108 protein-coding genes and 1 pseudogene (1 of these 109 running past the window's edge) are annotated in these 111,163 nt (G+C 62.1%); 55 read left to right on the forward strand and 54 right to left on the reverse strand.

The window, feature by feature from the left end:
* Window positions 1-117, forward strand: partial view of a phosphoserine phosphatase SerB gene (serB, locus tag ACZ5C7_RS07075; RefSeq protein WP_464375638.1) — the end only. The gene continues 528 nt to the left of window position 1, outside the view; only the last 117 of its 645 coding nucleotides appear in the window; its start codon lies off the left edge, out of view; the stop codon is at window positions 115-117.
* 58 nt (window positions 118-175) lie between these two features.
* Here serB and ACZ5C7_RS07080 read toward each other — a convergent pair whose 3' ends face one another.
* From ACZ5C7_RS07080 to ACZ5C7_RS07090, 3 genes are all read right to left on the reverse strand, one after another.
* Window positions 176-976: a hypothetical protein gene (locus ACZ5C7_RS07080; protein WP_464375639.1), complete on the reverse strand. Its 801-nt coding sequence runs from the start codon at window positions 974-976 to the stop codon at window positions 176-178.
* Window positions 977-1,096: 120 nt separating this feature from the next.
* Window positions 1,097-2,302 carry a homoserine O-acetyltransferase MetX gene (gene metX / locus ACZ5C7_RS07085; RefSeq protein WP_464375640.1) on the reverse strand — a complete coding sequence of 402 codons (1,206 nt, stop codon included), beginning with the start codon at window positions 2,300-2,302 and terminating at the stop codon, window positions 1,097-1,099.
* Entirely contained in the window at window positions 2,299-3,714 is a 1,416-nt protein-coding gene (locus ACZ5C7_RS07090; RefSeq protein WP_464375641.1) for an O-acetylhomoserine aminocarboxypropyltransferase/cysteine synthase family protein, read from the reverse strand. The genes metX and ACZ5C7_RS07090 overlap by 4 nt, the downstream gene beginning before the upstream one ends.
* Window positions 3,715-3,877: 163 nt before the next feature.
* Here ACZ5C7_RS07090 and ACZ5C7_RS07095 point away from each other — a divergent pair, with 163 nt between their 5' ends.
* From ACZ5C7_RS07095 to ACZ5C7_RS07110, 4 genes are all read left to right on the forward strand, one after another.
* On the forward strand, window positions 3,878-5,107 hold the full coding sequence (locus ACZ5C7_RS07095) for an MFS transporter (protein WP_464375642.1): 1,230 nt from the start codon (window positions 3,878-3,880) through the stop codon (window positions 5,105-5,107).
* A 135-nt stretch (window positions 5,108-5,242) separates the two neighbouring features.
* Window positions 5,243-5,707, forward strand: a complete 465-nt coding sequence (locus ACZ5C7_RS07100; RefSeq protein WP_464375643.1) for a PKD domain-containing protein — start codon at window positions 5,243-5,245, stop codon at window positions 5,705-5,707.
* A 355-nt stretch (window positions 5,708-6,062) separates the two neighbouring features.
* Window positions 6,063-7,097 (forward strand): DMT family transporter, encoded by a 1,035-nt coding sequence (locus ACZ5C7_RS07105; protein WP_464375644.1) that lies wholly within the window; start codon window positions 6,063-6,065, stop codon window positions 7,095-7,097.
* Between the two features lie 159 nt (window positions 7,098-7,256).
* Complete coding sequence (locus ACZ5C7_RS07110) at window positions 7,257-8,369, forward strand: pyridoxal-phosphate-dependent aminotransferase family protein (RefSeq protein ID WP_464375645.1); 1,113 nt, start codon at window positions 7,257-7,259, stop codon at window positions 8,367-8,369.
* Window positions 8,370-8,758: 389 nt separating this feature from the next.
* Here the strand turns inward: ACZ5C7_RS07110 and ACZ5C7_RS07115 are convergent, their stop codons facing one another.
* Window positions 8,759-9,046, reverse strand: coding sequence for a hypothetical protein (locus tag ACZ5C7_RS07115; protein WP_464375646.1), 288 nt, complete (start codon window positions 9,044-9,046; stop codon window positions 8,759-8,761).
* 792 nt (window positions 9,047-9,838) lie between these two features.
* Window positions 9,839-10,126, reverse strand: a complete 288-nt coding sequence (gene eif1A, locus ACZ5C7_RS07120; protein WP_464375647.1) for a translation initiation factor eIF-1A — start codon at window positions 10,124-10,126, stop codon at window positions 9,839-9,841.
* Window positions 10,127-10,293: 167 nt separating this feature from the next.
* On the opposite strand from eif1A, the gene ACZ5C7_RS07125 reads away from it, so the two are divergent.
* The gene (locus tag ACZ5C7_RS07125) at window positions 10,294-10,473 is read left to right on the forward strand and encodes a DUF7470 family protein (protein WP_464375648.1); all 180 of its coding nucleotides are present in this window, start codon (window positions 10,294-10,296) and stop codon (window positions 10,471-10,473) included.
* 43 nt (window positions 10,474-10,516) lie between these two features.
* Here the strand turns inward: ACZ5C7_RS07125 and ACZ5C7_RS07130 are convergent, their stop codons facing one another.
* A complete protein-coding gene (locus ACZ5C7_RS07130) occupies window positions 10,517-12,490 on the reverse strand; it encodes a DUF460 domain-containing protein (protein ID WP_464375649.1) in 1,974 nt (657 codons plus the stop codon).
* A 245-nt stretch (window positions 12,491-12,735) separates the two neighbouring features.
* Here ACZ5C7_RS07130 and ACZ5C7_RS07135 point away from each other — a divergent pair, with 245 nt between their 5' ends.
* Window positions 12,736-12,966, forward strand: coding sequence for an antitoxin VapB family protein (locus tag ACZ5C7_RS07135; RefSeq protein ID WP_464375650.1), 231 nt, complete (start codon window positions 12,736-12,738; stop codon window positions 12,964-12,966).
* A complete protein-coding gene (locus tag ACZ5C7_RS07140; protein WP_464375651.1) occupies window positions 12,963-13,370 on the forward strand; it encodes a PIN domain-containing protein in 408 nt (135 codons plus the stop codon). The genes ACZ5C7_RS07135 and ACZ5C7_RS07140 overlap by 4 nt, the downstream gene beginning before the upstream one ends.
* Before the next feature lie 38 nt (window positions 13,371-13,408).
* On the opposite strand, the gene rnz is transcribed toward ACZ5C7_RS07140, so the two are convergent.
* From rnz to ACZ5C7_RS07160, 4 genes are all read right to left on the reverse strand, one after another.
* The gene (gene rnz, locus ACZ5C7_RS07145; RefSeq protein ID WP_464375652.1) at window positions 13,409-14,335 is read right to left on the reverse strand and encodes a ribonuclease Z; all 927 of its coding nucleotides are present in this window, start codon (window positions 14,333-14,335) and stop codon (window positions 13,409-13,411) included.
* A gap of 192 nt (window positions 14,336-14,527) precedes the next feature.
* Entirely contained in the window at window positions 14,528-15,619 is a 1,092-nt protein-coding gene (locus tag ACZ5C7_RS07150) for a poly-gamma-glutamate hydrolase family protein (protein ID WP_464375653.1), read from the reverse strand.
* Window positions 15,620-15,742: 123 nt separating this feature from the next.
* Window positions 15,743-17,023: a Mur ligase family protein gene (locus ACZ5C7_RS07155; protein ID WP_464375654.1), complete on the reverse strand. Its 1,281-nt coding sequence runs from the start codon at window positions 17,021-17,023 to the stop codon at window positions 15,743-15,745.
* 27 nt (window positions 17,024-17,050) lie between these two features.
* On the reverse strand, window positions 17,051-18,301 hold the full coding sequence (locus ACZ5C7_RS07160; RefSeq protein ID WP_464375655.1) for a poly-gamma-glutamate biosynthesis protein PgsC/CapC: 1,251 nt from the start codon (window positions 18,299-18,301) through the stop codon (window positions 17,051-17,053).
* 567 nt (window positions 18,302-18,868) lie between these two features.
* Here ACZ5C7_RS07160 and ACZ5C7_RS07165 point away from each other — a divergent pair.
* The 5 genes from ACZ5C7_RS07165 to ACZ5C7_RS07185 all read left to right on the forward strand — a co-directional run bounded on the left by ACZ5C7_RS07165 (window position 18,869) and on the right by ACZ5C7_RS07185 (window position 22,346).
* On the forward strand, window positions 18,869-20,005 hold the full coding sequence (locus ACZ5C7_RS07165) for a DUF7282 domain-containing protein (protein ID WP_464375656.1): 1,137 nt from the start codon (window positions 18,869-18,871) through the stop codon (window positions 20,003-20,005).
* Window positions 20,006-20,044: 39 nt separating this feature from the next.
* The gene (locus ACZ5C7_RS07170; RefSeq protein WP_464375657.1) at window positions 20,045-21,052 is read left to right on the forward strand and encodes an AAA family ATPase; all 1,008 of its coding nucleotides are present in this window, start codon (window positions 20,045-20,047) and stop codon (window positions 21,050-21,052) included.
* The gene (locus tag ACZ5C7_RS07175; RefSeq protein ID WP_464375658.1) at window positions 21,045-21,476 is read left to right on the forward strand and encodes a hypothetical protein; all 432 of its coding nucleotides are present in this window, start codon (window positions 21,045-21,047) and stop codon (window positions 21,474-21,476) included. The genes ACZ5C7_RS07170 and ACZ5C7_RS07175 overlap by 8 nt, the downstream gene beginning before the upstream one ends.
* Before the next feature lie 75 nt (window positions 21,477-21,551).
* The gene (locus tag ACZ5C7_RS07180; protein WP_464375659.1) at window positions 21,552-21,989 is read left to right on the forward strand and encodes an acyl-CoA thioesterase; all 438 of its coding nucleotides are present in this window, start codon (window positions 21,552-21,554) and stop codon (window positions 21,987-21,989) included.
* 96 nt (window positions 21,990-22,085) lie between these two features.
* On the forward strand, window positions 22,086-22,346 hold the full coding sequence (locus tag ACZ5C7_RS07185; protein ID WP_464375660.1) for an AbrB/MazE/SpoVT family DNA-binding domain-containing protein: 261 nt from the start codon (window positions 22,086-22,088) through the stop codon (window positions 22,344-22,346).
* A 101-nt stretch (window positions 22,347-22,447) separates the two neighbouring features.
* On the opposite strand, the gene ACZ5C7_RS07190 is transcribed toward ACZ5C7_RS07185, so the two are convergent.
* Complete coding sequence (locus ACZ5C7_RS07190; RefSeq protein ID WP_464375661.1) at window positions 22,448-23,536, reverse strand: methyltransferase domain-containing protein; 1,089 nt, start codon at window positions 23,534-23,536, stop codon at window positions 22,448-22,450.
* 204 nt (window positions 23,537-23,740) lie between these two features.
* Between ACZ5C7_RS07190 and ACZ5C7_RS07195 the strand changes: the two genes are divergently transcribed.
* Window positions 23,741-24,301, forward strand: coding sequence for a TATA-box-binding protein (locus ACZ5C7_RS07195; protein WP_049953801.1), 561 nt, complete (start codon window positions 23,741-23,743; stop codon window positions 24,299-24,301).
* A gap of 508 nt (window positions 24,302-24,809) precedes the next feature.
* On the forward strand, window positions 24,810-25,208 hold the full coding sequence (locus ACZ5C7_RS07200) for a DUF7344 domain-containing protein (protein ID WP_464375662.1): 399 nt from the start codon (window positions 24,810-24,812) through the stop codon (window positions 25,206-25,208).
* A gap of 147 nt (window positions 25,209-25,355) precedes the next feature.
* Here the strand turns inward: ACZ5C7_RS07200 and hisG are convergent, their stop codons facing one another.
* Window positions 25,356-26,210 carry an ATP phosphoribosyltransferase gene (gene hisG, locus ACZ5C7_RS07205; protein WP_464375663.1) on the reverse strand — a complete coding sequence of 285 codons (855 nt, stop codon included), beginning with the start codon at window positions 26,208-26,210 and terminating at the stop codon, window positions 25,356-25,358.
* An 81-nt stretch (window positions 26,211-26,291) separates the two neighbouring features.
* On the reverse strand, window positions 26,292-28,580 hold the full coding sequence (locus ACZ5C7_RS07210) for a heavy metal translocating P-type ATPase (protein WP_464375664.1): 2,289 nt from the start codon (window positions 28,578-28,580) through the stop codon (window positions 26,292-26,294).
* 433 nt (window positions 28,581-29,013) lie between these two features.
* On the opposite strand from ACZ5C7_RS07210, the gene ACZ5C7_RS07215 reads away from it, so the two are divergent.
* Window positions 29,014-31,695, forward strand: coding sequence for a heavy metal translocating P-type ATPase (locus ACZ5C7_RS07215; RefSeq protein WP_464375665.1), 2,682 nt, complete (start codon window positions 29,014-29,016; stop codon window positions 31,693-31,695).
* 18 nt (window positions 31,696-31,713) lie between these two features.
* Here the strand turns inward: ACZ5C7_RS07215 and ACZ5C7_RS07220 are convergent, their stop codons facing one another.
* On the reverse strand, window positions 31,714-32,715 hold the full coding sequence (locus ACZ5C7_RS07220) for a stage II sporulation protein M (RefSeq protein ID WP_464375666.1): 1,002 nt from the start codon (window positions 32,713-32,715) through the stop codon (window positions 31,714-31,716).
* Window positions 32,716-32,847: 132 nt separating this feature from the next.
* Here ACZ5C7_RS07220 and ACZ5C7_RS07225 point away from each other — a divergent pair, with 132 nt between their 5' ends.
* Window positions 32,848-34,152 (forward strand): amidohydrolase, encoded by a 1,305-nt coding sequence (locus ACZ5C7_RS07225; protein ID WP_464375667.1) that lies wholly within the window; start codon window positions 32,848-32,850, stop codon window positions 34,150-34,152.
* A gap of 322 nt (window positions 34,153-34,474) precedes the next feature.
* Here ACZ5C7_RS07225 and nasA read toward each other — a convergent pair whose 3' ends face one another.
* Together nasA and tatC are read right to left on the reverse strand one after the other, a co-directional pair.
* Window positions 34,475-36,628 carry an assimilatory nitrate reductase NasA gene (nasA, locus tag ACZ5C7_RS07230; RefSeq protein WP_464375668.1) on the reverse strand — a complete coding sequence of 718 codons (2,154 nt, stop codon included), beginning with the start codon at window positions 36,626-36,628 and terminating at the stop codon, window positions 34,475-34,477.
* 353 nt (window positions 36,629-36,981) lie between these two features.
* Complete coding sequence (gene tatC, locus ACZ5C7_RS07235; RefSeq protein WP_464375669.1) at window positions 36,982-38,169, reverse strand: twin-arginine translocase subunit TatC; 1,188 nt, start codon at window positions 38,167-38,169, stop codon at window positions 36,982-36,984.
* A 176-nt stretch (window positions 38,170-38,345) separates the two neighbouring features.
* On the opposite strand from tatC, the gene ACZ5C7_RS07240 reads away from it, so the two are divergent.
* From ACZ5C7_RS07240 to ACZ5C7_RS07250, 3 genes are all read left to right on the forward strand, one after another.
* The gene (locus ACZ5C7_RS07240; RefSeq protein WP_464375670.1) at window positions 38,346-40,691 is read left to right on the forward strand and encodes a twin-arginine translocase subunit TatC; all 2,346 of its coding nucleotides are present in this window, start codon (window positions 38,346-38,348) and stop codon (window positions 40,689-40,691) included.
* 126 nt (window positions 40,692-40,817) lie between these two features.
* Window positions 40,818-40,994, forward strand: a complete 177-nt coding sequence (locus ACZ5C7_RS07245) for a ribbon-helix-helix domain-containing protein (protein WP_049953808.1) — start codon at window positions 40,818-40,820, stop codon at window positions 40,992-40,994.
* Between the two features lie 208 nt (window positions 40,995-41,202).
* A complete protein-coding gene (locus ACZ5C7_RS07250; RefSeq protein WP_464375671.1) occupies window positions 41,203-41,439 on the forward strand; it encodes a hypothetical protein in 237 nt (78 codons plus the stop codon).
* Between the two features lie 95 nt (window positions 41,440-41,534).
* Here ACZ5C7_RS07250 and ACZ5C7_RS07255 read toward each other — a convergent pair whose 3' ends face one another.
* Window positions 41,535-42,311 (reverse strand): 23S rRNA (uridine(2552)-2'-O)-methyltransferase, encoded by a 777-nt coding sequence (locus tag ACZ5C7_RS07255; protein WP_464375672.1) that lies wholly within the window; start codon window positions 42,309-42,311, stop codon window positions 41,535-41,537.
* 236 nt (window positions 42,312-42,547) lie between these two features.
* Between ACZ5C7_RS07255 and ACZ5C7_RS07260 the strand changes: the two genes are divergently transcribed.
* Complete coding sequence (locus tag ACZ5C7_RS07260; protein WP_464375673.1) at window positions 42,548-43,291, forward strand: DNA polymerase sliding clamp; 744 nt, start codon at window positions 42,548-42,550, stop codon at window positions 43,289-43,291.
* A gap of 209 nt (window positions 43,292-43,500) precedes the next feature.
* Window positions 43,501-43,815 (forward strand): HalOD1 output domain-containing protein, encoded by a 315-nt coding sequence (locus tag ACZ5C7_RS07265; protein WP_464375674.1) that lies wholly within the window; start codon window positions 43,501-43,503, stop codon window positions 43,813-43,815.
* A gap of 46 nt (window positions 43,816-43,861) precedes the next feature.
* On the opposite strand, the gene ACZ5C7_RS07270 is transcribed toward ACZ5C7_RS07265, so the two are convergent.
* Window positions 43,862-44,734 (reverse strand): alpha/beta fold hydrolase, encoded by an 873-nt coding sequence (locus ACZ5C7_RS07270; protein WP_464375675.1) that lies wholly within the window; start codon window positions 44,732-44,734, stop codon window positions 43,862-43,864.
* Between the two features lie 129 nt (window positions 44,735-44,863).
* Here ACZ5C7_RS07270 and priL point away from each other — a divergent pair, with 129 nt between their 5' ends.
* Complete coding sequence (gene priL / locus ACZ5C7_RS07275; RefSeq protein WP_464375676.1) at window positions 44,864-45,937, forward strand: DNA primase regulatory subunit PriL; 1,074 nt, start codon at window positions 44,864-44,866, stop codon at window positions 45,935-45,937.
* A gap of 34 nt (window positions 45,938-45,971) precedes the next feature.
* On the opposite strand, the gene ACZ5C7_RS07280 is transcribed toward priL, so the two are convergent.
* A complete protein-coding gene (locus ACZ5C7_RS07280) occupies window positions 45,972-46,358 on the reverse strand; it encodes a hypothetical protein (protein ID WP_464375677.1) in 387 nt (128 codons plus the stop codon).
* 121 nt (window positions 46,359-46,479) lie between these two features.
* The gene (locus ACZ5C7_RS07285; RefSeq protein ID WP_464375678.1) at window positions 46,480-46,737 is read right to left on the reverse strand and encodes a DUF7472 family protein; all 258 of its coding nucleotides are present in this window, start codon (window positions 46,735-46,737) and stop codon (window positions 46,480-46,482) included.
* A gap of 254 nt (window positions 46,738-46,991) precedes the next feature.
* Between ACZ5C7_RS07285 and ACZ5C7_RS07290 the strand changes: the two genes are divergently transcribed.
* From ACZ5C7_RS07290 to ACZ5C7_RS07300, 3 genes are all read left to right on the forward strand, one after another.
* Window positions 46,992-47,648, forward strand: a complete 657-nt coding sequence (locus ACZ5C7_RS07290; RefSeq protein WP_464375679.1) for an SWIM zinc finger family protein — start codon at window positions 46,992-46,994, stop codon at window positions 47,646-47,648.
* A gap of 127 nt (window positions 47,649-47,775) precedes the next feature.
* On the forward strand, window positions 47,776-47,919 hold the full coding sequence (locus tag ACZ5C7_RS07295) for a hypothetical protein (RefSeq protein WP_464375680.1): 144 nt from the start codon (window positions 47,776-47,778) through the stop codon (window positions 47,917-47,919).
* A gap of 116 nt (window positions 47,920-48,035) precedes the next feature.
* A complete protein-coding gene (locus ACZ5C7_RS07300; RefSeq protein ID WP_464375681.1) occupies window positions 48,036-49,925 on the forward strand; it encodes an acyl-CoA dehydrogenase family protein in 1,890 nt (629 codons plus the stop codon).
* Between the two features lie 23 nt (window positions 49,926-49,948).
* Here the strand turns inward: ACZ5C7_RS07300 and hjc are convergent, their stop codons facing one another.
* From hjc to ACZ5C7_RS07325, 5 genes are all read right to left on the reverse strand, one after another.
* Window positions 49,949-50,473, reverse strand: coding sequence for a Holliday junction resolvase Hjc (gene hjc / locus ACZ5C7_RS07305; RefSeq protein WP_464375682.1), 525 nt, complete (start codon window positions 50,471-50,473; stop codon window positions 49,949-49,951).
* A gap of 99 nt (window positions 50,474-50,572) precedes the next feature.
* A complete protein-coding gene (locus ACZ5C7_RS07310; RefSeq protein WP_464375683.1) occupies window positions 50,573-51,382 on the reverse strand; it encodes a lysostaphin resistance A-like protein in 810 nt (269 codons plus the stop codon).
* Window positions 51,383-51,536: 154 nt separating this feature from the next.
* Entirely contained in the window at window positions 51,537-51,749 is a 213-nt protein-coding gene (locus tag ACZ5C7_RS07315; protein WP_464375684.1) for a DUF7511 domain-containing protein, read from the reverse strand.
* 251 nt (window positions 51,750-52,000) lie between these two features.
* On the reverse strand, window positions 52,001-52,534 hold the full coding sequence (locus ACZ5C7_RS07320) for a DoxX family protein (RefSeq protein ID WP_464375685.1): 534 nt from the start codon (window positions 52,532-52,534) through the stop codon (window positions 52,001-52,003).
* 208 nt (window positions 52,535-52,742) lie between these two features.
* Window positions 52,743-54,026, reverse strand: a complete 1,284-nt coding sequence (locus ACZ5C7_RS07325) for an adenosylhomocysteinase (RefSeq protein WP_464375686.1) — start codon at window positions 54,024-54,026, stop codon at window positions 52,743-52,745.
* 460 nt (window positions 54,027-54,486) lie between these two features.
* On the opposite strand from ACZ5C7_RS07325, the gene ACZ5C7_RS07330 reads away from it, so the two are divergent.
* Window positions 54,487-56,247 carry a nitrite/sulfite reductase gene (locus ACZ5C7_RS07330; protein WP_464375687.1) on the forward strand — a complete coding sequence of 587 codons (1,761 nt, stop codon included), beginning with the start codon at window positions 54,487-54,489 and terminating at the stop codon, window positions 56,245-56,247.
* 1 nt (window position 56,248) lies between these two features.
* A complete protein-coding gene (locus tag ACZ5C7_RS07335) occupies window positions 56,249-56,392 on the forward strand; it encodes a hypothetical protein (protein WP_464375688.1) in 144 nt (47 codons plus the stop codon).
* 202 nt (window positions 56,393-56,594) lie between these two features.
* Here ACZ5C7_RS07335 and ACZ5C7_RS07340 read toward each other — a convergent pair whose 3' ends face one another.
* On the reverse strand, window positions 56,595-56,951 hold the full coding sequence (locus ACZ5C7_RS07340) for a hypothetical protein (protein ID WP_464375689.1): 357 nt from the start codon (window positions 56,949-56,951) through the stop codon (window positions 56,595-56,597).
* A gap of 195 nt (window positions 56,952-57,146) precedes the next feature.
* Window positions 57,147-57,998, reverse strand: a complete 852-nt coding sequence (larE, locus tag ACZ5C7_RS07345) for an ATP-dependent sacrificial sulfur transferase LarE (protein WP_464375690.1) — start codon at window positions 57,996-57,998, stop codon at window positions 57,147-57,149.
* Window positions 57,999-58,119: 121 nt separating this feature from the next.
* On the opposite strand from larE, the gene ACZ5C7_RS07350 reads away from it, so the two are divergent.
* The 6 genes from ACZ5C7_RS07350 (at window position 58,120) to ACZ5C7_RS07375 (ending at window position 64,774) form a co-directional block, all read left to right on the forward strand.
* Complete coding sequence (locus tag ACZ5C7_RS07350; protein WP_464375691.1) at window positions 58,120-58,650, forward strand: PH domain-containing protein; 531 nt, start codon at window positions 58,120-58,122, stop codon at window positions 58,648-58,650.
* 164 nt (window positions 58,651-58,814) lie between these two features.
* Complete coding sequence (locus ACZ5C7_RS07355; RefSeq protein WP_464375692.1) at window positions 58,815-61,211, forward strand: DEAD/DEAH box helicase; 2,397 nt, start codon at window positions 58,815-58,817, stop codon at window positions 61,209-61,211.
* Between the two features lie 115 nt (window positions 61,212-61,326).
* The gene (locus tag ACZ5C7_RS07360; RefSeq protein WP_464375693.1) at window positions 61,327-61,884 is read left to right on the forward strand and encodes a KH domain-containing protein; all 558 of its coding nucleotides are present in this window, start codon (window positions 61,327-61,329) and stop codon (window positions 61,882-61,884) included.
* A gap of 303 nt (window positions 61,885-62,187) precedes the next feature.
* Window positions 62,188-63,867 carry a thermosome subunit alpha gene (gene thsA, locus ACZ5C7_RS07365; protein WP_464378408.1) on the forward strand — a complete coding sequence of 560 codons (1,680 nt, stop codon included), beginning with the start codon at window positions 62,188-62,190 and terminating at the stop codon, window positions 63,865-63,867.
* Window positions 63,868-64,129: 262 nt separating this feature from the next.
* Entirely contained in the window at window positions 64,130-64,321 is a 192-nt protein-coding gene (locus ACZ5C7_RS07370) for a hypothetical protein (protein WP_464375694.1), read from the forward strand.
* Window positions 64,322-64,375: 54 nt separating this feature from the next.
* The gene (locus ACZ5C7_RS07375) at window positions 64,376-64,774 is read left to right on the forward strand and encodes a hypothetical protein (RefSeq protein ID WP_459887802.1); all 399 of its coding nucleotides are present in this window, start codon (window positions 64,376-64,378) and stop codon (window positions 64,772-64,774) included.
* 264 nt (window positions 64,775-65,038) lie between these two features.
* On the opposite strand, the gene ACZ5C7_RS07380 is transcribed toward ACZ5C7_RS07375, so the two are convergent.
* Entirely contained in the window at window positions 65,039-65,521 is a 483-nt protein-coding gene (locus ACZ5C7_RS07380) for a DoxX family protein (RefSeq protein WP_464375695.1), read from the reverse strand.
* A gap of 150 nt (window positions 65,522-65,671) precedes the next feature.
* Between ACZ5C7_RS07380 and ACZ5C7_RS07385 the strand changes: the two genes are divergently transcribed.
* Complete coding sequence (locus ACZ5C7_RS07385) at window positions 65,672-66,688, forward strand: ornithine cyclodeaminase family protein (protein ID WP_464375696.1); 1,017 nt, start codon at window positions 65,672-65,674, stop codon at window positions 66,686-66,688.
* A gap of 18 nt (window positions 66,689-66,706) precedes the next feature.
* Here the strand turns inward: ACZ5C7_RS07385 and ACZ5C7_RS07390 are convergent, their stop codons facing one another.
* The 8 genes from ACZ5C7_RS07390 to ACZ5C7_RS07425 all read right to left on the reverse strand — a co-directional run bounded on the left by ACZ5C7_RS07390 (window position 66,707) and on the right by ACZ5C7_RS07425 (window position 76,039).
* Entirely contained in the window at window positions 66,707-68,149 is a 1,443-nt protein-coding gene (locus ACZ5C7_RS07390; protein WP_464375697.1) for a sugar porter family MFS transporter, read from the reverse strand.
* Window positions 68,150-68,272: 123 nt separating this feature from the next.
* Window positions 68,273-69,091: a YqjF family protein gene (locus ACZ5C7_RS07395; protein WP_464375698.1), complete on the reverse strand. Its 819-nt coding sequence runs from the start codon at window positions 69,089-69,091 to the stop codon at window positions 68,273-68,275.
* A 118-nt stretch (window positions 69,092-69,209) separates the two neighbouring features.
* Entirely contained in the window at window positions 69,210-71,867 is a 2,658-nt protein-coding gene (leuS, locus tag ACZ5C7_RS07400; RefSeq protein WP_464375699.1) for a leucine--tRNA ligase, read from the reverse strand.
* Between the two features lie 215 nt (window positions 71,868-72,082).
* On the reverse strand, window positions 72,083-72,508 hold the full coding sequence (locus tag ACZ5C7_RS07405; protein ID WP_464375700.1) for an Hsp20/alpha crystallin family protein: 426 nt from the start codon (window positions 72,506-72,508) through the stop codon (window positions 72,083-72,085).
* A gap of 107 nt (window positions 72,509-72,615) precedes the next feature.
* Window positions 72,616-73,071 (reverse strand): peroxiredoxin, encoded by a 456-nt coding sequence (locus ACZ5C7_RS07410; protein ID WP_464375701.1) that lies wholly within the window; start codon window positions 73,069-73,071, stop codon window positions 72,616-72,618.
* 53 nt (window positions 73,072-73,124) lie between these two features.
* On the reverse strand, window positions 73,125-73,931 hold the full coding sequence (gene pheA / locus ACZ5C7_RS07415; protein WP_464375702.1) for a prephenate dehydratase: 807 nt from the start codon (window positions 73,929-73,931) through the stop codon (window positions 73,125-73,127).
* A gap of 51 nt (window positions 73,932-73,982) precedes the next feature.
* A complete protein-coding gene (locus tag ACZ5C7_RS07420) occupies window positions 73,983-75,308 on the reverse strand; it encodes an MFS transporter (protein ID WP_464375703.1) in 1,326 nt (441 codons plus the stop codon).
* Between the two features lie 422 nt (window positions 75,309-75,730).
* Complete coding sequence (locus tag ACZ5C7_RS07425; RefSeq protein WP_464375704.1) at window positions 75,731-76,039, reverse strand: non-histone chromosomal MC1 family protein; 309 nt, start codon at window positions 76,037-76,039, stop codon at window positions 75,731-75,733.
* 240 nt (window positions 76,040-76,279) lie between these two features.
* Between ACZ5C7_RS07425 and ACZ5C7_RS07430 the strand changes: the two genes are divergently transcribed.
* On the forward strand, window positions 76,280-76,477 hold the full coding sequence (locus tag ACZ5C7_RS07430) for a SymE family type I addiction module toxin (RefSeq protein WP_283836521.1): 198 nt from the start codon (window positions 76,280-76,282) through the stop codon (window positions 76,475-76,477).
* A 342-nt stretch (window positions 76,478-76,819) separates the two neighbouring features.
* Here ACZ5C7_RS07430 and pheT read toward each other — a convergent pair whose 3' ends face one another.
* The 5 genes from pheT to ACZ5C7_RS07455 form a co-directional block, all read right to left on the reverse strand.
* Complete coding sequence (pheT, locus tag ACZ5C7_RS07435) at window positions 76,820-78,601, reverse strand: phenylalanine--tRNA ligase subunit beta (protein ID WP_464375705.1); 1,782 nt, start codon at window positions 78,599-78,601, stop codon at window positions 76,820-76,822.
* The gene (pheS, locus tag ACZ5C7_RS07440; protein ID WP_464375706.1) at window positions 78,601-80,178 is read right to left on the reverse strand and encodes a phenylalanine--tRNA ligase subunit alpha; all 1,578 of its coding nucleotides are present in this window, start codon (window positions 80,176-80,178) and stop codon (window positions 78,601-78,603) included. Before pheS ends, pheT begins: the two co-directional genes overlap by 1 nt.
* A 317-nt stretch (window positions 80,179-80,495) precedes the next feature.
* The gene (locus ACZ5C7_RS07445; RefSeq protein ID WP_464375707.1) at window positions 80,496-82,166 is read right to left on the reverse strand and encodes a tryptophan--tRNA ligase; all 1,671 of its coding nucleotides are present in this window, start codon (window positions 82,164-82,166) and stop codon (window positions 80,496-80,498) included.
* A 606-nt stretch (window positions 82,167-82,772) separates the two neighbouring features.
* A complete protein-coding gene (gene endA / locus ACZ5C7_RS07450) occupies window positions 82,773-83,840 on the reverse strand; it encodes a tRNA-intron lyase (protein ID WP_464375708.1) in 1,068 nt (355 codons plus the stop codon).
* A gap of 101 nt (window positions 83,841-83,941) precedes the next feature.
* Window positions 83,942-84,706, reverse strand: a complete 765-nt coding sequence (locus ACZ5C7_RS07455) for a DUF91 domain-containing protein (protein ID WP_464375709.1) — start codon at window positions 84,704-84,706, stop codon at window positions 83,942-83,944.
* Between the two features lie 85 nt (window positions 84,707-84,791).
* Here ACZ5C7_RS07455 and ACZ5C7_RS07460 point away from each other — a divergent pair.
* A pseudogene (locus ACZ5C7_RS07460) lies at window positions 84,792-85,133 on the forward strand (toxin-antitoxin system TumE family protein).
* A 5-nt stretch (window positions 85,134-85,138) separates the two neighbouring features.
* On the forward strand, window positions 85,139-85,540 hold the full coding sequence (locus ACZ5C7_RS07465; RefSeq protein ID WP_464375710.1) for an HVO_A0114 family putative DNA-binding protein: 402 nt from the start codon (window positions 85,139-85,141) through the stop codon (window positions 85,538-85,540).
* Between the two features lie 12 nt (window positions 85,541-85,552).
* Here the strand turns inward: ACZ5C7_RS07465 and ACZ5C7_RS07470 are convergent, their stop codons facing one another.
* The 4 genes from ACZ5C7_RS07470 to ACZ5C7_RS07485 are packed head-to-tail and all read right to left on the reverse strand — an operon-like array spanning window position 85,553 to window position 88,681.
* The gene (locus ACZ5C7_RS07470; protein WP_464375711.1) at window positions 85,553-86,326 is read right to left on the reverse strand and encodes a 2-oxo acid dehydrogenase subunit E2; all 774 of its coding nucleotides are present in this window, start codon (window positions 86,324-86,326) and stop codon (window positions 85,553-85,555) included.
* 35 nt (window positions 86,327-86,361) lie between these two features.
* On the reverse strand, window positions 86,362-86,622 hold the full coding sequence (locus tag ACZ5C7_RS07475) for a lipoyl domain-containing protein (protein ID WP_464375712.1): 261 nt from the start codon (window positions 86,620-86,622) through the stop codon (window positions 86,362-86,364).
* 2 nt (window positions 86,623-86,624) lie between these two features.
* Window positions 86,625-87,653: an alpha-ketoacid dehydrogenase subunit beta gene (locus tag ACZ5C7_RS07480; protein WP_464375713.1), complete on the reverse strand. Its 1,029-nt coding sequence runs from the start codon at window positions 87,651-87,653 to the stop codon at window positions 86,625-86,627.
* On the reverse strand, window positions 87,653-88,681 hold the full coding sequence (locus ACZ5C7_RS07485; RefSeq protein WP_464378409.1) for a thiamine pyrophosphate-dependent dehydrogenase E1 component subunit alpha: 1,029 nt from the start codon (window positions 88,679-88,681) through the stop codon (window positions 87,653-87,655). The genes ACZ5C7_RS07480 and ACZ5C7_RS07485 overlap by 1 nt, the downstream gene beginning before the upstream one ends.
* A 149-nt stretch (window positions 88,682-88,830) precedes the next feature.
* Here ACZ5C7_RS07485 and ACZ5C7_RS07490 point away from each other — a divergent pair, with 149 nt between their 5' ends.
* The 4 genes from ACZ5C7_RS07490 to ACZ5C7_RS07505 all read left to right on the forward strand — a co-directional run bounded on the left by ACZ5C7_RS07490 (window position 88,831) and on the right by ACZ5C7_RS07505 (window position 91,061).
* Complete coding sequence (locus tag ACZ5C7_RS07490; RefSeq protein WP_464375714.1) at window positions 88,831-89,424, forward strand: DJ-1/PfpI family protein; 594 nt, start codon at window positions 88,831-88,833, stop codon at window positions 89,422-89,424.
* Window positions 89,425-89,541: 117 nt separating this feature from the next.
* On the forward strand, window positions 89,542-89,823 hold the full coding sequence (locus ACZ5C7_RS07495; RefSeq protein WP_464375715.1) for an AbrB/MazE/SpoVT family DNA-binding domain-containing protein: 282 nt from the start codon (window positions 89,542-89,544) through the stop codon (window positions 89,821-89,823).
* A complete protein-coding gene (locus tag ACZ5C7_RS07500) occupies window positions 89,820-90,299 on the forward strand; it encodes a PIN domain-containing protein (RefSeq protein ID WP_464375716.1) in 480 nt (159 codons plus the stop codon). Before ACZ5C7_RS07495 ends, ACZ5C7_RS07500 begins: the two co-directional genes overlap by 4 nt.
* Before the next feature lie 111 nt (window positions 90,300-90,410).
* Window positions 90,411-91,061 (forward strand): HAD family hydrolase, encoded by a 651-nt coding sequence (locus ACZ5C7_RS07505; protein ID WP_464375717.1) that lies wholly within the window; start codon window positions 90,411-90,413, stop codon window positions 91,059-91,061.
* 36 nt (window positions 91,062-91,097) lie between these two features.
* On the opposite strand, the gene ACZ5C7_RS07510 is transcribed toward ACZ5C7_RS07505, so the two are convergent.
* Together ACZ5C7_RS07510 and ACZ5C7_RS07515 are read right to left on the reverse strand one after the other, a co-directional pair.
* On the reverse strand, window positions 91,098-91,358 hold the full coding sequence (locus tag ACZ5C7_RS07510; RefSeq protein WP_464375718.1) for a bacteriophage holin: 261 nt from the start codon (window positions 91,356-91,358) through the stop codon (window positions 91,098-91,100).
* A 102-nt stretch (window positions 91,359-91,460) separates the two neighbouring features.
* Entirely contained in the window at window positions 91,461-91,964 is a 504-nt protein-coding gene (locus tag ACZ5C7_RS07515; RefSeq protein ID WP_464375719.1) for a metallophosphoesterase, read from the reverse strand.
* A 274-nt stretch (window positions 91,965-92,238) separates the two neighbouring features.
* Here ACZ5C7_RS07515 and ACZ5C7_RS07520 point away from each other — a divergent pair, with 274 nt between their 5' ends.
* Entirely contained in the window at window positions 92,239-92,658 is a 420-nt protein-coding gene (locus ACZ5C7_RS07520) for a hypothetical protein (RefSeq protein WP_464375720.1), read from the forward strand.
* A 117-nt stretch (window positions 92,659-92,775) separates the two neighbouring features.
* On the opposite strand, the gene ACZ5C7_RS07525 is transcribed toward ACZ5C7_RS07520, so the two are convergent.
* Entirely contained in the window at window positions 92,776-94,077 is a 1,302-nt protein-coding gene (locus tag ACZ5C7_RS07525; protein WP_464375721.1) for a tryptophan--tRNA ligase, read from the reverse strand.
* A gap of 369 nt (window positions 94,078-94,446) precedes the next feature.
* Between ACZ5C7_RS07525 and ACZ5C7_RS07530 the strand changes: the two genes are divergently transcribed.
* On the forward strand, window positions 94,447-95,256 hold the full coding sequence (locus tag ACZ5C7_RS07530) for a succinylglutamate desuccinylase/aspartoacylase family protein (RefSeq protein ID WP_464375722.1): 810 nt from the start codon (window positions 94,447-94,449) through the stop codon (window positions 95,254-95,256).
* Complete coding sequence (locus ACZ5C7_RS07535) at window positions 95,253-95,549, forward strand: hypothetical protein (RefSeq protein ID WP_464375723.1); 297 nt, start codon at window positions 95,253-95,255, stop codon at window positions 95,547-95,549. The genes ACZ5C7_RS07530 and ACZ5C7_RS07535 overlap by 4 nt, the downstream gene beginning before the upstream one ends.
* Window positions 95,550-95,601: 52 nt before the next feature.
* On the opposite strand, the gene rio1 is transcribed toward ACZ5C7_RS07535, so the two are convergent.
* A complete protein-coding gene (gene rio1 / locus ACZ5C7_RS07540) occupies window positions 95,602-96,465 on the reverse strand; it encodes a serine/threonine-protein kinase Rio1 (protein WP_464375724.1) in 864 nt (287 codons plus the stop codon).
* Window positions 96,466-96,616: 151 nt separating this feature from the next.
* On the opposite strand from rio1, the gene ACZ5C7_RS07545 reads away from it, so the two are divergent.
* Window positions 96,617-97,780 (forward strand): HD domain-containing protein, encoded by a 1,164-nt coding sequence (locus ACZ5C7_RS07545; protein ID WP_464375725.1) that lies wholly within the window; start codon window positions 96,617-96,619, stop codon window positions 97,778-97,780.
* Window positions 97,781-97,806: 26 nt separating this feature from the next.
* Here ACZ5C7_RS07545 and alaS read toward each other — a convergent pair whose 3' ends face one another.
* Window positions 97,807-100,587 carry an alanine--tRNA ligase gene (gene alaS, locus ACZ5C7_RS07550; protein ID WP_464375726.1) on the reverse strand — a complete coding sequence of 927 codons (2,781 nt, stop codon included), beginning with the start codon at window positions 100,585-100,587 and terminating at the stop codon, window positions 97,807-97,809.
* Window positions 100,588-100,909: 322 nt separating this feature from the next.
* Between alaS and ACZ5C7_RS07555 the strand changes: the two genes are divergently transcribed.
* Window positions 100,910-101,806 (forward strand): phosphatase PAP2 family protein, encoded by an 897-nt coding sequence (locus ACZ5C7_RS07555; RefSeq protein ID WP_464375727.1) that lies wholly within the window; start codon window positions 100,910-100,912, stop codon window positions 101,804-101,806.
* A gap of 41 nt (window positions 101,807-101,847) precedes the next feature.
* Here the strand turns inward: ACZ5C7_RS07555 and ACZ5C7_RS07560 are convergent, their stop codons facing one another.
* Window positions 101,848-102,840: a replication factor C small subunit gene (locus ACZ5C7_RS07560; RefSeq protein ID WP_464375728.1), complete on the reverse strand. Its 993-nt coding sequence runs from the start codon at window positions 102,838-102,840 to the stop codon at window positions 101,848-101,850.
* 140 nt (window positions 102,841-102,980) lie between these two features.
* Between ACZ5C7_RS07560 and ACZ5C7_RS07565 the strand changes: the two genes are divergently transcribed.
* The 4 genes from ACZ5C7_RS07565 to ACZ5C7_RS07580 all read left to right on the forward strand — a co-directional run bounded on the left by ACZ5C7_RS07565 (window position 102,981) and on the right by ACZ5C7_RS07580 (window position 106,343).
* A complete protein-coding gene (locus ACZ5C7_RS07565) occupies window positions 102,981-104,135 on the forward strand; it encodes a bactofilin family protein (protein WP_464375729.1) in 1,155 nt (384 codons plus the stop codon).
* 97 nt (window positions 104,136-104,232) lie between these two features.
* Window positions 104,233-104,430, forward strand: coding sequence for a hypothetical protein (locus ACZ5C7_RS07570; protein WP_464375730.1), 198 nt, complete (start codon window positions 104,233-104,235; stop codon window positions 104,428-104,430).
* 112 nt (window positions 104,431-104,542) lie between these two features.
* On the forward strand, window positions 104,543-104,776 hold the full coding sequence (gene samp2, locus ACZ5C7_RS07575) for a ubiquitin-like small modifier protein SAMP2 (RefSeq protein ID WP_464375731.1): 234 nt from the start codon (window positions 104,543-104,545) through the stop codon (window positions 104,774-104,776).
* 775 nt (window positions 104,777-105,551) lie between these two features.
* On the forward strand, window positions 105,552-106,343 hold the full coding sequence (locus ACZ5C7_RS07580) for a mechanosensitive ion channel family protein (RefSeq protein WP_464375732.1): 792 nt from the start codon (window positions 105,552-105,554) through the stop codon (window positions 106,341-106,343).
* A gap of 5 nt (window positions 106,344-106,348) precedes the next feature.
* On the opposite strand, the gene ACZ5C7_RS07585 is transcribed toward ACZ5C7_RS07580, so the two are convergent.
* Window positions 106,349-106,774 (reverse strand): hypothetical protein, encoded by a 426-nt coding sequence (locus ACZ5C7_RS07585; protein WP_464375733.1) that lies wholly within the window; start codon window positions 106,772-106,774, stop codon window positions 106,349-106,351.
* A 212-nt stretch (window positions 106,775-106,986) separates the two neighbouring features.
* On the opposite strand from ACZ5C7_RS07585, the gene ACZ5C7_RS07590 reads away from it, so the two are divergent.
* Complete coding sequence (locus ACZ5C7_RS07590; RefSeq protein ID WP_464375734.1) at window positions 106,987-107,427, forward strand: DUF1467 domain-containing protein; 441 nt, start codon at window positions 106,987-106,989, stop codon at window positions 107,425-107,427.
* Between the two features lie 359 nt (window positions 107,428-107,786).
* Here the strand turns inward: ACZ5C7_RS07590 and ACZ5C7_RS07595 are convergent, their stop codons facing one another.
* Window positions 107,787-108,446, reverse strand: a complete 660-nt coding sequence (locus ACZ5C7_RS07595; protein WP_464375735.1) for a helix-turn-helix domain-containing protein — start codon at window positions 108,444-108,446, stop codon at window positions 107,787-107,789.
* Window positions 108,447-108,684: 238 nt separating this feature from the next.
* Here ACZ5C7_RS07595 and ACZ5C7_RS07600 point away from each other — a divergent pair, with 238 nt between their 5' ends.
* From ACZ5C7_RS07600 to ACZ5C7_RS07610, 3 genes are read left to right on the forward strand one after another with little or no spacing between them, the layout of a single operon-like run.
* Window positions 108,685-108,813, forward strand: a complete 129-nt coding sequence (locus ACZ5C7_RS07600; RefSeq protein ID WP_464375736.1) for a hypothetical protein — start codon at window positions 108,685-108,687, stop codon at window positions 108,811-108,813.
* Window positions 108,813-109,250 carry a GNAT family N-acetyltransferase gene (locus tag ACZ5C7_RS07605; protein ID WP_464375737.1) on the forward strand — a complete coding sequence of 146 codons (438 nt, stop codon included), beginning with the start codon at window positions 108,813-108,815 and terminating at the stop codon, window positions 109,248-109,250. Before ACZ5C7_RS07600 ends, ACZ5C7_RS07605 begins: the two co-directional genes overlap by 1 nt.
* A gap of 46 nt (window positions 109,251-109,296) precedes the next feature.
* Window positions 109,297-109,662, forward strand: coding sequence for a hypothetical protein (locus ACZ5C7_RS07610; RefSeq protein ID WP_464375738.1), 366 nt, complete (start codon window positions 109,297-109,299; stop codon window positions 109,660-109,662).
* Between the two features lie 86 nt (window positions 109,663-109,748).
* On the opposite strand, the gene ACZ5C7_RS07615 is transcribed toward ACZ5C7_RS07610, so the two are convergent.
* Window positions 109,749-111,095: a tryptophanase gene (locus ACZ5C7_RS07615; RefSeq protein ID WP_464375739.1), complete on the reverse strand. Its 1,347-nt coding sequence runs from the start codon at window positions 111,093-111,095 to the stop codon at window positions 109,749-109,751.
* Window positions 111,096-111,163: the final 68 nt, after the last annotated feature.

A 111,163-nucleotide genomic window follows, 5' to 3' on the forward strand; every position in this document is an offset into this window, starting at 1 on the left:
CTCCCGATCGGGTTCGATCCGAAACCGGCCGTCGAACCGGCCTGTGAGGTCGTCGTTACGTCGATGGCTGAAGTTAGAGATACGTTGCTGGCCGAAGGCGTCCTCGATCGAACCTAAGGTCGGACATTCCGATCCGCTGAAATCGATTTCTCGAGTCGTTCTCCGGCGAGACGAGTTACGACGATGGCTCGTCCGCCTCGGGCTGGGTGGAGTCCGTCGCGTGCGGGCGGTTCGCATCGGTTCGCCTCGACAGATGGGGGGCCAACAGCGCGATCACTACCCCGATCAGCGTAACCGAGATCACGGTACCCGCCGTCGTCAGCACCATCGAGGAGTCGACGACAACCGCGATCGCCTCGGATTCCTCCCCTGCGCCAGCCGTTCCGCCACCGGCCGTCTCCGCTTCCTCGGGAGCCCAAGTCGCGACTTCGGCCAGCGCGACCGCGAGGAGGACGTAACTCGAGACGAAAACACTGCCGGCGATCGCACTGTTCCTGACCGTCTCCTCGAGGCGCGACGTTCTCAGATAGCGAACGAGGAGAAATCCGGCGAGCGAAAGCACAAGAACGGGAACGAACGCGGAGACGTGGGACGTGAGGCTGCCGTACACGCTGAAAGCCATCTGCACCGATTCTTCTCCCTCGATGATCTGGGCACCATGGCTACCGAGCATGGTCAGGCCAGCGACTACCCACCGACTCGGTTGGTCCTCCGCCCCGGCGAACATCCCGCCCGAGAACATCGCGGCGGCGAGCTGGTAGGAGAGGGCGTACACGACGACGAACGAACCGACACCAAAACCGAGTCCCGCTTTACCTGACCGGCGGGCCGACTCGACGAGTCCGAGTTCTTCGTGGCCCGAGTCGTCTCTGTTGTCGCTCGAGGCGCCGTCCCGGGCCGAAGCATCGTCCGAACTCGTCTCTGCATCCTGTTCGTCCACCGCGGGGCCTTTGTCGTACTCGAGCTGTCTGTCCATTGTCACCATCATTTCAGGCAAAAGGAATGTGTGTTTCGGTCTAGCGGAGTGGGATCTGGCGTTGACGGCGATAAAGCGCGTCGAATCGACCGCCGACGAGAGAATGCCGAATCGGACCGGTTACTCCGAAAAGAGACTCGTGTGTACCGGCGCGAACGCCTCCGGTTCCTCCTCGTCCTCGGCGGTATCCGTGATCGCGCGCCCCTCGAGACCCGAGGAAAGAAGCGCCGACAGCGGCGGCCCGACCTTTTCGGGCTCGACGAGGAACGCGTCGTGGCCGTGGTCGGATTCGACGACGTGGTGAGAGGCGTCGACGCCCGCGTCACGACAGGACTCGGCGAGGACTTCGGCCTGTTCGACGGTGAAGTGCCAGTCGCCGGTAAACGAGAGGATCAGCAGTTCGCCCTCGAACGCGGCGAGGGCGTCAGCGTCGGATTCGTAACCCGCCGCGAGGTCGAAGTCGTCCATCGCGCGGGTCAGGTAGAGGTAGCTGTTCGCGTCGTATCGCTCCGTGAACTTCTCCGCCTGATAGTCGAGGTAGGATTCGACCTCTCGGTAGGGAAAGAACGCACCGGCCGGATCGGTCGGCTTCTCTCGAGTCGCTTCGCGGCCCGCGGAGCGACGACCGAACTTTCGAGCCATCGAGGCCTTCGAGAGGTACATGATGTGGCCGATCTGGCGCGCTCGAGCGAGTCCGTCGGTGGGTTCTGGGCCCCCGTAGTAGTGACCGTTGTTCCAGTCGGGGTCGCTCGTGATCGCTCGCCGAGCGACGGTGTCGAGGGCGAGACACTGCGCGTCGAGTCGGGCCGCGGCCGCGACCGAAGCTGCGTACTCGATATCGTCGGGATACCGTCGAAGCCAGTCGAGGACGTTCATGCCGCCGACGCTGCCGCCGACGACGGCGTGGAGGCGGCCGACGCCGAGTTCGTCGAGCAGTTTCCGCTGGGAACGAGTCCAGTCGCCGACCGTAACTGGCGGGAAATCGGTGCCGTAGGGCTCGCCCGTTTCGGGGTTCGTACTCGAGGGACCGGTCGTTCCGTAACACGAACCCGGCGCGTTCGCACAGACGACGAAGTACTCGGTGGTGTCGATGGCCTTGCCGGGACCGACCACGTCGCCCCACCAGGCGCGGGCCTGTCCCGCCGTCTTGTCACCCGAATCGGGTCGGCGAGCGACGTGTGCGCTACCGGTCAGCGCGTGACAGATCAGGACGGCGTTATTGCCCGTGAATTCGCCGTAGGTCTCGTAGGCGACCTCGAGCGAGGGGATCGACTCGCCGCTCTCGAAGGTGAACTCGCCGAGATCGACGGTTTCCTTGGTCGTCACGGTCGTTCCTCCGCGGATGTTCCTCGAGACCCGCCACTCGCGGTCGAACTCGCCGCCGACGCCGTTTCGATGGCCGAGTCGAGATCCGCGAGGATGTCCGCAGGGTCTTCGATGCCGACAGAGAGGCGGACCAGATCCGGCGTCACGCCTGCGTCTTTCTGTTCTTCGGGCGAAAGTTGGCCGTGGGTCGTACTCGCGGGGTGGATCACCAGCGTCTTCGCGTCGCCGATGTTCGCGAGGAACTGGGCGACCTCGACCTCCTCGCAGAAGCGTTTGCCTGCTTCGAAGCCAGCGCGAGACGACGTCTCGCGAGCAGACGGGTCCGCGTCGGACCCGTTAGCGCCCTCGAGGCCGAACGCGATCATCCCGCCGTAATCGGAGAGGTACTCGGAGGCGTTCTCGTGTGTCGGATGGGTCTCGAGACCCGGATGGGTGACCCACGCCACGTCCTCGTGATCGGCCAGGTACTCCGCGACGATAGTGGCGTTTTCGCAGTGTTTGTCCATCCGCAGGGGAAGGGACTCGAGTCCCTGCAGGGTTTGCCAGGCGTCGAACGGCGACTGTTGATTCCCGAGACTGCGCGAGGCGCGGAATCGCACCGCCGCAGCCAGCGGCGCGTCGGAAAAGTCCCGCGAGAAGTCGACATCGTGGTACGCGTGGTTTTCTCCGGCGATTTCCTCGTAGCCGTGTTCTCCCCACGGGAACTCGCCCCCGTCGACGAGGACGCCGCCGACCGTCGTCCCCGAGCCGTGGAGCCACTTCGTCGTCGACTCCCAGACGACGTCTGCGCCGTGTTCGAGCGGTCGACAGAGGTGCGGCGTCGCGAACGTGTTGTCGACGACGAGCGGGACGCCGTGCTCGTGGGCGATAGTCGAGAGCCGATCAAAATCGGGCGTCACGAGCGAGGGGTTGCCGATCGTCTCGACGTGGACGAACGCGGTATCCTCGTCGATCGCCTCCTCGTAGGCGTCGTACTCGAGGGTGGGGACCAGTCGCGTCTCGATGTCCCGTCGGGACGCCGTCTTCGAGAAGTAGGCGGTCGTCCCGCCGTAGGTGTCCGTCGAGAGAACGACGTTGTCGCCCGCTTCGGCGAGGACCAGCACGGCCGAGTCGAGCGCGGCCATGCCGCTGGCGGTCGCCACCGCGCCCGGCGCACCCTCGAGGGAGGCCATCCGACGTTCCAACGTCTGGACCGTTGGGTTCGAGATTCGCGAGTAGATGTGGCCCTCGCTCTCGAGGGCGTAGAGATCCGCAGCGCTGTCCGCGTCGTCGAAAACGTAGGAAGTCGTCTGATAGAGTGGCGGGGCCATCGCGCCCGTCTCGGGGTCCGGAGACTGTCCGGCGTGGACGCTTCGCGTTCCGAATCGACACCGTTTGGGTTCGTCGGTCCCGTCGCTCCTGTCGTCGCTCATGTTTTGCATGCATACTTCTCCACGGACTTATGCATCTCAGTAACGGCAAAAACCGCAAATACTGATTGGTATTAACTCGCACATATAGCCGTAATCGTGATTGCGAACGACTCGCAGTGCCGGGACGAACGATTTCATAGGGGTGTGGACGCTACGGGAGAGTGTGTCCTCGAGTCGTCGCGATCGGTTCGTCCTCGCAACCGTCGTCTTCGCGGTGTTGTTCTCGCAGCTGCTGCTCTATCCGGGCGTCGCAACGCTTGTTGAGGCACTCGGCGCGGATCCGGGCGGAGAATCATCGCCGTTCGCGGCGACCGAACTCGACGCGAGCATGTGGTTCCTCGTCGCGGAGTTCGCGGCGTACATCGTCTTCGTCGGCGTCTGGGGAGCCGCCAGCGATATGACGGGGCGGCGAACGCCCTTCATCGTCACCGGTGCGCTCGCCGGCGCCGTCGGCTATCTGGCGCTCGCCGCCGCTCCGTTGCTCGGCTCGATCCCCTTCGAAGGCGTGCTCGTCCTCCGAGTGGTGCAAGGTGCGATGACCATCGGCGCGTTCTCGCTGACGATGACGATGCTGATGGATCTCGAGGGCGGCCACGGGAAGAATATGGGCGCTGCGGGGATCGCGATCGGGCTCGGAGCCGCCCTCGGGGCACCGATGGGCGGTCAGCTCACGACGGTCGATCCGCTCGCGCCGCTGGTCGTCGCGGGGATCTTGCTCGTCTGCGTTGGCGGCCTCGTCACCCTCGTCTCCGATAGAGCACCGAGCGGTAAGCGGACGGCTCGAGACCTCCTCGAGGGTGTTCGACAACGGCCGACGCTATCGATCCCGTACGTGTTCGGGTTTATCGATCGGCTCACGGCCGGGTTCTTCGCCCTCGTCGGGACGCTTTACTTTCAGGACACGTTCGGATTGGATCCCGCGCAGACGGGCCTCTTGCTGGCGTGTTTTTTCGCTCCGTTCGCGCTCTTGCAGTACCCGATGGGAGCCCTTTCGGATCGGATCGGCCGAACGATTCCAATCGTGGTCGGCTCGCTCTGTTACGGCGTCGGCATCCTGAGCGTTAACGTCGCACCGACGGTGACCCTCGCGGCACTCGCGATGGTTACGGTCGGCGTCCTCGGGGCGCTCGTCTCTCCGGCGACGATGGCGCTAGTTACCGATATCGCCGCGGACGACGAACGGGGCGTCGCCATGAGCGGGTTCAATCTCGCGGGGAGCCTCGGCTTTCTGGGCGGGTTCCTCATCGGCGGCACCGTCGCCACAACGTACGGGTACGATCTGGCATTTCTCGTGGTCGGCGGCCTCGAGATCGCCATCGCGATCGTCGCCGTTCCTATCTTTCTCAGACTATCAGTAACCGGACACAAACATGTTCGTGAGGGCGAGGCATAAAATCCACACCGGCGCGTGAACTCGTCTTCCGTTTGATTTGCGGGAAGTTGTCGCCAGTAATGTGGTATGCATACACATGACTGCGCAACGACAGAGGGAATCACTTTTTATGTACGTAGTACCAAGAAAGTCACGATGGCACGAAAGCGAACGGTCTCACGACGAACCGCACTGAAGGTCACAGGCGCTGCTGCGGCAACCGCGCTGGTCGCAGGATGCAGTGATGACGACGACGGCGGCAACGGTGGGGACGACGACGAAAACGGCGGCGAGGATGGCATCAATATCGACCCAGACACGGAAATCGAATTCGACGCCCAGCAGGGCGGTTGGGTCGGTATCGCACCCGAAGAGATCGAGGACGAGGAGAACCCAACGCTCATCCTCGAGGACGGTGAAGAGTACGAGATCGGCTGGACCGAAGGTGACGACGTCGACCACAACATCGAGATTCGAGACGACGATGACGAAGTCGTCGACGATCTCGCGACCGAGGAAGGCGGTCCAGAGCAGTGGCTCGAGTTCGAAGCCAGCGACGAAATGGCTATCTATCGCTGTGCGCCCCACGCTCCGATGGAAGGCGACATCGTCGTCGAATAACTGAATTGTCACGTTTTTTCGACGCCCTACCCTTCTAGCTACACGACGACAGAACGACACGACAATCGAACCAGCCGTCGTGTCGGTCGAATAATCGAACGTGTGAGGGTCATCTCGAGAAGTGTTCCAATATTAACGCTCTGTACACCCAGTGCGACAGTCGCGATTTTACACGACACCGAATCGGCGATGGATAGCTGATCGTTTGTCGGTGTATCCGTATGTCATACGAATTAGTACCACACGTAAACGAACCCACGACCAATGATAACATGTGTTCCAGAATTTGGTAGATAGGGACCTCCTACACCACATATAACAACATACAAGTGCTCGAGACACCTCCCATAATAAAATGAATTCACAGAGAGATATTCTCCTCTTCGCCGCGCTCGCACTCGCCTGGGGAACCGCGTTCAGTGCCATCGAAATCGGACTCGAATCGCTGCCGCCGATCCTCTTTGCCGCCTTCCGGCTCGACGTTGCCACCGTCCTGTTCGTCGGTGCCGTCGCCGCGCTCGGTCTCGAGTGGCGTCCGCGGACGCGTGCCGACGTGATATCGATCCTCGCGGGCGGCGTGCTCCTCGTGGGTGCCCACTACGGGCTGTTGTTCGCCGGTCAGCTGTACGTCTCGAGCGCCGTCGCCGCGATCGTGTTGAGCCTGACGCCGATCGTCACGCCGCCGATCGCACTCGCGTTGCTCCCGAGCGAACGAATCCGTCCGCCAGCCGCCGTCGGCCTGGTACTCGGCCTCGTCGGCGTCGTCGTCATCGCCCTCTCGGGCGGCTCGCTCGGCGGTCAGGCCCTCGGCGTGGGACTGTTGTTCGGATCCGCGATATCGATCGCCATCGGCTCCGTCGTCCTCGAACGAACTCGAGGGACGTTACCCGTCGTTTCGTTGCAGACGTGGGCGATGGGGGTCGGTGCCGTCATGCTCCACAGCCTGAGCGGGCTCCACCCCGGAGAGCGGTTCGTCACATCGGCGTTCACGACCGAAATCGCCGTCGCGCTCGCGTACCTCGGCGTCGTCTCGACCGCCGGCGGCTTCCTCGCGTACTTCATCCTGCTCGAGCGGGTCGGCGCGACGGAGCTCAGCCTGGTCAACTACACCTCGCCCGTGATCGCCGCCGTCTTCGGCTGGCTCCTGCTGGGCGAGTCGATCACCGTCGCGACGGTCGCGGGCTTCGGCCTGATCGTCCTCGGCTTTACCCTCTGTAAGATCGACAGCCTCTGGAAACTCGTTCGGCCGATGGTCGAAGACGGGGACACGCGTCCCTCCGTGCCGACGAACGGATTCGTGGTCCGAAAGAATCCGTACGTTCGCTCTACAAATCGTGGGACTGAGAGTCGTTCGGCGTCGAAATCCCGTTCGTCTCCGGGTGCCGACTGAACCCTCGAGACCCACGGTCGAAGGCGGAGGCAGAAATCGATGCAACCGTTCTTCGTTCACTCGAGAAAGAGTAAATCCACAGCGGAAGTTCCGAGTTCGGTGCGCCATCAAAAGTACCATACCGTCGCGCGACCCAGTAGCTCCTATCAGGTGGTTTTCGTGACCAAAAAAAGCGAGTATCAAGACGACTACCCCGACAAAACGCTGTATATTCCGGGTCCGACCGAAGTGCGCGAAGACGTCATCGACGCGATGTGCGAGCCGATGTTCGGCCACCGCATGGACCGCATGACGGACCTCTACACGACCATCGTCGAGGACACGAAGGAGTTCCTCGGCACCGACAACGACGTCATCATCCTCACGGGGTCGGGCACCGAATTCTGGGAAGCCTCGACCCTCAACCTCGTCGACGAGAACATCCTCGTCCCGACCTGCGGAAGCTTCAGCGAGCGCCACGCCAACGTCGCCGAACGGCTCGGCAAAACCGTCGATCGGCTCGAATACGAGTGGGGCCAGGCGATCAAACCCGAAGACATCCGCGAGACGCTTGAGGAGAGCGACACGCACTACGACGTGGTCGCGACCGTCATGAACGAGTCCTCGACCGGCGTCCGCAATCCGATCGAAGAGATCGGCGACGTCATCGCCGAGTATCCGGACACCTACTTCGTCGTCGACGCCGTCTCCGCGCTGGGCGGCGACTACGTCGACATCGACGAGCACAACATCGACGTGATCTTTACGTCCACCCAGAAGGCCTTCGCCATGCCGCCCGGCCTGGCGGTCTGTGCCGTCAGCGAGGACGCCTACGAGCGCGAACTCGAGTCCGATTCGGCCTCGTGGTACGGCGGCTTCCAGCGCACGATCGATTACTACGACCGGAAGGGCCAGACCCACTCCACGCCAGCGATCCCGATCATGCTCGCCTACCGCAAGCAGATGAAACACATGCTCGAGGAAGGTCACGACGGGCGCGACCAGCGCCACCGCGAGATGGCGGAGTACACCCGCGAGTGGGCCCGCGAGCACTTCGACATGTTCCCCGAGGAGGGCTACGAATCCCAGACCGTGAGCTGTATCGAGAACACGCAGGGGATCGACGTCGCGGAAACCATCGACGCCGTCAGCGAGGAGTACGACATGGTCTTCTCGAACGGCTACGGCTCCGCACTCGGCGAGGAGACGTTCCGCATCGGACACATGGGCGAACACGATCTCGAGAGCATCACGGAACTCACCGACGCGATCGAAGACGTCGCGGGTCTGTAGGAATATTTCGAATCCGACTGACTTTGACGGGGTGATACCGAAACAACAGTCTCAGAACCCGACAGTGATGTCAATTACCACGGATTTCTGCAAGTCTACAACTAGATAGAGTTGTAGCGTCGAAGTACAACCAAAATAGGTTGTTTATTGTGCTCAATAGTGGGAACCTACGGCTCCGACTCACGAGGAGGAACTGATACTCGAGACAAGAAACAACCCACTGAGTCAACTTCCGACGCCAATGAATAGCGCAAGGCTGTCGCGTCGTTGGGGTCAACGCTGAGTTCGTCCGATCAGCACTCGAGTTACGGTATTGGGGCACGGACAACGGTCGAAACGCAACAACGTACGTATTACTGGGAAACAGTAGCCAGATGGCTCCCCTCGAGCTACTCCGACTTGCTCGACGAAGCCGCTCGAGGCCCGTTTGAAAGCGCCAGCATCCCGATCGCGGCCGCACAATCGGGACAACACGCTCGAGTGACCGCGGCGTAGCGCTCCGCGAGGTCCGGACCGGGGCTGGTCGAAACGGCGAGGATGCGACCGACCGGAACCGATTCGCCGCACCGATAGCAAACTGCTGGCGGGGAGCGGTCGACGCTCGTCCCATCTTCGGAACCAGCACTCGAGTTCGTTCCTTCAGCACTCGAATCCGTCGCGTCGCTTCTCGAGGTCATCCGAATCGCCTCCAGAGGCGCTGACCGCAGTCCCGCCGATCTGCGCAATTCGCGGGGTAGGACCCGCCGTACGGGACCGGTTGCTGATCGAAATTGATACTGAACTGTCGTTCGAGACCTTTTTGTCTCGGTGGCAGTAATGGAAACATGGCAGCCAAGTGTCCGCTTGGAAGCCACACGCTTCGGGTGTCTCTGCACCCGGGGCATTTCAAACGAATGCCCACGCGTCCACGTTTTGGAGCGCGCGGCTTCCATCATGACAGAAGTTCTGAAGGAGAACATACTTACTGATAGCGGATGGAAGAAGGGGCGATGGGCGTCAAATCCTGACAGAAATCGACTGGATACTCAACGAATGGCCGTGAGCACGCCTCGAGTACGACGAGAGGCGTGCGAACCGGGGGAGGGCAGGCGTTCCGTTCATTAACCGGACACCCTCAGGTCACGATGGTCGATACAACCACAGATTTGTCGGCTCGTGAAACGTTTCACGAGTAGACTCTCGGCGAGTGAGCGGTTCGAAGAACCCGAGGTGCGCGGTTCGGAGTCCCGAAGGGACGAGAACCGTGAAAGGCGATCGGGGAACGAAGTGACCCGTGAGCAACGCCGTTCACCGAGCGAAGCGCGGTTCGGAGCCCGCAGGGCGAGAACTGCGCTTCGCTCGGGCCGACGACTGATGTGAAGAACGCTATGCGTTCGGAACAGAAGGAGGAGTGCTTTTCATCGAAGTTTTGCCGAGGGTGCGCCTTCGGCGCACCCGCAGAGCAAAAGTTCGGTGTTAAAACTTCGTTGCTACTGAATATGCCCTTCCCGTCTGAGTTGGTCGGCGTCAGATTTCTCGTAGCGCCAGGTGATGTCGGCTTTCTCGTCCTGCCAGTCCCACGGTTCGACGAGGACGACGTCGTCCTCACGAATCCAGATGCGTTTTTGCATTTTGCCTGGAATGCGTGCTGTGCGCTCTGTCCCGTCAGCACATCGTACTGTGACTCGGTTCGCCCCGAGCATGTTCGTGACCGTCGCAAAAACCTCGTCGTCTTCGGGCATTCGGAGGTTCTTGCGGCTGCCCTCGTCCTCGCTCATACGTCGTGGTTGGAGGGCGAGGGTTTTAAACTCTATCAAGGCTCGCTCGATGGGACCGATCTCCCCGGGGACGGTGTCCTGCTTCAAGAACTCGAGAAAAAATACGCTCCAGCTCGCCGAAAGCGCAAACCACGCCGTTTATTTTCGTCGGCTATCGACTCAATCGTATGCTCGATAAGCTCGGCCCGCTGGGTATTGCGGGACTCGCTATTGTTCTCGTTGGAATCGCTCTCATCGCCTATGCGAATCTTATCGTCGCGGCCGGTATGGCGCTCGTTCTCGTCGGACTCGGACTCACGGTCAAGGCGCTCGTTTCGGGGATGCTCGGCGCCTTTGGCATGATGTAGGTCGAGAGAGGGGACGAAAGCCAAAACGCTCTCGAGACGCGATTCAAGCCTCGTTGTCCCCGGCCCGATGCTCGCTGATAAGCTGGTCGACCATCGAGGCCTTCTGGTCGCGCCTGCGGTCTCGAGCGCGCTCGTGCCAGTCGTCGATGACGGCTTCGACGTCTTCCTCGCGAGCCACGGCGAGCTCGTCGACTTCTTGCATGGCGACGTCGCCCGCGGGGCCGACTGGGAGGTCCGCCTCGAAGAGGATCCGATCGGCGACGTCTGAGAGCCCGCCGTCCTTGAGAATAACGCGCGGCTCGAACGACGCGAGCAGTTCCGCGGTCGATTTGCCGGCCCCGCTCGCGTCGCGGACGTAGACCACGTCTCCGGTCGCGAGTCCGTACTGGTCGTCGGCCTCGCGGATCGCGCCCTTGGTAAACTGCTCGATCACCTTCACCGGAACCAGTCCCTCCTTTTTCGCAGACACGTCGCTGAAGTTCGAGTGATCGAGCTTCCAGAGGGCTTTCATCCGCTCGACTTTGTCCTCGAGTTCGTCGACCGTCTCGCGGGCCTCGTCGCGTTCGTCCTCGAGCCGGTCGGCCTTTCGCTCGAGGCGGGTGACTTCCCGATCTTTTCGAACCTTACGCTGCTCTTCTGTCCGGGCAACGGCGATTTGAGCCTCGAGGTCTTCGATTTCCTCGTCTTTGCTCTCGAGGCGGTCCTCGAGCGTTCCGACGTGCGATTGGAGGCGTTCGACCTGCCGCTCGAGGGACTTGATTCGCTTTTCTTCGGCGGTCAGCTCGCGCGGTTCGTGCTCGGTCGTCTCTTCTTCCGTCTCGTCCTCGTCGGTGAGATCGCGCAGGACGGCTTCGACGCTCTCCTCGCCAGCGACGACTCGAGCCGTCACCTCGCCCCGGTCGATCCCCGGCGGGAGTTTGTCGGCGATGCGCTCGAACTGGTCTTCGTGGTCGTCGACGGCGTACAGCGCCGCGGCCATCGCGTCACGCTGGTGATCGTCGTCGTAGGAGTGCTCGCGCGTTCGGTGTTGTTTCTCGTCGATCGGCGGGTCGCTGTTGGGAGTCCAGGCCGCGGCGTCGAAGCTCCGGCGGAACTTCTCGACGGTCTCGGGAATCGGAGTGACGTCCGCCGCGACGATCACCGGCCGCCCGCGCTCGACGATCCACTCGATCACGTCCGCGGTGTCGCTTGTGCGCGAACTCCAGACGTCGAGGATCTCACCCTCAAGGCTGGCGATGGCGACGGCGGTGGTCGTTCCGGGGTCGATGCCGACGACGACGTGATCGCGTCGCTTCGCCAGCGGTCGGAACTCGATGCCGTCGCGCCGTTCGCGTTCGATCTCGATCCGGACGTCCCCCGAGCGCTCGTTCGAGACGGGGATATCCGCCGGGCGGGCCTGGACGGTAAAAACGGCGTTCGCGTAGCCGCCGTAGGACTCCCGAATATCGGTTTCGTACTCGAGGTTTTCGGCCTCGAGTTCGGATTCCACCTCGCGGGAGCGTTTCTTCACCGAGCCGTGAATCCGTCGGGTGTACCGGTCTTCGCTCCAACCCCCTTTACCGGTCGAGCGGCCCCTCGAGACCTTTACCGTCGTCTCGTCGGTGAAGGCCGACACTTCGTGGCCGACGTTGTGGGCCGCGAGCTTTGCCGCGGCTTCGGCCTCCTCCATCGGATCCTTGCCGTAGGGGATTCCGTGGCGCTTGGCGACGCGAGAAAGCGGTTCGGGCTGTTCCGCGCCGGTCACCTGCACGAGCATCGTTTCGGCGGGCAGCGACCCCAAAAAGTGGATCAGCTGATCTTTGTTCGGAGCCAGCTCGTACATGTTGTCCGTCGCGATGATCGCCGGCTCGTGGTCGTCGATCAGTCGCCTGAGCTTGCGGTGGGTGACGACATCTCGAGTGAGGTCCTCGCCGTCGTACTGGACCAGTGCGTAGGAAGGCGAGTCACCGCGGACGTCCCCGCTCTGAATATCGACGCCGAAGACGACTGCATTCAACGCACTCGTTCGGGTGCTCACGGAGGAGTATAGGGGCGAGAAATGTATAAATCCGACGCGGGTGTGGCACCTCGAATGGAGACGGTCGACTCACTCTCGCTCGAATGGGGGAGGAGCCTTCCAACGTATTGTTTGCGGGGGATTTCGTGGCTCGAGTCAGCTCGGTGTGACGAGCGAATCGCCCCGTTCACAGTGAGGAAGATGTTATAGAAGTTGTTACATATACGAACCTTAATCTTCGTGGGGCGTCAACGCTGTCAACAAGAATGTCACAGCAAATTCGTCTCGAAGATGATGTCTACGAACGCATCAAGGCGAAAAAACGTGATAACGAGTCGTTCAGCGAAGCTGTGGAACGCCTCATTGGCGGGCGGTCACTCCGTGACCTCCGCGACGTCTTCGATGAAGACCAGGTAGGCGAAATGCGAGAGGCCATCGAAGCAGCTGATCAGGAGGACCGTGAGGAAGTTCGTGGTGTCGCGGAGCGCTTCGAATGATCGTCGATACGAGCTTCGTTCTGGACGTCATCGACGATGTCGAAGCAGCCGTCACGAAAGAACGAGAACTCGAAGCCGAAAGCGTCCCACTGGTACTTCCCTCGATGACCGTTCTGGAACTCTACATCGGCGTCGGAACGGTATCGAACACCCGAAAAGAGCGCCAGAAAGTCGAAGCCGTACTCGATTCATACCCGGTCGTAGATATGACACCGAGTATCTCCCGACGTGCGGGGCGGCTACTCGGCGAACGCATGGCCGATACGGACGACGGCGACGGCCCTGGGATCGGAAAGGCTGATGCGACAATCGCCGCAACCGCTCTCGAGCGCGACGAACCCGTCCTTGCCGGCGACAATCACTTCGAGAACATCCAAGGTATCACCCACGAACGGTACCGGTGAGTAGGGACGACAGCACGAGAGAAGACCTGCTCTAGCGGTCAACTATTCGGGTACGGTACTTCGAGACGATCCCCATCCTCCGGCAATAGCACCTCGCCATCGAACACGTCTCGAGCCTGCTCGAGGTGGTCCTCGACGTCGCCGGCGTAGCGCGAGGAGATGTGCATCAGCGCCAGGCGATCGGCCCCGGCTCGGCGGGCGATTTCGGCCGCCTGTCGCGCCGTCGAGTGGGCCGTGTCCGTCGCGCGCTCGGTTCGATCGTCGGCGAAGGTCGCGTCGTGGATCAGCAGGTCCGGTTCCTCGGCAACCTCGAGCGTCGCCGTCGTCGGGCGGGTATCGCCGGTATAGACGAGCGAGCGGCCCGGACGAGGGTCGCCGACGACCTGATCGGGTTCGACGACGGTGCCGTCCTCGAGTTCGACGGCTTCGCCCTCGTGAAGGCTCGAGAACTTCGGGCCGACCGGGACGCCGAGTTCTTCGGCGCGTTCGCGGTCGAATCGTCCCTTGCGGTCGTCCTCGACGAGCGCGTAGCCGACCGACCGCGTGTCGTGGTCCGTGTCGAAAACCCGAACCTCGTACTCGTCGGCGCGGTAGGCGACGTCACCGCCGCCAACTTCGTTGATTTGGACCGGAAACGAGGGCCGGTTACCCAGCGCGTTGACCAGTGACTTCACTTGCGATCGAGTGTCCCGCGGCGCGTGAATCGCGAGCGGTTCAGTCCGATCGTTGAAGGCCATCGTCTGGAGCAATCCGGGAATTCCCAGCACGTGATCGCCGTGAAGGTGCGTAATAAAGAGCTGGGAGATCGAGAATCCCGTTCGAAACCGCATCATCTGGCGTTGGGTTCCCTCGCCGGCGTCGAACAACAACTCGTCACCTTCGCGCGCGACGAAAATGCTGGTGGGGTTCCGCTGCGCTGTTGGAATCGCCCCACTCGTCCCGAGAAACGTCACGCGCAATGGCATTACGTACGGTTCGGGACGCGGCGACTAAACCGGCTTCGGATCGAGCCGGTTTCGGTCAGCGCGAAGGGCCCAATCCGCTAGTTCCTCAGTACTCGCGCGATTATCACCACGAGGCGTCCACCACCAACGTAAACTCTCGACCCGCGTCATTCCATCAATCACCGGCGAACCGATCTCCGGCCCCTTCCTCGATCATCGACAGCTTCCGCTTTCCTCGACCTCGAGATCGTCCGAGAGCGCTGCCGCCGTGCCGTAGGCAATCTCCTCCCAATACGCCCGCCGGGTCGCGTAACTCTGGCAGAGGAAGATGCTCTCGTCACCGAGATCGTCGACGAGCAGACCCTCCCCCGTCACGCCCTCGTCGTCCGAGAGCGTCGCCTGCTCCGCACACGACGGGAGCGCGTCGTTGATCGAATCGCGCACGTCCTCCAGCGTGGATGCCGTCGCGTTTCCGTCCACGATAATACCCTCCTCGCAGACGCCGCCGAAGTCGACGGCTACGTCGAACTCGTCGTCCGCGATCGCCCCAAGTTCGGGGTACGTCTCGGAGCTGAGTTTCGTGGACGGGACGTACCACCGTTGGAACGCGCCGCCGCCCGGGCCCCATCCCTTCGTCCGCCAGCAGGTCGCGTCGCCGAGCTCCGCGGCGTGTTCTGCTTGCTCGTCCGTCTTCGGTTGCACACCGCCGCCGTGTGGCGCGATGAAGATAGTGTCTGTGCCGTTATCGTCGAGCTGTTCGATCAACTCGCCTCGTTCTCTCGCCTCCGATTCGGAGAGGGCTGGGTTCGATATCGTCGTCGAGATGTCGCCGTCGAACTCCTCGCCGCTGATCGAACAACTGCCGGTGGGGCTGGGGCAGCTCTCGTCGCCCGGATCCGTCGCCACCGACCCGAGGTCGAGCCGACAGCGGGCGCTGTCTGACATACGAACGATGGTCTCGGGCGATTCCGGTCGCTCGTTCGCGATCGTATACACTGCGAACTCGTCCTGATCGTTCGAGCGGGTGATGCGTAGCTGGTCGCCGACAGAGAGATCGTGCGCCGATAACAAGCGGGGATCGGCGGATATCGACGTCGGATCTCCGGCGAGGTCGTCCTGGTCGTCGGTGAGGTCACAGACGAGGCAAGTCTCGAACTCCTCGTCGCTCGTTACTCTCGATGCGGCCTCGTACGAACCGACGGCGAGGCCGAGCAGTGCTGGGGTACCGACGGCGCCGGCCAGAAACGTCCGTCGCGACGAGCGTAGTCGGTCGATGCGTCCGTTGGTGTCTGAATCGTTTGTCATTGTATTGTGACTTCGGTGGGAGGGAACCGCCTCCCGAGCGGTAATCGGTGGGCGAGGCTACTACGATCGGGTACCAGCGGATCGCCACTCGACCCGCTGGCGGGAGATGTGCTCTCTACATGATCACCTCTGTACGGGGGGAGCTCGGGGCGGTTCGTCGTCGGATCTCCGGGCCGATCGGTAGTCGACCCGTTTTTCGAGGAGTTGCCGATCAATCGACTTTCCTGACGACTCCGGTTCGCGATCCGTCTCGGGGGCATCGAGCGATTCTATCGACGTCGCGTGACGGTCGATTTCGTCGTCGAGGTCGCGCATGAACTCGGCGACCGTATTGCCCATCACGAGAACCGGCCAGCCATCCGCGACCATCTCCTCGAGGACCGACAGCGCCGATTCGGTTTCCGGGTCGTGGCCGATTACGGGAAACGACGCTTTCTCGACGAACAGATCCGCGTGCCCGCCCGCGACCCGCGCCTGTTCGATCGCGCCGTCTTCGAAGAGTCCCTCGAGGTAGTCGTGAAACGACGCGGTTCGCGCACGCCTGTCTCGTCGGAGATAGACGAACGGCTGAATCGGTTCTCCTTCATCGACGAGCGCCTGGCGAACCATCTCGGTGCTTTCGACGTCGTTGACGTCGGCGGCGTTGTAGACCTGTCCGCCGAGCGCGCGGGTCCACTCGACCTGGAACTCCTCGAGCATCGACTCGCGCTGACGGTCGGACAGCGGTTCCTCGTCGATCGCCTCGAGAACGTGATCGAGCGCGTAGATGCATTCAGCGGCCGGAATGTCCCGATGGCGTTCGGGAACGTCGACGTGAGAAACGGTCGCATCGACCGTCTCGAGTTCGCGTTCGATGTACTCCCGAAGGCGCGAGTCTTGTTCGCCGTTTACCACGTGCGTTCCGGATGGAGTCGCTCGGGCGAACGCCCTCGCGATGTCCGCTCGAGTGCCGCCGAGGGTATCGCGGTGGTCCTGTCGAACGTTCGTGAGCACGAGCACGTCCGGTTTCCCGAACCGCTCGTTCATCATCCGCGTCGTGTAGTCCGTTATCCCCTGATTCTCGAGGACGAGCGCGTCGACGGGGGCGTACTTTCGAAGTTCGTCGAAGTTCTCGTAGAGCGTGACGCGCTCGCCGCGGTCGATCGGGTTCTCGTCGCCGTCGTACAGCGATAGGGGGTGGTTTCCGGTCACCTTGGCGTAGGCGTCGTATCCCCGGGACCGGAGAATTTCGTAGATCCGTTCGGTCGTTCCCGACTTGCCTCGTGTGCCGGAGACGACGATTTTGACGTCGATTTCCTCGAGTCGTCGCCGGTGTTCGGTGCCGCGCGTGAACGGGGTAGCGATGCGTCGAGCGAGCCGCGTGACCGGCTCTGGGATTACCGTCGAAGATATGTTGGAAGACATTGGTATTGGAGCTGTAGTGTTAATTGATTAGGTGTGGCTATTGTGCGTGCTAACGTACTGTCGATCGGTATCCGAACTCGAGGGGCGGAGCCGCTCGAGACGGAACGCTGTTATCGTGCCGACAACGAAGGCGGCGGCGAGCAACGCAATCTGCGGGAGGAGATGCAGATTGGACTGGAGAACGATATCTAACTCCCACAAATGGAGGGAGAAAACGTCGCTTAGTTCGATGAGATCTAAGTCGAGCGCCCCACCCTCCTCCGGGGAAACAACCAGACGGAGCCCTCCGAGGAAGAGCGCGAACGCGCCGGCCGACAGCGCGACTGAGGCCGATCGGTGTTCCGGCGGCATCCGATGGAGGTTGTACGCGCCGATTCCGATCAGAATGGCCGTAAAGAACAGGTGCGATCCGGAAGTGACCGAGAAGATCACCGCGATCGGGACGGATCCCGTGATAGCGATAACGAGGCCGGTTCCGAGCAGCACCCGCCCGTACAACAAGGTTGAACGATGGATCAAGGTGAGCAATCCGTAGACGGCGGCGACACCGAGAACGTATAGCGGGAGCACGACAGCCGACTGGAGTGCAAACAGCGCGAGCAACGGGAGCGCGATGATTCCGTTGAGTCTGACGCCCCATCGCATATATGCACCCTCCGAGACGATCATTCCGAGGATGATCGCCAGAAGGACAGTCGAGAGAGAGGCGTCGAGGAAGCGGTCCGTATCAGTAATCACGGCTCCTCTGGCAGCGGCGATGTCCGATTCCGGACCGAACAACAACGGCGGAGTGAGCCGCCCGATGTGGGGAGCTAACTCGAGGTTGACCAGCGCCGCGCCGAGGCCGATCAGTCCAAGGAGTACACCGATACTCGCGACGACATCCTCGAGGCGTCGGTCCGCCTCGAGTTGGTGGTAGTTGTACGCGGCGACGCCCGGAAGGATGCTCCCGACGAACATGAACGCCGAGACGGAGAGGTCGGAAACACCGAGCGCGGAAAGTCCGCCGAACACGGCAAACGGGACCGCCATGCTGATACTCATACTCGCCAGAAGCAGCTGCCGGCCGAACAACAGAGTCCGACGCTGTAACAGTGCCAACCCGACGTACGAGGCGGTCACACCGATAACAAGCGCGGGGAGTGCAAGCACATCATAGAGAGCGTACACTGCGAACAGCGGAACGACGAGGACGCCGGAGAGACGGAGCGCGTACGCCTGAACGACTCCGATTCCGATCAACAGTCCGACGATCGTCAGCAGCGCAGCAACGATCATCGATCTGTTCCCTCCGAACCGCGTTCTCGAGGAGAGAGGGGAAAGCTGGGTAACCAGTTTGACGAAACGAGCGCATGAGCACTTCGTGAGAACGTCCTCTCATCAGCAGTGTCCGGATAGCAGGCGGCGTTCGTTACTGAAGGACTCATATCAGCGAAGACACCCTGATAATAAATAAAGTTTATCTAGCTTTGTATTTTACTTCTAGATAATCTATACTAACTAGATAATTACTTATTAGTAGCTATAATCTTCTAACATATTAGAAGTACAACAATTGGAGTTAATATATGGAGGGGATGATTATATGGTGGGACGGATGGTGTCAGTCAATCGTTCGGTTGTCGAAACGCTGCCGTCGGAACGACACACTGTGGGTAGCGCGCAGAGTGCAACTGACGGGAGAATCCGGGGCGCTTCGGATCGCATCGTCACCTATCCGAACGAAAGACAGTAAGGAGAACCTATGAAGTAACAGAGGCGACGAAGGGAGCGGTGAACGGCCGAACAAACTCGACGTTTTACGTCTGCGGCCCGCAAAGGGATTCATATCCAGTGGGACATGAGATGAGACCCGAATTTAGTACGCTCAAACGGATCGTTGCCATCTTGATCGCGCTCGTTGTCGTCCTCGCGGCGGGTGCCGTCATTGGACAGGCCCCGGCTATTTTCGGCGTCGACGAAGAGCCCGAAGCGTCGATCGAATTCGACGATCAACAGGGCGATGGAACCAGCGCCACCGTGACGACGGTTTCGGTCTCGGACGGCGGGTTCGTCGTGGTGACCGATAGCTCCGGGAACACCATCGGCGTCTCCGACTACCTCGAGTCAGGGACACACGAAAACGTCACTATCAATCAGTCCGCCGAGGACGAGCGCGAAATGCTCGGCCAACTGACCGCGACGGCCCATCACGATAGCACCGACGACGAGAGCTACGCCTACAACGAAACCGACGGGGAAGAAGATCGTCCATACATCGAAGACGGCTATCCGGTCAGCGACACCGCGGCGGTGACGATGGCCGATCGCACCAACGGCTCCATCGACGACTCGTTTCGCGTCGAATCGATAGACGTGCCGTCGTCCGCCACGACCAACGAGACGATCACCGTGACCGCGGAGGTTCGAAACCCGACCGGGGAGGTTGATCGACAACACGTCGACCTCCGACTCGACGGAGTCGTCCTCGAGCAGCAGGTTCTGGACCTCGAGCCCGAGGAGAGCCAGGAGGTGGAGTTCAATATCGATACGAACGGTGCCGATCCCGGCAACCAGACGATCGGAGTCTACACGAGCGAGGACGGCGCGGTGGAGATGATCGACCTCGAGTTCGACGGCACGCCCGACGTCGAACCCGTCGACGGAAACGAGACGAGCGTCACGGCGAACGCGGTCACACCCGCGGACGGGTTCGTAGCCGTCGAGGACGCCGGCGAAGACGACGAGAACGGACCGTCTCCGAACGGAGCAGGCGACGCTAGCGAAGCGCTCGGAACGAGCGAAGAGCTCTCACCCGGCGATCACGAGAACGTCACCATCGATCTCGAGAACTCGGTAAGCGAAGACGACGAACTGCGTTTGGTACTGTACGAAGGCGATCCGGACGACATCGCCGGCGCGACGCAGGTCGAGACCGAGGACGGAACGCCCGTCGAAGCCGAGTTTACGCTCGAGGAGTTGGCCGACGGAGACGACGAGTAATCGACCGATTCTTACCCGTCCCGTTCGTACCGACTGGCGATGGATGCGCCGCTGTGGACCGAGACGTACGCCCCGACTCTCGAGGAGTTGCCACAGGACGACGCCCGCAGGTACCTCGAGCGGGCGGCCGAGGAGCCGATCAACCTAATCCTCCAGGGACCACCCGGCAGTGGCAAGACGGCTGCAGCGCGCGCGCTCGCTCGCGACGTTTACGGCGATGACGTGGACAACGACCTGATCGAGATCAACGTCGCCGACTTCTTCGGCCGGACGAAGACCGAAATCAAGAACGACCCCCGGTTCGAGGGCTTTCTCGTCGGGCGCTCGTCGATGTCCAAACGGGACATGATCAACCACGTGCTCAAAGAATCCGCGAGCTACGCCCCCGTTTCGGGCGAGTACAAGACGATCCTCCTCGACAACGCCGAGGACATTCGCGAGGACTTCCAGCAGGCTCTGCGCCGGATCATGGAGAAACACCACCGAACGACACAGTTCGTCATCGCTACGCGCCAGCCGACGAAGCTTATCCCGCCGATCCGCTCGCGCTGTTTCCCCGTCTCGTTTCGGGCACCCTCGAGCGAGGAAACCGTCGCCGTCCTCGAGCGGATCGTCGAGAGCGAGGGCGTCGAGTACGATGCCGACGGCCTCGAGTTCGTCGCCGGCTACGCGAACGGGAACCTTCGAAAAGCGATCCTGGCCGCCCAGACGACCGTCGAAGACGAGGGCGAACTCACCATGACCGGGGCCTACGAGACCATCGGCGAAGTCGGGCTGGCCGAGGAAGTCGAGTCGATGGTCGACGACGCAGAGGCCGGCGAGTTCACCGACGCGAGAAAGACCCTCGACGACCTGCTCGTGGACGAGGGACTCGACGGCGGGGAAGTGCTCGAGGAGATCCTTTCGGTCGCGCGGAAACGATACCACGGCGACGAACTCGCCCGGATGCACCGGCTCGTGGCGGATACCGAGTTCGAAATGCAGGAAGGCTCGAGCGATCGGATTCACGTCTCGCGCGTGCTCGCGGAGTTAGGACGCAATGGTTGAACGTCGAGACGAGCCTGCACACGAGGGGCGAGCCGACGCGGCGACGGAATCGGCATCCGACGGAATTTCTCACGCGACTCGGCTCTGGGCGATATTTCCGCTCTTTCCGGCGGTGAGCGTCGGTCTCGAGCTCACCGGACTCGTCGGGAACCCGCTCGATTCCGCACTCGCACTCGTTTGCGGACTCGCGGTCGCCGCGCTTCTCTCGGAATACCTGCTTCGAGCCGTCGGCCCCGAGATCGTCGACCCGCTCTGGTACGGCGCCTTCACGTTGCTCATCGGCGCACTGGTGGTGCTCGCGACCGCACCGACGGTCGACCTCGAACCCGAAGCTATCCAGCGACCCGCGTACGCGTTCTTGCTCGCCTGTAGCGCGCTCGTCGTCTGGGTGACGACGCGTCGGCGACTCGAGGCCGCGACGTAGCCGATCGACCCAGCCGGCGCGCCGGCCGTTCAGAACCGCGCACGGTTTATCTACCTGCCTCGAGAACGCGTAGGCATGCCCGCGCTCCTCGAGACCTACATCGAAAACCGATTTCCCGTCCAGCCGAATCACGCGAACAACAACGGCACCCTCCACGGCGGGAACCTCATGAAATGGCTCGACGAGGTCGGCGGCATGTCCGCGATCCGGTTCGCCGGCGAGTCCTGCGTCACCGCTCGAGTGGACGAACTCGATTTCGTTCGGCCGGTTCCCCTCGGAGAGACGGCGCTCATCGAGGCCTACGTCTACGACGCCGGGAAAACGAGCGTCAACGTCGCCTTGCGGGCGTGGCGCGAGGAGCCCCGGTCGGGCGAAACGGAACTCACGACCGAGTCGACGTTCACGTTCGTCGCGATCGACGAGAACGGAACGCCGATTCCGGTGCCGGAACTCACCGTCGAGAGCGACGAGGGCGAGCGGCTTCACGAGCGGGCGAAGTCTGCGACCGAGTAAGTGCTCTCCGAATGCCGATACTCGAGTTCTCGACGACAGGAACGGTACGCGCCTCGTCGGGGACAACATTAATCCCTGTGTTGTAAAAGTACCACTGTGGCCTCGAACAACAACTCCACGGGCGAAGAGGAAATCGTCTCCGTCACCGAGAACGGACAGGTGACGATTCCGAATCACCTCCGGGAAAGACACGGGATATCCACGCCAGGGCGAGTAGCGTTCGTCGAAAACGAGGACGGAACACTCGTCGTTCGGCCGGTCGGCCCGATGCGCGAGTTTCGAGGACTCGAACGGACCGGGGACGAAGAGCGACCGGCGGCGGCGGTTCTTCGTGAGTTGCGAGCACGAGAGAAGTAACGCACTGCCGATTGCGGTACGTTTCCAGCAGTTCAGGCCTGGAACGTCACTAGTCGAGCAGTACCGAGACGACCCTCCCTACGTTTGACCTGCCGAACGTCTCACTCGAGTACCAGCACGTACCGCGTCAGCGACCGGTGCACCCGGCGTTCGAAGGCCGACTCGAGATCCCATCCAGCCGCCCTCGCCTCGCTCGCCCACGAGCGATCGGCGACGACGACGGCCCGCGAGGCGACTCGGCGAGCTTCTGAAAGTGCACCCGAGACGAGGTCCTCGAGTCGGTGGGTGTCGATCTTCGACTGGCGACCGTAAGGAGCGTCGAAGACGACGCCGTCGACGGAGTCCTCGGCGAGCGGGAGTCTGGTCGCGTCGCCGCGACCCACGTGCCACGACCCTCGAGTCGCGCCGGTCGGCGACTCGGCGGGGTCGTTCAGAAAGTGTTCGAGGTTTTGGCGTGCGCCACGGACCATCTTCTTCTGGGCGTCGGTACCGACGACGTCCGCACCGACGAGGCCCGCTTCGACGAGAACGCCGCCGGTTCCGCACATCGGGTCGAGAATTCGCCGGCCGTCGTGTGCGCCAGCGATGTTCGCGACGGCTCGAGCGAGCAGCGGGTCCATGCTGCCGGGCTGGAAGAACGGTTTGTCCGTGGGCGCACGCGAACCGAAGTCACGGACGCTTTCGGCGGTAAGCCAGCCGAGCGCACAGACCGAGACGTGCTCGCTCTGTGACGGTGCGCTCGAGTCCGCTCGCGAATCGGAGGCCAGTATCGGCTCGAGGTCCTCGTCCTCGGCGAGTTCGCCGACCGAAAACGCCGCGCGGAGGACGTGGTCCGGATTCTCGAGGTCCACCGAGAAGCCGCGATCGACGAGCACCTGCCCGAGCGCTCGTTCGGCCTCGGGTGCTGAAACGCCGCTCGAGCCGTGAACATCGGTCGCTCGCACGGCAACCGACCCTTCCCGCTCGAGCGACGCGGCCTCGAGGAGCGTTCGAGCGCTCTCGAGGGTCGCGTCGGTTCGGCCGAGCAGTTCGCCGGCCCGGTGGATATAGGCGAGCCCGCGGACCCGCTCTGGGGCGATACCGCGTGCGATCGCGATTCCGGGGGCGACGATCCGGACATCGGCCGCCGCACTCGCCGCTTCCCGCCTCGCGAACCGATCGTCCTCTCCGCCCAACTCGAGGAAGTACACGACCGTTCGTCACCGCGGGCCGAGTATGAGCCTACCGTTTTCGTTGACTCGTTTGGCGAACGAGGATCGGTAATCGGGCGGTTACAACCGCCGAAGCGACGTTCGACCCGATATAAACAGAACTGACAACCGTCGCACAAACCGGAGAGAACCGGTGTCGGTACCAACCTTTATAAACCTTAAATACGTCTTTTTAAGCGACTTATGACGGATCCGAAGGACACCATCAACATCGAAAACGTGGTGGCGTCGACCGGCATCGGGCAAGAACTCGACCTCCAGAGTGTCGCGATGGACCTCGAGGGGGCCGACTACGACCCCGAGCAGTTCCCCGGTCTCGTCTACCGTACCCAGAATCCAAAATCCGCCGCACTGATCTTCCGTTCGGGCAAGATCGTCTGTACCGGCGCGAAAAGCACCGACGACGTCCACGAGAGCCTCCGTATCGTCTTCGACAAACTTCGTGAACTCCAGATTCAGGTCAACGAAGATCCGGAGATCGTCGTCCAGAACATCGTCACCTCGGCCGACCTCGGTCGTAACCTGAACCTGAACGCGATCGCGATCGGACTCGGTCTCGAGAACATCGAGTACGAACCCGAACAGTTCCCCGGGCTCGTCTACCGGCTCGACGACCCCGACGTCGTCGCGCTCCTGTTCGGTTCCGGGAAGCTCGTTATTACCGGCGGCAAGCAACCGGTCGACGCCGAACACGCGGTCGACAAGATCGTCTCCCGTCTCGAGGACCTCGGTCTGCTCGAGTAACCAACGTTTACGTTCGTTTCGAGCGGGCGGTACCGGTTACTCGCGGTTTCAATTCAGTTGCGGTTCGATTTTCTCGGCGAAGACACCGACTCATACGATCGGTTGTAACTGGTCATCGGTGATCGCTGTCCCGGGTCGGCGTCCACGCGAGCGAAGCGAGTGTGTGGCTCGGAAGACTTAGGCAGTTGTCCCCCGGCGACTTCCGGTAAGAGACGAGAATCGATCGCATCACAGGCGCTCTCATCAAATCGATAGCGAAAGTAACTCACTCCAGAGTGTCAAGCTCGAGAGACTGTTTTAGCGAGTTTTCCGGCGAGTAATAGCGTCTAATAGCTGATTAAGGTGGTCGAAATATTGGTTTAAATCAGCGATCGTCGCTTTCGGCGAATTGGAACCGTTCAATGGGGGACGAACGATCCGAAAGTATCTGAATCGACGGCGAATCACCGAAAGCCGACGAACGACCGGCCCCGTTTAACAGGTCCCAGAACAGGATCATCAGTTGCCGATGAAGATTCCGCACCCGACAGACACGACGGATCGAGTGTCGCCCTCCAGCGCGGAGACAGGACTCGAGGAACTCACACTGGATGCCCTCCGGAGTGTCCTGAGCAGTCGGCGGCGCCGCGAAATCATCCGGCACGTGCTCGCAGCCGATGAATCCGTTACCGTCCAGCAACTCGTCCGAGCGCTCTCGGAATCGGAAAACGATCCGACCCTCGAGACGACCTTCCTCGAGCGGTGTCAGCGAGTGCACGACTCGCTCTCGCAGACGCACCTTCCGACCCTCGAGGAGCACGGCATCGTCGAGTACGAGCGCGGAGTCGGGCTCGTCTCACCAGCGGCGCACCTGCTAACACTCGAGCCCTATGTCGGGAGCGGCGCAGCCGGCAGATGGTCCCCCTGACGCTTTCGTTCTCTCTCCATTCCCCGCTCATTTTCGACCAGTCTCATCGATCGAGCCGACAACGAGCTCGTCTCAGGACACCCCGGACCGTCCCCGCTGCTTGACGACAGCAGAGACAACGAAAATAGCGACGAGACCGACGAAACGCTACTCGACGAGGCGCTCGATTTCGGTCACCAGAATACCGCTCGCGCCGGCGTTCTTGACTTCCGTGATCGTCTCGAAGACGTCCCGTTCGTCGACGACCGCGTGAACCGCGACTTTCTCGCCCTCGCCGTTGGCGACGTCCATGACGGTCGGTCCACCGAGTCCCGGAATGACCTCGCGAACGTCCTCGAGTTTGTCCCGGGGCACGTTCATCATCAGGTACCGTTTCCCGTCCGCGGAGAGGACCGACGAGAGCGCCGTTTTGATCTCCTGGACTTTCGGATCCTGGACGACGTCGTCCCGGGCGAAGAGGTAGACGGAACTCGAGAGAACCTCCTCGACCACGCTCAGGCGGTTCATCTTCAGGGTCGTCCCCGTGGACGTGATATCGACGATGGCGTCGGCCATCTCGACGTGGGGCGTGAGTTCGGTCGCGCCGGTGACCTCGACGATGTCGGGCTCGATTCCGGCGTCGTCGAAGAAGTTCCGGGTGACGTTGGGGAACTCGGTCGCGACGGTTTTGCCCGCCAGATCGGAGACGGCGTCGATGTCGCCGTCTTCCGGCGAGGCGAGAACGAGTCGACAGCGCCCGAACTCGAGGTCGAGCAGTTCCTCGACGCGGTCCGTCCGCGCTTCTCGAGCCTGATCGAGGCCGGTGATCCCGAGGTCGGCGGCACCGTCGGCGACGTACTCCGGAATATCGGCCGCGCGGGCGAACAGAATCGTCACGTCCGGGTCGACCGTCTCGGCGTAGAGCTTGCGGTCGGCACCGTTTTCGATGTGGAGTCCCGCCCGCTCTAGGAGATCGATCGTCGGCTCGTGCAGGCGGCCCTTGTTGGGAACGGCGATACGCATTTAACGGGTATTGGCGGTCCCGTGGGAATTGTCTTTCCTTTCGAGCGGTGGAGAGTCGCGGATGAGGAGCGGAACAGAGGGTCAAGGTGAGAGATCCGCTCGTCGCAGAAGTTGGGCGTTTATGGCGACGATAATCGTGCTCGCGGACATGAGGACCGCGCCGACGGCCGGGGAGAGTAAAATCCCGACCGGCGCGAGGATCCCGGCTGCCAGCGGCAACGCGAACACGTTGTAGCCGGCGGCCCAGACCAGATTCTCCTGCATCTTCCGGTAACTCCGCTTGCTCAGCGAAATCAGGGAAACGACGTCGCGCGGGTCGTTCTCGACGAGGATCACGTCGGCTGACTCGACGGCGACGTCGGTTCCCGATCCGATCGCGATTCCGACGTCCGACCGGGTGAGCGCGGGCGCGTCGTTCACGCCGTCGCCGACCATCGCGACGAGTTTGTCTCGATCCTGTAACTCGAGGATCTTCTCGTCTTTGTCCTCGGGAAGGACCTCCGCGAACGTCGTGTCGATCCCGAGTTCGTCGGCGACGGCTCGAGCGACGTCTTCGTCGTCGCCGGTGAGCATGGCCACTTCGATACCCATCTCCTGGAGCGCGTCGATCGCCTCGAAGCTCTCCGTGCGGATCACATCAGCGAGTGCGATCGCGCCGACGGCGCGTTCGTTCCGAACGAGGTAGACGACGCCCTGTCCGCGTTCGCCCGCTTCGGCGGCGAAGGCCTCGAGAGTCGGTTCGGGATCGATTCCGAGGTGCCGGAGCAGGTTCGGCCCGCCGACGTAGACGGTCTCTCCGTCTCTCTCGGTGTGGGAACCGGTGGTTCCACCCGAAACCGGGGCGGTCTCGAGTTCGACGGTCGCCCGAACGCCTCGACCCTTCAACGCCTCGAACTCGCGGGTATCGGGGATCGATAGCTTCCGTTCGGCGGCTTCCTCGCGGATCGCCGAAGCGATCATGTGTTCGGAGTCGCCCTCCGCGGCGGCCGCGAGCGCGAGAACGTCGTCTTCGTCCATCACTTCAGCCGTCGCGATAGCCACGATGCCCTGTTCGCCCTCGGTGAGCGTTCCGGTCTTGTCGAAGACGACCGCATCGAGGGATCGGGCCTCCTCCATCGCGATCCGGTCGCGGACGAGCATCCCGTTTTTGGCGGCCATAGAGGTGTTGATCGCGACCACCAGCGGGACGGCGAGCCCCAGCGCGTGCGGGCAAGCGATGACCAGCACCGTCACGACCCGTTCAACGACGGGGAGACCGAAGCCGACCGCGACCGTCCAGGCGATCGCCGTGATCGCGGCCGCGCCGAGCGCCGCGTAGAACAGCCAACCTGCGGCTCTATCAGCGAGAACCTGCGTCTTCGAGCGACTCTCCTGGGCGTCCTCGACGAGCCGCACGATCCCCGAGAGCGTCGTCTCGTCGCCGGTGGCGGTTACGCGAACGCGAAGGCTCCCGTCCCGGTTCGTCGTGCCGCCGATAACCTCGTCTCCGGGATCCTTTTTCACCGGCTTCGATTCGCCGGTGATCATCGCCTCGGTGACGTTCGATTCCCCCTCCTCGACGACGCCGTCGGCCGGGACGTTCGCTCCGGGACGAACGAGCACGAGGTCGTCAGCCGTCAGGTCGTCGACGGGGACCTCCTCCGTCTCGCCGTCTTCCGCGAGCCGTTCCGCCGTATCGGGCATCAGTTCGGCCAGTTCGTCGAGCGCGCCCGACGCTCGCCTGACCGAGCGCATTTCGATCCAGTGGCCGAGCAGGAAGATGACGATCAGGGTGACGAGCTCCCAGAAGAACGGCTCGCCGATGTCGAACAGCACCGCGCCTGCGCTGTAGACGAACGCGACGGTGATCGCGAGCGAGATCAGCAACATCATTCCCGGCTCGCGGTTGCGAGCTTCGACCGCGCCCATCCGAAGGAACGGAATACCGCCGTAGGCGAAGACGAGAATCCCGAGTACGGGGCCGACGAACTCGCTTCCCGGGAACGCGATCGCGTCGTATCCGAACCAGCCCTGAAGCATCGGGCTGTAGTAAAGCACCGGCAACGAGAGGGCGAGACACACGAAAAACCGTTTCTTGAACATCGCCTCGTGCCCGGAGTGATCGACGTCCGCGCCGTGGTCGCCGGTCGCCCCGTGGTCGTGATCCGCGCGCTGGTCTGTCCCGTCAACTTCCTCGCCGCCCTTGTGCCGTCGTTTGGAGTCGTGCTCGAGTCGATCTTCGGTTTCGTTCCGCGACGGTCCGTCCGCTTCTCGAGACCTCCCGTCGGGCGAATCCAGCCCGCAGATTCGACAGCACGGACAGTGGCGGTCGGTCGGTACCGTTCGGTCGTCCGCCGAGGACGAAGTCGAGTCCTCGTGTTGATCGGTCATAGATCGCTCCGTCTTAGTCGTTTGTCAGTCGTTCGCGACGGTACTCGAACACCTCGTCGAAGAGGTCCCCGCGGGTGTAGGCTAGACGGCGTTCCTCGAGGACGGAATGGCATACAGTATCTAACGCTCTCCTCCTTTTTGCCGATTCGCGTTTCGAATTGGGGGGTGTTCGACGACGCGACTTTCGTATCCGAAGTAACGTCTACCCCGAACAAAAGAAAGTAAAGCGGATCCGTTTCCGAAATCGTGGCTAACTATCGCTCCGCCCGTCGAATCGCCAGCGGACCGGCGGGGCGGCGGCCCCGACGAACGATCCTGAAGGCGACAACGTAAATCTCGATCCGAGATCCCTTAAAATTCCAAAGTCTCCTGGATTCAAATCACCAGAAACGAAGCCACAATTCGCTTGAACGTGTATCCCGTAGTACCATACATGACAACCAGACGAGCGCACCTCGAGATCACGGGGATGTCCTGTTCGACGTGTTCGGGGACCGTCGAGGACGCCGCGTCGGACCTCGAGGGCGTCGTCTCGGCGAGCGCGAACTACGCGACGGACGAGGGGACCGTCGAGTACGACCCGGAGACCGTCTCGCTGAGCGAGATCTACGATGCGATCGAGGACGGCGGCTACGAGGCGGTCTCGGCAACTGAAACGATCACCGTCATGGGGATGTCGTGCTCGACCTGTTCTGAGACAGTCGGCGAGGCGGTCGAAAGTCTCCCGGGCGTGATCCGTGCGGACGTGAACTTCGCCTCCGACGAGGCTCGAGTCCGGTACAATCCGAACGACGTTTCGTTGGGCGAGATCCACGCGGCCGTCGAAGACGCCGGCTACGATCCCGCCCGTGACGAAATTGGGGAAACGCAGGGCTCGAGCCAGCGCGAGCGCGCCGTCGAGAAAGAGCTTCGCCGACAGCGCAGGCTCGTGATCGCCGGCGGACTGTTGACCCTGCCGTTCGTGCCGATCATGCTCGCCATGCTGGGGCTCATCGATATGCCCCACGAACTGCTCGGCGTCGAGGAAGTCTGGATCGACGGCCTCGAGTTCGTCCTCGCGACGGTTCTGATGGCGACGCTGGGCAAGGAATTCCTCGTCGGCGCGTGGAGAGCGTTTTCGAACAACCGACGGGCGAACATGGACACGCTCGTCGCCGTCGGCACTTCCGCGGGATACGTCTACAGTACGGCCGTCGTCGGTGGGGCGCTCACCGGAAACCTCTACTTCGAAGCCGTCGCCTTCATCCTCTGGTTCATCACGCTCGGCAACTGGCTCGAGGTGCGCTCGAAAGCCCGCGCTGGCAGCGCCCTGCGGGAACTCCTCGAGATGGAAGCCGACGAGGCGACCGTTATTCGGGACGGCGAGGAGGTTCAGGTCCCGCTCGAGGACGTGCAAGTCGGCGACGTGTTGAAGGTGCGGCCGGGCGAGAAGATCCCGACCGACGGTGTGGTCGTCGACGGGCAAAGTGCGGTCGACGAGTCGATGCTCACCGGGGAAAGCATGCCCGTCGAGAAAGGCGAGGGCGACGAGGTCGTCGGCTCGACGGTCAACCAGAACGGCGTCTTGCGCGTCGAGACGACGAAGGTCGGCTCCGAGACGGCGATCCAGCAGATCGTCGATCGGGTCAAGGAAGCCCAATCTCGCCAGCCCGAGATTCAACGACTCGTCGACACGGTGAGCGCGTACTTCGTGCCCGCGGTAATCGCGAACGCGATTCTTTGGGCCGTCGTCTGGCTCGCATTCCCCGACGCGCTGTACAACGTCTCCTCGGCGCTCAGCGCCTGGATTCCGGTCCTCGAGCCGGTCGGCGGCGGCCCCGTCGCGGGCGGCGTGCCGGTTCTCGAGTTCTCGGTGATCGTACTCGCCTCGGCCCTGTTGATCGCCTGCCCCTGCGCGCTTGGACTGGCGACGCCCGCCGCAACGATGGTCGGCTCGACGCTTTCGGCGACCAACGGCGTCCTGTTCAAGGGCGGCGACGTCTTAGAACAGGTTCGAGGCATCGACACCGTCGTCTTCGATAAGACCGGCACGCTGACCCACGGCGAGATGACCCTGACGGACGTCGAGCTCGTCGACCGCACTGTGCCCGACGGCGGCAAAGGGCGGTCGACGAACGGTGATTCCGAGACCGCTCCAGACGGCGGCGTGCTCGCCCGACGCGAGGAGGACCTCGAGTCGTTCCTCCTCGGCGCGGCGGCAGCGGCCGAATCCGGCTCCGAACACCCGATCGCGAAAGCGATCGTCGAGGGTGCAGACGACCGCGGCATCGACATCGGCGAGGTCAGCGAGTTCGAGAACGTTCCCGGCCACGGCATCCGCGCCGAGACCGACCGCGGAAGCGTCCTGATCGGACGCCGAAAGCTCCTCGAGGACGAGGGAATCGATCCCGAGCCAGCCGAAGGAATCCTGACGCGTCTCGAGCGCGAGGGGAAGACGGCCATACCGGTGGCAGTCGACGGCGAACTCCTCGGTGTCCTCGCGGTCGCGGACGAGATTCGAGAGAGCGCCACGGAGACGGTTGCGGCGCTCCGCGAGCGCGGGACCGAGGTCGTGATGCTCACCGGCGACAACGAGCGGACGGCTCGAGCGGTCGCGAAAGAAGTCGGGATCGAGACGGAGAACGTCCGCGCGGGCGTGTTGCCCGAAGACAAGGCGGATCACGTCGACGCGCTACAGGAACGCAGAGAGGGTGGCAACCGCGAAGACGGCACCGGTGGGAGCGTGATGATGGTCGGCGACGGCGTGAACGACGCGCCGGCGCTGACGACGGCCCAGGTCGGCGTTGCCATCGGGTCGGGAACCGACGTCGCGATCGAGTCGGCAGACGTGACGCTGATGCGTGACGACCCCGCGGACGTTCTGAAGACCGTCCGGATCTCGGAAGCGACGATCTCGAAGGTCCGCCAGAACCTCTTCTGGGCGTTTATCTACAACACGACGCTCGTCCCCATCGCGTCGCTCGGGTTACTCAATCCTGCACTGGCCGGGCTCGCGATGGCCATCTCGAGCGTGAGCGTGATGGCGAACAGCCTCGCGTTCGCGACCTACGACCCCCACGAGGACTACCGATTGTTGGTGTTGCAACCGTTCGATTGGATTCGCGACCGGATTTAAAGACGCGATTGCGGGCGATTACTCCGCCTGTCCCGGGAAGAAGAGTTCCGCAACCGGGATCGTCAGGTAGGCCTCGACGAACGCCGCGACCACGAGCATGAGCCAGCCGAAGATCACTAACAGCGTCGTTCGGGCGAGGTAGGGTTTGGTGAACAGCGCTGAACGTTTCCCGGCGATTCGCTCACCCGCCCGATAGAGGAACCGGAACCCGACGCCTGCGGCGATGAAAAGCGCCGTCAGCTCGAAGATTCCGTGCGGGACGAGCAACGCGACGATCAGGCCGTAGCCGACCTCTGCGCCGATCGCAACGGCAATGTTTCCGACGATCAGGCCGTTGAACGTCATGACGAAGAACGTGAACAGACCGAGCGTCAGCGCACCCAAGATCGAAGCGAGGAACGGCGGCGTGTTATTGAGGATAAAGAACATCGCCGAGAGTTCGAGTCCACCGTTTTCCTCGAGTCCGCTCGGTTCACCGCCCACGCCGTTGAGTTCCTCCTCTCCGAGTTCCTCGAGGATGAGTTCCATGAATAGCTCGGTCAGATCGACGCCCGCCGCGGCGAGGGCCACTCCGGAGGCGATCCCCATCGCGAAGAGCCCGGTCGAGAACCAGACGTAGGTACGATGCTCGGCCCACGCGTCCGAAAGCGCGTAGAGGATCTGCGGAAAGACGGCGCGGGAGACGATCGCGGCGATGGCGAGTCCGAAGCCGAGGATCGTCGCACCCACCGTGGCGAGAAACGCGTCGTAGACCACGAGCGTCGTGACGGCCGAGACGAACGAGACGAGTGCGAGGAGTAACAGATGGGCAGTCCAGTTTCGGACTGCATTGGGACTCGAATTCGGGAACATCGTCTCGTCGCCCGGTCCGTCCGGATCATTCGGATCTCCCCGTTCCCCGGGCGGGCGGGCTTCGTCCGAACGCCGCCCGCTGCGAGCTGTCTGGCTGTCGTCCGGGCTCGAGTCCCCGGAGCGATGCCGACGGTTGTCGGCGTCGCCGTCGCGGTCGGAACCGTTCATACGCCTATATTGGAGTATACGACTGTTAAACCCGCCGACTGGAGTTCGATTCGCCGGTACTCGAAGGCAGTTTTCGGGAGGACGTTCGGACTGATCGACAGCCTCACACTCTCGGAGGAAAAACTTCAGCCAATGACGACGCTTGAGATCACCGGCGGGAAGGTTCTGTTACCCGACGCCGCGGTCGAACGCGCCGACGTACTGGTCGATCAGGATGCGGGAACGATCCTCGAGATCGGGCTCGATCTCGAACGAGCGGGCGACGAGACGATCGACGCGTCGAGCTCGCTCGTGACGCCGGGATTCGTCAACGGCCACACGCACGTCGCGATGACCTTGCTCCGAGGCTACGCGGACGACAAACCGCTCGACGCGTGGCTGCAGGAGGATATCTGGCCCGCAGAGGGTGCGATGACGGGAGAAGACATCCGCGTCGGTGCGGAGCTGGGCATTCTCGAGATGATCAAGGGCGGAACGACGGCCTTCGCCGACATGTACTTCGAGGTCCCCGAAATCGTCGCGGCGGTGGAACAGACGGGCGTTCGAGCCACGCTCGGGCACGGAATCGTTACCGTGGCCAAGGACGACGAGGGAGCACACGAAGACGCCGCCGAGAGCCTCGCAGTCGCCGAGGAGTTCGACGGTGCCGCGGACGGTCGGATCTCGACGGTGTTCGCCCCGCACTCGCTGACGACCGTCGGGGCGGAGTACCTCGAGGAGTACGTTCCGAAAGCCCGCGACGCCGAGGTTCCGATTCACTACCACGCGAACGAAACCGAGGACGAAGTCGCTCCGATCGTCGACGAACACGGGATTCGACCGCTCGAGTACGCCGACGAACACGGTCTGCTCGAGCCCCAAGACTTCGTCGCCCACGGCGTTCACGTCGACGAAACGGAGATCGACCTCCTCGCCGAGAGCGGAACGAGCGTGGTCCACTGTCCGGCCTCGAACATGAAACTCGCCAGTGGAATGGCACCCGTCCAGCGACTGCTCGATGCGGGCGTCACGGTCGGGCTGGGAACCGACGGCGCGGCCTCGAACAACGACCTCTCGATGCTCGACGAAGCACGGGACGCCGCCATGATCGGCAAGCTCGCGTCGTCGGACGCCAGTGCTGTTCCGGCCGAGTCCGTCGTCGAGATGCTCGCCGCCGGCAGCGCCGACGCCATCGGTCTCGAGTCCGGTCGCCTCGCAGCAGGCGCACCCGCTGATCTCGCCGTGGTCGACCTCGAGAAACCGCACTTGACGCCGGGACACGACCTCGTGAGTCACCTGGCATACGCCGCCGAAGCGAGCGACGTGCGACACACGATCTGTGACGGCACCGTGTTGATGCGCGACCGCGAGGTGCTCACAGTCGATGAGACGAGCGTTCTCGAGCGTGCACGGGAGCGTGCGAGTGCGCTTTCCGCTCGGGTTGAAGAAAACGAGTAGCGCGAAAATAAACGCTCTCGGCGTGTTCGTCGCCGCGTATCGAGTTTATTCAACGACTGTACTGACACGAAGATTTATTTAAATATACGTTGATATTGTGAGTGGGTGTGACCGCCTGCAGGGTACTCGGGGACCGGCCTGCCACACCAACTGATCTGGCCCATCGAACCGACGGATCTCGCTCGCGAACGAACACAGTGTGTCAGAGGCACCAACGTCCGTCGGCCGAGAAACAGGGTCGCGCCCGTCTCGAGACGGGCGCGTCGGATCGTTCCGCTAGACAGCCCGGGACGATTCTACTCGGCGGCGTCTCGAGACTAATTCAGACAGTGACTTCTTCGAGCGCGCTCGCCGCAGCGTCGGTCGGCGCCTCGAGACGCACGGCACACTGCTTGAAGTTCGGCTCCTTCGAGCGCGGGTCGACGGCCGGAATCGTGAGGTCGTTTACGTCCGGATGGTGAATCGGCAGCCAGACGACACCGTCCGGAATCGACTCGTCGATTTCGATCCGGGCGAGTATTGACGCTCGTCGCGACGTGACTCGAGCGTACCGCTCGTCGTCCGGCCCCTCGAGTTCGGTCGCCAGCGCCGAGGCGGTTGCGCTGCTCACTCGAGCCGTTACCGGTTCGTCCCCTCGAGTGCGAACGCCGGTGTTGTACGCGCCGGATTCGCGGGCGGTGGTCAGCGTCAGCGGGTAAGACTCGTCCGGCGGCTCCGGAAGACCGGTTCCCTCGCCGTCGGAGAACTGTGCGCGACCGCTCGGCGTCGGGAACGACCATCGGTCGCTCGCTGGTTCGTCACTCGAGGAATCGTCGGACCGGTCGTTGGTTGAGCCCTCAGATTGGTCGCTCGCCGAGCCGTCGTAGTACCGATAGCCGCCAGCGTCCTCGGGTGTCGGTGCCGGCCAGCGAACCGCGCGCTCGTCCTCGAGTCGGTCGTAATCGATACCCGAACAGTCCGCGAGAGTTCCCTCGGTGAGACCGACGAACTCGTCGAAAATCGACGCCGGTTCGGGAGATGTCTCGAACAGTCCCGGCGCGAGGCGGGTCGCCAGTTCGCCGATCAACTCGAGGTCGGATTTGACGCCAGACGGCGTTTCCGTCGCGGAGCGAACCCGCGAAACGGTCCGTTCCATGTTCATCGCGGTTCCCTCCGATTCGCCCCAGGTCGCCGCCGGAAGGACGACATCCGCACACTCGACGGTCTCGCTGTGGAAGGCGTCCTGCACGACGAGGAAGGTGGCCTCGAGTCGCTCTCGAACGCGTTTCGCGTCGGGCATCCCCACGGCGGGGTTGGTGGCGACCGCGTAGACGGCCTCGACTTCGTCCTCGGTCGCCTCGACGATGCCGACGGGTCCGGGTCCCGGGTCGTCGGGCAAGGTTTCGACCGGAACGCCCCATTCGTCAGCGATCTCGTTACGGTGGGCCGGATCGTCGAACGGACGGTGGCCGGGCCAGGTTCCTTTCGAGGAGCAGACCCGGGTCCCCATCGAGTTCGCCTGTCCCGTCAGCGAGAACGGTCCGGTCCCGGGGCCGAGGTTGCCCGTCGAAAGACAGAGGTCGATAAGGGCGGCCGCGGTCGGCGTCCCGTCGACGCTCTGGTTGACGCCCATTCCCCAGTAGAGGAGGGTGTCGTCCTCGAGCGCCGCGGCGAGTTCGTCGACGGTCTCGAGGGGAACGCCCGCTTCGTTCGCCGCGGTGGCGGCGTCGGGGAGCCGGGCTCGAAGGTCCTCAAACCCGGTCGTCGCCTCGGCGACGAACGAGTCGTCGACCCGGTCGGTTTCGACGAGTCGCGCAAGGATCGCTCGAGCGAGCGCGAGGTCACCGCCCGGATCCGGCGCGACGTGTGAGTCTGCGACCTCGGCCGTCTCGCTCTCGACGGGGTCGACGACGATCAGTTCGCAACCCTCCTCGGAGGCCGACTGGCGAATCCACCGGAACATCACGGGGTGTGCGGCGGCCGGGTTCGCCCCCCAGACGAGGTGGGTTTCGGCCTCGGGGATGTCGTCGTAGGTCGGCGGCGGCGCGTCGCTCCCGAAGGCGTCGTAGTAGGCGGTGACCGCACTCGCCATACAAAGCGTCGTGTTGGCGTCGTAGTATCGCGTTCCGAAGCCGCCGCGGGCGAGTTTGCCCAGCGCGTAAGCCGCTTCGTTCGTCTGCTGGCCGCTTCCGAGCACCGCGACGCTGTTCGCCCCCTTCTCGAGGGCCAGGTCGAGCCCTTCGGCGGCGCGCTCGAGGGCGTTCTCCCACGTCGTCGGGACGAGTTCGCCGTCCCGTCGGACGAGCGGACGCGTCAGCCACTCACCGCCGGGGTCTGCCGTCTCGCTCACGCCGCGCTGACAGGCAAGCCCCTTGTTGACGGGGTGGGCGGCGTCACCGCGGACGATATCGAGTCCGTAACCGGTTTCGACGGCTCGTTGAATGTGGCCACAGCCGACCGCACACCGCATACACGTGGTTGGAACGTGATCAGTCATATCCGACACCTCCCCGCGTTCGAAGAAAGACTTCGGTTGGGTTTACATACGCTCCACAACCCAGAACATTCATCCGAAACCATTTCACAATTTCACGAGAGAAGACAACCTTTCCAGCTACTAAACCATAATCGTTTAACTACTACAGTTTTCCCCGTTCTTCGTGTTGGTTCGCTCAATGTGGGGACGTATAAGGAGAATATAAGGAGATATGTTCCACCGATGGCCGCCAAGAATAAACGGACATCGCATACGATAGTGTCGATCGAGTAAGAGCGATGAGAGCAGGATTTCGAACACGACACGCTCGAGGGGTCATAACTTCTCAAGGTGACGCGATTCCGTTCGGCCCCCTACTCTCGGCCGGTCCACTTCACGATCAGGAGCGTTCCCTCGAACAGGAGGATCATCGTAATGGCCACGAAGATCGGAGCCATGAACGTCGGATCCATCGTGAACATAAAGGAGAGCCCCGCGAAGGCAGTCCAGAAGTAGAGTCGTTTCTCCGCGAGCCACTTGCGGGTCGTCACGCCGAGCATGATCGCGAGCATGATAAAGAGCGGAATCTGGAAGACGATCGCCAGGAAGCCCGTCAGGGTGATGACGAGGTCGAAGGTCTCACCGAGCGCGTAGGCGATATCGGCGCTGCCCTCCGAATAGAACGTAAAGTACGAGAACAGGATCGGCAGGACAACTAGGTACGAAAAGATCATGCCCAGCCCGCCGAGAACGACGCTGGTCGGAACGGCGGCGAGGTAGTATTTGCGCTCGTTCGGGTACAGGCCCGGCCGCATGAACAGGTAACACTGGTAGACGAGCATCGGCAGCGCGATCATGATCCCCAGCAACGCGGAGAGTTTGATCCGGGTCAGCCACAGCTCGAGCGGGTGATAAATGTGGGGCGGCCGTTCTGACGCCTGCGGAACGACGTCCGTCCAAATGAACGAAATCGCCTCCGAAGCCCACAGAATCCCGATTGCAGTCCCCGCGGCACCGAACAGGAAGACCACCGCGAGCCGCAGCACCATCTCCTCGATGTGGTCGGCGAGCGGCATCTCCTCGTCGTCTGGCGGCGTCGAGATGCCGCCGATATCCTCGTCAGGGTCGGGGTACTCTTCGTCCTGGTCCGGCTGGTCGCCGACGTACCCTTCGCCGTCGGTCTTCGCCTCCGGTTTCTCGGCCGCAGAATCATCGGAGGTGTCAACGGCGTCGTCGGTGGTATCCGCGTCGCCGTCGGCATCCTCGGTATCGGCATCGTCGTCGGCGGCAGCGTCGGGGTCGTCGACGGCCTCAGTATCTTCGTCGACAGCGGTAGTCTCTGCGTCGTCTCCATCGCCGGTTTCGGGGCCGTCATCGTCGGTACCTCCCCGCTCGTCGGTCTCGAGGTCGGTGGCGTCATCCGTCTCGAGATCGTCAGGCGACGACTCGGACTCCGGTTGGGACGCAGTCTGTGAGTCATCGGATGGCAACGGCTCCTCGGAGTCCGTCACAGACTCATCGATCCGCTCATCGTCCCCACCGCCAGCCGACTCGTCCGGCATCTATGGTGACATAGACCCGCCACTGGTTATAGGCCTTTTTCTTACGAGCACTCGACGAGAGTGACACGAGTCGTCACAGTCTCCACCGACGGGGGTCCCCGGCGGGTGCAATCGCTCGTTTCGTACTTCTGTACTCGAAAGGTTGATAACTGGATGTAAATTATCCACTGACAGCAATGAGTTCTGCGGTCAGCGAAGACACCGCCCGAGCTATCAACACCGGTAGAGAAACCATCGGCGCCGTTCTCTCAGGTGCCCAGGCAAACCTCCAGAAGGTGTTCATGGTCTTCGTGATCGGCTTCGTCGGCTCGTTTTACGCCCTTCGAGTCTTTATCTGGGACTTCCTCGAGGCGACCGCGCGAGCGGAGATGAGCGCGAACGTCTCCGAGGCGACGAACATCATCACCCGAACGCCCTTCGAGGTGATCCTCCTGCAGGCGAAAATAGGGATGGTTGTCGGGATCATCGTCGCGATTCCGGCGGTTATCTACTACTCTCGCGACGCGCTTCGCCAGCGCGGACTCAAGTCGGTCGTCCCCGTCTCGAAACGGTACATGGCCGGCTTCGGGCTGACCTCGTTTGCCCTGTTCTGGATCGGCCTGTTCTACGCGTACGCGATCTTCTTCCCCTACGCGTTCGACTTCCTCGCGATCGTCGCCTACGAGGCCGGCGTCGATCCGAGCTGGGGGATTACCGAATTTACGGAGTTCATGGCCCTGTTGACCATTTCGTTCGGGCTCGCGGCCCAGCTGCCGCTCCTGATGAGCGTTCTCTCCTATACTGAAATTATCTCCTACGAAACGTTCCGGGCCAAATGGCGCCACGCCCTCGTGGCCATCACGGTGTTCGGCGCGATGTTCTCCCCGCCGGACCCGTTCACGCTGATCATGTGGGCGCTCCCGCTTTTCGCACTCTACATGTTCAGTCTCGGCCTCGCGAAGGTCGTGACTAACATCCGGCGGCGCGGTGCCGCCGAACTCGACACCGGAACCGGGTTCATGAAGCGACGGGTGCTCCAGTTTTCGGGGCTCTTGATGGCCATCAGCGTCGCAGCGGCCGCCTTCGTCAATCAGGGCGGATTCGATTACCTCGAGGAGTCGGTGTATCCGCTCCTCCCGTCGGGCTTAGAGCCCGGCGGACCGACCGCCCTCGAGTCGATGGCGATCGAATACGGACTGGCAGGGGAGCTCGCGGTCGGCCTCCTGATCGGACTCGGCGTCGGCTTCCTCATCCTCGTCGGCTACACGCTCAGCGTCCTCCGGTCGCCGGTGTACCCGCGGGCAGGAGATATCCGAAACGCGGATAGCCCCGACGACATCGACTTCGAGACGATCGAGGCTGAGGACATCGAAGACGTGTCAGCGCAAGTCTTTCTCGAGATGGACGAAGAGCAAGCCCTCGAGATCTCTCGGCAGGCAATGTACGACGACAACAAAGCGAAAGCCGAGACGGTTCTCAACCGGTTCGATTCGATTCAGGCCCAACAGGGCGGAGACGGCGGTGACCCAAGCGAGAGCGGAGACAGTTCCGGCGGTTCGGCGGGCGGCCAAGCCGCAACCGACGAAGGTCAAGCGGAAGAAGGCGGCCTCTTCTCGGGTACGGCCGCGGGGATGCTCGATCCGTTCACGGAAGACGAGACGACCGAGGACGACATCGGCGGCTACGCCTACGACATCGCGTTCATCCTCAACAGTCTGACCTCGAAGATGTTCTACATCGTCGGGGTGTTCATGGCCGTCCTCGGCGGGACGTTCTTCGCGCTGTATCAGGGCGGATTCACGATCATCCTCGCCCAGTTCGTCGACCGCGTCCCCGAGGACGTCCTCGTGGAGGTCGCGGAAGCGAACGACGCGAACTTGGCTGGCGACGAGACAACGACGGAGTTAATCCGCGATGCCGGGTTCGTCATCGCGCTCGATCCCGTGGAGGTCCTGATCTTCATGGTCAAGGTCAGTACGATCCTGGCGATCATCTCCATCCTCCCGCTGGTCCTGTACTGGGCTTGGCCGGCCCTCAAAGAGCGCGGACTCGTCTCGGGGCACGCACGAGTCGCTCTCATCTGGGGCGTCACGATGCTCGGCGGCTTCGCCGTCGGACTGTTCCTCGGGTTCTACTGGATCGCCCCCGCGGTGATCTCCTATCTCATCACCGACGCCGTCAACAACGGGATGGACGTTACCTACCGGATCAACAGCTTCTCCTGGCTCGTGATCTACACGACGCTGGGCGTCGGCTTCCTCTTTAACATCATCGTCACGATGGCGATGTTCCACGTCGGCGGCGTCGTCAACTACCGGACGATGTTAGCGCAGTGGCGACCGGTCGTCGTCGGCGTCTTCGTGATTGCAGCGTTCGCGAGCCCGAAGGGAATACTCACGATGATCGCACTCGCAACGCCGATCGCGCTCACCTACGTTCTCGGTTTAGGTATCCTGTACGTTCTCACGGCCGGCGGACGGCTCTTCGGCGGCGGTGGTGGAGGCGGGGAGCCGGAACCGGAGACCGGTGCCATCGCCGAATGACCGGCGAAACGGACTCCTGAATTGGCGACTCGGTTCCAAGCTATTTATTCCCAACCGCACGCTCACTTGGTGGCGTCGAAGCCGTGGGATGGAAACGTTAAGGGACAACACTACAAACCGGCTCGTATGCCCAAGATCAGCGTCGAAATTCCACAGGAACTCCTCGACGACCTCGATGCTCACGTCGGCGACGACGGGAAATTCGTCAATCGAAGCGACGCCATCCGATCGTCGATCCGCAAGAACCTCGACATCCTCGACGAGATCGACGACCGACACGACCGTCTCGAGCCCGACGAATGAACCGTGACACCGACGAGAAAGGCGACAGCGACTAGAGGGCCAACAGGGTCCGAGTTAAAAACTAACACGGACCCGAAAGAGAATCCACCCCGGCATAAACGGCTTTACTACTCAAGCACTATCTTACCCGCCAGCAGTGATACCCAACTACTGTCAACGATTTCACGGAATGCAGTGGAAATCGACGAGTGACAGTGGTGAAACTTCGATGGAACGAACGACCGAAATCCCCGCGACCGACGTTACGCAGTGTGCCCTCCACGAGGCGACCGGACACCTCTACGATGCGCTCGCGGAGGCGAATTTACAAGACGAACAGATTCCGACGGCAGTCTTCGACTCGGTCGAGGACTTGTACATCGCGACCGCCGAGCGATCGGTGACGAGTGTGAAAATCAGCTACGAACTCGAGGAAGAGTCGTCTTCGAGTTCCCCGGCGGACTAGCTAACTTCTTCGAGTACCGATAGCGTCCCACACGCGCCCGACTGAAGAAATCTCGAGCCGAAGTGACTCGGAGTGACAGGAGAGCGGGCGGCGGTTCAGTCGCGATCGAGCCGCCGTGCGAACCCGAAGTTCGGCTTGACGTCTTCGACCGTCACCGCCACCGTTTCACCTTCCTCGGTATCGGGAACGAACAGTCGATAGCCCTCGACGGAGGCGATTCCGTCACCCTCCTCACCGACGTCGACGATCTCGACCTCGAGTTCGTCGCCTTCCCTAACCGGGGAGGTGAGTCGGCCCTTCCCGATGAGGTAAATCTCCGAGGACTCTTTGCGCGATGCCTTCGGGCTCGTCGCGCGGACGTACTGGAACTCTTCTTCGACGTCCTCGCGGAACTCGTCGACATCCGGCCCCTCGAACACCTTCACGATAAAGTCGCCGCCGACGTCGAGCAGTTCCAGCGACGTCTCGAAGGCCTGTCGAGCGAGGTGGAGCGAGCGAGCCTGGTCGAGGTGGTACTCCCCGGTCATGTTCGGTGCCATGTCGGAGACGACCACGTCGACAACACCATCCGCCGTATCGGTAACTCGATCCCGCGTTCGGTCCTCGGTCATGTCGCCGCGAACGGTCTCGATGTTGTCGTGGTCCTCGAGTGATTTGATCCGCTGGAGGTCGACTCCGATAACGGTTCCCTGCGGACCGACCCGCTCGGCGGCGACCTGAAGCCAGCCCCCCGGCGCGGCCCCGAGGTCGACGACGGTGTCTCCCTGACCGATAACGTTCTCGAGGTCGGCGAGCTGTTTGAGCTTGTAGGCCGCTCGAGAGCGATACCCTTCCTGCTTGGACTTGTTGTAGTAGTGGTCTTTCCCAGTCATCAGTACCTCGCCAGATCCCGTGCTGTTCGTCCGCGCGAGCGAAACGAATATCGGTTCATACACGAACGACGCCGTCGACGCTGATAGGCGTGACGCACCTGCGGCCGTCGTTGTTTTGCGTGACCGGGTTTCGGTTGCGACTGGCTACCAATATCAGCTATTTCCCTCATCGAGCAACGATTCCGATCGACCGCAAAAGGTGGCTTTTTATGCGGACCGTTCGTATCCCGTCACATATGTTCAAGGCCATCGTGAGCGCGGAAACACTCACCAGCACGCTCGACTCGATCAGTGTGTTGGTCGACGAGTGCAAGATTCACCTCGAGGAAGAAGGCCTCGAGATTCGGGCCGTCGACCCCGCAAACGTCGGGATGGTCGACCTCTCGCTCGATGCAGCCGCGTTCGAATCCTACGAAGCGGACGGCGGACTGATCGGTGTCGATCTCTCGCGACTCGAGGACATCGCGGGCATGGCCGAATCCGGCCAGCTCATCCAGTTCGAACTCGACGAGGAGACCCGAAAGCTCCACATCCAGATCGACGGGCTCGAGTACACGCTCGCGCTCATCGACCCGGACTCGATCCGACAGGAGCCCGACATTCCGGATCTCGACCTCCCCGCGGAGGTCGTCCTCGAGGGCAAGGACCTCAATCGGTCGGTCAAAGCCGCCGATATGGTCTCGGATCACATCGCTCTGGGCATCGACGAGGGTGAGGAGTTCTTCTACGTCAACGCGGAAGGCGACACCGACGACGTCCACCTCGAGTTGACTCAGGACGATCTGATCGACCTGCAGATCGGTCCGGCACGGTCGCTGTTCTCGCTCGACTATCTCAAGGACATGGACAAGGCGATTCCATCCGATACCGAAGTGACCCTCGCACTCGGCGAGGAGTTCCCGATCAAGATGTACTTCGGATTTGCCGAAGGGAACGGTCAGGTCACGTATATGCTCGCGCCGCGCATTCAGAGCGACTAACGAACCGGGTTACGTGTTCGGGACTGGTTTTGGAGAATCGAACGGGTTCGAAGCGACGGCCACTGGAATGGTCTTCTCGAGTCGGGGAGCTCGGTTCGCAGGCGACTCCAATCGGAGTGACCGAATCGGTCGAATGACGATCGAAAAGACCGGTATGTAAGGAGATCATAGAAAGGAGAGGAGTTACCGTCTCTACCCCACTAGAGAGTATGGTCTCTCCCGACGATTCTGCAGGTTCTCCGTCGAGTCACGTCATCTCGGTCGGCGGTCGGCAACCCAGCGAAGCCCTCATCGCTGCAGTCGCAACGCTCTCGGGAACGGAACCCACGTCGTTGCCGCCGCTTTACGACGTGATCGATCCCGAGGCACTCGACTCGCTCTACGAACACGTTCGCGAGCATATCGGAAGCACCTCGAGCGATCACCAGATAACGTTCCCCTACGAGGGGTACGAAGTCCGTGTCGGGTTCGACGGACGGATTCGACTCGAGTCAGAATCACCGAGCGGACAACGGAACAGTTGATCGACGCCGGCCGCCAAATGCGGTGACTCCGATCAGGAGAAGACTATCAATCCTGTTCGTTCAGGAACGAGCACATGTGCTCGTTTACCTCGTCATTCGCTTCGATGAAGAAACAGTGTGAGCCGCCGTCGACGGTCTCGAGGCGCGTATCAGGGATTTTCTTCTCGAGCAGTCGGGCGTTTGCGACGGGAACGATTCGATCCGCAGTCCCGTGAAGCACGAGCGTCGGCACTCGAATTCGGTCGAGTCGATCGGCCACATCGAAGTTCAGTACCGCGCCAGCCTGCGCTTCGCGGGCGGGCTCGGATGCGTCCTGCTCGAGTCGCCACTCGAGAATTCGGTCCATCAGATGGGGGTTCCGATTAGTGAATCGCTCGGTAAACGCGGGGCGCATTCGATGGCGGAGTTTCTCTCGCTCGCTCGCGCCGTCGGGCGTCGAGAAGAGGTGGTTCTGGGTCTCTTCGGGGATTGGAACCGCGTCCGTTCCGCCGTGACTCGTACAACACAGCGTGAGCGACTTCGCTCGGGAATACTCGAGGGCGTACTGCAGGGCGATCATCCCGCCCATGCTGGCTCCGACCAGGTGGGCGTCGAGCACTCCGGCGTCCTCGAGGACGGCCTCGAGGTCCGCGGCTAACCCTTCGATCGAATAGCTCGCGGGCTTTGAGAGAACGGGTGCCCGAATTTTCCTCGGAAGCTTCGAAACGCCCGGCGGAAGTCCGGCGTCCGACCGCCCGGTCCCTCGGTTATCGGGCGCGATCACGTCGAACGCCGCGGAAACGGCTTCGCGTTGCCAGCGCCACATCCATCGGCCGTAGCCCAGCCCCTGCACGAAGACGACTGGGTCGATCGTCGTCCCGTCCTCGCGCTCGTCTCGCTCGTAATAGATCGACACGCCGTCTCGAGTGACCCGTGGCATACGTCAATCGACGTGACGGACGGTCTTGAAATCGATCATCGAGGAGGCGGAGAACGAACGACCCTGCTGACAGCCGGCCGCCGTCGACAACCAGCGCGTTTAACCTGCCCCAGTAATATCGTCTTATCGATGCAGCGACTGCACGCCCGATACCCCTTCCTCGAGGCAGCCCGCGACTCGGTCGCCACGGAGGCCGTCGATCTGGCCACCGTCGTCGAGCAGGACCGGGACGTCGTCGATCGCGCCCGCGAGCGCGTCGTCGCCTCGCTCGAGGAGGGAACGACGGGTGAGGCACACCGGGAGCCCCGCGTGGAACTGCTATCCTACCCCGTCGCGCGAGTGCTCGTTTCACTGGGTAATGAATCAATACTGGTCCGCAAGTATGCCCGAGCCGAGGCTGAAACGGCCTTCGACCGGTTTACGGACGACCTCGAGGACACGACGGAATTGAAGAGCGTCGAGACGACGGGGCTCTCGCTCGAGGATCTCTTATCTGAGTTCGATCTCGGCGATTCGGTCGAAACGACCGCCGACGGCAGGTACCGGATCGATGTCGGAACGTACCTTCCCCTCGCCGGTGATCTCTGGGAGGACGAGTGGCGACTCGTCAACCAGCCCCTCGTCGACGGCGAGGTTCCGGTCGACGAAGCGCAGCTGCTGACGCTACTTCGGGAGGCCGTCCGCGAACGGATCGAGGACGGGCTGCCGTTCGACGTTCCCGACACCATCGGTGCGGGACTCGAGGACGAGGCCGAAGAAATCCGCGAGGTGCTCGCGGAAATGGACCTGACTCAAGAGATCGACACCGTCGTTCCGGATCTGTTCCCGCCGTGTATGAAGGCGCTGTTGGACCAGATCCAGAAGGGCGAACACCTCCCCCACCACTCCCGCTTTGCGATCACGGCGTTTCTCGCGAGCATCGGGATGGAAACGGACGATATCGTCGATCTCTACCGGGTGAACTCCTCGTTCGGCGAAGAGATGACGCGATACCAGACGGACCACATCAGAGGAGACACCTCGCCGACGGAGTACTCGCCGCCCTCGTGTGCGACGATGCAGTCCTACGGCGACTGCGTGAACAAAGACGACCTCTGCGAACAGATTCCCCACCCGATGGCCTACTACGAGAACCGGATCGACGACGCCGACGACGACGAACTCGAGGATTGGCGGGAGACGACGGCCGAAGGTGACGCCTGACGGCGTCAACTTATACAGAAGCACCGAACAGTGCTCACTCGCGGAACTCTTCGGGAGCCTGTTTTCTGGCTTCCTCTTCTATTTCCGCCAGTGCCTTCTCCTGGTCGTCTCGAGCGAGACCGCCCGATTCGACGTGTCGACCCGTATACTGCCGAGACGGGATCGCGTTCCAGACGGAATTTCCGTCCTGATCAGCGTCGTCTTCGTCGGAATCATCCACTCCGGTCTCGGGTTCGGCCGTCCCGTCGTGACTCGAGCGACCGGAAACAAGCCACGCAGCGAGGAGGACCGCGAGGGCAATTCCGAGGAGAAGGCCTACCCACAGCTCGCCGACTTCGGCGACAACGCCGGAGACCAGCAAGATGAGCATGAGGCCGATCACGATCCGTTGGACCCACGCGGGGACGGTCAGGTTGCTCATGTGGACGTGTTATTCCTCCGACCAGAAATAAGTTGTTCGGGGAACAGTCCGCTCGAAGGCGGCGTGCCGGATCGAACTGTATCGGATCGAACTGTATCGGATCGAACTGTATCGAATCGAACTATATCGAACTCTGGACCTCGGTCTCGTCCTCGAGGCCGTCTCCGGGATCGTTCAGGACGTACGCGAGCACGATCCCGACGGCGACGAGCAAGAACACGAAGCCGACGATAGCTGCAACGAGCATTTCGCCGCCTTCGGGAGAAAGCGCGTTGTTGGATCCGCTGTAGGTGGACCCGATGTAAACCATGGTCCCGATCATAACGGCGACCGAGGAGAGGGCCACGACGATTTCGATGATTCGCTCACGCTCGAGCATTACTCGCTGGTTTCTTCGGACCGCTCAAAAGCGTATCGAAGGCGTCGTCCGCGCGAGAAAATTGCTTTCACGGTAGCGATCGAACGCGGAATTTTGAGTGATTCGAGCGAGACGAGAGAGGCCAATCGATCGGAGAGATCAGGAACTAGAGCGTGTTTAACGGGCGTTTAGTTCGCAGGCGTTGCCGTTATTATCGCCGAGCACCTACTACATTCGAATAGCCAGCCGACCGCCTGCGACCCCCAGACGCACCCATGATAACAACCGCGTCACCGAAAACGAGCCTTCCAGTACCGACCGATAGACGACTCGAGGAGCGATCGCTTCGTGCGCGCACGGAGGCGATGTCCGTCCTCGCGCTCGGCGACGGCCTCTACGAAGTCGAATCCGAGAGCGGAAACACGTACCTCATCGACCTCGAGGCGGGGCGATGTACCTGTCCGGACCACGTGTTTCGGAACGTCCGGTGTAAGCACATTCGCCGTGTCGCCATCGAAATTACGGCGGGACGCGTCCCGCCGCTCGGACAGATCGCCGTCGAGTGTACAGACTGTGGCGAGTCGATCTTCGCCGACGAAGACGAGGGCGGGCCGTTCTACTGCGAGCGCCACCGAATCTATCCCGGCGCGACGGTTCGGGACCGCGAAACGAACGATCGCCTGACGGTCGTCGACGTCTCGGATCTCCGAGCGGATTACGTCCGGATTCCGGACGCGAGCAGTACCGTCGCAGAGTACGGCACGAACGAGGAGTACGATCCCGACACGCCGGTCGTCGGGGCGGTCTACCCGCACGCGACCGTCGCCCGAAACGGCGTCGTCCCCGGCTCGCTGAAGGTGTACGTGTTCCCGCGAACGCGCCTCGAACGAGTCACCGACGCCAATCGAAGCCGGCGAGACGGGAACGAGTAGAGACGGAACGGCGACGGGTAGAGGAAAGCAGTACCGAATCCGCCTTGAGACTCGCCGCTCTCTCGAAAACTCACTCGAGACGTTAGATAGCCGACACTCTTTTTGAGAGGTGCGTGCAAGCACCACCATGGTATCGCTAGAAATCCTGTTCAGCTACACCGTTCTCGGCACCATCTTGTTCCTCCTCGCAGTCGTGGCGGCGTCGTATGCCGGTACGAGAGCGGCGCTGAACCAGTTCTTCGACGAGAGGCAGACGGACGAAAGCGCGTAAGAAGACGAGACGCTCCGAACGTCCCACCGCTCGAGAGCGCCATAGACAACGCTCGTGAACCGAAAATGGGTTGAGATACTGCCGTTTTATTGCTGTTCGTCAACTATTACCATAGTATGGGATCGGGGATCGATTTCGGCGAGTTCGACGAGGGACGAGGCGTCAACTACTGGGAGCTCGATCGTGCCCTCCAGCGCGAACTCGAGCGGACCTACACTGACTCCGAGTTCGAGTGGGCCGAGTCCAGGCTCTCGTCGTTCGGCCGAACCGTCGGGTACACGATCGCGGATAACGCGGATTACGTCGACGACAACGGACCGGTGCTCGAGTCCTACGACAAACACGGAGAGATCCAAAACTACGTTCGCTATCCCGCCGAGCAACACGAGGACGAGCAACTCGCCTACGAGGCGGGGATCGTCGCGGACTCGTTCCACGCCCCACCGGGTCGCGAGGAGCCCATGCCGTTCAGCCACAACCTCGCGATGCAGTACCTGCTCTGTTACGCCGATCCCGGCTTCGATTGTCCCGTCGCGATGACCACGGGTGCGGCGCTCGTCCTCGAGAAGTTCGGCGACGAGAACCTCGAGCCGTACTACCGGGCGCTGACGAGCCGCGATTACGACGACCTCGTCGAGGGCGCGATGTTTCTCACCGAAAAACAGGGCGGGAGCGACGTCGGAGCCAACGAAACCAGTGCGACCTACGACGAGGAATCGGGCTACTGGCGACTCGAGGGCGAGAAGTGGTTCTGTTCGAACATCGACGCAGAAGGGACGCTCGCGCTGGCTCGCACCGAGGGCGCACCCGAAGGGACGGCCGGGCTCTCGCTGTTTCTCGTTCCCCACGCGGACCCGGACGGCGGCGTGACGACCAAACGTGATCGTCTCGAGAAGTCGAACGCGAATAGTGGACTGGCACCTGACGAACTCAACGACCAGTACTACCGCCGCCTGAAGGACAAACTCGGAACGATCTCCGTGCCGACCGGCGAAGTCGAGTTCACCGGCGCGAAAGCGATCCTCGTCGGCGAGGAGCAAAACGGCTTCACGCAGATGGCCGAGATGCTCAACATCGAACGGCTTTCGAACGCCGCGGCGTCCTGCGGAATCATGGGCCGGGCACTGCTCGAGAGCCGGATATACGCCGCAAATCGGGAGGCCTTCGGCGAGACGATCGACCAGTATCCCCTGATGAAAGCGGATCTGGTCGACATGACCGTCGACCACGAGGCCGCGACGGCGTTCACGTTCGAGGCCGCGCGACTGTTCTCCGAGCGCGAGCGACTCGAGCGCTCGGAACGCGCGAACGGAGCGGGCGGCGGCGCTGATGAAACCGACACTGCAGTCCCGGCGGAAGCCGAGGACGCCTACCGGCTGATGCGGCTCCTGATTCCCATCGCGAAGGCACGAACCGCACGGATGGCCGTCGACACCGCCTCCTACGCCATGGAGGTCCACGGCGGCAACGGCTACGTGAACGACTTCGTCACCAACCGGCTGCTTCGGGACGCCCAGGTCCTCCCGATCTGGGAGGGGACCGAAAACATCCTCTCGCTCGACGTGCTCCGAGCGCTCGAGCGCGAAGAGGCGCACGAACCGTTCCTCGAGACCGTTCGGGAACGGCTGAACGGCGTGACCCACCCTGCACTCGAGGAACCTGTAGAAGTCGTCGAGTCGGAGTACAACGACCTGGCGACCGCGATGGCGACGCTCGCCGGCGAAGATCCGGACTACGCGCAGTTGTCCGCCAAGCGACTCGCTCACTACATCTTCGACGTCTTTACGGCCGCACTCCTCCTCGAGCAGGCCCAGACGGCTCTCGAGGACGGAGACGGACGAACGGCGCTCGTCGCGAAGCGATTCGTGGCGAACGAACTCGACGAACGCGAGGCACGCGGGATCACGGACGGTGAGCGGGTGCCACTCGAACACTTCGATGCCATCGTTCGATTCGAGTCGGTCGAGCCGGAACGGCTCTCGGAGTCGATGCCGGCGGACGATTGATTCGGAAGGCAGCGACTAGTACGCTACTCGAGCAACGTCGCGGCTTCCTCGATGTCCATGACGCCCTGCTCGACCGCGTTGAGGACCCGAAGGATGTCGGGATCGGGGCCGGTTTCGACGCCGTCCTCGTCGATCTCCTCGAGCGTGACCTTCTCGGACTCGCCGACGAACTCCGAGAAGTCGGTGCCCTCGGCGATGGCAGTCTCGCTTTTGACGCGGTAGTTTCCGCCGTCGGTGACGTGGAGGTCGCCCGGATGGAAGAAGTACCAATCTTCGCGGTCGAACCTGACGCCGATCCGCGGTTTCGCGCCGAAGTTCTGCGCGAAGTAGGTGAGTGCCTCGACCTCTTCGCCGGTGAGGTAGATCGGATCGCCGGAGCTCGATTTCGCTTCGATCGCGTAGAAGGTGTCGCCGTCGCCGGCGAGAACGTCCGGCAGTTCTCGCTCCGTCGCCGACCCGCTCGCCGGGGCACGCATCACCGCAAAGCCCGACTCGTCGAGGAGATTGACGAGTTCGCGCTCGCGGCGATCGCCTTTCGCCTGAGACATGTCTCTCACTCACTTGCGGGCCCTCTTAAACGGGACGGACCGCGGGACAACGTAAAGTGTGCGGACGAGTGAATTGGGATAGATCGCGGTAGAACCCAATCAGAACGGAACCAAGATGACCACAGTCTCGACGATCATCGACTGCATTTCCTCGAGTTCCTCTGGATCGCCGTACTCGAGTTGAAGGTAGAGAATGCCGAATTGGAAGAGGTTGAAGCCCGCGTGGGCGGCCGTCGGGACCAGGAGATTGTCCGTTTTGGCGTAGGCATAGCCAAAGATCAACGACGCACAGAAGACGGCAAACAGCGACACGATCGTTCCGAACAGCGGCCCGCCGACGAGATACGACGGCAGGTGGACGGCCGCGAAGATCAGGCTCGCGACGACGACCGCTCCGTTCGTGCTGAACGAGTTGTAGAGCCGTTTCTGGATGATATTTCGGAAGAGAAACTCCTCGGCGGGGGCGTTTGCGAAGATCACGATCACGAACATCGCGAGCAGCAGGACCTGATCGTCCCCGATGACCGTGATAACCTCGTTGGGGGCTTGAGGTAACTCGATCAGTTGGACGAGAAGGCCGAACGCGATGATAAAGGCGATACTCCCGACCGTCGTGACGGCGATCCACAGCCAGTCGCGGAGCGTCGGAATTCGTAGGTCGACGTACGACCAGCCTCGATCAGTGTAGGCGAGATAGATGCCGCCGGCGACGAAGAACCCGGCGAAGTTCAGCACCAGCATCGCGATGGTCGACCCTCGTTCTGCCTGTTGATCCGGATCCCCCAGAGCAGGGTCAACGAATCCGAGCGGGGCCACGAATACGTACGCAACGATAAACGCGAACACGGCGAGACCGAGCCCAACGAGAACTGATTGTGTTGGGCTCTCGGAGGAGTCGGGCGAAGACATACGGGACGATACACCGACGAGTCCCTTGGGCGTTCCTTTTCCGGAAGTGAGGTTCGGACCGGATCAACAAAACGACAGCCTCGAACCCTCGTCGTTATCCGAACTCGAGAGAATTGTCGCCGTGAAAAACGCCAGCGGGGAGTAATCCAACCTGTTACCGCATTTCTGAAAGATCAACGTACGATCCCTTTTCGGCCGTGATCCAGTGGGTCGCAATCTCGTGATCGGTACAGTTTCGAGGGTACATCGTACAGGCACTCGGGCCGTCGTCGTACTCCGCAGTTACGTGTTCGAGCGCTGCGGCCGATTCGGACTCCGTCTCGAGCGTCCCGTCGTCCGGGACGTCTGGACGCGAAATGTTGGACATTGTGGATCGTTTCCGTATCCACATCTTGTCGAGAGGAGGGATATATGTTTTGATTGTGTTCAGTTATCGATTTTTCGAAGACATACGTAACTAGATGGCAGAATTAGTTGAGCATTCCAAAACGTATCGGGCTCATATACCCACGAATCGGATAATCGTCCGCAATAGCGAGCTTTTTCGAATTGTCGAGAAGGGGGGAGAAACTCCCCGGCGAGCGGGTACATCGGATAGCAACCGGTGAGCGCCGCCACCTAACCGAGGAGGTAGCGAAGCTTCGGAACGCGTTCGACGATCGGGTGTTCCTCGAGATAGCGATCGACCCCGAGGATTCGTCCAGCCGCGAACGCCCCCAGCGCAAGGAAGACCGCGGCGTAGACAAACTGATCGTTGACCAGTCCGCCGGCGACGTCCCAGCTTCCGAAGTAGAACAGCACCATCTGGGTGGCTGCTCCGAGTGCGACTAACCGGACGAAGACGCCGGCGATCAGCGCCAGTCCGATCAGGAGCTGGGTCCAGGGAACGATCACGTCGACCGCACCCATCATCGCGGCGCTTTCGGCCATCATTCCGAAGAGTCCGCTGGCCGGACTCGCCGGATCGACGTTCGCGAGATAGCCGTGTGCACTGAATCCGTCAGTGATTTTTCCCCAGCCCGCCGCCAGCATAACCCAGCCCATCAGGACTCGAAGACCGACGATCGCCCACGCGGTGAGCTGATGCGGACGTCCCTCGAGCGTAACTCCCCCGAGCGTACTTTCCAACCGGTTTACCGAAGTTTCTGTCATTGTCAGACACCTCTTACAGATACTCGTTGGTTCCATCCCCCCATATATCGAGAGCTGACTTCCTATCGAGTGGGAAATAGTTCTTCAGGAAGCAACCGTTTAATGTGATTTTCAGCGCCTCTATACAGACTTTAGTTTTACCAACATGAGAAGAATTAAGCAGGTGAGACGGTGAATAAGGAGCGTTAGGAGTTCTCGAGACGAGCCGTTACGTCCCGTGATCCCACGAGCCCATATACTCGCGCTGGACGTCGGTCAGGGAGTCGAAATCGACGCCTTCGGCCTCGAGCTTGATCTCGGCGATCTCCTTGTCCAGTTCGTCGGGGACGTCGTGGACGCCAGCATCATAGGCCTCGGTATTTTCGAGGATTTCTCGGACACAGACCGCCTGAATACCGAAGCTCTGGTCCATCACTTCGACGGGGTGGCCGAGCGAGACTGGTGCCGCGAGGTTGACCAGTCGGCCCTCAGCGATCACGTTGAGGCGGCGGCCGTCCTCGAGTTCGTAGGCTTCGACGCCGTCGCGAGCCTCGTACCGGTCGACCGCGAGGTCGTCGAGCGCCTCGAGGTCGATTTCGATGTCGAAGTGGCCCGCGTTCGCGAGCAACACGCCGTCTTTCATCGACTCGAAGTGGTCTTCGACGACGACGTCGCGGTTGCCCGTCGTCGTGAGGAAGACGTCGCCGACTTCGGCGGCCTCGGCCATCGGCATGACCTCGTAGCCCTCCATGTGCGCTTCGAGCGCGCGGCGCGGTTCGACTTCGGTGACGATGACGTTCGCGTTCTGACCGGTGGCCTTCTTCGCGACGCCCTTCCCGCAGTAGCCATAGCCCGCGACGACGACGTTCTTGCCCGCCCACGAGAGGTTCGTGGTCATGGCGATGGAGGCCAGCGAGGACTCGCCGGTGCCGTGAACGTTGTCGAACAGCCGTTTCATCGGCGTGTCGTTGACCGCGAAGACGGGATAATCAAGTGCGCCGTCCTCGTCCATCGCGCGCAGTCGGTGAACCCCCGTCGTCGTCTCCTCGGCACCCCCGACGATGCCGTCGATCAGTTCGGGGTAGTCCTCGTGGATGGCCGCGACGAGGTCCATTCCGTCGTCGACGGTGACCGTCGGCTCGTGGTCGATGACGGCTTCGATCGCTTCGTAATACTCGTCGTCGTCGACGCCGCGTTTCGCGTAGCTCGTGATGTTTTCGTGGGTATCGAGCGCGGCGGATACGTCGTCGTGCGTCGAGAGTGGATTGCAACCCGTAACGGCGACCTCGGCGCCCCCGTCGGCGAGAGATTCGACCAGAATCGCCGTCTTGGCTTCGACGTGCATCGCCATCGCGATTCGCTCGCCCTCAAAGGGTTGGTTCGCCTCGAACTCCTCGCCGACGGCCTCCATGATGGGCATGTGCTGGGCTGCCCAGTCCATCTTCCGGCGGCCTTCCGTTTGCGCGTCCTCGAGATCGTCTAACTGCTCGCTGATCGGCGGATACGCTGTCATGGCCGAATAGAAGATAACCGAGGGGAAAACGCTACCGAAGCGCCGCGGTGCTCGACGGTCGAAACGCAGAGCGGACTGCCGGTGAAATTCTGCACGTGTCCAGCGGATTAGGATGCCTATTGCGTTTCATCGGTTCGAGGCTCGAGGCCCAAGCGCCGTGTTCGACGCGAGCGGTGCCCGGTGGAACGATCGACTGGAGTAGCGTTGGCATTCGGGATGACCAACAATGAAAAAACGGCTGACTACCGGCGTCGAATACTGTCAATCATGATCCTAATACAAACCATATATCATTGTACATCGAGTACTCGTCCGGGAATACGCTCAAATATGGCCATTTGTAAACGGTTAGCATTATATTGTTCACTACCATGACTATGAAGCGTACATTGAGCAATGATCCAATTGAAATCTGCCGATTTAGAGGACGGGCGTTCAGTCAGTGTCGAGGTGGTCCGTGATGGTTCATAAGAAAGAAGAGTACAAGGAGGACTGCTACGGGGACGAGGTTCGAGAACACATCCTCGAGTTCGCCGAACAGGGATTCGACTCGATTCCCGAAGACGAGTACGACAAGTGGTTCACGCGGTTCAAGTTCTGGGGTCTGTTCCACCAGCGCGACGGCCAGGAATCGTACTTCATGATGCGGTTGACGAACGCGAGCGGCGTTCTCGAGCCTGGACAGCTCCGGGCGATCGGGGAGGTCGCTCGAGACTACGCGACCGGTCCGATAGAAAACCCGGAATTCGGAAACGGCTTTCTGGATCTAACGACCCGCCAATCCGTCCAACTCCACTGGATCGACTTGGAGGAGGTGCCGGACGTTTGGGACCACCTCGAGGCTGCGGGCGTCTCGAGTCGATCCGCGGGCGGCGATACAATGCGAAACATCTCCGGCGGCGCACTCGCGGGCAAGATCGACGAGCACGTCGACTCGTTGTCGCTGCTCGAGGAGTTCCAAGAGGAGCTTCGAGGGGACGACGCACTGGCGAACATGCCCCGGAAGTTCAACATCAGCGCGACGGGATCCAAAGACGGCAGCGCGCAGGACTCGCTCAACGACATCGGCTTCGAGGCGGCGCGCAAGGAGATCGACGGCGAGACCGTCAAGGGATTCAACGTCCGCGTCGGCGGCGGCCTCGGCGGCCGCAAACCCCGTGCGGCGACGCCCCTCGACATCTTCGTCACGCCCGAAAACGCCTACGAGGTCGGCCGCGGCTTCGTTCAACTCTATCACGACTACGGTAACCGGACCACTCGTGCGAAGAATCGCTCCCGATTCTTCGTCGAGGACTGGGGCGAGGAGAAGATCCGCGAGACGCTCCAGGAGGAGTACGTCGACTTCGAGCTGAAAACCGCCGGCGAGGACTTCCGCGAGGAGTACACGTACAACGCGGGTCGATCGCCGGGCGACGGCCGCGGAGACTACGTCGGCGTCGGCGACCAGATCGACGGGAAGAACTACGTCGGGCTGACCGTTCCCGTCGGCCGTCTTCCCGCAGAAGACGCGATCGGCATCGCCGATCTGGCCGACGAGTACGGCTCCGGCGAAGTTCGACTCACCCGTCGACAGAACTGTATCATCACTGATGTCCCCGACGAGGACCTCGATGCGTTGCTCGAGGAACCGTTGGTCTCGAAGTACCCGCCGGAACCCAGCGTCTTCGACCGTGGCGCGATGGCCTGTACCGGGACCGAGTTCTGCTCGATCGCGCTGACCGAGACGAAAGCGCGGATGGCCAAGATGCTGCGCTGGCTCAACGCTAACGTCGAGCTTCCAGACGACGTCGAGCACATTCACATGCACTACTCGGGCTGTACGGCCGACTGCGGACAGGCGATGACCGCGGACATCGGCCTGCAGGGGATGCGTGCACGCAAGGACGGCGAAATGGTCGAAGCCTTCGATATCGGCGTCGGCGGCGGCGTCGGCGAGAACCCCTCGTTCGTCGAGTGGATTCAACAGCGCGTCCCGGCCGACGAAGCACCAATGGCGATCAAACGGCTGCTCGAGGCCTTCGCGGCCCACCGATCGGAGGGGCAGACGTTCCGGCAATGGGTCGAAGCGACCGGCACCGAAGCGCTCGTCGAGTTCTGCGAACCGGCGGAATCGGACTTCGATGCGCCGTACATGGGCGACGGCAAGCAGGCGTGGTACCCGTTTGCGGAGGGTGTCGCCGATTCGGAGAGCGAAAGCTCCGCCGCGCCGTCGGACGACTGAGATGGCTCGAGACCGTCGCCACCCCGGCCCGTCTATCGACGTGCTCGAGCAGAGAGAACGCACCCCACACGGCGAGGAGCGACGAGAGCGAGACTCGCGCCAGCAACACGTTTCGATCGACGCGGCTCCCGAACTGTTCGAGTAGGTAGTTTCTGATCGAGGAGATGTTGCTGGTCGCACGAGCGTATTTTTGAACGAACGCCAGCGTTCGTGTGAGTTGGCGGTTTTGAAGGGGAACGGTTAGCGCCAATGGTAAACGGACGGGGATCGCGTTCGAAACGGCGTGTCGAGAAGACGGAAGCTACCGATGAAAGCCGCTGAGTGCAGAAATTCGAGGTGAGAGGATCCTATCGGTGCTCACACGTCCGATCGTGAGCGTACTCGACGGCGTCCTCGAGCGATCCCGGCCCGTCGTAACTCGCGGAAAAGAGTTCCATGAAGCGACGGGCGATTTTTCCGCACCGTTCGAAGGTTAAGACGGTCCGTACGGTTTCAGTCTCCGAAAAATCGAGTCCCGGATAGCTGGTCGTCGTGAGCGTATAGCCCGGGTGGTCTTCGCCGTCGAGCGAGGCCGGCGCAACTTTGAGACGGAGGTCGCCCGATTCGTGGAGGTACGTTCGGTACTGCATTTCTCGGTCGAGTTCTGCCGGCGTGTAGCTCCTGTTTTCTTCTTCGTTCCAGTTTGGGGGAACCTCGATCTCCATTGGGTGTCTCTACTCCCGGAAGGGATACGTTCGTATCGTATTACGCAATATTCCCGAACGTTAGTGAAATAATCGGACCAATGAGTGGTTTTGCTGTTCTAACCAGTTTATATTTTGGACGAACGTCCTCCAAATATCGTCGAAGTCGAAGAATACGCGCATCCACTTCCCGAACCACGTCATTGGGTAATGGTATCAATGCTCAGGACTCGAGAAGACATCTTCGACGACCGAGTCGTCGTTTTCGGGACTCACGCTTCCGGTTCTGTAGCCGTGTAAGTCGAGCGTTACGTGCTCGAAGCCGAGATCAGAAAGCGCGTCTCGAGCGGCCTCGACGAACGTTCGGTCGAGCGCGGCCTCGAGTTCGTCGGGCGCGACCTCGATGCGCGCGAGCCCGTCGTGATCGCGCACGCGAAACTGTTCGAAGCCCCACTCTCGGAGGAGCGCCTCAGCCCGTTCGACTCGGGTGAGGCGTTCTTCGGTTACGGAGAGTCCCGTCGGAATGCGAGAGGAGAGACAGGCCATCGACGGCTTGTCGGCGACCGAGAGGTCGTATCGTTCCGCGATTTTTCGAACCTCGGCTTTAGTGATTTCGTGGGTCAAAAGCGGGGAGGCGACATCGAGTTCGTCGACTGCCTGGAGCCCCGGTCGGTGGCCCTCCCCCGGATCGTCCGCGTTGGTGCCGTCACAGACCGTCTCGATGTCGAGGCGCTTTGCCGTCTCGAGCATTTCCCCCAACCGCATCGTCCGGCAATGATAGCACCGGTCGCCGTCGTTTTCGACGAACTCGTCGCTCTCGAGTTCCGAGAAGGAAACGATTTCGTGGCGGATGCCGATCTCCTCGGCGACCCGCGTGGCGTCCTCGAGTTCGGCCTCCGGAAGCGTCTCGCTTTTTGCCGTACAGGCGACGGCGTCCTCGCCGAGGGCGTCGTGAGCGATGGCCGCCACGACGCTCGAATCCACCCCGCCGGAGAACGCCACCAGAACGCCGTCGCGGGTCTCGAGATCGGCGCGGGCGGCCTCGAGTTTGGCCTCAAGCGTAGTCATGCACGGGCGTTCGTCCCGGACGGGCAAAAGGACGTTGTCGTTCGCGGAAGGATTCGAGGGGCCGGTAATCTCACCATTCCCGCGACAGCTTTACGGGGACGAACGGAATATCGAGAAAGCAATGGCCTTCGGCTCCACGCCGGACTGGTTTCACTTGAGCGACGAACACGACATCGTCTGGGAGAGCCGTCCGCATCCGATCTCGATGGGGACCGGCCTGCCGGTCGGCGTCATCGTCACGCTGGTCGGAATCCTCATCATCGGGTGGAGTACGACGACCGAAAACACCATCTTCCTGGCAGTCGGGTTCGTGTTCGCGCTCGCGGGCATCTCGCTCGTCCTCGTTCGATACCTCGTCTGGACGAACACCCGCTACGTGATCACCACCGCCGAGCTCTACAAGAAACACGGCGTCATCTCGAGGGACGTAACCCAGTTTCGACTCAATCGAGTCCAAAACATTAGCCTCGAGCAGGACGCGGTCGGACGAGTGTTGGGCTACGGAAATTTGACCGTCTATACCGCCGGATCCGGTGATCCGGAGCTTACGTTCGAACGCGTCCCCAGACCGGAACAGGCCAGCAGCCTGTTAAGCGACCAACTCGAGAACGTCTCCGAGCAGGAGCCGTCGAACCAGCAAGATCGAATATAACCGCCAAATGCCGTGACTCGGCCGGCGGTTCCGAACAGCTTCAGAGGCTACTCTCGAACCGTGTATGGACGGATTACCGATGAACGACCTCGGTCTATTCTGTCCAGAAGTTTCGAAGAACGCGAAGGAAACGCCTTTCACCCACCACTGCCCGTTTTCGAACGATGGAGGTCGCCGAGGTTTTGCCGGAGTTCGCCGACGCCTTCGCGTTCGAGGAGTTCAACCGGATGCAACGCGAGGCCCTTCCCGCGTTGTTAGAGCGCGAGGAGAACGTTGTCGCGAGCGCGCCGACCGCCTCTGGCAAGACGGCGCTCGCGGAACTAGCAATCTGTAAATCGCTCGCCGACGGCGGTACGGCGCTGTTTATCGCCCCGATGCGAGCGCTGACGAACGAGAAGGAAGACGATTGGGATCGTTTCGAGGAGTTAGATTACTCCGTCTACGTCGTCACGGGCGAGCGCGATCTGAACCCGCGGCGCGCCCGCCGGGCGGACATCCTCGTGATGACCCCCGAAAAGCTCGACTCGGCGACCCGAAAACACGATTCGAGACGCTACGACTTCGTCACAGACATCGATGTCTGCGTCATCGATGAAGTACACCTGCTCGACGCCGACCGACGGGGGTCGGTGCTCGAAGTGACGATTTCGCGACTTCGACGGCTCTGTGATCCACGAATCGTCGCGCTTTCGGCGACGATGCCGAACGTCGAGGACGTCGCGGCGTGGCTCGACGCGAGCGCGGAGACGACCTTCGAGTTCGACGAGGAGTACCGCCCCGTCGATCTCAACGCGGGCGTCAAGACCTACACCCACGGCGAGAACGCCTTCGCGGACAAGTACCGACGGCTGTACCGGGCGCTCGATCTCGCCGAACCCCACCTCCGGGAGGACGGCCAAGCGCTGGTGTTCGTCTCCTCCCGGCAGGATACGGTTCGGGCGGCGGAGAAAGCCAGAGACGAGATCGCCGAGCGCGACGTGCCGATGGGGGCTCGCGGCGACTACGACTTTCATACGGACGCCCAGGAACTCGAGAACGACACGCTCAGAAAATCCGTCCTCGACGGCGTGGCGTTTCACCACGCCGGGCTCTCGAAGAACGACCGCGATCTGGTCGAAGAGTGGTTCAAAGAGGGTATTGTCGAACTGCTGTTCTCGACCTCGACGCTCGCCTGGGGCGTGAACCTCCCGGCGCGTTGCGTCGTGATCCGGGACACGAAACTCCACGACCCGCTCGAGGGCGAGGTCGACATGAGCCCCCTCGACGTGCTCCAGATGCTCGGGCGGGCGGGCCGGCCCGGGTACGACGACGTTGGCTACGGCTGGGTCGTCTGCGACGCGTCGGAGGCCGACAAGTACAGACAGTTGCTCAAAGACGGCAAGGAGATCGAATCCCGACTCGCCGAAAGCCTCGAGACCCACCTTAACGCCGAGATCGCGATGGGGACGATCACGGATCTCGAGGACGTGATGGACTGGCTCGAGACGACGTTTTACTACGTCCGGGGACAGTCCAAGCCCGAAGCGTACGACTTCCCGAACCTCCGACAGCGAGTTCGAGACTGTCTCGAGCGACTGGTCGAGCGCGGGTTCGTCGAAACCGGCGAGGACCTCTCGATCGAGGCGACGCCGCGGGGCGTGCTCGCCTCGAAGTACTACCTTCGACTCGAGACGGCGGCCAGATTCGCGTCGCTGACCGAGCGAGAGGAAATCGAGACCGCGGATATCCTCGAGACCGTCGCCGGTGCCGTCGAGTTCGATTCGGTCTCGGCTCGCCAGTCCGAACGCGACGCGATCAACGCCGTGTTGGTCGGCCAGCAAACCGACGATCTCGAGGCCGGACAGCGGAAGGTGCTCGCGATTTTGCGAGGGGCCGCAAGCGCCAACACGCCGAGCGAACTGCGAAGCGACGCGTGGGTCATCCGCCGGAACGCGACGCGGCTCATCTCAGCGCTTCAAGCATTTCTCGAGCGGTTTTCCAGCCCACACGAGGCGAACCTCGCGAAACGGGTCGAGGCCCGGATCGAGAACGGTGTCGCCGAGGACGCGGTCGGACTGACGGCCATCGACGGCGTCGGGCCCGGTCGCGCGAGCAAACTCGCAAAGGAAGGCAAATCGACCCCCGGCGACATCGTCGAGGGTGGAATCGAGGGGCTCGTTTCGGCGGATCTCTCGGAGGGCGTCGCCGAACGAGTCTACGAGGGTGCCCAGTCGCTTCCCGCGGTGGAACTCGAGTGGGGCCGGTTCCCCGACGAAATCGCGACCGGCGAGAACGAGGCCCACGAGGTGACGGTTCGCAACGTCGGCGAACCCGCGCAGGCGGGCATCCGGGTAACCGTTAACGGGCGAGGGATCGGAGCTCCCTCGAGGGAATCGGGGACTGACATCCCCGATGACGGGGTCGAGATGACGAGTACGAGCACGTATCTACGAGGTGAGAAAGCGGTCCCGGTCGGGGTCTTCGGTGCGAATGCGGACGAACTCGAATTTACAGTCAGCGTGGCGTTTCCCGAACTCCCGCTCGTACCACAGGAGCAGACGAAGACCGTCGATATCGTGTAGGTCATCGTCGTTCGGTACCCGTTTTTGATTCCGGTAGCGGACGTCTCGAGGACTGTGGGAACGACCTGCGCACGCGGTCCAAGCCCTTTTGCAGTCTCGGCTAGTAGTAGCGCACATGCAGCACGTGAAGATTCCGCAGGACCGTATCGGCGTTCTCATTGGAGAAGGAGGCGAGACGATGCGAGAGATCGAAGCCGCGGCCGAAGTGCGACTGGACATCGACTCCGAGAACGGATCGGTCGCCATCGAAACCGTCGGCGATCCGGTCAAGGGTCTCAAAGGACCCGAAATCGTTCGCGCGATCGGGCGCGGGTTCCCGCCGGAGGACGCGCTTCGACTGCTCGACGACGAGATGATGTTGTTCGACATCGTCGACATCGACACTGCCTCGCGAAACAAAAACGACATGAAACGCAAGAAGGGGCGGCTGATCGGCGAAGGCGGCCGAACCCGAGAACTGATGGAAGAGCTTTCGGGCGCTTCGGTCGTGATCTACGGCTCGACGCTCGGCATCATCGGCGCTCCGCCGGAAGTCGACGCGGTCAGGACGGCCGCCGAAATGCTACTCGACGGCGCACCCCACGGCGCGGTCTACTCGTTCCTCGAGGAGCGACACAACGAGATGAAACACCAGGGAATGCAGTATCACGAGTATCCCGGCGGTAAATCCTAACTCGCACCACCGGCTTCGCAATTCGATTCTTGCCGCTGGTTCGCTACACGACTCCTTTCATCACGAGTCTCAATTCACCGGACCGATGCAACTGACCGTTGAACAGAGCGTCAGCCGATCGGAATCCCACCGTCGTAGCAACCCGTACGTTCTCACTCACTGCAAATGTATTATAAATACCCATCCAGCCGATATCACGAAAACACCCGACTCAAGCTATATTGGGGGGAGCCATTTGACTAATAGGAAAAGGCTTATATAGAATAGCAAACAATCCTTCGTTTGACTATGGCACAACAGCAGATGGGCAACCAGCCCCTCATCGTACTTTCGGAGGACAGCCAGCGAACCTCCGGGAAAGACGCACAATCGATGAACATCACGGCCGGGAAAGCCGTCGCGGAATCGGTCCGGACGACACTCGGCCCGAAAGGAATGGACAAGATGCTCGTCGATTCGACGGGCTCGGTCGTCGTCACCAACGACGGCGTCACCATCCTCTCGGAGATGGAAATCGACCACCCGGCGGCCAACATGATCGTCGAAGTCGCCCAGACGCAGGAAGACGAAGTCGGCGACGGCACTACCTCCGCCGTCGTCGTCTCCGGTGAACTCCTCAAACGTGCCGAGGAGCTCCTCGATCAGGATATCCACGCGACCACGCTCGCGCAGGGATACCGTCAGGCCGCCGAGGTCGCTACGGACGCCCTCGAGGACATCGCCATCGACGTCGACGAAGACGACACCGAAATCCTCGAGCAAATCGCCGCGACGGCGATGACTGGCAAAGGTGCGGAAAACGCTCGAGACCTGCTCTCCGAACTCGTTGTCAGCGCCGTCCAGACGGTCGCAGACGAGGACAGAATCGACACGGACAACGTCAAAGTCGAGAAGGTCGTCGGCGGCTCGATCGAGAACTCCGAACTCGTCGAGGGCGTTATCGTCGACAAGGAGCGCGTCTCCGAGAACATGCCGTACTTCGCCGAGGACGCAAACGTCGCCATCGTCGACGGTGCTCTCGAGGTCAAAGAGACCGAAATCGACGCCGAAGTCAACGTCACCGATCCCGACCAACTCCAGGAGTTCATGGAGCAAGAGGAAGCTCAGCTCAAGGAGATGGCCGACCAGCTGGCAGACGTCGGCGCCGATGTCGTCTTCGTCGACGGCGGCATCGACGACATGGCCCAGCACTACCTCGCACAGGAGGGCATCATTGCCGTCCGCCGCGTCAAATCCAGTGACGCGAGTCGACTCGCCCGATCGACGGGCGCTCGTCCGGTTTCGACCGTCGACGACCTCACCGAGGACGACCTCGGCTTCGCCGGCAGCGTCGCACAGAAGGACATCGCCGGCGATCAGCGCATCTTCGTCGAGGACGTCGAAGACGCGAAGGCGGTCACCCTCATCCTCCGCGGTGGCACCGAACACGTCATCGACGAAGTCGACCGCGCGATCGAAGACTCACTCGGCGTCGTCCGAACGACCCTCGAGGACGGGCAGGTCGTCGCCGGCGGTGGCGCGCCCGAAATCGAGCTCTCGCTCGCACTGCGTGACCACGCCGACTCCGTCGGCGGCCGCGAACAGCTGGCCATCGAGGCCTTCGCGGACGCCCTCGAGATCATTCCACGAACGCTGGCCGAGAACGCGGGACTCGACCCCATCGACTCGCTCGTCGAACTGCGAAGCGCCCACGACGGCGGCGACACCGCCGCAGGCCTCGACGCCTACACCGGCGACACCATCGACATGGACGCCGAAGGCGTCTACGAGCCGCTTCGCGTGAAGAGCCAGGCGATCGAATCGGCAACCGAAGCCGCAGTCATGCTGCTTCGCATCGACGACGTCATCGCAGCCGGTGAGCTGAAAGGCGGCGCACCGGACGACGACGACGGCGACGACATGCCAGCCGGCGGCCCAGGCGGCCCAGGCGGAATGGGCGGCGGCATGGGCGGCATGGGCGGTGGCATGGGCGGCATGATGTGAGGGAGGTCTGAGTAGCGCGAAGACCTCCGAAAAGCGAGCGGCGAAAGCCGCGAGCAAGGAGCGAGAACATCATAAGAGGTACGAAATCGAAGATTCCGCGGAAAGGTGAGGTTCTCGCTCGCTTCACTCGTTCCAAGTCAGTTGTCGGCCCACTCGCAGTGAACTTCGTTCGTTTCTTCGAACCGCTTCTCAGCGATCACGCAAAGTAATTTGGTCAATCACTATTTGTTTGGCCCTCTCTATTTCTATCGACTGAACGGTCATGCTAGGTGTCGAATCCGTCGTTGATGGCTCGGTTCCGACAGAGCGGACTCCGAGGGGAACCGAGCCGGAAGTGTCAGTCTCGTCTCCTGCACAGATATCGTTTTCAACGAGTTCGTACAACGAGTCGGAGGCCTTCCAGCACACGCCGGAGGGCGATACCTTCCATATCAAAGCTGAAGACGTGATGTAGCTGGTGTTGGAGGAACGAACAATTACTTATAGTGATGAAAACCACTCGTTGCACATGTACTCGCGTTCTCGGAGGCAAATCCTCCGAACTATCGTCGTCGTCGGTCTCATCTCGTTACAGGGGTGTGTCGAGTCACTTCCCCTATACGAGGACGAACGCGAGGACACTGCCGTTCTCGTCGTGAACAACCTTACTGACGATGACGTGGCACTCCATGTCGACGTTCGCGGATCGGCTGCGGAGGTGTTGTACGACGATCGTCTTCATATCGAGGCTGGGAAGGGGTACCGAACGGACCCGTTCGACGACGACGCACGAACCCTCGAGTACGAATTGGCCGACGATCGCGGCATGGTCGAGATACCGACGGATCCCACCGACGACTCGACACCGCCGAGGAAACTGTGGTTCTCGTACACGACGGAGGACGGCCTGGTGTACGAACAAGGGTAGTGGGTCGAACTCGGCGGCGAGACACCGATCGCCGTTCGCCTCGACGCGGCGCTGCGCGCCGCGTACTCCACATCGGTCGTCGGCCCGTTCGGGCCGCGGCCCTCACGGTACAAATTGGAGGACACCCTTGCCCCGGTACTGCGAACCGGGGCGATCGATCGAGCACGGCCCGCACTCGAGGAACAACTCAAGAACCGGGATCCACGTCTAACTGTTCTCATTTTGCGTTCTCACCGACCTCGAGTGGCGACGCCGAACCGAGGATCAGCCGGCCCGTTGGCCACGACTCGAGTCAGTCGGAACGAACAGTTCGTCGTCGAAGAGGTGTCGCTCGAGCGACGCCGCGCCCGGCCCGCTCAGCGCGAGCGAGAGCGAGGTGAGCGTCAGGACGAGCGTGTACTCGATGCCGCCCTCGCCGGCGACGAATCCCTCGGGAAGATGGACGAGGACGGTCGCGACGGCCATGATGACGGCGAGGATGGCCGCGGTGTATCTGGTGAACAACCCGATTAGGAGCAAGAGTCCGCCGACCAACTCGAGCAGCCCGACGGACCAGGCGAACAGCGTCGGAAAGGGAACGCCGAGCCCGGCGAGGGTGTCGGTGAAGCCGGCGATTCCGCTCGCCTTCGGACCGATCTCGAGAACTTTTCCGGCACCGGCGACGACGAAGACGATTCCGAGCGCCAGTCGAAGGACCACGGGACTCCACTGCGTTCCGATTCGATCAAGTGAATCACCATCAACCATATCCGCACATTTCCTTTCCGAGCATATATGCTTGACTCCACGACGTTCTATCTCAGAAATAACTCTGACCGCTCGAGAGTCGGCCGACTAGACGACCGAACGACGATCCATTTGACACAAACTAAATAGCACCGCGCAATATTTACACGCATGCATACGCTCCTTCTGGATAGCGACGCCGTCGATGAAAACGCTCGAATGGCGGACGTGGTTCAGGCGGTCGAAGACGCCTTTGGGGCCTACGAACGCGGCGACGCGCAGATGCCGCCCAAATCCTACATCGATCTGCCACAGTACAACGGCGACTTCCGCTCGATGCCGGCGTATCTCGAGGTTACAGAAAGTGGTTCTACTGCTTCCGACGGATGGGACGCCGCGGGTCTGAAGTGGGTCAACGTCCACCCCGACAACCCGACCGATCACGACCTGCCAACCGTCCTCGGAACGATGATCTACTCCGACCCCGAGACGGCGTTTCCGCTGGCGATCATGGACGGCGCCGAACTGACGATGAAACGAACCGGCGCGGCCGCGGCAGTCGCAACGGACTATCTGGCCGTCGAGGACGCCTCGAGTCTGGGTATCGTCGGTGCGGGCGTCCAGTCGTACACGCAACTCGAAGCCATCGCGGCCGTTCGTCCGATCGAGGAAGTCGTCGTTTCGGATCTCGACGAGGCGCGACTCGAGCGATTCATCGAGACGTTCGAGGACGAGTTCGACATCCGGAGCGGCTCGATTTCGGAGGCGGGCCACTGCGACGTGCTCTCGACGGTGACACCCGTCGAGGACCCGGTCGTCGGCACGGACGACGTCGACGACCACACCCACATCAACGCGATCGGTGCGGACGCGGCGGGGAAACACGAACTTACGGACGCTCTCCTGCAGTCGGCCACGGTCGTCATCGACGACCACGAGCAGTGTACCCACTCGGGCGAGATCAACGTCCCCTACGGCACCGGCGTCCTCACTGATTCGGATATTCACGGCGAAATCGGCGAACTCGTCGTCGGGAAGAAACCGAGTCGAACCGACGAGACGGGCGTCACCGTCTTCGACTCCACCGGCCTCGCCATTCAGGACGTCGCGGCGGCCCACGTCGTCTACGAGAACGCTCGAGAACGGGGCGACGGCTACGAGTTCGGGATGATCGACACCGGAAAATAGTTCGCGTCGTTCGGGCGGTCAGTCGTCCGTTTTCGTCGCTTTCGAAGAGCGCTCCTCGAGACCGTTCCCGACCGCCGTCTCGCGCAGGTCCGCTTCGATCTCCTCTAACGACCGGCCCTTCGTTTCGGGAACGAGCTTGTAACAGAACACGAGCGCGAGCAGGGAGAACGCGCCGTAAAGCCAGAACGTCCCGGACTGGCCGAAGACATCGACGAACCGGAGGAACGTCAGCGAAACGATCAGGTTTCCGGCCCAGTTGACGACCGTGACGACGCCCATCGCGGTTCCCCGAACTTCCATCGGGTAGATTTCGGAGATCATCAGCCAGAACACCGGGCCGAGACCGATCGCGAAGAAGGCGACGTACAGCATCAGGCTTCCCGTCGCGACCCAGCCGATGACGCCCGAGAGACCGGGGAGGTAGAACACCGCACCGAGGACCGCGAGCATCCCAGTCATTCCAGCGAGCCCCGCCAGCAACAGCGGCCGGCGTCCGGTTCGGTCGATAAGCAAAACGGCGACTACGGTCATGATGACGTTGATAGCACCGATGCCGACGGTCGCGAGAATCGACGCGGTGTCCTCGAAGCCGGTCGACTCGAGGATCGTCGGCGCGTAGTACATCACCGTGTTGATCCCAGTGACCTGCTGGAACGCCGCCAGACCGACGCCGACGATCAACATCGGTCGAACCCACGGCGCGAGCAGGTCTCGGAGGGTTCCGGATTCGGTCTGAATCGTCTCTTTGATCTCCTCGAGTTCGTTGCTGACCCGTCCCTCAGTGCGAGTTCGAGAAAGCACCTCGCGCGCATCCGCCTCACGTCCCTGTTCGTAGAGCCACCGCGGACTTTCGGGCATGAACAACATCCCGGCAAAGAGGATCGCTGCGGGAGCCATCCCGAGCCCGAGCATCCAGCGCCACTCGCCGCCGCTCGAGAAGGCGAGGTTCACCAGGTACGCGATGAGGATGCCGCTCGTGATCGTCAGCTGGTTGAGCGAGACTAACGAGCCGCGGATCTTCGGCGGCGAGATTTCGGAAATGTACAGCGGTCCGACGACGGACGCGAAGCCGACGCCGACGCCGTCGATGATCCGGCCGAGGATGAGTATCTCAACCGTCGGTGCGACCGCCATGATGAGCGAGCCGATGAAGAAGACCACCGCACCGACGAGAATGAGTCGGCGACGACCGAGGCGGTCCGCGAGCCGGCCGCCGAGTGCGGCCCCGAAAATCGCGCCGATCATCGCGCCGCTGACGATCACCCCTTCGACGTAGGAGGGGTTCACCGAATACCCTAGAAGCGTCGTCAGCTCGAATGTCTGTCGTATGTAGAGCATCGCACCGGAGATCACGCCGGTATCGAATCCGAACAGTAAGCCGTTGAGGGCTGCCAGACCCGCAACGACGTACACGAACGAGTTCCGATCGTCAGTCGGCGCGCTTGTCTGAGTAGACGACATTGATAAGGTGTGAAAGATTCTTTCAGTCCGGAGTTAACAAACTCATCGGTATCGGGTGTCGTTGTCAACAGTAGCCGTGAGTGAGAAAAACACTCATTTCGAGGTCACGCGCTCACTTGAAGGTCACTCCTGACGGATTCGACGGAGTATCGATCCGGTCATCTCGAGTCGTTCGCAGTAGGAAACGATGGGGTCCGCGTTCGGTTCCGGCAATCCGTTCGACCGAAAGAGGTCGTTCTCGTGGATCGTCGCCGTCGCCGGCTGCAGCGGCCAGGGTTCGTGGGCTATCTCGCCGGTCATAACGCCGCGGCTCTCGGGCGCGTAAAACCGTTTTCGAGCTGTGAGCCAGTACTCGAGCGATCCCGGTTCGGCCGAATAAGCGGCACCGTCCGGCTCGTAACTGACCGAGAATCGCCCTCGACCGTCGGTCGTCGGCCTGCCGTCCGAGAACAAATCGGTCTGCCAGCGATCGGTCGTTCGTTCGCTCGAGAACGAGACGTGATCGTCAGCTCTGCCGACGCGCATTCGCGAATTGTAGACCGGCAGTCGGGTCGCTCTGCCGACCGCGGTCGCGACGAGCGTATTGCCGACGTCGATGCTGAAAAAGAACAGCCCCGGCTCGCCGCGATACTGAACGTACGTCCGGACGTTTATTTCGGGAAATGCGAACCGGGTAAGTTCGGGCGACCCGCGAAACCCGGCGTTCGACAGGACGAAGGGAAGAACGCTGATCCAGGCCGAATCCTCTTTCGTCTCGAGGCGGAGCGAATCCGGGACGTGCGGTCGAAGCGCGTCGTGATCTATCGGCCAGTGGACGAACAGCCCGTCCCGCCAGGTCATCGAGGCGACGTGGGGCGTCCGCGGCCGATCTCGCCTACGGCGGCTACCGCGACGCGATCGGGCGGTTCTATCGACGTTCGTGGAAGTCTGTTCGGAGTTCATCGCGATCCGACGGAGTGGACGTTCGTACGGTGAACGAACGGATAAAAGAACGCGGGTGCGTTGCCGGGTACTCAAGACAGCAGGTGGGCGCGGCTCGCACGAACAGCGTGCGGAGGTGTCAATCCTCGATCTCGATCGCCGGTCGACCGGGCTCGGCGTTTCGAAGCACGTCGTCGTTGACCTCGGTTGCGCGGACGACGCGAACCGGCACGTCGAACTCGCGTTCGATCAACCACGCGGCCGACTCGAGGGCGGCGTGTTCGGCCTCGGCCTCGAGCGTTCGGGTGAGTGCCTCTCGTTCGACCTGAAGATCCTGTCCGTAGCTGGCCGCCGCGTCGCCTTGCTCTCGAATTTCCTGGTTCTGCATGAGTTCGCCGATCAGGTTGTCGGCGTCGCTCTCGATCGCGATCTCTAAGGCGTCGTACTTCCACTCCGGAGCGACGACGACGTCGATCGACTTCGGGTTCTCGATTCCGGCGACGTCGATAATCTGGCGGATGTCCTCGCGGGTGTTCTCGACCAGACTGCGCCGCTTGTCGACGTGGTCGCGGTCGACCGTCGCGGTCGGCCAGGGGGCGTCGACGACGAACTCGTCGTGACCGAGCGTCTCGTACAGCTCCTCGGTGAGGTGTGGTGCGACCGGAGCCAGCAATCGGACGACCGCCGACAGCCCGCGTTCGTAGGTCTCCGCGTGGGGTTCGGCGTAGTCGGCGTACTGGCGAAGCGTCCGAACCAGTTCCTGACTCTCGCGAACCGCCGCGTTGAACGTCAGGTCGTCGTACTCCTCGCTGGCGATCGCGATCGCCGCGTCGATCTCCGCGTCGACGTAGCTCGTGATAGCGTCGTCGTCGCCGTTGGGGGGACTTTCGGCGTACGCTTGGACCATCCCCTTCAGTCGGGTCAGGAAGGCGTAAGTCGACCTAACGCCGTCTTCGCTCCAGTCGAAGTCCCGCTCGGGCTGGGCGGCCTGCATCATGAACAGCCGGGCCGTATCCGCGCCGTATTCCTCGACGATCCGCTGGGGCGAGACGACGTTGCCGACGGATTTGGACATCTTCTCACCCTCGAGCTGAACCATCCCCTGTGCGAGCAGGTTCGTGAACGGTTCGCGATGTTCGAGCCCTTCGTGGTCCGCGAGCACCTTCGTGAAGAATCGCGAGTACAGCAGGTGCATCACGGCGTGTTCGATGCCGCCAACGTACTGGTCGACGGGCATCCAGTCGTTAGCCCGCTCCGTGTCGAACGGCGCTTCGGCGAGATTCGGCGAGACGTATCGCAGGAAGTACCACGAGGAGTCGACGAACGTGTCCATCGTGTCCGTCTCTCGAGTCGCATCGGCGCCACACTCCGGACAGGTCGTTCGCTTCCACTCCTCGGCTTCGTCGAGCGGGTTACCGGTCGTGTTGATGAATTCGGGGAGTTCGACCGGAAGCTCTTCGTCGGGAACGACCACGGGGCCGCAAGTGTCGCACTTGACGACCGGAATCGGCGTCCCCCAGTAGCGCTGGCGGGAGATCCCCCAGTCGCGAAGCTGGTACTGGGTCGCTTCCTCGGCGCTGTCGATATCCTCGGTGAGTCGCTCGCGGGCGACCTCGCTCTCGAGGCCGGAGTACTCCCCGGAGTTGACGAGAACGCCGTCGTCGGTGAAAGCCTCCTCGCTGACATCGGGTGCGTCGGGAACCGTTTCGCCGTCCCAATCTTCAGGTTCGGGGGCGATGACGGGAACGATCTCCTCGTCCATCTTCTCTGCGAATGCGTGGTCGCGGTCGTCGTGACCCGGCACGGCCATCAGCGCGCCCGTTCCGACATTCGAGAGGACGAAGTCGGCGACGTAGACCGGAATCTCGTCGCCGGTCACTGGATTGGTCGCCGTCAGGCCGGTTTCGACGCCGTTGGGCTCGTCGCCCTCGGGGTCCGCCTCGTGCTCGATGAAGTGGCGAACGTCGTCGTCATCCTCGGCCACTTGCTCGCTGATCGGGTGATCCGGCGCGAGCGCGAAGAACGTTGCGCCGTGGATGGTGTCGACGCGGGTGGTGAAGGCCTCGACGGAGCCGTGGCCCGCTATGGAGAACTCGAGTTCAGTGCCGTACTGGCGGCCGATCCAGTTTCGCTGCATCTGGCGCACCGAGTTGGGCCAGCCCTCGAGGTCGTCGATGTCCTCGAGCAGTTCGTCCGCGTACTCGGTGATCTTCAGGAACCACTGCTCGAGTTCGCGTTGCTCGACGGGGGTGTCACACCGCCAACAGAGTTCGGCTTCGCCTTCGACCTGCTCGTCGGCGAGGACGGTTTCGCACTCGGGACACCAGTTGACCTCGGCGTCGCGTCGCTCGACCAGCCCTTCGTCGTGAAACCGGGAAAAGAGCCACTGGTTCCACTGGTAGTACTCCGGTTCACAGGTCGCGATCTCTCGAGACCAGTCGTAGCCAAAGCCCATCGACATCATCTGGTCGCGCATCGTGTCGATGCAGTCGATGGTCCAGTCTCTGGGGTTCGTATCGCGCTCTTTGGCCGCGTTCTCCGCGGGCAAGCCGAACGCGTCCCATCCCATCGGGTGGAGGACTTCGTCGCCGGCCATCCGACGGTATCGTGCGTAGGCGTCCGTGATCGTGTAATTTCGGACGTGGCCCATGTGAAGCTTGCCGGACGGATACGGGTACATCCCCAGGACGTACGTCGGATCCTCGACGTCGTCTGGCGTCCGGTACGCGTCACCCTCGTCCCACGCCTCCTGCCAGCGCCGTTCGACCGCCACGTGGTCGTATCCCTCTTCGCTCATCTCTTGTTTACGTGTGTTCGGGACGCCGCCCTATACCTTTCCATCCAATCGTCGGTTCGCGTTCGTCGCTGTCTGCGTGCTGTCACTGTTGGTTTCTCCTGTCGTTGGTCGATCGCTTCAAGCAAAACGCTGCACCAAAACTCATCGGTTCGTTCGGGAGAATCCCGAACGGTTCGTCGGCTCGGCCGTCCTCGAGCCTGCTGGCGTTCGATTCGTTACTCGATATCGATCTGTTTCGACTCGTCGTCTCCGCTCACCTTCGGCAGAGTCACCGTCAACACGCCGTTGGTGAAGGTCGCCGAAACCGCCTCCTCGTCGACCGGCTCCGGAAGACGGATCCGCCGACTCGCCGACTGGCTCGTCCGCTCGCGACGGACGTACTCGCCCTCTTCGAACGCCGTTTCGTCCTCGCGGGTCGCCTCGAGTCGAAGCGATCCCTCCGAGAGCGTGAGCTCGATATTGTCGGTTTCGTAGCCCGGGAGATCCGCCGTTACGACGAACTCCTCACCGTGATCGGCGACGTCGACGGCGACCGAGCCGGGGATTTGGAGGCCGCCGCCGCCGCCGATCATCCCCTCTTCGACCTGCTTGCTGATTCGGTCGAGCATTTCCTCGAGATCGTCGAACGGGTTTTGTCGCATAGCTCGTCGTACGCGCTCGAGTAGAATAAATTCTGCCCGTCAACTGACGACAGAACGTGACAGCCGCCGCTACCATCGGGAACGGTGACGTACCCGATAACGCGAGGCTACTCGGGCAGCGTCACCAGCCCGTCCTCGAGCGCGTCGCCCAACACCGCTCGAGCGTGGCCGTCCGGGTCGACGTTCTCGTAGACCGTCTTCACCTCGCCGCTGTCCAAGAAAAACGTCGTGCGGGCGGCCGCGCCGCCGCTCCGGTCGACCTCGAAGGCGTCCGCGAGTTCGCCCTCGGGATCAGCCAACAGGTCGAACTCGAGGCCTTCCGCCTCGCAGAATTCCCGATGGGAGTCGACATCGTCGGTCGAGACGCCGTAGACGGTGACGCCCGCATCGCGATAGCTCTCGAGTTCGCGATCGAACTGTCGCGCCTCCGTCGTACAGCCCGGCGTCGCGTCACGCGGGTAGAAGTACAGTACCGTCGGCTCGGCGAACTCGAGGCGGCGCTCGTCGCCGTTTTGATCGGTCGCACTCACGGCCTGAACTGCTGTTCCCTCCGAAAGTGGCATGCTCGGTCCTACTCGGAGGCGCGGAAAACAGTTTGCGGTACCCGTCGGTCGCGCTATTCGACGACGTGTTGGGTGTCGTACGACCCCAACCGGCGAACCCAGCCGTTCTCCGCGAGTTCCTCGAGGTCGGCCAGCGCCTCCTCGGTTCGGGACTCGTAGAGTCCGGCCTCGATGTCGATGTGGAAGACGTAGTCACCCAGCCGCTCGCCGCTCGGTCGGGACTCGAGTCGCGTGAGGTTGATGTTTCGGTTGGCGAACGGCTCGAGCAACTCCAACAACAGTCCCGGATAGTCGACGTCGGGGTAGGCGACGATCGACGTTTTGCCGCCGCCCGGCGAACGGTCCGCCGCCGGCGCAACGGCGAAGAATCGGGTCGCGTTCGAAGACTGCTCCTGAATGTCGTCGGCGATGACCTCGATGCCGTCGCCCGCGTTGTCCGGGTGGGCGATGCCGGCTACCGACGGATCCTCGCGGGCGTATTCAACGCTCTGTGCCGTACTGGCGACGGCCTCGAGGGTCGCCTCAGGATACGTGCTCTCGAGGTAGGATCGACACTGGGCAAGCGCCTGGGAGTGACTCGCGATCGTGTCGAAATCGTCGGACTGGGCGAGCAGGGCGTGATTGATGGGAGTGACGATCTCGCTGACGATCGCGATTTCGTACTCCGCGATCGCGTCGAGACTCTCCGTAACGCTTCCTTCGATGCTGTTTTCGATGGGGATAATGCCCCGATCGTACTCCCCGCTCGCGACCGCGTCGACGATCGCCGTTACGGACTGACGAAAGTCGATATCGTCGTCGACCGCCTGGGCCGCCCGGTGTGAGTACGTTCCTTCGGGTCCGAGGGTAACTACGGTCATCACCCGTTGTTTATGGGTGGCAAGGAAAAGCCCATCGGGAATTTCGTCCGGTCAGTCGTCGGCAGCGGTGGCAGAACCGGTTCCGGTCGATCCGTCGCCGGTGACGAACCAGCCGTCCTCGGTCGCGTTCTCGGCGATCTCCGGCTGGAACACCCACGCACAGAGGACCAGGATTGGAATCATCGTTGCGCCGACGATCGCGTAACCGACGTGGAGATTCGGAAGGAACGGAGCGGAAAACACGAGCGGGTAGACCGTGCCACCAATGGTTCCGAGACCCCCGACGACCCCCGCGACGGTGCCGGAGTTATCCGGGAACATCGCCGGTACCTGAGCGAAGATAGCTCCCTCGGAGAACGCACAGCCGACGCCGACGAAGAAGCCGGCGATCACCGCGAGATAGATGCTCCCGCTCAATCCGGCGGCGGTCATCCCGAACATCGTCAGGACGACGAAGGCGAGCGTCAGGAAGGTCCACTGTTCCCGGTATCGCCCCTCGAACCACGGGAGGACCGATATCTCCTTGCGAGCGACCACGTCGCTGGTGTAGCCGCCGATCGGACGAAGGAGTCCGGCTGCGATCGAAAACGTCGCGGCGAACGTCGCGGCGATCACGATATCTCCCTGCCCGAACCCTTCGCGGTAGTAGGTCCCCAGCCAGCCGTTCATCGCGACCTCGAGACCGAAGGTCATCACGTAGGCCGCCGAAAGGACGACCGCCCCGTGTCGGGTTGCGATGTAAAGCCACTGCTGTCTGTTGACGCCGTTTTTGGCCGCCAGTCGTCGTTCTTCGGTCTTCGCGGCATCGCCGAGGACGAAGTACAGGATGCCGAGGACGACCGCGATGGCACCGGTGTAGAAGAACGCGGCTCGCCAGTTCGAGGCAAAGAGCGGCCCCGTGTACCCCTCGCCAAAAAGCCGCGGGAGAGTGAAGTACGCGCCCAGTCCCGCACCGGCGTTGCCGACGCCGGCGAAGATCCCCTCAGCAAGTCCGAGGTTTTCCTCCTCGAACCACTGAGCGACGTGTTGGATCCCGATGACGAACGTAATGCCGGCCAGCGATGCAATGATTCGCGAACCGACGAACACCTCGTAGGTCTGGGAAAACGCGCTGATGATCGAGAAGATGCCGACGACCACGAGGGTGATCCCGGCAATCATCGGTGCACCGAACCGGTCCGTAAACGGCCCGACAAGGATGCGTCCGAGCGGAACGGCAATAACGGCCGCACTCGAAACGACCCCGAGCTGAGCCACCGAGAGGCCGAACTCGTCGGCGATATCGCCCGTGAACGGAGCGAACGAGAACCAGATAACGAACCCGAGATTGAACATCGCCGTCGCGAGTATCAGGTTCTTCCACTTCGGAGCGATCATACGGCCACCTCACGCGATCCGTTCGGCGAGTGCGAGGGCCAACTTTCAGTACCGGAGGTCCGTACCCGCTCTGCTGCCGATCGAGCAGGCCTTTCCGACGAAGTCGGTACACGACCTGACCACACCTCTGATAAACAATCACCATCTTTACCGCAGATTTGGTGAACGAACGGACTCATATACTATCCAATCATGGGCAGTCAAGAACCTATAAACGTACTTATTACCCAGATAGAACAATACTACGAGATAGCCATAGCACTAGGCTGTATTATGATCTTACAGAACTGGACAGACGGTCACGAACTCGGCGCGAATTACAGATCTGCCAGTACCGTACACTTCGCGTTAGCAACCGAGTGCTACCGTCTCCTGTTGGTTATCACTCGAGAAGTAGGCTGCCGAGAATCTCCGACCATCGATTATTCTTCGAGGTGTTCGATTCCTTGCTTGGCCACGTTCGCTTCCGTGATCTCGTCCGGCATCCAGTCCGGCTTGTCGTCCGGGGCAGTTTCCTCCCAGGCCCAGCCGTTGTAGATGTGGACTTTGTCCGTCCCCTTCTCTCGAAGTCGGAGTTCGACTCGCTCGGCGGCATCCTCACTCGAGCCGGGCTCGAGTCGCCGCGCTGCTTTCAGTGCAGCTTGCCGAGGTGTGTTCCCGGAGAAGACGCTCTCCTCGTTTCCGTTCGACGCGCGCAGTGCAAAGTTCCGCTTACCATCTTCACGTACCATGGTTTTTCCCTCCGTGTCAATTCAGCACACGGTCCGACATAAAGATATCCCCCAAAACCGACCGACTGCGCCGGTATCTTTAAGTGAACTCGTCACGCCAACACCGTTCACCAATTGATTGTAGGCGTGAAAGTCGTCGCATATATTCACATACGTACAACGTATGAGACGTGGTACATCGATATTGCGTAGAAAACACTTAAGTATATCCTGCAGTGAAGTTCGAGTTAGAACCCCGCGATGGTCCGGAAAAAGAAGTTGAGTCCAAGCGGCGCCAAAGACGAGGACGGGAACTACCACAACGTCCACCTCAATCTCCACGAGGACGAACTCGAGGTGGCGGGCATGGATATCGGCGACGAGGTCTTCGTCCGTGTTCGGGACGGAAAGATTATCATTCAGAAAGCCGACGAGGAGGAAGTCGAACACAATTTCTAGAAACGAAGTTTTGCGCTGTCGTTCGAGAGAGCTTCGCTCTCTCGTGATCAAGCGAACCCTTTGGGTTCGCGGACCTCGCGGGATCTTCGATCCCGCTTAGTGACGAAAGACGCCACAGGCGTCTTTCGAACCACGATCTACCGAGTTCACGCCAGACATAGCTGGCGTGAACGCGATGTCCCTCGGCAAAATTCGATTAAAAGCACAACGTTACACCCTCAGCCGCGCCGTTGGCGCGGCTTCAAGGGTTCCTCGGCCCGCTCGCTCGTTTCACTCGCTCGCGGTAGAATATCGTAGCCTCACCGCATCCAATCAACAGAGACTGTCTCAGTTCAAGGGTTCTCAGTCCAGCGCCTCGAGATCGAACTCGAAGGCCGCCACGGGCACCTCGAGGTCGTGTTCGACGAGCACCTTCGGGTGGAGTTCGCCGATGACGCCAACTTCTTCGCCGTCGATGACGACCGCGGCGGTTCGGCCGTCGATGAACGACGGATGGTCAGTTGGGGGCGTCTCGAGTTCAGCGCCGAAATCTCGGACGAGCGTCTGGAGTCGACCCTTTGCGTCCTCGTAGGCCGCATCGTGACGCGCGAGCACGCCGCCGACGCTCCGTCGCTCGGCGACGCCCGTGTTTTCGGACTCATCGACCTCAGCGGCGAAGCCGATTTCGGCGAGATCCTGTGGATACGCGCGGTGGGTGTTTCGCTCGAGGACCATCACGAGCGAGGGAAGCACCCACGTTCGGAGCATGGTGTAGTCCTCGCTGTAGGGTTCCTTGATCGTCGCCGGCTCGCCGGCGCCGTAGACGGCCTCGCCTTCGGCACGCTCGCCGGCGCCGCCGTCAGCGGGGAGCGCCATGCGATCGAAGTTCTCCGCCTCGTTGATCATGTGGAAGTTCAGCAGGTCCTCGAAGCCGAGACCGACGAGACTCCGCCGAGTCGCATCCTCGAGCCGACTCCGTTCGTGACGACCGCCGACGGTCCCCACGTCGGGATAGCGCGGCTCGAGTTCGTTGAAGCCGTAGGCACGGCCGAGATCGTCGATCAGGTCCATCGGGTGGAGCACGTCGACGCGGTAGGGCGGGATCGTCATCTCGTAGACGAGATCCTCGCGGTCGTGGTCGTCGCGTTCGGCTCGCTCGACGCTTCTCCCTCCGTCGGCTTCCGCCGTTTCGGCCTCGAGTCCCGCCCGTTCAGCTAGATCGATAACCTCCTCGGGATCGAGATCGATGCCGAGAATCGTCTCGACGCGGTCGTGTGTTACGGTTTTGGTCTCCGTCGAGAGATCAGGACGAATCAGTTCGTGATTCGGATACTCGACGCTCACTTCCTCGATGGTGCCGCCGCGAGCGCTCAGCGCGTAGCAGATGATGGCGCACATCTTGTCGATCGTCCACTGATCGGTGCCGGTCAACTCGACGAACAGGTCTCGAGAGCCCGTCGTAACCTCAGTTCGCCGACCGTTGATCACCGGCGGGAACGAGAACAGCCCCAGTTCGTCGTAAATCGCCGGGTAGCGTTCGGCATCGCGAACGAGGTCGGCGTAGGTTTCTCCCGTTGGATGATCCTCGAGGACGTCCGCCGGAGTCATCTCCCGGTCCGCGTCCAACGGAACGAAGCTGTCCCCCTCGGGTTCGACGCCAGTGTAGCGAACGCTCGAGTCGGCGTCTCCGACCGAACTCCCTTTGAGCATGGTGAGGTCGTGAATCCCGATCGCTCCTTTCGCGCGCTTGCGGCCCATCGTCGCGTGGAGCTTTTCCTGCAACTGGATGAGCGAGTCGAGCGCATCCTCGTCCAAGTTTACGCCGCGGACGACCGCGCCCGTGACGTAGGGTCGTTCCTCGGGCACCGCTTCGTCGACGATGATCGTCCACTCCGCGGAGTTCGTATTCGGCACGTAGACGCCCCGGTCGTCGCCATACTGGTAACGAAGGGATCGAGCGACGCCCTCGACCGAAAGCCGGTCGAGCCGGTCGGGCGCGAACTCGAGTTCGAACTCGTCGTCCTCGGTTCGGCCCTCGAACTCGAGGCCGAGCGCGAACATGTCGTCGATCAGGTCGTCATCGCTCTTTTCGTCGGCGTTGGTCAACTCGCGCAGTTCGTCGGGGTCGATTTCGACCGTTGGCATCAGTAGGTCACCTCAGTCTCTCGCAGCAGTTCCAGATCGCACAGCGTCCCGTGAATGTCGCGGATATCCTCGAAGCCGTACATCAACATCAGCAGGCGCTCCAGGGCGAGCCCCCAAGCCATCACGTCACACTCGACGCCGAGTGGCTCGAGCATCTCTTCGCGGAAGATACCCGAGTTACCGATCTCGACCAGTTCGCCCGTCGTCGGATGGGTGCCGAACAGCTCGAAGCTCGGCTCCGTGTACGGATTATAGTGTGGCTTGAACTCGATGTCCGTGATCCCGAACTGGGCGTAGAACTCCTCGAAGGTACCCATCAGATCTCGCACGGAGAGATCCTCGGCCATCACCCAACCCTCGATCTGGAAGAACTCGAGGAGGTGCGTCGGGTCGAGCGTGTCGTTTCGGTACACTTTCTCGACGCTGAAGAAGCGCTGTGGCGGCTCTAATCGTCCGATCTCCTCTCCGGAGAGATAGCGCGCCGAAAGCGATGTCGTATGTCCGCGAAGCGCGAGCGCACGCGCGAAGTCTTCGTCCCACGGCGAGTGATAGCCCTCGCCGTCGTCGCCGACGCCCTCGCGGTGGGCGCGCTCGACGCGCTCGACGAGATCCGCCGGTAAGTCGTCGATATGAGTCGGTTGCTCGAGAGCGAACCGATCCCAGTGGGTCCGTGCGGGGTGATCCTGGGGCATGAACAGGCAGTCATTGATCCAGAAGTCCGCGTCGACGTGGGGGCCTTCCATCTCCTGGAAGCCCATGCCGACGAGGACGTCTTTCACGCGGTCTGCGGTCTGTCGGAGGATGTGAACCTTGCCGCCCTGCTCCGGTTCCGCGTCGGCCTCGACGTTGTACTCGGCGAAATCGGCGTCCTCCCAGTCGCCGCTGGTCAGCAGTTCGGGCGTAACCTGTCCGACGGTTTCGGCGGTCTCGATCCCCGCCATCAGCTCCGTGACGCCGAGTTCGGTCAGCGTCACGGACCGGACGGTCGTTTCACTCCGCTCGAGCAGGTCTCGTCGTTCGAGTCCCTCAATCGTTTCCTCGTCGGCCTCGAGCGCGTCGGCGGGCGACGATCCGGCGTCGTCCGCGGCGTCGTCGGCTCCCGTTGCTCCGTCGTTGGCTCCCGTCGCTGCCGCGATCTCCTCGAGCGCGTTGGCCTCCGAATCCGCGTCGGGATCGGCGTCGGAGTCGGCGGTGATCTCGCCGCTGTCAATCGAGCCGTATCCCTTCCGAGCGTAGTTCGACAGTGCGATGTCGACCGCCTGTCCCTCGAGACCGGACGCGCCGATAACCTGCCCCATCGAAACGGGGTCGTCGTCCGCGCCAGACTCGAGTGCGGCCTCGTAGAGACGGACCTCTGGAAGGCCATCGTCGACGTACTCGCGGCCCTCTTCCGTGATCGATACCGTTTCGTCGACGCGCTCCTCGAGCGCGACCAGCCGTTCCTCCTCGAGTTCGAAGACCGCGCCGGTGACGGTCTCGGTGGGGAGATCGGTGGCCGCAGCGAGGGCCTCGACGGACTGTGCCTCGTCTGCGCTCGCGGTCTCGACGACCGCGGCCTGTGCGTGTGGAAGTTTCATTCGCTTACTTCAATGGCTGTGGGTCGGTCAGTTAGCGGTTCCGACTCGGTTCGGTCGGTTTCGACTTGCAAGGCCTGGTAGAGCCTTACGGGCGTCCACCGATGTTCACCGGAAAAAAGCGAAGCCGAATCCCGAAATCGACCGCTGTGGCTTGCGAGTGACACTGGCACGAACGTGGGATTCGGTTGCCATACCCGAAAAGTGAGCCGGTTCGAGCAAAAACCTTGCGGGACGGCCACACGGTCCGACAAAAAGTGCCGGCGGTCGACCGAAGCAGCGTCCGCACCCGACCGAAACGAGTGACGGCTCGAGCGAGATTACCCGCGTCGTGGCGATTCGAGTTCGATGTCCGCTTGCTCAAGTAAGTCTTCGACTTCCTCCCGTTTTTCCTGATGGTCCGCGAGGAATTCTTGCATCAACTCGGCGGCCTGTTCCTTGCACCCGCCACAGAGCCGTTCGCCGCCGACGCACTCGTCGTAGACTTCCTTCGCGAACTCGTCGTCGTCGCCTGCGAGCAGGTAGGCGTACAGTTCGTAGACGGGACACTCGTCGGCTCTCCCGCCGAGTTCGCGCTGTTTTTCGGCCGTCTCGCGCCCGCCCGTCGTCGCCGATTTGACCTTGTCGTAGCCCGCTTCGGGATCGTCGAGCAAGGAGATGTGCGAAGCTTCGATCGACGAGGACATCTTTCCGCCCGTCAGTCCCGTCATGAATCGGTGGTAGATCGACGACGGCGGGAGGAAGCCGTAGCCGCCGTTGTCGACCTCGACTTCCTTGGCGAGGGCTTTCGCTCCCTCGAGGTCGAGGTCGAAGGCGTCGATGTGGCTCTCGTAGACGCGTTTTTCGCCCTCGATCGAATCGATGAGCGCCTCGAATGCCGCTTCGGTCGCCCGCCGGTTGAAAAACCGCGTTCGCGGTCGGACCGGTTCCTTCCCGGCTTCAGTGAGCTTCGAGACGACCGAGCCGAGGGTGTCGGCCGGAACGTCGAGTTCCTCGAGCGGCGTCCGTTCCAGTTCGTCGGCCACGTGGACACAGCGAAGCGTGTCGTCGTCGAAGTCCGCTGGCTCGAGGCGGTCGTAGAACTCCGCGACGAGTTCGCGTTCCTCGTCGTCGAGTTCGAAGCTCGCGTAGGCCTTCGAGACCTTGAAAAACCGCATCCGCTCGGCGAGGTCTCGAGCGAGCCTAACGTGGGGGTCTTGATCCGGGCCGACGGGGATGACGGTCGGCTTCGGCTCCTCGAGTTGCGGGTAGAGGATGTCGGCCATCTGGGTGACGACGCTTTGCATGTGCGAAACGTCGGTTTCGCCGTCGAAGCCGTAGATGGCCTCGAACTCGGAGAAGTTGGCCTCCGCGCCGAGTTCGAACGCCAGGTCCTGGACCTCGCGGTTGGTCGACTGCCGGTAGAGCTCACCCTCCTCGGGATCGAACCCGAGCGCGAGCAAGGAGAGGAGGTAGTTCCGGCTGTGCTCGTCGATCTCGTCCCACGTCAGCCCGCGCGCGGAGTGGGCCTCGAGATCCGCGATGAGCCCGTACGCGTCGGCTCCCTGCCGTTGGTGCCAGATGATCTCGTCGAACACCAGCTTGTGGCCGATGTGAGGGTCGCCGGTCGGCATGAATCCCGAAAGCGCCGCAAAGGGCTCGTCGTTGCGCATCGCCTCGGCGACGGGTCGATAATCCCGGTGGCCGAAAATGACGCCCCGACGCAGCAGGTAGTGTGGATCCGGAACTTCGGAAAGAATCTCGTCGAACTCCTCGATCCCGAACTCCTCGAACAGGTTCCGGTAGTCGGAGACGCTCGAGGAACCCCACGGGTCCAGTGCAACGTCGTCGACGGCTCCACCGTCTGTTCGAGGAATCTTCGATCCCTCGCTATCCGCACCTGCGGTTCCACCGTCAGAGCTCCGCTCCGACGAGGATCGCGATCCACGAGATCGCTCACCGCCGTCCGTTCTCGGTTCCCCGGACTCCTCGAGTGGATCGTCTCCGGTCATTATCACCGTGTTGGCGCGCCAGCGCGCAAAAGGCTTCGGCTTCGTGGTGGATTCGACGTGATCGACCAGACACCTGGCAGTGACGCGCACTCGATCGTGGTTCCAACGCGGCGAACCACGATCGACAGCCGTGCGAGGTCTTCGGTCACTCCGTAACCGAACGGCTTGGAAGTCGCGAAGCGTCTTCCAGTGGACGAATGAGCGGAGCGCGACGCGAAGCGTCGCGGAACAGCGAACGGCGAAGTCGTTCGAAACGGCAGCCCGTTTCGTGATCTTCAAAAGAGCGTAAACGCTCTTTTGGACCTCGCTGAGCTCTGCTCAGCTCAGTGACGAGAGACCGACGGTCTCTCGAACCACCGTGAGCCAAGCGAGCGAACGAGTCGGCTGGGGAGCGCGAGATCCGAACGAAGTGAGGGTTTCGGAACATGAACGGGGAGAGCGGGACGCGGCGAAGCTGGGTCTCGACAGCGAACGGTGAGTGAAAAGAACCGTGAGCGGATCGAAGTGACCCGTGAATGACGTGGAAATCAGTGTTGCCAGCACGATGGCTGTTCCTGAGTGGGGCACTCTCACTACAGTACAGTAGACAGTCCGTTACACACGTTGTTACGGTGTAAGTCGCTCGAGCGACCACCACTCAACCTCGTCGCATTCATCCAATCCCGCTCCGTCACCCACGAGCGCGAACACCATCGTCTTCCGGACGCCGTGGGCGAGCCGAACGTCCAGCGCGAGGTCTCGAGGTTCGAAGACGTGATCGTCCGCAAGCACCCGAATCAGCAGTTCGGAGTGACCCAGATCGTCGACCGACTCCACCTCTGCGTAGGTCCGAAAGTCCGCACCGAACTTGTAGCCAGTTTTCGGAACGACGCCGCGCTCGCGGAGCGTCTTGTACACTGTCAGCCGTCGATCGAAGCGCTCGCCTTCGACTTCCCGACCCCGTTCGCGAACGACCGACGGCTCGAGTTCGAGTATATCCCGATCCGCGAGGTGGGCCGCCTCGAGCAACGAACACTGCAGCGTCGGTCGGTCGTACTCCCGGCCCTCGAGGGGCTGGCCGTAGAACGTCGTCTCGTAGAGATCCGCGGGCGGCTCCCAGACGACGACGCGGTCGGCGAGGAGGTCGGCGTCGATCCCGCGGTCCGGCTCGGCCGTCGCAGAACTCCCCGCCGGATTTCGCGGGTTCACGTCGAAGTAGGTGATCTCGCTCTCCTCGTCGACCACGGCGAGGACGCTCTCCTCGAGCGCTCCCGCGGGAATATCGGTTCGCTCGCCGATCACCTGCAGTGCGTAGGCGATCTCGCCGTCATTAGGTCCCTTGCCGCGGGGGAACACCGCAAAATCGCTTGCCGGCGGGTCGGTCACCCACGGCTCCTCGGAGGGTGAGAGGTAAAATCCCCTCGAGCGCAGGTCGGCGTAGACCAGAAACCGAACCCCGAAATCGGTGCCGGGCTCGCGGGCGAGCACGTCCCGGAACTCGAGTCGCTGACCGTCGTCGACGACCGCCTCGAGGTCCCCGCGGTAGAGCAGGTGCGCCGCCTCGACGGGCGCGAGCGCGATCTCGTTTCCCTCGAGCGGGTAGCCGTAGCCTCGAGCGTCGTGATAGCGCTGGCGCGCGTCCGCGCCGACGCGGACAACCCCCGCTTCCTCGTCGTATCGCCCCTCGAGTGTCATAGTCGCGATTTTGCCGCCCAGCACAAAGGGGCTGTGGATCCGGGGTGGGTCGAGCCGCGCGGTCTGCACCGCGAGCCACTCCGCATGGGAGTCACCGCGTATTAATCGCTGCTGGCGGCTTTCGTCGCGTGCTCGGGCATCCCCTCGCAGGTCGCGTCGAGGCACCGGGTTCCGCTGGCGGTGCCGAAGGTTGGAAGACCGCACCGGCACTCGCCGTCGATCACGCCCGAGGGAACCCGAAAGCCGGTGTCGCAGTCGGGGTAGTGCTCGCAACCCGCGAGCAGGCCGCCGCGTCTCAAAATCCGCAGGTCTCCGTCACAGTCCGCTTCGGGGCAATCCCACTCGCGGTCGAAGGCTTCCTTAACTGCGTCGTCAAGGGACTCACACTGGCGGTCGAGACAAACGTTGAACGCCAACCCGCGTTCGACGCGCATCCGCGGGAGCCCGCAGTCGCAGGTGTCCTCGCGGATGGTCGCGTCCGAGGGAACGCCGTAGCGGTTTCCACAGTCCACGCAATTGACGCCGCTCGAGCGGACGAGCGCGCCGCCGCAGTCGGGACAGCTTCCGACGGGCGTCCCGGCCGCGGAGGCGGGATAGTGGGCGAATCCGTCCTGTTCGTGGGCCGCGATTCGGAGCGTCTGGGTATCCTTTTTCGCCACGAGCGTGAAGCCGTCCGAGCGGTCGCTCGAGACGCTGTCGGCGCGGGTGAGCCACGCGACGGGCTGGTAGCCGTCGATATCGTGGACGAGAACGGTGTTGTCAGGTTTGACGAGGGTCGTCACGCGGCCGCGGTACTCCTCTCGAGCCGTTCCGTCGGTGATTACGGTGCAGTCGCCCGCGAGCACGCGGATTGCGTCGTCTATCATGGGCGGTCTGGCCGCGGGTTCGTATATAAACTACGGGGTGCCACCGCCAGTCTTAACTCGTTGGCTACACAACCAACGGTCGAGGATGGGTCCGACTGCGGACGATCTGGACGGGTACGAGAAGGCGACGGTGTACGAGGACAGGACGGTCGTCCGCGTCTTCGTTCGTCGGACCGAAGATCCGGCATATCCGTCAGGGTAGCGCTATACGTTCCACTACGGCGCGCTGACAGCCACACCCGAGACGCTCGAAGATGGAACCATCCGCAGGTACGATAATTCCCACGAGGATACAAAGGGTCACGAGTTGCACGTTGCACCGGATCCAGAAGCGGAGATAATCGAGTTCCGGGGGATCGAGGAACTCTACGAGCGGTTCTGGTCGGAAATCCCGAAGCAGGCGTTCGATCCATCAACGACGAGGTAAGACAGATGACAGACAACACGTCCGTACTCCTGGTCACCGTCGAGAACGATGAGGATGCATACGGAGAGGGTCTCGAAGCGATTCAGGGGCTCAAACGCGGAGAATCGATTACACAGCCGACGACGGTAACGTTCCCGAACGTGAAGATTCTCGGTGAGACGTTCAACGAACGGACGTACGGGCTATTAGAAGCTATCCGAGACGAAGCACCCTCAAGTATCCGAGAGACGGCTCGTCTCGTCGATCGAGACAAGAAGAACGTTCACGAGGAGCTAACGACCCTCGAGGCGCTCGGCGTGATCCGCTTCGAGGACGACGGGCATTCGAAACGACCCGTCTTCCCATACGATGATCTCGTTATCAGCCCGTTCGGCCCCAGGAGCGGTAACTCAGCTGTGACGGCGTGAATCTATCGAACGTCAGTCCTCGAGGGGATTCGCCACGAATTGCTCCGCATTCTCCACAGACGCACACAACGTCTCGAGGAATCGCGCCGCATCCGCACCGTCGACGACCCGATGGTCGAAGCTCAGATCGAAGGAGATCTGCTTGCGAAATTCCACGCCGCCGTCCTCGTCCGGCCGTGCGCGTTCTCGAATGCGATTGACCCCGAGGATCGCCACCTCGGGCGGATTGATGATCGGCGTGAACGAGTCGACGCCCAGCACGCCGAGGTTGGTCACGGTAAAGGTCCCGCCGCGGAGATCCGACATCGAGTAGTCGCCTGACTGTACCGACTCGGTCAGTTCGCGTCGCTCGAGCGCGATTTCCTCAAGGGATTTCGACTCGAGGCCGGCGAGAACCGGCGCAACGAGTCCGGCGTCAATATCGACCGCGATCCCGACGTTTTGGGTTTCGTAGAGTCTGTGGACGCCATCCTCGAGCGTCGCGTTGAACTCGGGGTGTTCCGCGAGCGTCTCCGAAAGCCCGCGGAGGATTACGTCGATCACCGACACATCGACATCGGCGGCCTCCGAGGCCTGTGTCGCCGCCCTCGAGAGCGCCTCAGCGTCGACCTCGCGACTCGCCGTCACGTGGGCCGCGTTTTGCGAACTCTCCTGGAGTCGGTTCGCGATCGTTCGGCGCATGCCGGTGAGTTTGCGTTCCTCGAGGACGGTGCGCGTTTCGTCCGCCGAATCGTTGTTCGAGCTATCGGTTTCGCTCGAGTCGCCGTTTTCGGTGGGTGGTGTCATAGTGTAAGTGGGATGGTAAACGTGGCACTGATCGATCAGGTCACCTCGAGCACCGCCAAGGTATCGCCGCGCTCGAACTCGTCATCCTCGTCGCAGACGATTTCGTGGACCGTCCCCGCAGCGGGTGCCGGAACGTCGACGCTGACCTTTTCGACCTGTATCTCACAGAGCGTGTCGCCTTCCTCGACCTGACTCCCCTCGCTCGTGAACCAGTTGGTGACGACCCCTTCGTCCTCGTCTGCGTCCTCGGGCCAGACATCGGCCGTGTTGATCTCGAGGTGATCGGTTCCCGACATGGTCAGGAGTCGACGGATCTCACGGCGTCTTTGATATCCGCCGTCGCCGGAATTACCTCGTTCTCGAGCGGCCGTGCGTAGGGAATCGGGACGTCCGGAACCGCGAGTCGGGAGACGGCCTCGAGCGACGCCAGATCTTCCTCCGCGACGCGAGCAACGATCTCGCTCGTGACGCCGTAGGAGCGGTAATCCTCGTCGACGACGACCAGTCGGCCGGTCTTTGCGACCGACTCGAGGACCGTCTCGGTGTCCAGGGGAACGAGCGTCCGGAGATCGACGACTTCGGCGTCGATTCCGTCCTCCGCGAGGTCTTCGGCGGCCTCTATCGCCCGGTGGACGTGCAATCCGAGCGTGACGAGGGTGACGTCCTCGCCCTCGCGTTTGACGTCGGCGCTCCCGAAGGGAATGGTGTACTCCTCCTCGGGAACGGGCGTCTTCGGCCCGTCGGGTGCTGGCATCCAGCCGATTCCCATGAGCCGCTTGTGAAACATGTAAACGACCGGGTCGTCGTCGCGAATCGCGTTGTGCATCAGCCCCTTCGCGTCGTAGGCTGTCGAGGGAACGACGACTTTCATCCCTGGGAGGTGCGCGAAGGTGCCGTAGAGGGTTTGGGAGTGCTGGGCGGCGTCGTTGTACGTCCCGCCGACGGCCGTCGTCAACACCATCGGGACGTTCACACTCGCCCCGCTCATGTACGTGTTCTTGGCCATCTGGTTGTAGATCTGATCCATTCCGACGCCGAAGAAATCGGCGAACATGAGCTCCGCTATCGGGCGCATACCCGCCTGTGCGGCCCCCACGGCCGCACCGATGTAGGCTGTCTCGCTGATCGGCACGTCCATGATTCGGTCGTGGCCGAACTCCTCGAGAAGGCCCTGCGTGCTATCGAAGATGCCGCCGTAGTCCGCGACGTCCTCGCCCATGTAGAAGACCTCCTCGTCTGCTCGCATCTCGTCGGCGATCGCCTCGACCATCGCCCGACTCATCGTGAGTTCGCGGTCGATCGCCTGCGCGGGTTCTTGCTGTGCCATCAGTCCTCACCTCCCGCTCGAGTATCGCCTGCAAGCTCGTGGGTCGGCTCGGTCGTCGTCACGCCAGATTCGGGGCCGACAAAAACGTCCCCGTAGGCGTCTTCGGGATCGGGTTGTGGCTGTTCTTTGGCCCACTCGATCGCGCTGTCGACGCGCTCGTGGGCGTTCTCCCGTAGCTTCTCGAGTTCCTCGTCCTCGACACCTGACGCACGCAACTCCGAGGCGAGTCGTTCGATCGAATCGCGGTTTTTGGCGGCCGCCGAATCCTCCTCCGGCCGGTAGCTCTCGGGGTCGCCCATGAAGTGGCCCATCCGCCGGTGGACCTGCACCTCGAGCAACGTCGGTCCGTTCCCGTCTCGAGCCCGACCGACCGCCTCCTTGGCGGCGTCGTAGATGGCGGTCGCATCGTCGGAGTCGACGCGCATGCCGGACATATCGAACCCGCCGGCGCGTTGGGAGGCGTCCTCGAGGTCCGTCACGCGATCCTTGGGCATGCTGATAGCCCAGTCGTTGTCCTCGACGACGAAGACCACCGGCAGGTTCTTGACCGCGGCGAGGTTCAGCGACTCGAGAAAGGCTCCCTGACTGACCGCGCCCTCGCCGATGAACGCGACCGCGACGCTGTCTTCGTTCCGTTTCTTCGCGGCGAGTCCGGCTCCAACGGCCGGCGGACAGCCCTCGGCGATGATGCCGCTACAGGCGAAGTTGACTTCGGGATCGAACAGGTGCATGTGCCCGCCTTTCCCCTTGCTGAGGCCCGTCTCGCGACCGAATATCTCCGCCGTCATCCGGTTCAGATCGACCCCCTTGGCGATGGCGATGTGGTGAGGTCGGTGCGGAGCCGTGACCGTGTCGTCGTCCCGCAGGTGCTGACAGACGCCCGCGGCGGAGGCCTCGTGACCCGCCGCGAGGTGTAACTCGCCGGGGATCGGCCCGGCCGAGATGTCGAAGGCCGGCTGTTTCCCCTCGAGATACTCCTCCTGAAGGCGCTCCTCGTAATATCTGGCCGTGACCATGTCGGTGAACATGGTTTGTAACTTGCTAACTGTGACCATGGAAAACCCATCAGGAACGTCCACACGAAGTAGTATATACCTATGCCCGAATACCGTTCAGCGAACGGTTTATAGGGGTTTCAAAGGGTAACGCTGACAGCGAGGGAGGGCGAACGGAACGTATGACCACAACCACGATCGAGATCGTCCTCTTCGACGGGTTCGACGAACTCGACGCGGTCGGCCCGTACGAGGTGTTCGATTACGGCCGGCAAGCAGGTGCATCCCTCGAGACCAGCTTCGTCACGCTCGAGCCGACGGATCGCGTTCGGGCGAGCCACGAAATGCGCGTCGAACCCGACGGCGTGCTCGGGGAACCGGATCTGCTCGTCGTCCCCGGCGGCGGCTGGTCGAGCGAAGACGGGGGCGTCCGGCGGGCGATCGGCGAAACCCGCATTTCCGAGGCCGTCGCCGAACTGCACGCTGGCGCAACGACGATCGCCTCCGTCTGTACGGGCGCGATGATCCTCGCCGACGCGGGGATTCTCGAGGATCGACCCGCAACGACCCACCACACCGCGCTCGAGGATCTCGCCGAGTACGCCGACGCGGTCGATTCGCGGGTCGTCGACGACGGCGACATCCTGACGGCAGGCGGCGTGACATCGGGGATCGATCTGGCGCTGTGGCTCCTCGAGCGGGAGTTCGGCGCAGACGTCGCCGACTCGGCCGCCGAGGTACTGGAACACGAGCGACAAGGGACGGTGCATCGATAGCTGAATTTGTTTGCCCGACGCTACGTGTGCGAACGTAGCATCCACTGACCACGGCCTCCGGGAGAGAGGTATTAAAACAGGCGTAATACTCATCAGGTATTACCCCATAGTAAATATATGCCGCGCGTTACCACCAAAGGGCAAGTCACCATTCCGAAGGAAATTCGGGATTCGCTTGGTATCGAACCAGGTGACGAGATTACCTTCGAAGCGGTCAACTCTGGCTACAAGATCCAAAAGAAAGCGCCGACGGCGGCGAACGGAGAAGATCCGTTCGAAAAATACAGAGGAAGCGCCGAAAGCGATGAGACGATGCCGGATCGGATGCGCCGGCTTCGCGGGGAGTACCCGCGTGACGTTGGCGATGAAGCGGACGAGGAACCGGAGGCAGATCCGTGATCACGGCGGTCGATACGAACGTCCTCCTCGCACTTTTGTACGAAGACGAACACGCAGATAGAAGCGAGAAGGAACTTCGGCGCGCGTATCAAGATGGACGGGTCGTTATCTCGCCGATCGTGTACGCTGAACTCGCAGCAGATGGCCATTTCCATGCCCCACCGGAACTCGACCAATTTCTTGCGGACGTTAGTATTCAACTCGTTGAACCGTCACAAGAGGCGTTATTTCGCGCGGGCGAGCAATTTCAGCAGTACACGATGCGACGACCGGAAGGACTTCAATGTCCATCGTGCGGGACGAAACAGACCGTCCGTTGTGAAGCATGTAGTGAGTATCTCACACCCCGACAACATATCGCTGCAGACTTTGTCATCGGTGGACACGCGACTGTTGACGGAGACGCGTTACTCAGCTTCGATGATGGGTTTTACGAGACGTACTTCCCGTCATTGACTGTCTATCCTAATGACTGAACGAACCGGTTGCGTACTACCGTTGCGTATCGGAGCGCCGTGATCGACGACAACGGTACCGAATAGCGGGACAACGGCTATCCGTTCGGCGAGCGAACTGCGAGACGACTAATGGCTGCTGTACTCTTCGATATGGACGGCGTTATTATCGATTCGGAGGATTACTGGGTCGAACGACAGCGAGAACACATTCTTCCGACGACCGTTCCCGACGAGGAGGTGCCGGTCGCCGAGGTCTCGGGGATGAACTACCGGGAAACCTACGAGTACCTCGAGTCGAACTACAAGACCGCGATTTCTCGAGAGCGGTTCGTCGACATCTTCGCCGAGACGGCCCGGGAGATCTACAACGAACACGTCTCGCTCCTGCCGGGCTTTCACGACCACCTCGACGAGCTTCACGACCGCGGCGCGACCGTCGCGTTGGTTACCTCTTCTCCCCACGACTGGATCGAAATCGTCTTCGAACGGTTCGATCTCGAGGGGCGATTCGACGAAATCGTCAGCGGCGAGGATATCGAGGGGCCCGGCAAACCGCATCCCTACATCTTCGAGCAGGCAGCGGACGAAGTCGAACACGAGCCCGAGCACTGCGTCGCCGTCGAGGACTCCGAAAACGGCGTCCGGTCGGCGACTCGAGCCGGAACGATCACCGTCGCCTACCGGATCGACGCCCACACGGGCCTCGATCTCTCGCCCGCCGACGCGATCGTCGAGACGCCGGAGGGGCTTCGGGAGACGGTGCTCGAGCGCCTCGAGTGAGGTTTCGGTCTCTTCGACGACCGCCAGTTCGACGAGTCAGCGCCGGAACAGGTTGTAAAGCCAACCGAGCACCACTCCCACGAACAGCCCGTCGAGGCTCCCCCAGACGATTCCGGCACCGAGGCCGCCTTCGTCCGGCTCGAAGCCGGGGTAGATTTCGGCCAGAAGCGTGCGCCAGCGTTGACCGTAGCCGACCTGAGACGTGAGTCCGAGGCCCGCGACGGTGATCGACCAGAGCGATGCGACCGCGAATCCGAGCGCGACCGGATCGAGTCGTTTCGATGAGCGCGCTGTCATCGCCGACGGCTACTTCGAAGACGCCCTTACTAGTTTCACTTGCCTGTGCGAACGCACAGATACCTCGACCGCTTGGCGGCTCGAGGGCGATCCAGTATCGGACTACTCGAGCACGGACCGAAACCGAACCGACTCCGAGCGAGTATCCAGAATCGCCACCGTCCGGTCGTCGTCGGGCGTCGGCGGGAAGTGAGCGCCGGGGTTTATCACCGTCGTTCGACCCTCTTCCGAGTGTTCTCGAGCGTGATGGTGGCCGTAGCAAACGTAATCGTAGCTCTCGCCCTCGGCGACGGCACGAACTTCCTCGAGCGACTCTCCGTGGAGCACCGCCATCGAGAGGCCGTCGAACTCGAGGGAGGCGAATCTACCGTGAAGTTCGCTCTCGTCGCCCAAGGAGTCGAAGGCCGACTGTAAGTTGGCGGCGTCGCCGTCGTTGTTTCCGAGGACGCCGTGGAGTTCGAACTCCGAGAAGTACGGGGGGACGAGCGGGGCGACGAAATCGCCGCAGTGGACCACGATTTCGACGCCCTCCTCGCTGAATAGGTCGGTCGCTCGTTCGATTGCCGGAACGTTGTCGTGCGTATCCGCGATGATCCCGACGTGCATACCTGATCACGGGAGAGCAAGGAACAAATCGATTCGGGAATGGTCAACCCCTTGTTTCGAGGTGTCTGCTGTTTTGTGACGATCGAGAGTGTACTCGTCACGTTTCCGTGGTTCCTTCGTTCCTCCGGGCGGATATCGTACCATCAAGGCGTCCATGGTTCCGCCAGAACCGAACACCGTTCCGTAAGGGCCACATGTACTCCACAACGGTGTTTTCTCGCATCAACAGACACAGGTAAAAATTATATTCTAGGGCGAGATATATTGTACTGCAATGAAACGGCGACGCATGCTAACATCGCTCGGTGCGGGCGTAGCATCGCTCACGTTTGTTGGAACCACCACCGCACGGGACACCTGCGGTGAACGCGACTGGCAGTGTTCGGGGAACGAGACCTGTGGTGAGCGCGACTGGCAGTGCCAAGCGGAGGAGGGCTACCAGTATTCGGAGACCGTCGGACGGAGCGGCCCCGCCTGCGAGTTCACGAACCGAGTCGTCTTCCCGATCCTGACCGCCGCGTCGATGGAGGACGGCATCCCGGTCTCCACCAAGGTGGTCGCGTCGGGCTGGGCCGCCTCGAGCACGGCGTGCTACGCGATGGATCAGATGGAAGACCACCACGAGCAACGGATCGACGAGGCGTCCGTTCACATACAGTCGAACGACGAACACACGCTGATGATGCCCGAATGAACACGGCTAAGAGTATTGGTTGCACGGTCGTTCCACGTTCTTCGCCGTGACTGTCACCTACCAGTAGCGGGTCGTGGAAACGACTCAAGATAGCTCGAAGCCGACTCAAGCCGAGATCTAGGGGAAGTGCGGAACGCCGGCCGCCTCGAGCGCCCGCGTTCGCTCTGCCCCTGTGAGCCGATACGGCTCGAGTTCGGTAGAAAGCGAGCCCAGTTCCGAGCGTCGGCGTTGGTGGGCGGCCAGAAAGTCGGTAATTCGCTCGATCGCGATCTCTTTCAACTCTCCGCTCAGCAAGTCTCCCGCGCGATAATCGGCGGCGATGCGCTCGAGTTCGTCGTCGTCTTCTTCGAAGAAGAATCGCAGGTACTGGAACGGCACGTCGACGGTCGGATCGCCCCCCTTCTCGCGGTGTTCCTCGAGCGTCGGCCGGCCGCCGGTGTAGGCGTGTTCACGGATCGTCTCGGCGACAGTTTCGGCGTCGGCCGTGAGCTCGATCGACGGCGCGTCGCCGGAGGAACTCATCTTCCCCGGCCCCTCGAGGCTCGGGAGGAAGCGTCCGAGCAACGCGCCCGGTTTGTCGACGGGCAGCGCTTCCTTCGCCGCCACGTCGCGACAGACGCGGACGTGTGGATCCTGATCGATCGCGATAGGGACGAGCGTCGGCTGGCGTCCCGCGACGAGTTGGGGGAGCAGAAGGTGCGTCGCCTGCACGGCGGGATAAAACTGCAGGCCGACGGTCTCTTGCTCGCCGTAGACGGCCTCGACGGTCGCCGGCGTGAGGTGTTTGGCGAGTCGAACCGCGATCGGATAGACCACGTCGGCCTCGGCGGTATCCACGATGATTCTCGTCCGATCGGGATCGAAACCGACGGCAAGAACGTCACGGAGGTTCGCGCGGGTGTGCTCGCCGATTTCGTCGAACGACTGCTCTTTCGCGAGGAACTTCTCGTCGTCCGAAAGCGGGATGTAGACCGTCGCACCCGTCTCCCGCTGGAACCGCTTCGCGAGATACAGCGGGAGGACGTGGCCGAGGTGCATCGGTCCCGACGGCCCCCTCCCCGTGATGATCGAGTGCGGTCCGCCCGATTCGACCGCCTCGAGGTATCGATCGACGTCTCGGCCGGCGTAGAACGTTCGGCGTCGAAGCAGCGGATGGTCCGGGAATCGGGCAACCTGGTCTTCGGTCAACGGATCGGCTCCGAAGCGCTCGAGGAGTTTCTCGTAGTCGATCTCGCCCTCGACGGCGTAGGGCGTGACGGTGAACTCGTCATGCTCGGTCGATTCTGCGACAGCGCGTTCGTCGTGTTCGGTGAATTCTGCGTCGGTTCGGTCGTCGCGTTCGGTCGATTGTGAGTGAGTCCGTTCGCCGTTTGATCCTGAATCGGTACGTTCGTCGGTCGTGTCGGTCGTATTCGTCATTCGTTTATTAGAGTAGCTGTGGTGTGGGTTCGGCTGTGGCTCGAGGCGAAGTGAAAACGGAACGAACGGAGGGAGCGAGTGTCGCCCCGGGGACGGGTTAGGCCGCGTCGGCCGAGACGACAGGACTGTCCGCTCTCGAGGGCACGTCCCAGCGCCAAGCGAGAGCGACTCTCATTGGCTGACCTTTCGTTGGCACCAGAAAAAGGCTTTCGGGGAATGCTCTTGGTCACGCCGCTCGAATATATCGTCGAACACGATGTTCTGTTTCCGGCTACTCTTCGCTCGGCCGTCCGCCGTATCGTGTCAATTATTTCGGACTCTATCTCTCGATAGTAAGGTGCATAACGCGGAACGGAGAGACCCCAAACGATGAAGCGACGAAGCGCCCTCGCCGCAGGCTGTGTCATCGTCGGTTCGATCGCCACTGGCGCCCTCACCCGGCCGGGTTCTGGCGGTGGCCCGGTCGCGGCAGCACGACGAGCCGACGCCTCGAGCGACACCGATCGGCGCTCGGAGTCGATCCTCGAGGAGACGGTCCACGAGACCACGCTGTACGAGATCGACGCACCCGAAAGCGGCCCGACGGCGATGGTTTTCGGCGGCGTTCACGGCGACGAGCAAAACGGGATCGAGGTCGCTCGCGAGATAACCGACTGGCACCCGGACGCGGGCACGCTCGTCGTCGTCCCGGAAACGGATCGCGTCGCCGTCGAAAACGGGGAACGTGAGGGGATCGACGGCGATCTGAACCGGCACTTTCCGCCGGGAGACGACCCACAGAGCGAACTCGCGCGCGGCATCTGGAGCGCCGTCGAGTCATACGATCCCGACGTCGTCCTCGACCTCCACCGGTCGCTCGGCATCTACGGCGTCCACCACCAGTACGTCGGGCAGATCGTCTTTCACTCGCCGGATGCTCAGGGCCCCACGCTCGCGAACGCGCTCAACGACGCGGTGGTCCCCTGGTACATGCCGCTCCATCGGTTCCGCTCGAGTCCGACCGATATCAACGGCCCGTTGCTCTTTCAGGCCGCCAACCGAGAGCTCGGCTCGACGAGTTACCTGCTCGAGTCGACCTCGTTCGTACTCGACGAGGACGCGATGAACCGCCACACTCGGTTCGGGGCCGCGAAAGTCCTCGAGTTACACGGCCTGCTCGAGACGGAGGGGAGATCATGAACATCTCTCGGCCTTCGATCCGACGGGTTCTCGGGAGTCCCGCGACGCTCGCGACGTACGCGCTTCTCGTGGTCCCGTTCGCGCTTGGATGGTTTCGATCAGAGTGGATGTCGCCGCTCGCGCTTCCGGGCTATCTCATCTTCGTGATCGGGACCTCTATCGGCAACCTCATCGCCCCGCGCTATGAGTTCTGGGTCTACTGGGCACCGTTCCTTGCGGGGAGTTTCGGGCTCTCCGCCCTCGTCGGCTACGGCTACGAAACCTGGCGGGACGAACGATCAAACGAAGAGTGAACAGATGAGAACGGTGCGTTGATTATCCGTCCGAGTTCCTGCGAAAGCGAAATTAGTCCCGCGAGGGATCGGGTTCCGGATCGGTCACGAACTCGAGGACCTCGTCCTCGGTGACCTCGAACCCTTCTCGGGAGAAGTAGTTCGCAATGTTTCGGCAGTCGCGTTCCAGAAAGGTCTGGCTGTTCGGATGGTGGATGGTAACCGCCTGTCCGAGGTCGATGAACACGAGTTGTCCCTCGTCGAAGATGATATTGTACTCGCTCAGGTCGCCGTGGATCAACCCCGCCGAATAGAGCCGGCGCATGTACTCTCGAACCACTTCGTACGCAGTCTGGGGGTTCTCGATCTCGACCTCCCCCAGTCGCTTGGCACGGCCGTCCTCGTCGCCGATGTACTCCATCACGAGGACGTTCCGTTCGGTCGCGATCGGATCCGGAACTCTGACACCCGCCTTCTGGGCCCGCATCAGGTTCGCGTACTCCTTTTTGACCCACGCGAGCACGACGTCCTTTTTCTTCCCGCCAAGACCCTCGAAGCGCGGGTCGCCCTCGAGGTAGTCCCGCATCTGTCGGAAGTTCGAGGAGTTGATGCGGTAGATCTTCACTGCAACTTCGCGGTCGCCCCCCAGCGCGTGGTAGACGTTCGCCTCCTTGCCGGTCGAGAGCGGGCCGCCGAACGCCTCGACGTGGCCGTCCTGGACGAGTTTGTACAGAGCCGCGAACGTCGCGTCGTCGAACACCGACTGTTCGACCTTGAACTGATCGGCGTCTTTGATCCGTTCTTCGAACTGCTCGAACTCGCGGTCGCGTTTGCGCGCGATTCGATCCGCTTCGGTCTCCGAAACGTCGATCTCCTCCCACTCGTTACCCGGTGTCTCGACGGCCTCGCTGTCTACCAATCCGTACTCCGTTTCCATCTACTGTGTGATTGTCGCCCACGCGGGTAAAGTACCGGGTATCGTTCACCAACAAGTGGACGGTAACCTGTCATACGACGTGGGGTATCCCTGCCGGACGAATCGAACGCGACACCGTATCGGTTTTGACACGTCCGCAGAAAGAACGAGTATGAACGCGATCAAAGACGCCGTCCACGACTACATCGAAGTCGACGGCGTCGCCCGCGATCTCCTGGACACGACGGCGATGCAGCGACTCCGACACGTCAAACAGCTCTCGACGATTCGGCTCGTCTACCCCTCCGCGAGCCACACTCGGTTCGAACACAGCCTCGGGGTCTACCACCTCGCACAGCAGGCGCTCTCCCACCTCGAGATCACCGGCGCTCGAGCGGAGGCGGTCCGCGCGGCCGCCCTGCTCCACGACGTCGGTCACGGCCCCTACGGCCACCAGACCGAGCGGATCATCGAGCGCCGACTCGGTCGCCACCACGACGACATCGACCACCTGCTTGCCGACGGTGAACTCGCAACCGTACTCGAGTCCCACGGCCTCGACACCGGAACGGTCGCTGACTTGATCGCCGGCGAGGGGAAACTCGGCCAACTCGTCTCGAGCGACCTCGATGTCGACCGGATGGACTACCTCGTGCGCGACGCCCACCACACGGGCGTTCCCTACGGGACCGTCGACCCCGGCCGACTCGTTCGCGTCCTCCAGTTCGTCGACGGCGACCTGGCGCTCGCGGAGGGCAACGTCGCCACCGCCGAGAGCCTGCTCGTCGCCCGCGCGCTGATGAACGCGACCGTCTACCGCCACCACGTCTCTCGGATCGCCGGTTCGATGCTCGAACGAGCGAGCGAACAGCTACTGGACGGCACCGACCTCGGCATCGAGGAGTTCGCCCGCATGACCGACGCCCAGCTACTGGCGGCGCTCCGGGAGTACGAGACGACCGCACCGCTTGCCGCACGGCTCGCCGAACGCAGACTGTACAAACGAGCCGTCTGGGTAGAACTCGAGGAGGTCCCCGACTGGGTGCTCGAGACCGACCACGAGGAACGGAGGGGACTCGAGGCCGACCTCGAGGATGCCCTGGGTCTCGAGGGCGGCACCGTCGTCATCGACTGTCCCGGTCGGCCGAGCATGCCCGAAACGCACTCGCGCGTGGTCGTCAACGGCGACGTTCGCCGACTCCACGAGCAGTCGCCGCTGGTCCAGGGACTGCAGGCGGCCCAGCGCGCCCAGTGGCGACTCGGCGTCTACACGCCCGAAGCGCACGCTAAGGGCGTACAGAAAGCCGCGACGGACCTACTCAATCTAAACGAATAACGCGACAAAAAACTCGAAACGCCCGCTCAGGCGTTCAGCACTTGCCGAAGGATATCCGGCGCGTCCTCGAGTGCGTCGTCGAGGTCTTCTTCGTTAGGGCCGCCACCTTGTGCGAAGTCCGGCGGACCGCCGCCGCCGCCGCCGACCTTGCTCGCGAGTTCGCCGACGACGTCGCCGGCGTTGACCTCGGTGTCGTCGGGAACGGCGACGACGAACTGCGCACCGCTTTGGCCCGATCCGAGGACGGCGACCGTCCCGTCCTCGACGAGGGCGTTTGCTGTCGCGCGGAGTTCGTCCATATCCGCGTCGATGCGCTGGACGACCGCCGTCGTCTCGCCGATTTCGACTTCCTCGCCGCCGCCACCGCCGCCGGCGCGGGCCGCGGCTAACTGCTCCGTTAAGTCCTCGATCTGTTTCCCGCGCTCTTTCCACTCCGTGAAGAACCGCGCTGCGGTCTCGGGAACGTTCTGTGGCGTCACGTCGAGCGTTTCGGCCGCTTCGTAGAGCGCATCCTCTTTGTCCTGCGTCGAATCGATCGCCGCCTCTCCAGCGGCGAAGACGAGTCGCTCGACGCCGTCTTGGACGCGCTCGGTGTTGAGAACCTTTATCGTCCCGATATCACCGGTCCGAGAGACGTGTGTTCCGCCGCAGGCCTGAATGTCTTCGCCGACCTGAATCAGACGGATGTTCGTTCCCGGCGGAATGCCGCCCTGGTAGAGGTCGAAACCGTGTTCGGCCTCGGCCTCGTTCCGGTGGGGCCACTCCTGGGTGACCGAAAGGTTGTCCATCACCATCTCGTTCGCGAGGTGTTCGATCCGTTTGACCTCCTCGCGGCCGATTCGGTCGTAGTGACGAACGTCGATTCGGGAGGACTCGACGCCCTTCTGGGCACCCGCCTGGCGGATGTGCTCGCCGAGTACCTCTCTGGCGGCGTGGACGACGATGTGGGTCGCCGTGTGCTGGCGCATGAGCTGTCGGCGACGAGGACCGTCTACCTGGCCGTTGACGAACTCGCCTTTGCCGGGCCGCTCGTCGGTCCGGTGAAAGATGACGCCGTCTTCGACCTGCACGTCTCGCACCTCGACGGTGGCGTCCTCGGTCGAGATCGTCCCCGTATCGGCCGGTTGGCCGCCGCCCTCGGGATAGAACATCGTCTGATCGAGCACGACGTCGTACCCCTCCTCGCGCTCGAAGACGTCCAGTACGACGGCCTCGAACTGCGTCCGTTGCTGGTCGTCGTAGTAGAGTTTCTCCGTCTCCGGGAGATCCCCGAATCGGGCGTCCTCGTTATCGTCTCTCTCCTCGAGCGCCTCGGCGGTGTCGTGGCGGTCCGCGACGAGGCTGTAGAAGTCGTCCGGCACGTCGACCTCGGCTCCGGCTTCCTCGGCGATCTCCTCGACCATGTCGGGCTGAATGCCGTGGGAATCGTAGAGTTCGATGAGTTCGTCGGTCGGGATCGGCTCGCCTTTCTCCGCGTACTCCTCGGCGAGGGTCTCGACCCGGCGGCCGCCGCGCTCGAGCGTCTCGCGGTATTTCTCGACTTCCGTGCGGACGATATCCCGGATCGTATCGCGATTCTCGTACTCGAGGCGTTCGGCCTGCATGTCGACGAGTTCGTCCAGCGGCGCGTCGACGCCGACGGTGTCACAGAGCCGCTTCGTCCGGCGGAGCACCATCCGCGTGAGATAGCCCGTCCCGACGTTCGAGGGGACGATGCCGTCGCCGAGCATGTACGCGAGCGTTCGGCAGTGATCCGCGATGGCGTAGATGGACTCGAGGGGCTCTAGGAGGTCTCGAAGCTCCTCGGTCGGAATGTCGAGTGTGTCCGCGATGTCGTCTCGTGCTGCCTCGACGTCGTCCACGTCGTCGATATCGAGTTGACCCGAAAGGCGCGACGCGCGGGAGATTATCTCCTCCTCGCGTTCGGTGTGTTCGAGACCCGCGTTCTCCGTGAGAAAGTCGATCATCTCGGGGTAGATCGCCTGATAGACGGTCGGCGTTCCCTGGCTCATCCAGGTCCAGCGCTCGAGGCCGTAGCCCGTATCGACTACGTAGGTGTCCATGTAGGAGTAGCGGTTCCCGTCTTTGAGCTCGTACTCGCCGTCGGGGTCTTGCTCCATGCACATGAAGACCAGCGTCGCCAATTCGAGTCCCCGATAGATGACCTCGATCGCGGGCCCGGCGTTGCCCCCGCCGACCCAGGGATCCTCGATGTAGGTGACGTCCTCGATGTCCGCACCCATCGACTCGAGCAGTTCGTCGCAGTATTGGACCGTCTGGTCCTTCCAGTACACCTCGCCCTGGTAGGCGTACTGGTCGGGGTCGTCGATATCTTCGCGCGCGTTAAACGCGTGGTGGGCCATCATCTCGAAGGCCATGGTATGGCGACCCGTCTTCCCGACGTTGTCGATGTCCTGCATCCGGATACAGGGCTGAGATATCGTCAACGGATTCGCCGGCGGCGGCGTCTGGCCGCTCGTGACCAGCGGCTGGAAGTCGTAGATAGACGCCTGAGTCAACAGGACGTCGTCGCGCCAGCGGTTCGCCGCGACCGGATACGGCTCGATACGCTCGTGGTCGTTCTCCTCGAAAAAGGAAAGGAACGCCTCGCGCATCTCCTCGAGGGTGTACTCCCGGTCGAAGCCGGGGTTCTCGATGAAGTCGTACTCGGCACACGGAGGCTCCCCGCAGGTCTCCCGGTCGTGATCGCGCGTCCAGAAGTGCGCGCCACACTCCGAGCACGCCTTTCGCTCGAAGCCTTCCTCCTCGAAGTACTCGAGGCGGTATTCTTCCTCCAGTTCGCTCATTCTACGTGTGTTTGGCTCTGGAAACCCTAAAACAGTTCCGCAACGTGTATCGGAGAAATAATCGCAAGACGACAAATTACCTCAACAGTCTGAGTAGGGTTGGCTCGCCGGCCACAGTTTTCAGAACTGACGAAATAGCCCCGAAAGAGGCAGAAAATAACGGGTTTCGAATGTATTCATAGTGGGATAGAGAGCAAGCTATCACACTAATTGAGCTTACACCAACGACGACCGACGTATCATATGAGTCAGTGGCAGAGGGACATTAGAAATGTTATCCAAAACGAAAATACTACACGTTGTCGTCTCTGATCACTGCGCGATGTGGTTCGATCCAGCAGTTGTCGAAGCCGTCCGTGATGCAATCCCCACCTGGCTCGGCGTCCTCATGGTCGTCCTCTCGTATCTGGGGAGCGTTTACCTAATCGCTCCCGCGATGATCGCCGCCTACTGGCGCAAGCGCGACCTCGTCGCCCCGTGGCTCGGCGGCGTCATCGGCTACTACGGCCTGATGTCGCTGACCAAGTCCTACCACACGGCGACCCGACCGACCGTCGGTCCCCCGGTGGGTGCCGAATCGTTCCCCGACTGGTTCGTCCCGTGGTACGAACACGCCGCCCACATTTCCACCGCGAGTTTCCCGAGCGGCCACGCCATGGCGGCGACGGTCATCGTCGGCATGCTCGTCATCGACCTCCCCGTTAGCACGCTCGCGAAACGAGCCGTCGTCGGAACGGCCGTCATGCTGTGGGTCGGGCTGACTCGAGTCGGCCTCGCGGTTCACTACCCGGGCGATGTCGCCGGCGGCATCGCCTACGGGCTCGCTTTTCTGGCAATATACTACCTGGTTCGACACTACTCGACCGACGAGACGAGAGCCGCGCTGGCGGTCGGGACGGCGTTCGGGATAGCCGCAGTCGTACTGGTCGGGAGCCGGAACTCCCACATCGTCTTCGGCGGCGGCGTCGGCGCGTTGCTCGCGTGGCAGTTCGCACCGACCGTCGCGGACCTAATTCGGGACACTGTCCTGAAGTACGTCCTCCCGGTCGCAGGGGTTCTGGTCGTCGTCGGAACCTGGTTCGTGACCGACCTGGGGATCGGCAACGATGCCTTCATCGTGGCCTGGTCTGCACTCTTCCTCGCGGCGGTCGTCCTCGTTCCATGGGTCACCCCGAATCGTGAGGAGTGGTCGGCAGCGAAGTCGACACTCACCGGATAGAGCCGACAAGCGCAGAAACAACCGTCGAAACCGCCTTCGGATCAGGATTCGTCCTCGAGCGCCAGCGCCGCCAACATGGCCTCGAGCTGTAGTCGCTCGTTCGCGCCTTCCGTAATGCGGTAGTCGACCTCGCCGAGTCGCTCGAGCAGTCGAACGGTCGCTTTCTCCGAGAGGTCGAACTCCCAGGCCGAGCGGTGGAGTTGATCGATGACGTCCCCGCCCGCGAGCCCGCGGTCCATCAGGAGCGTCTCGAGGGTCGAGCGAGCGGCCGTGAAGTCGCCGTCGATGGCCTGTTTGACCATCTCCTCGACCTCCTCGGGGCGGGCGGTGGCCGTGATCGCGAAGACCCCCTCCTCGTCGACGGTTTCACCCATCACTGCCGCGGCTTGCAGGCCGTTGATCGCTCTGCGCATGTCGCCGGCCGCGGCGTAGACCAGCGCGTCGACGCCGTCGTCGGTCACCTCGATATCCTCGTTCTCGGCGATTTCGCGGATCTGGGCCTCGATCGCCGACTCGGAGAGTTCGGTGAACCGAAACACCGCACACCGGGACTGGATGGGGTCGATGATCTGACTCGAGTAGTTACACGAGAGAATGAATCGCGTGTTGTGTGAAAACTGCTCCATCGTCCGGCGAAGCGCGGACTGGGCGTCGGAGGTGAGCGCGTCGGCCTCGTCCAGAAAGATAATTCGGTAGTCGTAGCCGCCGAAACTCGAGCGGGCGAAGTTCTTGATCCGGTCGCGGACGACGTCGATTCCGCGCTGGTCGGAGGCGTTCAACTCGAGGAAGTTCTCCCGCCAGTCGCTTCCGTATATTTCACGCGCAATAGCTTGTGAGGCGGTCGTTTTTCCGGTTCCGGCTGGCCCCCCCAGCATAAGGTGCGGCAGGTCGTCCTGTTCGACGTACTGGGAGAGTCGCGGGATGATATCCTCGTGGCCCTTGATCTCGTCAAGGCGCTCCGGGCGGTACTTCTCGATCCAGACTTCGGTCCGCCCCGGCGTCGACTCCGCGGTCTCGGCGTCGGCCTCGCTCATACACGCCGAAAGGGGAGGGCCGAAGATAAAACGACCGAAGCGAGAGCATCGTTGAACCCCCCACAAGTCACCCGCTCAAACGCTCTCGAAAGATGTCATCACAGACACCGTTTTATCGTCCGTGACGACGTACTTTCGATATGTCAACGATAACCATGACAGCATCGGAGAGCGACGCTTCGGAGCGCCCTGCGGGTGACGCCTCGAGGAAGCGAACGAGCGACACACTCACTCGAGTCGCCGTCTTCGTCCTGATCGCCGCGCTCGTCCTCGGGAGTGCACCCGGACTCGCCGCCGCCCAATCGATCGGCGGATCCGACGGCGTCGGCGGCACCGTCACTGTCGAGGAGGGCGAAACCGTCGACAGCGTCGAGGCGTTCGCGGGCAACGTCATCGTCGACGGCACGGTCACGGGCGACGTGAGTTCGGTCGCCGGGAACGTCTACGTCAACGGCGAAGTCGGCGGCGACATCTCGAGCGTCTCGGGCAACCTCGAGGTCGACGGCACCGTCAGCGGAGACGTGAGCGCGGCCGGCGGAAACGTCATCCTCGGCGAGGACGGAACGGTCGAGGGCGAGTTTCAGGTCGGTGCCGGAACCGTCACCGTCGACGGGACGATAAACGGCGACGCGGCGATCGGTGCCGACACGATCCAGCTCGGCGAGACGGCCGCTATCGCGGGCGACCTCGAGTACAACGGCAGCTTAGAGGGTGACACCGGCGTCGTTGCGGGCGACATCAGCCAGGATTCGTCGCTCGGCATCGGATTCGAACCGGCGCTCGAGCCGATCGTGTCGTGGCTGTTCGCGCTCTACACGCTCGCGTTGAACCTGTTGCTGGGGGCGGCGTTGCTCGCGCTCTTCCCTCGGTTTTCGGACGACGTCGCCGAACGCGTCGCGACCGCTCCCGTCCGATCAGGGTTGGTCGGGCTCTTGTTGCTGGTGGGAATTCCGATCGCGTTGGTCGCGATCGCGATTACGGTCATCGGGATTCCGCTCTCGATCGTCGGCGGGTTCCTCTTCGCGCTGGTCGTCTGGATCGGAGTCGTCTACGGGCGGTTCGCCGTGGCCGCCTGGTTCCTGTCACTTCTGGGCGTCGGCAATCGCTGGCTCGCGCTCGTCGTGGGCATGGTCGGCGGCGCGATACTCACGCAGGTTCCCATCGTCGGCGGGCTGGCTAACTTCCTGATATTCCTGCTCGGTCTCGGCGCACTCTCGATGGCGCTGTACGGGCAGCGACGGCGAAGCCGCGAGTCGCCGACGCCGACGAGTCCCGAGGGACCGGCCGCCGACTGATTCGGTCGATCTCGTCGCGTCCCGTTACTTGATCGATGGGCCTGAAGAGAGTGAAGTAGCTAGAGTTATCAACCGATAGTAACAAACCTACATTCGAATGACGAATATCGGCCAGTACGTTCCGGATGATCTCGAAGTGACCATACTCATCTCGGTGAGTGCGTTGCTTTTTCTGGACTATTTCATGGGGATTTCGGACAGTCTTCCCGACGGCTGGTTTCACTTCCTGTTGGGGATTTATCTCTTCGTGTGTGCGGCCGTGCTGTTCGTCAGGAACGGTCGTTCATCCGAGTGAGCGTTCCGTCTCTCGCATCCGTCCGAAGGTCTCGCGAACCGAACACCAGGTCCGAGTACGTTTCCAAACCGAGCAACGACGCCCTCAAGTTCGAACGGCGACAACGACGACCATGCGCGTTACCGTGGACGTCAAAGGCGAGGAAACCCACGAGTTTTCCCTCGAGGACGTCCCAACTGAATCGGCCGAAAGCGCGGTTGGGGAACCGACCTACGCTGACCTTCTGTCCGAAATCGACCTAAGCCCCCACGAGGTGTCCGTCCTCGTCGACGGCCGTCCCGTCCCCGAAGATCAGCCGGTCGAGTCGGAGCACGTTACGGTGCTTCGGCTGATCAAAGGCGGGTAAGCGGCGTCAGTGCTACACGTCGATTCACATCTGGCATATCGACACGCAGTGCCAGCGTTGTTCCGCCAGGTTCGGTCCGCTCCGTGGAGTTCCGCTGTTCTCGACGAGAAATCCCACCCGGAACGGCCACGCCTCACGTACCGCCAGTATGCACTGATGCGAGAGTCGATTTCGAGCAGGACGAGTAATACGGTATTACCAAACCACCCACGGTGGCGAATATCGTGCGCTCTCAACCTGTGGTCTCGCGCTTCGTTTGCGGACTAAGCGGCCGTACTGGCCTCGTATAGGAGACCACTCACCGCGTTATAACTAGCAGTTCGATCGTCGAAAGGCGACCGCGATCGACCGACTTCGATCGACGCTCGACCGCGTGATCACGATCGGTCCCGCTGGGAGCGGTGGGACGAGTGAGCGGCGTCGACCTGCGCTTCCGATCGTGTTCGCGCTCGAGCAATGAACGGGAACTGAGACGTTCGGTCAGCCGTCGTCGATTCGAATTATCCGCTTTGTAGCACTTTCTGTCACTTCGTTCATCGTTTCCGGTCAATCGTCTGTTATCGGGTCTCCGTCTCGCGGTCTCGACAGCGTTCGTGTCCGTTGATACGTAGACGGACGATTCAGCCAGTGTCGATTTGTAACGAGCCTCGTGGCGTGTGATTCGCCGTAGCAGACAATTCATCGGTCGTGTCGGCCACATCGGCAAGTGGGTTTTTTACAGACTCAAAAATACCTAGACAATTACAAAGAACGGGAAGCCGGAACTACGATAGGCATGGTTCAAATCCAACCCGCACAACAGGTACAGGTCCCAGAATGGTTACAGGACCCGGTAGCCGAACTGATCACCTTCCTTCCGCGACTGGTCGGTGCGATAGTCATCCTGCTCATCGGCTGGGTCATCGGTCGCCTTGCGGCCGGGGTCGTCCGTCGGCTCGCGGACGGCGTCGAACTCGATCGCATGGTGCTCGAGACCCCGCTCGGGCGGATACTCGGCGGCACGGAACGAGCGGTCTCCAGTGCGTTCGGGAAGCTGGCGAAGTGGTTCGTCTACGCGATCGCCATCCTCGCGGCTGCGAACGCGCTCGCGATCCCCACGCTCTCGGAGTGGATTTCGACGGCGGTCTCGTACCTGCCGGCGTTCATCGCGGGCCTGCTCGTCATCGTCCTCGGATTCGTCGTCGCGGACTTCATCGGCGACGTCATCGAACGAACGCAGGCTGCGGCCCAGACGGCGTACGCGGGCTGGTTCGCGAACGGGGCTCGCATGTTCCTCTACTTCACCGCGATCGTCATCGGCCTCGACACGATGGGGATCAACGTCGGCATCCTGTACGTTTTCGCTCGAGCGCTCGCGTGGGGACTCGCGGCCGCCGTCGCCATCGGTGCCGGCGTCGCCTTCGGCTGGGGCGGCAAGGACTACGTCTCGGAGAACATCGACCGTTGGATGGGGCGGACGAGTACGGTCACGCCGACCGAGAACACGCGAAGCGATGAGGGGCCACGCGGCGGCGACCGCGACCCAGGATCAGAACCCAGCGCTGGGCCGGGTGCTGAAGACGACTGAACCCCTCACTCGATCGGCGGCGAAAGCCGCTCCGTCGACCGGTTCGACCGGTCCGTCGTAGCGCGCGGAAAGAGCGGCTTGACGGGTACGACCACGTAGGACGTGACGAGACGACCGTCGACCGGTCGACACTTCTCGACCTGGGCGAGTCGGTGCGTCGCGGCGTAGGCGTCCTCAATCCGCTCGAGGACCGATTCGAACGCGTCCACGTCGAATCGCTCGGCCGGGACGCGGTCCGTGGCGACCGCGACGCCCCGCGACTTGGCGTAGACGTCGAGCCGACCTTCGAAACAACGTTCTAATTCTTCGATCCGGTCGTGAACATCGCCGATCGACAGCTGGTCAGCCCTCGGTGGAAAGGCGACGTACGCCTGATACTGGTCGGGAGAACTCGAGACGTAGCGCTTCCACAGCTGGTTGAGTATCGACATTATTCTACGTGCTCGCGCGGCATTCGGCGTGTGCTCGTTCGACGGCGATTTCGTTCGAGTCCTGTCGCATTGATCTCACGTTCGTCTCGTCCGCGGTGGTAATACGTTCTTTGTTGTACGCCGATGGGAGTCAGCGAACCGTTTCTTCACCAAAACCGATAGTTTCGAAGTTCGCGAGACACTTGTACGATCAGCCGTTACTGCTGTTCAATATGTCTCAGCCCCTCCCCGAAGCACCCTCGCTCCTCCTTGCAGTTTCAGCCGGAGTCGTTGCGCTCGGCGTCGCGATTAACGACGGGTTTGTCCCATCCGCCCGCACGGTTCCCGCACTCTTCCTGATTGGTATCGGCCTCTTCGGTGTCGCCAGTACCGTCGACGACCGCCCGAGAGACTCCCTTCGGCTCACGACGAAACGGTGGTGGGCGCTCGCGTTTGTCGCGTTCCTCCCATACGGCCTCGCGACGTCACCCTCGAGCGAGCAGGCCGCAGCGGTCGGGAACGCGTTCTCCGGACCCGTCGCGGCCGCCGCACTCGAGGCGCTCGCCGGGACCGCGGTCCTCTGTGCGCTCGCGGTTACGGTACTCTACTGGTTCGCGAGGTACGGGATCTACCCGGGCCGACCATCGCCCGAAGAACGCGTTTTGAACGACTAGCGGACCGAGTGAGAGTCGTTACCCGATTGACATCCTCCCCGCCCTGAAAGGCGGGGTTTTGCGCCTACCCACCCCGTAAACAGAAAAACACGGATCAAGTGTAGACACATTCGTCGAATGCCCTACATATTAAATGGGCAACGTATAGTTCGTAAGTAGGTCTACTGACAGAGAGGTCTCAACACAGAACACCTGAAACAAACGGAATTAGTTTGCGACGTCCTTTCTCTGCATTCAGCAGGCCCTTCGGACAAGATTCAGAGGAGCGCAATCTCGGCCCGATAACTGTTCTACCTGTACGTACCGTTCGTCGGGGAGTCGGAGAGAGGGGACACGAGTACGACGCCTTCCGAGGAGACCTAGGAGTTCCCCTCGTCTTCCTCGAGGAGCGTGTTCGAAACGAGTTGTCCCGTCCCCCGACGAATGCGGCCGCCGACGGCCGTCGGTGAAATCTCCAGCAGATCGGCGAGTTCGGCGAGCGACGTTTTACGAGGTTCTTCGAAGTATCCCTCCTCGTGGGCGGTTTCCAGTGCGACGCGTTGTTCGTCGGTGACGTTCGGAGACGTTCCGTCCGTCCACTCGTCTCGGCGGAACATTCGATACAGCTCGAACGAAATATCTTCACGTTCGCAGTACTCCCACACCGACGAGAGCGCTTCTCGATCCGGTAAGTGGAGCCGTACCGTCCAGCCGCGATCGTTGCTCTCCGCCCGCAACAGTAACCCGCCGAGTTCGATCGTCATCGGCGAGATGAGTTTCGTCCCCTCGGTGTGTTGAAGCCGGTAGATACGCGTCCGCTCGAGATCGTCTACGAGGGACCACGTGTCGACAGTATGGTCTCGCTCGAGCGCCTCGTCGAACGTCTCGTCAGCGCCGTCGACGAGGAAGAAGAACATTCCCGTCTCGGGGTCCGTCGACGTGTGCGAGAGGACTTCGATGGACGTCTCCGGACACTCGCGGACCGTCGGTGCCAGCGCGAGGTCGGGATGGGAGATATCGATAATCGCGATTAGACTCACGATCGTTCGCCTCGCACTGACCGCTGTCTCGAGGGGCGTCGACGGTGAGAGACGCTCCGCGAACGACCGAGATTGATGAAGGTTTGAGGTAGCGTGTTCACATGACCCATATGTCACTATATGACAGCTATTTCCCCTTAATCGTTTAGCTAATTACGGGCGGGGTCGTGATAGTTGGACAACCCGAACACCGCTGAAAGGCCGACAGTTTTCTCCGTTGAGCCCTACCCATTCGCCAATGACCGGAACAGGCGTCACCGGCCGCTCGGGGTGCACAACCGATCTGGCCTCTGCTCGCTCGAGCGATCCGAACCGGCTATCGCTGTCGGGAATACCCCCGTTCGGGATCGACGCCGTCGCACAGTAATGTTCACTCGTACCGCTTCCCCGGACGATGTCCTCGAGGTCCGGCGAATCCTCGACGCCGCGATGCTCGAGCCCGGTGATGTCGAAGCCCGGATCGACGCGAACGACGTGTTCGTTGCCGGCGATCGATGGGAGTCGACCGAAGGGTCGAACGCTTCGAGTGCGCAGGCCGAACGAGTACTCGGGACAATCGTCCTCGAGCCTGTCGGAGAACCCGAGGGCCGCAGCGACGGGGCACACATCAGCGCGATCGGCGTCCGTCGACGACATCGCGGGAAGGGGATCGGACGAAGCCTGATCGAACGAGCCATAGAGCGCGAGCGACGACTGACTGCGCGCTTTGATGCCGACGTGTGCCCGTTTTACGAGTCGCTCGAGTTCTCGATCGAACCGATCGACGGTGAGCGGTATCGCGGCTCGCTGGAACGCCCTCGTTGAAGGCGCGGGGCGGTTTTATGGGTAATAACGTGGTACGTCGGTGCGCATGAATCTACAACGGATACTCAGTGGCGATCCGTCGCGGAACTCGTTGCTGTATCTCGGAATCGGTGTCATATCGCTGTTGAAGGCGCTCGCGGTCAGAGACGATTCGACGCGGTTTCGTCGGGAACTGCTCGACGCCGGGATGTTCATCGGGATCGGCCTGCTTCTGCGGCGCTACAGCAAGATGAAAGCGAAAAAGCGCTCGGAGATGGAGGGACAGCTTCCCAACTGGATCGTCGACACGTCCGGATCGTCGGGTGGCTCGGGCGGCCTTCGGACGAAGGCCAAACGGCGACTCGGGAGCGAGACGAGCGCGGAACCGGAACCGACGCTCGGCGACCGCGCACGGCGCGTCCTGCAGAGCTAACGATCCCCACATCGGAGCCGGTACTCCTTACTGCCGGCCGCGACAACGCTGAAGCGTCGCTCCGTAGCGGTGAGGTCGTGACCCGATCAGTCCGAAATCGGCTCGAGCTCGGCCGTGAAATGCCGCAATTCGGGAATCTCAGGCTCGGTTGCAAGTCGGAGCCCGTTCACGTTTTCTCGATTCTCGTAGACATCGACGGCCGTCTCGAGGACGTGTTCGAAGTGTTCTCGATGGTACGTTCGGCGCGGAATCGCGAGTCTGACCAGTTCCGGTCGATCGGAATCGGGAAACGCGAAACTCCCGAGCTCGACTCCCCGAACCCCGCCTTCGCGGTAGAGTTCACAGACCAGCACCTGCCCCGGAAACCCGCTCGAGTCGAGGTGCGGATAGAACGAGCCCGCGTCGAGATACACCGCGTGGCCGCCCGCCGGCGAATAGATCGGGATTCCGGCTTCCTCGAGCATCGAGGCGAGCGACCGGACCTGCCCGATCCGATCCTCGATATAGGCGTCTTCGACGGCTTCGCGGAGTCCGACGGCCATCGCCTCGAGGTCCCGTCCGGCCATCCCGCCGTAGGTCGGAAATCCCTCGTAGAGGATCGCTCGGCTCTTACAACGCTCGAAGAGGCTCTCGTCTCGAGTTGCGACGAACCCGCCCGTATTCACGAGGCCGTCTTTCTTCCCGCTCATCACGACGGCGTCGGCGTACTCGAGTTGTTCGCGGGCGATCTCGGTGACCGTCGCGTCCGCGTACTCGTTTTCCCGTTCGCGAACGAAGCAGGCGTTCTCGGCAAACCGACAGGCATCGATGACGAACGTCGCGTCGATCTCGTCGGCGAACGCTCGAACGCGACGCGTGTTCTCGATGCTGACCGGTTGACCCGCCGTCGAATTGTTCGTGATCGTCGAGATGACGACGGGAACGTTCTCCGCACCGACTTCCGAGACGGCCTCGCGAGCGCGCTCAACCGAGAAGTTTCCCTTGAACGGCTCCTCCGCCGAGAGATCGTGAGCCCCCTCAGTCGGGCAGTCGACGGCCTCCTCACCCTGATTCGCGACGTGAGCTCGAGTCGTATCGAAGTGGGTGTTGTTCGGAACGACGTCGCCTTCGGAGAGCAAGGTTCCGTAGAGGACGTTTTCCGCCCCTCGTCCCTGGTGGGCCGGGATTACGTGCGGAAATCCCATCACGTCCTCGACGGCCGACTCGAGGCGCTCGAAGCTCGGCGAACCGGCGTAGGATTCATCACCGCGGTGGAGCGCGGCCCACTGGTCGTCGCTCATCGCCCCCGTTCCGCTGTCTGTCAGAAGATCGATATAAACGTCGTCGGCTGCGAGATTGAAGACGTTGTAGCCGGCTTCCTCGAGCGCGCGTTCGCGTTCCTCGCTCGAGGGTAACCGGATCCGTTCGACCGCTTTGGACTTATAGGAAACCATGAATCGGATGAAGACCCCGAGGTTGTTTAGCCTATCTGATATAACATGCCCATCGAGGTGCCGAGTCG

Source organism: Halostagnicola alkaliphila, assembly GCF_055379965.1.

What these genes read in the sequence shown, in the direction of transcription:
- ACZ5C7_RS07080 (WP_464375639.1), bottom strand. Translation starts at nt 976, where the DNA reads ATGGACAGACAGCTCGAGTACGACAAAGGCCCCGCGGTGGACGAACAG.
- ACZ5C7_RS07090 (WP_464375641.1), bottom strand. Translation starts at nt 3,714, where the DNA reads ATGAGCGACGACAGGAGCGACGGGACCGACGAACCCAAACGGTGTCGA.
- ACZ5C7_RS07100 (WP_464375643.1), top strand. Translation starts at nt 5,243, where the DNA reads ATGGCACGAAAGCGAACGGTCTCACGACGAACCGCACTGAAGGTCACA.
- ACZ5C7_RS07105 (WP_464375644.1), top strand. Translation starts at nt 6,063, where the DNA reads ATGAATTCACAGAGAGATATTCTCCTCTTCGCCGCGCTCGCACTCGCC.
- ACZ5C7_RS07115 (WP_464375646.1), bottom strand. Translation starts at nt 9,046, where the DNA reads ATGACCTCGAGAAGCGACGCGACGGATTCGAGTGCTGAAGGAACGAAC.
- eif1A (WP_464375647.1), bottom strand. Translation starts at nt 10,126, where the DNA reads ATGAGCGAGGACGAGGGCAGCCGCAAGAACCTCCGAATGCCCGAAGAC.
- ACZ5C7_RS07125 (WP_464375648.1), top strand. Translation starts at nt 10,294, where the DNA reads ATGCTCGATAAGCTCGGCCCGCTGGGTATTGCGGGACTCGCTATTGTT.
- ACZ5C7_RS07135 (WP_464375650.1), top strand. Translation starts at nt 12,736, where the DNA reads ATGTCACAGCAAATTCGTCTCGAAGATGATGTCTACGAACGCATCAAG.
- ACZ5C7_RS07140 (WP_464375651.1), top strand. Translation starts at nt 12,963, where the DNA reads ATGATCGTCGATACGAGCTTCGTTCTGGACGTCATCGACGATGTCGAA.
- rnz (WP_464375652.1), bottom strand. Translation starts at nt 14,335, where the DNA reads ATGCCATTGCGCGTGACGTTTCTCGGGACGAGTGGGGCGATTCCAACA.
- ACZ5C7_RS07150 (WP_464375653.1), bottom strand. Translation starts at nt 15,619, where the DNA reads ATGACAAACGATTCAGACACCAACGGACGCATCGACCGACTACGCTCG.
- ACZ5C7_RS07155 (WP_464375654.1), bottom strand. Translation starts at nt 17,023, where the DNA reads ATGTCTTCCAACATATCTTCGACGGTAATCCCAGAGCCGGTCACGCGG.
- ACZ5C7_RS07160 (WP_464375655.1), bottom strand. Translation starts at nt 18,301, where the DNA reads ATGATCGTTGCTGCGCTGCTGACGATCGTCGGACTGTTGATCGGAATC.
- ACZ5C7_RS07165 (WP_464375656.1), top strand. Translation starts at nt 18,869, where the DNA reads ATGAGACCCGAATTTAGTACGCTCAAACGGATCGTTGCCATCTTGATC.
- ACZ5C7_RS07170 (WP_464375657.1), top strand. Translation starts at nt 20,045, where the DNA reads ATGGATGCGCCGCTGTGGACCGAGACGTACGCCCCGACTCTCGAGGAG.
- ACZ5C7_RS07175 (WP_464375658.1), top strand. Translation starts at nt 21,045, where the DNA reads ATGGTTGAACGTCGAGACGAGCCTGCACACGAGGGGCGAGCCGACGCG.
- ACZ5C7_RS07180 (WP_464375659.1), top strand. Translation starts at nt 21,552, where the DNA reads ATGCCCGCGCTCCTCGAGACCTACATCGAAAACCGATTTCCCGTCCAG.
- ACZ5C7_RS07195 (WP_049953801.1), top strand. Translation starts at nt 23,741, where the DNA reads ATGACGGATCCGAAGGACACCATCAACATCGAAAACGTGGTGGCGTCG.
- ACZ5C7_RS07200 (WP_464375662.1), top strand. Translation starts at nt 24,810, where the DNA reads ATGAAGATTCCGCACCCGACAGACACGACGGATCGAGTGTCGCCCTCC.
- hisG (WP_464375663.1), bottom strand. Translation starts at nt 26,210, where the DNA reads ATGCGTATCGCCGTTCCCAACAAGGGCCGCCTGCACGAGCCGACGATC.
- ACZ5C7_RS07210 (WP_464375664.1), bottom strand. Translation starts at nt 28,580, where the DNA reads ATGACCGATCAACACGAGGACTCGACTTCGTCCTCGGCGGACGACCGA.
- ACZ5C7_RS07215 (WP_464375665.1), top strand. Translation starts at nt 29,014, where the DNA reads ATGACAACCAGACGAGCGCACCTCGAGATCACGGGGATGTCCTGTTCG.
- ACZ5C7_RS07220 (WP_464375666.1), bottom strand. Translation starts at nt 32,715, where the DNA reads ATGAACGGTTCCGACCGCGACGGCGACGCCGACAACCGTCGGCATCGC.
- ACZ5C7_RS07225 (WP_464375667.1), top strand. Translation starts at nt 32,848, where the DNA reads ATGACGACGCTTGAGATCACCGGCGGGAAGGTTCTGTTACCCGACGCC.
- nasA (WP_464375668.1), bottom strand. Translation starts at nt 36,628, where the DNA reads ATGACTGATCACGTTCCAACCACGTGTATGCGGTGTGCGGTCGGCTGT.
- tatC (WP_464375669.1), bottom strand. Translation starts at nt 38,169, where the DNA reads ATGCCGGACGAGTCGGCTGGCGGTGGGGACGATGAGCGGATCGATGAG.
- ACZ5C7_RS07240 (WP_464375670.1), top strand. Translation starts at nt 38,346, where the DNA reads ATGAGTTCTGCGGTCAGCGAAGACACCGCCCGAGCTATCAACACCGGT.
- ACZ5C7_RS07245 (WP_049953808.1), top strand. Translation starts at nt 40,818, where the DNA reads ATGCCCAAGATCAGCGTCGAAATTCCACAGGAACTCCTCGACGACCTC.
- ACZ5C7_RS07250 (WP_464375671.1), top strand. Translation starts at nt 41,203, where the DNA reads ATGGAACGAACGACCGAAATCCCCGCGACCGACGTTACGCAGTGTGCC.
- ACZ5C7_RS07255 (WP_464375672.1), bottom strand. Translation starts at nt 42,311, where the DNA reads ATGACTGGGAAAGACCACTACTACAACAAGTCCAAGCAGGAAGGGTAT.
- ACZ5C7_RS07260 (WP_464375673.1), top strand. Translation starts at nt 42,548, where the DNA reads ATGTTCAAGGCCATCGTGAGCGCGGAAACACTCACCAGCACGCTCGAC.
- ACZ5C7_RS07265 (WP_464375674.1), top strand. Translation starts at nt 43,501, where the DNA reads ATGGTCTCTCCCGACGATTCTGCAGGTTCTCCGTCGAGTCACGTCATC.
- ACZ5C7_RS07270 (WP_464375675.1), bottom strand. Translation starts at nt 44,734, where the DNA reads ATGCCACGGGTCACTCGAGACGGCGTGTCGATCTATTACGAGCGAGAC.
- priL (WP_464375676.1), top strand. Translation starts at nt 44,864, where the DNA reads ATGCAGCGACTGCACGCCCGATACCCCTTCCTCGAGGCAGCCCGCGAC.
- ACZ5C7_RS07280 (WP_464375677.1), bottom strand. Translation starts at nt 46,358, where the DNA reads ATGAGCAACCTGACCGTCCCCGCGTGGGTCCAACGGATCGTGATCGGC.
- ACZ5C7_RS07285 (WP_464375678.1), bottom strand. Translation starts at nt 46,737, where the DNA reads ATGCTCGAGCGTGAGCGAATCATCGAAATCGTCGTGGCCCTCTCCTCG.
- ACZ5C7_RS07290 (WP_464375679.1), top strand. Translation starts at nt 46,992, where the DNA reads ATGATAACAACCGCGTCACCGAAAACGAGCCTTCCAGTACCGACCGAT.
- ACZ5C7_RS07295 (WP_464375680.1), top strand. Translation starts at nt 47,776, where the DNA reads ATGGTATCGCTAGAAATCCTGTTCAGCTACACCGTTCTCGGCACCATC.
- ACZ5C7_RS07300 (WP_464375681.1), top strand. Translation starts at nt 48,036, where the DNA reads ATGGGATCGGGGATCGATTTCGGCGAGTTCGACGAGGGACGAGGCGTC.
- hjc (WP_464375682.1), bottom strand. Translation starts at nt 50,473, where the DNA reads ATGTCTCAGGCGAAAGGCGATCGCCGCGAGCGCGAACTCGTCAATCTC.
- ACZ5C7_RS07310 (WP_464375683.1), bottom strand. Translation starts at nt 51,382, where the DNA reads ATGTCTTCGCCCGACTCCTCCGAGAGCCCAACACAATCAGTTCTCGTT.
- ACZ5C7_RS07315 (WP_464375684.1), bottom strand. Translation starts at nt 51,749, where the DNA reads ATGTCCAACATTTCGCGTCCAGACGTCCCGGACGACGGGACGCTCGAG.
- ACZ5C7_RS07320 (WP_464375685.1), bottom strand. Translation starts at nt 52,534, where the DNA reads ATGACAGAAACTTCGGTAAACCGGTTGGAAAGTACGCTCGGGGGAGTT.
- ACZ5C7_RS07325 (WP_464375686.1), bottom strand. Translation starts at nt 54,026, where the DNA reads ATGACAGCGTATCCGCCGATCAGCGAGCAGTTAGACGATCTCGAGGAC.
- ACZ5C7_RS07330 (WP_464375687.1), top strand. Translation starts at nt 54,487, where the DNA reads ATGGTTCATAAGAAAGAAGAGTACAAGGAGGACTGCTACGGGGACGAG.
- ACZ5C7_RS07335 (WP_464375688.1), top strand. Translation starts at nt 56,249, where the DNA reads ATGGCTCGAGACCGTCGCCACCCCGGCCCGTCTATCGACGTGCTCGAG.
- ACZ5C7_RS07340 (WP_464375689.1), bottom strand. Translation starts at nt 56,951, where the DNA reads ATGGAGATCGAGGTTCCCCCAAACTGGAACGAAGAAGAAAACAGGAGC.
- larE (WP_464375690.1), bottom strand. Translation starts at nt 57,998, where the DNA reads ATGACTACGCTTGAGGCCAAACTCGAGGCCGCCCGCGCCGATCTCGAG.
- ACZ5C7_RS07350 (WP_464375691.1), top strand. Translation starts at nt 58,120, where the DNA reads ATGGCCTTCGGCTCCACGCCGGACTGGTTTCACTTGAGCGACGAACAC.
- ACZ5C7_RS07355 (WP_464375692.1), top strand. Translation starts at nt 58,815, where the DNA reads ATGGAGGTCGCCGAGGTTTTGCCGGAGTTCGCCGACGCCTTCGCGTTC.
- ACZ5C7_RS07360 (WP_464375693.1), top strand. Translation starts at nt 61,327, where the DNA reads ATGCAGCACGTGAAGATTCCGCAGGACCGTATCGGCGTTCTCATTGGA.
- thsA (WP_464378408.1), top strand. Translation starts at nt 62,188, where the DNA reads ATGGGCAACCAGCCCCTCATCGTACTTTCGGAGGACAGCCAGCGAACC.
- ACZ5C7_RS07370 (WP_464375694.1), top strand. Translation starts at nt 64,130, where the DNA reads ATGCTAGGTGTCGAATCCGTCGTTGATGGCTCGGTTCCGACAGAGCGG.
- ACZ5C7_RS07375 (WP_459887802.1), top strand. Translation starts at nt 64,376, where the DNA reads ATGTACTCGCGTTCTCGGAGGCAAATCCTCCGAACTATCGTCGTCGTC.
- ACZ5C7_RS07380 (WP_464375695.1), bottom strand. Translation starts at nt 65,521, where the DNA reads ATGGTTGATGGTGATTCACTTGATCGAATCGGAACGCAGTGGAGTCCC.
- ACZ5C7_RS07385 (WP_464375696.1), top strand. Translation starts at nt 65,672, where the DNA reads ATGCATACGCTCCTTCTGGATAGCGACGCCGTCGATGAAAACGCTCGA.
- ACZ5C7_RS07390 (WP_464375697.1), bottom strand. Translation starts at nt 68,149, where the DNA reads ATGTCGTCTACTCAGACAAGCGCGCCGACTGACGATCGGAACTCGTTC.
- ACZ5C7_RS07395 (WP_464375698.1), bottom strand. Translation starts at nt 69,091, where the DNA reads ATGAACTCCGAACAGACTTCCACGAACGTCGATAGAACCGCCCGATCG.
- leuS (WP_464375699.1), bottom strand. Translation starts at nt 71,867, where the DNA reads ATGAGCGAAGAGGGATACGACCACGTGGCGGTCGAACGGCGCTGGCAG.
- ACZ5C7_RS07405 (WP_464375700.1), bottom strand. Translation starts at nt 72,508, where the DNA reads ATGCGACAAAACCCGTTCGACGATCTCGAGGAAATGCTCGACCGAATC.
- ACZ5C7_RS07410 (WP_464375701.1), bottom strand. Translation starts at nt 73,071, where the DNA reads ATGCCACTTTCGGAGGGAACAGCAGTTCAGGCCGTGAGTGCGACCGAT.
- pheA (WP_464375702.1), bottom strand. Translation starts at nt 73,931, where the DNA reads ATGACCGTAGTTACCCTCGGACCCGAAGGAACGTACTCACACCGGGCG.
- ACZ5C7_RS07420 (WP_464375703.1), bottom strand. Translation starts at nt 75,308, where the DNA reads ATGATCGCTCCGAAGTGGAAGAACCTGATACTCGCGACGGCGATGTTC.
- ACZ5C7_RS07425 (WP_464375704.1), bottom strand. Translation starts at nt 76,039, where the DNA reads ATGGTACGTGAAGATGGTAAGCGGAACTTTGCACTGCGCGCGTCGAAC.
- ACZ5C7_RS07430 (WP_283836521.1), top strand. Translation starts at nt 76,280, where the DNA reads ATGGTCCGGAAAAAGAAGTTGAGTCCAAGCGGCGCCAAAGACGAGGAC.
- pheT (WP_464375705.1), bottom strand. Translation starts at nt 78,601, where the DNA reads ATGCCAACGGTCGAAATCGACCCCGACGAACTGCGCGAGTTGACCAAC.
- pheS (WP_464375706.1), bottom strand. Translation starts at nt 80,178, where the DNA reads ATGAAACTTCCACACGCACAGGCCGCGGTCGTCGAGACCGCGAGCGCA.
- ACZ5C7_RS07445 (WP_464375707.1), bottom strand. Translation starts at nt 82,166, where the DNA reads ATGACCGGAGACGATCCACTCGAGGAGTCCGGGGAACCGAGAACGGAC.
- endA (WP_464375708.1), bottom strand. Translation starts at nt 83,840, where the DNA reads ATGACACTCGAGGGGCGATACGACGAGGAAGCGGGGGTTGTCCGCGTC.
- ACZ5C7_RS07455 (WP_464375709.1), bottom strand. Translation starts at nt 84,706, where the DNA reads ATGATAGACGACGCAATCCGCGTGCTCGCGGGCGACTGCACCGTAATC.
- ACZ5C7_RS07465 (WP_464375710.1), top strand. Translation starts at nt 85,139, where the DNA reads ATGACAGACAACACGTCCGTACTCCTGGTCACCGTCGAGAACGATGAG.
- ACZ5C7_RS07470 (WP_464375711.1), bottom strand. Translation starts at nt 86,326, where the DNA reads ATGACACCACCCACCGAAAACGGCGACTCGAGCGAAACCGATAGCTCG.
- ACZ5C7_RS07475 (WP_464375712.1), bottom strand. Translation starts at nt 86,622, where the DNA reads ATGTCGGGAACCGATCACCTCGAGATCAACACGGCCGATGTCTGGCCC.
- ACZ5C7_RS07480 (WP_464375713.1), bottom strand. Translation starts at nt 87,653, where the DNA reads ATGGCACAGCAAGAACCCGCGCAGGCGATCGACCGCGAACTCACGATG.
- ACZ5C7_RS07485 (WP_464378409.1), bottom strand. Translation starts at nt 88,681, where the DNA reads ATGTTCACCGACATGGTCACGGCCAGATATTACGAGGAGCGCCTTCAG.
- ACZ5C7_RS07490 (WP_464375714.1), top strand. Translation starts at nt 88,831, where the DNA reads ATGACCACAACCACGATCGAGATCGTCCTCTTCGACGGGTTCGACGAA.
- ACZ5C7_RS07495 (WP_464375715.1), top strand. Translation starts at nt 89,542, where the DNA reads ATGCCGCGCGTTACCACCAAAGGGCAAGTCACCATTCCGAAGGAAATT.
- ACZ5C7_RS07505 (WP_464375717.1), top strand. Translation starts at nt 90,411, where the DNA reads ATGGCTGCTGTACTCTTCGATATGGACGGCGTTATTATCGATTCGGAG.
- ACZ5C7_RS07510 (WP_464375718.1), bottom strand. Translation starts at nt 91,358, where the DNA reads ATGACAGCGCGCTCATCGAAACGACTCGATCCGGTCGCGCTCGGATTC.
- ACZ5C7_RS07515 (WP_464375719.1), bottom strand. Translation starts at nt 91,964, where the DNA reads ATGCACGTCGGGATCATCGCGGATACGCACGACAACGTTCCGGCAATC.
- ACZ5C7_RS07520 (WP_464375720.1), top strand. Translation starts at nt 92,239, where the DNA reads ATGAAACGGCGACGCATGCTAACATCGCTCGGTGCGGGCGTAGCATCG.
- ACZ5C7_RS07525 (WP_464375721.1), bottom strand. Translation starts at nt 94,077, where the DNA reads ATGACGAATACGACCGACACGACCGACGAACGTACCGATTCAGGATCA.
- ACZ5C7_RS07530 (WP_464375722.1), top strand. Translation starts at nt 94,447, where the DNA reads ATGAAGCGACGAAGCGCCCTCGCCGCAGGCTGTGTCATCGTCGGTTCG.
- ACZ5C7_RS07535 (WP_464375723.1), top strand. Translation starts at nt 95,253, where the DNA reads ATGAACATCTCTCGGCCTTCGATCCGACGGGTTCTCGGGAGTCCCGCG.
- rio1 (WP_464375724.1), bottom strand. Translation starts at nt 96,465, where the DNA reads ATGGAAACGGAGTACGGATTGGTAGACAGCGAGGCCGTCGAGACACCG.
- ACZ5C7_RS07545 (WP_464375725.1), top strand. Translation starts at nt 96,617, where the DNA reads ATGAACGCGATCAAAGACGCCGTCCACGACTACATCGAAGTCGACGGC.
- alaS (WP_464375726.1), bottom strand. Translation starts at nt 100,587, where the DNA reads ATGAGCGAACTGGAGGAAGAATACCGCCTCGAGTACTTCGAGGAGGAA.
- ACZ5C7_RS07555 (WP_464375727.1), top strand. Translation starts at nt 100,910, where the DNA reads ATGTGGTTCGATCCAGCAGTTGTCGAAGCCGTCCGTGATGCAATCCCC.
- ACZ5C7_RS07560 (WP_464375728.1), bottom strand. Translation starts at nt 102,840, where the DNA reads ATGAGCGAGGCCGACGCCGAGACCGCGGAGTCGACGCCGGGGCGGACC.
- ACZ5C7_RS07565 (WP_464375729.1), top strand. Translation starts at nt 102,981, where the DNA reads ATGTCAACGATAACCATGACAGCATCGGAGAGCGACGCTTCGGAGCGC.
- ACZ5C7_RS07570 (WP_464375730.1), top strand. Translation starts at nt 104,233, where the DNA reads ATGACGAATATCGGCCAGTACGTTCCGGATGATCTCGAAGTGACCATA.
- samp2 (WP_464375731.1), top strand. Translation starts at nt 104,543, where the DNA reads ATGCGCGTTACCGTGGACGTCAAAGGCGAGGAAACCCACGAGTTTTCC.
- ACZ5C7_RS07580 (WP_464375732.1), top strand. Translation starts at nt 105,552, where the DNA reads ATGGTTCAAATCCAACCCGCACAACAGGTACAGGTCCCAGAATGGTTA.
- ACZ5C7_RS07585 (WP_464375733.1), bottom strand. Translation starts at nt 106,774, where the DNA reads ATGTCGATACTCAACCAGCTGTGGAAGCGCTACGTCTCGAGTTCTCCC.
- ACZ5C7_RS07590 (WP_464375734.1), top strand. Translation starts at nt 106,987, where the DNA reads ATGTCTCAGCCCCTCCCCGAAGCACCCTCGCTCCTCCTTGCAGTTTCA.
- ACZ5C7_RS07600 (WP_464375736.1), top strand. Translation starts at nt 108,685, where the DNA reads ATGACCGGAACAGGCGTCACCGGCCGCTCGGGGTGCACAACCGATCTG.
- ACZ5C7_RS07605 (WP_464375737.1), top strand. Translation starts at nt 108,813, where the DNA reads ATGTTCACTCGTACCGCTTCCCCGGACGATGTCCTCGAGGTCCGGCGA.
- ACZ5C7_RS07610 (WP_464375738.1), top strand. Translation starts at nt 109,297, where the DNA reads ATGAATCTACAACGGATACTCAGTGGCGATCCGTCGCGGAACTCGTTG.
- ACZ5C7_RS07615 (WP_464375739.1), bottom strand. Translation starts at nt 111,095, where the DNA reads ATGGTTTCCTATAAGTCCAAAGCGGTCGAACGGATCCGGTTACCCTCG.